At 36.5% G+C, this 115343-nt stretch carries 119 protein-coding genes, 2 tRNA genes, 1 pseudogene and 5 other annotated features (2 of these 127 running past the window's edge); of the genes and pseudogenes, 27 read left to right on the top strand and 95 right to left on the bottom strand.

The window, feature by feature from the left end:
- The 6 genes in view from hemL to hemA are tightly spaced (at most 20 nt apart) and all read right to left on the bottom strand, a layout consistent with a single transcriptional unit that may run on beyond the window.
- A protein-coding gene (gene hemL, locus EKQ63_RS23855) for a glutamate-1-semialdehyde 2,1-aminomutase (RefSeq protein WP_000712928.1) crosses the window boundary here: on the bottom strand, positions 1–260 show its start. 1030 nt of this gene lie to the left of the window's left edge; the window shows 260 of its 1290 coding nt (coding positions 1–260); the start codon lies at positions 258–260; the stop codon falls past the left edge of the window.
- On the bottom strand, positions 260–1249 hold the full coding sequence (hemB, locus tag EKQ63_RS23860) for a porphobilinogen synthase (protein WP_001087058.1): 990 nt from the start codon (positions 1247–1249) through the stop codon (positions 260–262). The genes hemL and hemB overlap by 1 nt, the downstream gene beginning before the upstream one ends.
- Positions 1250–1269: 20 nt before the next feature.
- Positions 1270–2022 carry a uroporphyrinogen-III synthase gene (gene hemD / locus EKQ63_RS23865; RefSeq protein ID WP_143881568.1) on the bottom strand — a complete coding sequence of 251 codons (753 nt, stop codon included), beginning with the start codon at positions 2020–2022 and terminating at the stop codon, positions 1270–1272.
- 2 nt (positions 2023–2024) lie between these two features.
- Entirely contained in the window at positions 2025–2954 is a 930-nt protein-coding gene (gene hemC / locus EKQ63_RS23870; RefSeq protein WP_143881569.1) for a hydroxymethylbilane synthase, read from the bottom strand.
- 15 nt (positions 2955–2969) lie between these two features.
- The gene (locus tag EKQ63_RS23875; RefSeq protein ID WP_000008996.1) at positions 2970–3803 is read right to left on the bottom strand and encodes a cytochrome C assembly family protein; all 834 of its coding nucleotides are present in this window, start codon (positions 3801–3803) and stop codon (positions 2970–2972) included.
- Positions 3804–3820: 17 nt separating this feature from the next.
- Complete coding sequence (gene hemA / locus EKQ63_RS23880; protein WP_000547859.1) at positions 3821–5155, bottom strand: glutamyl-tRNA reductase; 1335 nt, start codon at positions 5153–5155, stop codon at positions 3821–3823.
- A 416-nt stretch (positions 5156–5571) separates the two neighbouring features.
- On the opposite strand from hemA, the gene EKQ63_RS23885 reads away from it, so the two are divergent.
- Together EKQ63_RS23885 and EKQ63_RS23890 are read left to right on the top strand one after the other, a co-directional pair.
- Positions 5572–6024 (top strand): MarR family winged helix-turn-helix transcriptional regulator, encoded by a 453-nt coding sequence (locus EKQ63_RS23885; RefSeq protein ID WP_143881570.1) that lies wholly within the window; start codon positions 5572–5574, stop codon positions 6022–6024.
- Between the two features lie 2 nt (positions 6025–6026).
- Positions 6027–6443, top strand: a complete 417-nt coding sequence (locus tag EKQ63_RS23890; protein WP_000359781.1) for an organic hydroperoxide resistance protein — start codon at positions 6027–6029, stop codon at positions 6441–6443.
- A gap of 33 nt (positions 6444–6476) precedes the next feature.
- Here EKQ63_RS23890 and ysxC read toward each other — a convergent pair whose 3' ends face one another.
- The 7 genes from ysxC to EKQ63_RS23925 form a co-directional block, all read right to left on the bottom strand.
- Positions 6477–7073 carry a ribosome biogenesis GTP-binding protein YsxC gene (gene ysxC / locus EKQ63_RS23895; protein WP_048531469.1) on the bottom strand — a complete coding sequence of 199 codons (597 nt, stop codon included), beginning with the start codon at positions 7071–7073 and terminating at the stop codon, positions 6477–6479.
- Positions 7070–9400: an endopeptidase La gene (gene lon, locus EKQ63_RS23900; RefSeq protein WP_048551020.1), complete on the bottom strand. Its 2331-nt coding sequence runs from the start codon at positions 9398–9400 to the stop codon at positions 7070–7072. Before lon ends, ysxC begins: the two co-directional genes overlap by 4 nt.
- Before the next feature lie 182 nt (positions 9401–9582).
- Complete coding sequence (gene lonB / locus EKQ63_RS23905) at positions 9583–11253, bottom strand: ATP-dependent protease LonB (RefSeq protein WP_143881571.1); 1671 nt, start codon at positions 11251–11253, stop codon at positions 9583–9585.
- Between the two features lie 106 nt (positions 11254–11359).
- The gene (gene clpX / locus EKQ63_RS23910; RefSeq protein WP_000472281.1) at positions 11360–12619 is read right to left on the bottom strand and encodes an ATP-dependent protease ATP-binding subunit ClpX; all 1260 of its coding nucleotides are present in this window, start codon (positions 12617–12619) and stop codon (positions 11360–11362) included.
- 264 nt (positions 12620–12883) lie between these two features.
- Entirely contained in the window at positions 12884–14161 is a 1278-nt protein-coding gene (gene tig / locus EKQ63_RS23915; RefSeq protein WP_000729253.1) for a trigger factor, read from the bottom strand.
- A 309-nt stretch (positions 14162–14470) separates the two neighbouring features.
- Complete coding sequence (locus EKQ63_RS23920; protein WP_000358265.1) at positions 14471–15469, bottom strand: hypothetical protein; 999 nt, start codon at positions 15467–15469, stop codon at positions 14471–14473.
- Between the two features lie 197 nt (positions 15470–15666).
- A complete protein-coding gene (locus EKQ63_RS23925) occupies positions 15667–15915 on the bottom strand; it encodes a hypothetical protein (protein ID WP_001973787.1) in 249 nt (82 codons plus the stop codon).
- 237 nt (positions 15916–16152) lie between these two features.
- On the opposite strand from EKQ63_RS23925, the pseudogene EKQ63_RS23930 reads away from it, so the two are divergent.
- Positions 16153–16293, top strand: a pseudogene (locus tag EKQ63_RS23930) (YvbH-like oligomerization domain-containing protein); the annotation flags it as partial.
- Between the two features lie 94 nt (positions 16294–16387).
- On the opposite strand, the gene EKQ63_RS23935 reads toward EKQ63_RS23930, so the two are convergent.
- Complete coding sequence (locus EKQ63_RS23935) at positions 16388–16588, bottom strand: hypothetical protein (protein WP_000124460.1); 201 nt, start codon at positions 16586–16588, stop codon at positions 16388–16390.
- A 122-nt stretch (positions 16589–16710) separates the two neighbouring features.
- Between EKQ63_RS23935 and EKQ63_RS30400 the strand changes: the two genes are divergently transcribed.
- Together EKQ63_RS30400 and EKQ63_RS23945 are read left to right on the top strand one after the other, a co-directional pair.
- Positions 16711–17307: a pre-toxin TG domain-containing protein gene (locus EKQ63_RS30400; RefSeq protein ID WP_223290771.1), complete on the top strand. Its 597-nt coding sequence runs from the start codon at positions 16711–16713 to the stop codon at positions 17305–17307.
- Positions 17308–17322: 15 nt separating this feature from the next.
- Positions 17323–17682, top strand: a complete 360-nt coding sequence (locus EKQ63_RS23945; protein ID WP_088326782.1) for a DUF6572 domain-containing protein — start codon at positions 17323–17325, stop codon at positions 17680–17682.
- 174 nt (positions 17683–17856) lie between these two features.
- On the opposite strand, the gene EKQ63_RS23950 is transcribed toward EKQ63_RS23945, so the two are convergent.
- From EKQ63_RS23950 to EKQ63_RS23985, 8 genes are all read right to left on the bottom strand, one after another.
- Positions 17857–17930, bottom strand: a tRNA-Arg gene (locus tag EKQ63_RS23950).
- A gap of 1 nt (position 17931) precedes the next feature.
- A tRNA-Gly gene (locus EKQ63_RS23955) sits at positions 17932–18005 on the bottom strand.
- 109 nt (positions 18006–18114) lie between these two features.
- Positions 18115–18618 carry a metallophosphoesterase gene (locus EKQ63_RS23960; RefSeq protein WP_087954183.1) on the bottom strand — a complete coding sequence of 168 codons (504 nt, stop codon included), beginning with the start codon at positions 18616–18618 and terminating at the stop codon, positions 18115–18117.
- A gap of 13 nt (positions 18619–18631) precedes the next feature.
- Positions 18632–19240 carry an XTP/dITP diphosphatase gene (locus EKQ63_RS23965; RefSeq protein ID WP_000815943.1) on the bottom strand — a complete coding sequence of 203 codons (609 nt, stop codon included), beginning with the start codon at positions 19238–19240 and terminating at the stop codon, positions 18632–18634.
- A gap of 11 nt (positions 19241–19251) precedes the next feature.
- The gene (rph, locus tag EKQ63_RS23970) at positions 19252–19989 is read right to left on the bottom strand and encodes a ribonuclease PH (protein ID WP_143881572.1); all 738 of its coding nucleotides are present in this window, start codon (positions 19987–19989) and stop codon (positions 19252–19254) included.
- Between the two features lie 128 nt (positions 19990–20117).
- On the bottom strand, positions 20118–21167 hold the full coding sequence (gene gerM / locus EKQ63_RS23975) for a spore germination protein GerM (RefSeq protein WP_087954182.1): 1050 nt from the start codon (positions 21165–21167) through the stop codon (positions 20118–20120).
- Between the two features lie 131 nt (positions 21168–21298).
- The gene (gene racE / locus EKQ63_RS23980; RefSeq protein ID WP_000773996.1) at positions 21299–22108 is read right to left on the bottom strand and encodes a glutamate racemase; all 810 of its coding nucleotides are present in this window, start codon (positions 22106–22108) and stop codon (positions 21299–21301) included.
- A 210-nt stretch (positions 22109–22318) separates the two neighbouring features.
- On the bottom strand, positions 22319–23644 hold the full coding sequence (locus tag EKQ63_RS23985) for an MFS transporter (RefSeq protein ID WP_143881573.1): 1326 nt from the start codon (positions 23642–23644) through the stop codon (positions 22319–22321).
- A 352-nt stretch (positions 23645–23996) separates the two neighbouring features.
- Here EKQ63_RS23985 and EKQ63_RS23990 point away from each other — a divergent pair, with 352 nt between their 5' ends.
- Positions 23997–24680, top strand: a complete 684-nt coding sequence (locus EKQ63_RS23990) for a type 1 glutamine amidotransferase domain-containing protein (protein WP_087954179.1) — start codon at positions 23997–23999, stop codon at positions 24678–24680.
- A gap of 49 nt (positions 24681–24729) precedes the next feature.
- On the opposite strand, the gene EKQ63_RS23995 is transcribed toward EKQ63_RS23990, so the two are convergent.
- From EKQ63_RS23995 to EKQ63_RS24020, 6 genes are all read right to left on the bottom strand, one after another.
- On the bottom strand, positions 24730–25368 hold the full coding sequence (locus EKQ63_RS23995; protein ID WP_087954178.1) for a TetR/AcrR family transcriptional regulator: 639 nt from the start codon (positions 25366–25368) through the stop codon (positions 24730–24732).
- Between the two features lie 160 nt (positions 25369–25528).
- Entirely contained in the window at positions 25529–26191 is a 663-nt protein-coding gene (locus tag EKQ63_RS24000) for a type 1 glutamine amidotransferase domain-containing protein (protein ID WP_143881574.1), read from the bottom strand.
- A gap of 152 nt (positions 26192–26343) precedes the next feature.
- Positions 26344–26631, bottom strand: coding sequence for a hypothetical protein (locus EKQ63_RS24005; RefSeq protein ID WP_087954176.1), 288 nt, complete (start codon positions 26629–26631; stop codon positions 26344–26346).
- A 174-nt stretch (positions 26632–26805) separates the two neighbouring features.
- Positions 26806–27030 carry a spore germination transcription factor GerE gene (gene gerE / locus EKQ63_RS24010; RefSeq protein WP_000659484.1) on the bottom strand — a complete coding sequence of 75 codons (225 nt, stop codon included), beginning with the start codon at positions 27028–27030 and terminating at the stop codon, positions 26806–26808.
- A 165-nt stretch (positions 27031–27195) separates the two neighbouring features.
- Positions 27196–28491, bottom strand: a complete 1296-nt coding sequence (locus tag EKQ63_RS24015; protein ID WP_143881575.1) for a purine/pyrimidine permease — start codon at positions 28489–28491, stop codon at positions 27196–27198.
- Positions 28492–28588: 97 nt separating this feature from the next.
- Entirely contained in the window at positions 28589–29830 is a 1242-nt protein-coding gene (locus tag EKQ63_RS24020; protein WP_143881576.1) for an amidohydrolase family protein, read from the bottom strand.
- A gap of 182 nt (positions 29831–30012) precedes the next feature.
- On the opposite strand from EKQ63_RS24020, the gene EKQ63_RS24025 reads away from it, so the two are divergent.
- Entirely contained in the window at positions 30013–30198 is a 186-nt protein-coding gene (locus EKQ63_RS24025; protein ID WP_000044337.1) for a PspC domain-containing protein, read from the top strand.
- 71 nt (positions 30199–30269) lie between these two features.
- Here the strand turns inward: EKQ63_RS24025 and EKQ63_RS24030 are convergent, their stop codons facing one another.
- Complete coding sequence (locus EKQ63_RS24030) at positions 30270–30842, bottom strand: helix-turn-helix domain-containing protein (protein ID WP_000658051.1); 573 nt, start codon at positions 30840–30842, stop codon at positions 30270–30272.
- A gap of 100 nt (positions 30843–30942) precedes the next feature.
- Here EKQ63_RS24030 and EKQ63_RS24035 point away from each other — a divergent pair, with 100 nt between their 5' ends.
- Together EKQ63_RS24035 and EKQ63_RS24040 are read left to right on the top strand one after the other, a co-directional pair.
- Positions 30943–31908 carry a DMT family transporter gene (locus EKQ63_RS24035; protein ID WP_087954173.1) on the top strand — a complete coding sequence of 322 codons (966 nt, stop codon included), beginning with the start codon at positions 30943–30945 and terminating at the stop codon, positions 31906–31908.
- 144 nt (positions 31909–32052) lie between these two features.
- A complete protein-coding gene (locus EKQ63_RS24040) occupies positions 32053–32718 on the top strand; it encodes an aquaporin (RefSeq protein ID WP_087954172.1) in 666 nt (221 codons plus the stop codon).
- 59 nt (positions 32719–32777) lie between these two features.
- On the opposite strand, the gene EKQ63_RS24045 is transcribed toward EKQ63_RS24040, so the two are convergent.
- The 3 genes from EKQ63_RS24045 to EKQ63_RS24055 form a co-directional block, all read right to left on the bottom strand.
- Complete coding sequence (locus EKQ63_RS24045) at positions 32778–33209, bottom strand: Rrf2 family transcriptional regulator (RefSeq protein ID WP_000512998.1); 432 nt, start codon at positions 33207–33209, stop codon at positions 32778–32780.
- Between the two features lie 118 nt (positions 33210–33327).
- Positions 33328–34548, bottom strand: a complete 1221-nt coding sequence (locus tag EKQ63_RS24050) for an ABC transporter permease (RefSeq protein WP_087954171.1) — start codon at positions 34546–34548, stop codon at positions 33328–33330.
- Between the two features lie 2 nt (positions 34549–34550).
- On the bottom strand, positions 34551–35435 hold the full coding sequence (locus EKQ63_RS24055) for an ABC transporter ATP-binding protein (RefSeq protein WP_140168710.1): 885 nt from the start codon (positions 35433–35435) through the stop codon (positions 34551–34553).
- A gap of 344 nt (positions 35436–35779) precedes the next feature.
- Here EKQ63_RS24055 and EKQ63_RS24060 point away from each other — a divergent pair, with 344 nt between their 5' ends.
- Positions 35780–36607: a 5'-nucleotidase, lipoprotein e(P4) family gene (locus tag EKQ63_RS24060; RefSeq protein ID WP_087954169.1), complete on the top strand. Its 828-nt coding sequence runs from the start codon at positions 35780–35782 to the stop codon at positions 36605–36607.
- A 24-nt stretch (positions 36608–36631) separates the two neighbouring features.
- Here the strand turns inward: EKQ63_RS24060 and motB are convergent, their stop codons facing one another.
- Both motB and motA read right to left on the bottom strand, forming a co-directional pair.
- Positions 36632–37420, bottom strand: a complete 789-nt coding sequence (gene motB, locus EKQ63_RS24065) for a flagellar motor protein MotB (protein WP_087954168.1) — start codon at positions 37418–37420, stop codon at positions 36632–36634.
- Positions 37410–38204, bottom strand: coding sequence for a flagellar motor stator protein MotA (gene motA / locus EKQ63_RS24070; protein ID WP_087954167.1), 795 nt, complete (start codon positions 38202–38204; stop codon positions 37410–37412). The genes motB and motA overlap by 11 nt, the downstream gene beginning before the upstream one ends.
- 264 nt (positions 38205–38468) lie before the next feature.
- On the opposite strand from motA, the gene EKQ63_RS24075 reads away from it, so the two are divergent.
- Positions 38469–39248: a M15 family metallopeptidase gene (locus tag EKQ63_RS24075; RefSeq protein ID WP_000720209.1), complete on the top strand. Its 780-nt coding sequence runs from the start codon at positions 38469–38471 to the stop codon at positions 39246–39248.
- Positions 39249–39283: 35 nt separating this feature from the next.
- Here EKQ63_RS24075 and EKQ63_RS24080 read toward each other — a convergent pair whose 3' ends face one another.
- The 4 genes from EKQ63_RS24080 to sdhC all read right to left on the bottom strand — a co-directional run bounded on the left by EKQ63_RS24080 (position 39284) and on the right by sdhC (position 43010).
- Positions 39284–39730, bottom strand: a complete 447-nt coding sequence (locus tag EKQ63_RS24080) for an acyl-CoA thioesterase (RefSeq protein ID WP_000822739.1) — start codon at positions 39728–39730, stop codon at positions 39284–39286.
- 92 nt (positions 39731–39822) lie between these two features.
- Positions 39823–40584 carry a succinate dehydrogenase iron-sulfur subunit gene (gene sdhB / locus EKQ63_RS24085; protein ID WP_001291827.1) on the bottom strand — a complete coding sequence of 254 codons (762 nt, stop codon included), beginning with the start codon at positions 40582–40584 and terminating at the stop codon, positions 39823–39825.
- Positions 40577–42370, bottom strand: a complete 1794-nt coding sequence (gene sdhA / locus EKQ63_RS24090) for a succinate dehydrogenase flavoprotein subunit (RefSeq protein ID WP_000676752.1) — start codon at positions 42368–42370, stop codon at positions 40577–40579. Before sdhA ends, sdhB begins: the two co-directional genes overlap by 8 nt.
- 13 nt (positions 42371–42383) lie before the next feature.
- Positions 42384–43010, bottom strand: a complete 627-nt coding sequence (gene sdhC, locus EKQ63_RS24095; protein WP_000678354.1) for a succinate dehydrogenase cytochrome B558 — start codon at positions 43008–43010, stop codon at positions 42384–42386.
- 300 nt (positions 43011–43310) lie between these two features.
- Here sdhC and EKQ63_RS24100 point away from each other — a divergent pair, with 300 nt between their 5' ends.
- Positions 43311–43760, top strand: coding sequence for a YslB family protein (locus EKQ63_RS24100; protein WP_000042224.1), 450 nt, complete (start codon positions 43311–43313; stop codon positions 43758–43760).
- A 113-nt stretch (positions 43761–43873) separates the two neighbouring features.
- On the opposite strand, the gene uvrC is transcribed toward EKQ63_RS24100, so the two are convergent.
- The 8 genes from uvrC to EKQ63_RS24140 form a co-directional block, all read right to left on the bottom strand.
- The gene (uvrC, locus tag EKQ63_RS24105; RefSeq protein WP_000544276.1) at positions 43874–45658 is read right to left on the bottom strand and encodes an excinuclease ABC subunit C; all 1785 of its coding nucleotides are present in this window, start codon (positions 45656–45658) and stop codon (positions 43874–43876) included.
- 148 nt (positions 45659–45806) lie between these two features.
- Positions 45807–46121 (bottom strand): thioredoxin, encoded by a 315-nt coding sequence (trxA, locus tag EKQ63_RS24110; RefSeq protein ID WP_001018943.1) that lies wholly within the window; start codon positions 46119–46121, stop codon positions 45807–45809.
- A 211-nt stretch (positions 46122–46332) separates the two neighbouring features.
- Positions 46333–47310: an electron transfer flavoprotein subunit alpha gene (gene etfA / locus EKQ63_RS24115; protein WP_143881577.1), complete on the bottom strand. Its 978-nt coding sequence runs from the start codon at positions 47308–47310 to the stop codon at positions 46333–46335.
- A 36-nt stretch (positions 47311–47346) separates the two neighbouring features.
- Positions 47347–48120 carry an electron transfer flavoprotein subunit beta gene (gene etfB, locus EKQ63_RS24120; RefSeq protein ID WP_001029026.1) on the bottom strand — a complete coding sequence of 258 codons (774 nt, stop codon included), beginning with the start codon at positions 48118–48120 and terminating at the stop codon, positions 47347–47349.
- Between the two features lie 78 nt (positions 48121–48198).
- Entirely contained in the window at positions 48199–48975 is a 777-nt protein-coding gene (locus EKQ63_RS24125) for an enoyl-CoA hydratase (protein ID WP_000911295.1), read from the bottom strand.
- Positions 48976–48986: 11 nt separating this feature from the next.
- On the bottom strand, positions 48987–49619 hold the full coding sequence (locus tag EKQ63_RS24130; RefSeq protein WP_140168709.1) for a fatty acid metabolism transcriptional regulator FadR: 633 nt from the start codon (positions 49617–49619) through the stop codon (positions 48987–48989).
- Between the two features lie 61 nt (positions 49620–49680).
- On the bottom strand, positions 49681–51366 hold the full coding sequence (locus tag EKQ63_RS24135; protein ID WP_143881578.1) for a long-chain-fatty-acid--CoA ligase: 1686 nt from the start codon (positions 51364–51366) through the stop codon (positions 49681–49683).
- A gap of 187 nt (positions 51367–51553) precedes the next feature.
- Complete coding sequence (locus EKQ63_RS24140; protein ID WP_143881579.1) at positions 51554–52747, bottom strand: BclA C-terminal domain-containing protein; 1194 nt, start codon at positions 52745–52747, stop codon at positions 51554–51556.
- Between the two features lie 508 nt (positions 52748–53255).
- Here EKQ63_RS24140 and EKQ63_RS24145 point away from each other — a divergent pair.
- Together EKQ63_RS24145 and EKQ63_RS24150 are read left to right on the top strand one after the other, a co-directional pair.
- Positions 53256–53759 (top strand): DinB family protein, encoded by a 504-nt coding sequence (locus EKQ63_RS24145; RefSeq protein WP_143881580.1) that lies wholly within the window; start codon positions 53256–53258, stop codon positions 53757–53759.
- A gap of 137 nt (positions 53760–53896) precedes the next feature.
- Positions 53897–54229, top strand: a complete 333-nt coding sequence (locus tag EKQ63_RS24150) for a YfjL-like protein (RefSeq protein WP_143881581.1) — start codon at positions 53897–53899, stop codon at positions 54227–54229.
- 64 nt (positions 54230–54293) lie between these two features.
- On the opposite strand, the gene EKQ63_RS24155 is transcribed toward EKQ63_RS24150, so the two are convergent.
- From EKQ63_RS24155 to EKQ63_RS24180, 7 genes are all read right to left on the bottom strand, one after another.
- Positions 54294–54989: an ABC transporter permease gene (locus EKQ63_RS24155; RefSeq protein ID WP_087954161.1), complete on the bottom strand. Its 696-nt coding sequence runs from the start codon at positions 54987–54989 to the stop codon at positions 54294–54296.
- A 24-nt stretch (positions 54990–55013) separates the two neighbouring features.
- Entirely contained in the window at positions 55014–55886 is an 873-nt protein-coding gene (locus tag EKQ63_RS24160) for a DUF4097 family beta strand repeat-containing protein (RefSeq protein WP_140168707.1), read from the bottom strand.
- Between the two features lie 34 nt (positions 55887–55920).
- On the bottom strand, positions 55921–56625 hold the full coding sequence (locus EKQ63_RS24165; RefSeq protein ID WP_087954159.1) for an ABC transporter permease: 705 nt from the start codon (positions 56623–56625) through the stop codon (positions 55921–55923).
- A gap of 34 nt (positions 56626–56659) precedes the next feature.
- Complete coding sequence (locus EKQ63_RS30030) at positions 56660–56821, bottom strand: hypothetical protein (protein ID WP_176364547.1); 162 nt, start codon at positions 56819–56821, stop codon at positions 56660–56662.
- A complete protein-coding gene (locus EKQ63_RS24170) occupies positions 56814–57737 on the bottom strand; it encodes an ABC transporter ATP-binding protein (protein WP_087954157.1) in 924 nt (307 codons plus the stop codon). The genes EKQ63_RS30030 and EKQ63_RS24170 overlap by 8 nt, the downstream gene beginning before the upstream one ends.
- A 125-nt stretch (positions 57738–57862) precedes the next feature.
- The gene (locus EKQ63_RS24175; protein ID WP_087954156.1) at positions 57863–58798 is read right to left on the bottom strand and encodes a HAMP domain-containing histidine kinase; all 936 of its coding nucleotides are present in this window, start codon (positions 58796–58798) and stop codon (positions 57863–57865) included.
- A 1-nt stretch (position 58799) separates the two neighbouring features.
- The gene (locus EKQ63_RS24180) at positions 58800–59492 is read right to left on the bottom strand and encodes a response regulator transcription factor (RefSeq protein ID WP_087996698.1); all 693 of its coding nucleotides are present in this window, start codon (positions 59490–59492) and stop codon (positions 58800–58802) included.
- A 169-nt stretch (positions 59493–59661) separates the two neighbouring features.
- Between EKQ63_RS24180 and EKQ63_RS30035 the strand changes: the two genes are divergently transcribed.
- Positions 59662–59835, top strand: a complete 174-nt coding sequence (locus EKQ63_RS30035) for a hypothetical protein (RefSeq protein ID WP_001293581.1) — start codon at positions 59662–59664, stop codon at positions 59833–59835.
- Complete coding sequence (locus tag EKQ63_RS24185) at positions 59836–60030, top strand: YwbE family protein (RefSeq protein WP_048544297.1); 195 nt, start codon at positions 59836–59838, stop codon at positions 60028–60030. It begins immediately after the preceding gene.
- A 37-nt stretch (positions 60031–60067) separates the two neighbouring features.
- Here the strand turns inward: EKQ63_RS24185 and EKQ63_RS24190 are convergent, their stop codons facing one another.
- On the bottom strand, positions 60068–61267 hold the full coding sequence (locus EKQ63_RS24190; protein WP_001255955.1) for a class I SAM-dependent rRNA methyltransferase: 1200 nt from the start codon (positions 61265–61267) through the stop codon (positions 60068–60070).
- Between the two features lie 298 nt (positions 61268–61565).
- On the opposite strand from EKQ63_RS24190, the gene isdG reads away from it, so the two are divergent.
- Positions 61566–61889, top strand: a complete 324-nt coding sequence (isdG, locus tag EKQ63_RS24195; protein WP_087996694.1) for a heme oxygenase — start codon at positions 61566–61568, stop codon at positions 61887–61889.
- 65 nt (positions 61890–61954) lie between these two features.
- Here the strand turns inward: isdG and srtB are convergent, their stop codons facing one another.
- The 12 genes from srtB to zapA all read right to left on the bottom strand — a co-directional run bounded on the left by srtB (position 61955) and on the right by zapA (position 77180).
- Positions 61955–62719 (bottom strand): class B sortase, encoded by a 765-nt coding sequence (gene srtB, locus EKQ63_RS24200; protein ID WP_087954153.1) that lies wholly within the window; start codon positions 62717–62719, stop codon positions 61955–61957.
- 32 nt (positions 62720–62751) lie between these two features.
- Positions 62752–63522, bottom strand: coding sequence for an ABC transporter ATP-binding protein (locus EKQ63_RS24205; protein ID WP_000403753.1), 771 nt, complete (start codon positions 63520–63522; stop codon positions 62752–62754).
- The gene (locus EKQ63_RS24210; RefSeq protein WP_001036835.1) at positions 63512–64495 is read right to left on the bottom strand and encodes a FecCD family ABC transporter permease; all 984 of its coding nucleotides are present in this window, start codon (positions 64493–64495) and stop codon (positions 63512–63514) included. The genes EKQ63_RS24205 and EKQ63_RS24210 overlap by 11 nt, the downstream gene beginning before the upstream one ends.
- A 27-nt stretch (positions 64496–64522) precedes the next feature.
- Positions 64523–65404 (bottom strand): heme ABC transporter substrate-binding protein IsdE, encoded by an 882-nt coding sequence (gene isdE, locus EKQ63_RS24215; RefSeq protein WP_143881582.1) that lies wholly within the window; start codon positions 65402–65404, stop codon positions 64523–64525.
- 69 nt (positions 65405–65473) lie between these two features.
- Entirely contained in the window at positions 65474–68269 is a 2796-nt protein-coding gene (locus tag EKQ63_RS24220) for an NEAT domain-containing protein (RefSeq protein WP_143881784.1), read from the bottom strand.
- Between the two features lie 49 nt (positions 68270–68318).
- Entirely contained in the window at positions 68319–69026 is a 708-nt protein-coding gene (gene isdC / locus EKQ63_RS24225; protein ID WP_143881583.1) for a heme uptake protein IsdC, read from the bottom strand.
- A gap of 500 nt (positions 69027–69526) precedes the next feature.
- A complete protein-coding gene (brnQ6, locus tag EKQ63_RS24230; protein WP_087954148.1) occupies positions 69527–70852 on the bottom strand; it encodes a branched-chain amino acid transport system II carrier protein BrnQ6 in 1326 nt (441 codons plus the stop codon).
- Between the two features lie 117 nt (positions 70853–70969).
- Positions 70970–71221: a binding site (T-box leader), on the bottom strand.
- 108 nt (positions 71222–71329) lie between these two features.
- Positions 71330–72019 (bottom strand): 23S rRNA pseudouridine(2604) synthase RluF, encoded by a 690-nt coding sequence (locus tag EKQ63_RS24235; protein ID WP_143881584.1) that lies wholly within the window; start codon positions 72017–72019, stop codon positions 71330–71332.
- Positions 72020–72215: 196 nt separating this feature from the next.
- Positions 72216–74576, bottom strand: a complete 2361-nt coding sequence (locus tag EKQ63_RS24240; protein WP_087954146.1) for an endonuclease MutS2 — start codon at positions 74574–74576, stop codon at positions 72216–72218.
- Between the two features lie 19 nt (positions 74577–74595).
- Positions 74596–76314 (bottom strand): DNA polymerase/3'-5' exonuclease PolX, encoded by a 1719-nt coding sequence (gene polX, locus EKQ63_RS24245; RefSeq protein ID WP_000867555.1) that lies wholly within the window; start codon positions 76312–76314, stop codon positions 74596–74598.
- Between the two features lie 55 nt (positions 76315–76369).
- Complete coding sequence (locus EKQ63_RS24250; RefSeq protein WP_000565408.1) at positions 76370–76909, bottom strand: CvpA family protein; 540 nt, start codon at positions 76907–76909, stop codon at positions 76370–76372.
- A gap of 1 nt (position 76910) precedes the next feature.
- Positions 76911–77180 (bottom strand): cell division protein ZapA, encoded by a 270-nt coding sequence (zapA, locus tag EKQ63_RS24255; RefSeq protein WP_000082701.1) that lies wholly within the window; start codon positions 77178–77180, stop codon positions 76911–76913.
- Between the two features lie 124 nt (positions 77181–77304).
- Here zapA and rnhC point away from each other — a divergent pair, with 124 nt between their 5' ends.
- The 3 genes from rnhC (at position 77305) to EKQ63_RS24270 (ending at position 78874) form a co-directional block, all read left to right on the top strand.
- Positions 77305–78240 carry a ribonuclease HIII gene (gene rnhC / locus EKQ63_RS24260; protein WP_087954145.1) on the top strand — a complete coding sequence of 312 codons (936 nt, stop codon included), beginning with the start codon at positions 77305–77307 and terminating at the stop codon, positions 78238–78240.
- Between the two features lie 116 nt (positions 78241–78356).
- Positions 78357–78626: a hypothetical protein gene (locus EKQ63_RS24265; protein WP_087954144.1), complete on the top strand. Its 270-nt coding sequence runs from the start codon at positions 78357–78359 to the stop codon at positions 78624–78626.
- Positions 78623–78874, top strand: a complete 252-nt coding sequence (locus tag EKQ63_RS24270; RefSeq protein WP_000994757.1) for a hypothetical protein — start codon at positions 78623–78625, stop codon at positions 78872–78874. The genes EKQ63_RS24265 and EKQ63_RS24270 overlap by 4 nt, the downstream gene beginning before the upstream one ends.
- A 43-nt stretch (positions 78875–78917) precedes the next feature.
- On the opposite strand, the gene EKQ63_RS24275 is transcribed toward EKQ63_RS24270, so the two are convergent.
- The 3 genes from EKQ63_RS24275 to EKQ63_RS24285 all read right to left on the bottom strand — a co-directional run bounded on the left by EKQ63_RS24275 (position 78918) and on the right by EKQ63_RS24285 (position 81816).
- On the bottom strand, positions 78918–79052 hold the full coding sequence (locus EKQ63_RS24275) for a YuzL family protein (RefSeq protein WP_000039588.1): 135 nt from the start codon (positions 79050–79052) through the stop codon (positions 78918–78920).
- A gap of 92 nt (positions 79053–79144) precedes the next feature.
- Positions 79145–80536 carry an asparagine--tRNA ligase gene (gene asnS, locus EKQ63_RS24280; protein WP_000432165.1) on the bottom strand — a complete coding sequence of 464 codons (1392 nt, stop codon included), beginning with the start codon at positions 80534–80536 and terminating at the stop codon, positions 79145–79147.
- Between the two features lie 52 nt (positions 80537–80588).
- Positions 80589–80840, bottom strand: a binding site (T-box leader).
- Positions 80841–80976: 136 nt separating this feature from the next.
- On the bottom strand, positions 80977–81816 hold the full coding sequence (locus EKQ63_RS24285; protein ID WP_087954143.1) for a helix-turn-helix transcriptional regulator: 840 nt from the start codon (positions 81814–81816) through the stop codon (positions 80977–80979).
- A 104-nt stretch (positions 81817–81920) separates the two neighbouring features.
- Between EKQ63_RS24285 and EKQ63_RS24290 the strand changes: the two genes are divergently transcribed.
- Together EKQ63_RS24290 and EKQ63_RS24295 are read left to right on the top strand one after the other, a co-directional pair.
- On the top strand, positions 81921–83138 hold the full coding sequence (locus EKQ63_RS24290; RefSeq protein WP_087954142.1) for an MFS transporter: 1218 nt from the start codon (positions 81921–81923) through the stop codon (positions 83136–83138).
- Complete coding sequence (locus EKQ63_RS24295; RefSeq protein ID WP_087996679.1) at positions 83125–83520, top strand: carboxymuconolactone decarboxylase family protein; 396 nt, start codon at positions 83125–83127, stop codon at positions 83518–83520. The genes EKQ63_RS24290 and EKQ63_RS24295 overlap by 14 nt, the downstream gene beginning before the upstream one ends.
- A gap of 57 nt (positions 83521–83577) precedes the next feature.
- On the opposite strand, the gene pheT is transcribed toward EKQ63_RS24295, so the two are convergent.
- The 3 genes from pheT to EKQ63_RS24310 all read right to left on the bottom strand — a co-directional run bounded on the left by pheT (position 83578) and on the right by EKQ63_RS24310 (position 88169).
- Positions 83578–85998, bottom strand: coding sequence for a phenylalanine--tRNA ligase subunit beta (gene pheT, locus EKQ63_RS24300; protein WP_143881585.1), 2421 nt, complete (start codon positions 85996–85998; stop codon positions 83578–83580).
- 18 nt (positions 85999–86016) lie between these two features.
- On the bottom strand, positions 86017–87051 hold the full coding sequence (gene pheS / locus EKQ63_RS24305) for a phenylalanine--tRNA ligase subunit alpha (RefSeq protein ID WP_000388219.1): 1035 nt from the start codon (positions 87049–87051) through the stop codon (positions 86017–86019).
- A 43-nt stretch (positions 87052–87094) separates the two neighbouring features.
- Positions 87095–87323 (bottom strand) — a binding site (T-box leader).
- Between the two features lie 48 nt (positions 87324–87371).
- Positions 87372–88169 (bottom strand): TrmH family RNA methyltransferase, encoded by a 798-nt coding sequence (locus EKQ63_RS24310; RefSeq protein WP_002037206.1) that lies wholly within the window; start codon positions 88167–88169, stop codon positions 87372–87374.
- Between the two features lie 82 nt (positions 88170–88251).
- Here EKQ63_RS24310 and sspI point away from each other — a divergent pair, with 82 nt between their 5' ends.
- The 3 genes from sspI to EKQ63_RS24325 all read left to right on the top strand — a co-directional run bounded on the left by sspI (position 88252) and on the right by EKQ63_RS24325 (position 90200).
- Positions 88252–88461, top strand: coding sequence for a small acid-soluble spore protein SspI (sspI, locus tag EKQ63_RS24315; RefSeq protein ID WP_000009513.1), 210 nt, complete (start codon positions 88252–88254; stop codon positions 88459–88461).
- A gap of 327 nt (positions 88462–88788) precedes the next feature.
- Positions 88789–89346, top strand: a complete 558-nt coding sequence (locus EKQ63_RS24320; protein ID WP_087954140.1) for an HD domain-containing protein — start codon at positions 88789–88791, stop codon at positions 89344–89346.
- A gap of 140 nt (positions 89347–89486) precedes the next feature.
- Positions 89487–90200 (top strand): CPBP family intramembrane glutamic endopeptidase, encoded by a 714-nt coding sequence (locus EKQ63_RS24325; RefSeq protein ID WP_087954139.1) that lies wholly within the window; start codon positions 89487–89489, stop codon positions 90198–90200.
- A gap of 137 nt (positions 90201–90337) precedes the next feature.
- On the opposite strand, the gene EKQ63_RS24330 is transcribed toward EKQ63_RS24325, so the two are convergent.
- Positions 90338–92137 carry a DHA2 family efflux MFS transporter permease subunit gene (locus tag EKQ63_RS24330; RefSeq protein ID WP_087954138.1) on the bottom strand — a complete coding sequence of 600 codons (1800 nt, stop codon included), beginning with the start codon at positions 92135–92137 and terminating at the stop codon, positions 90338–90340.
- Between the two features lie 12 nt (positions 92138–92149).
- The gene (locus tag EKQ63_RS24335) at positions 92150–92803 is read right to left on the bottom strand and encodes an HlyD family secretion protein (RefSeq protein ID WP_016086016.1); all 654 of its coding nucleotides are present in this window, start codon (positions 92801–92803) and stop codon (positions 92150–92152) included.
- A 297-nt stretch (positions 92804–93100) separates the two neighbouring features.
- Between EKQ63_RS24335 and EKQ63_RS24340 the strand changes: the two genes are divergently transcribed.
- A complete protein-coding gene (locus tag EKQ63_RS24340) occupies positions 93101–93718 on the top strand; it encodes a TetR/AcrR family transcriptional regulator (RefSeq protein WP_087954137.1) in 618 nt (205 codons plus the stop codon).
- Positions 93719–93758: 40 nt separating this feature from the next.
- Here the strand turns inward: EKQ63_RS24340 and EKQ63_RS24345 are convergent, their stop codons facing one another.
- From EKQ63_RS24345 to EKQ63_RS24435, 19 genes are all read right to left on the bottom strand, one after another.
- The gene (locus EKQ63_RS24345) at positions 93759–94844 is read right to left on the bottom strand and encodes a M42 family metallopeptidase (protein ID WP_087954136.1); all 1086 of its coding nucleotides are present in this window, start codon (positions 94842–94844) and stop codon (positions 93759–93761) included.
- Positions 94845–94913: 69 nt separating this feature from the next.
- Positions 94914–95405 carry a dUTP diphosphatase gene (locus EKQ63_RS24350; RefSeq protein ID WP_000365050.1) on the bottom strand — a complete coding sequence of 164 codons (492 nt, stop codon included), beginning with the start codon at positions 95403–95405 and terminating at the stop codon, positions 94914–94916.
- A gap of 469 nt (positions 95406–95874) precedes the next feature.
- On the bottom strand, positions 95875–96231 hold the full coding sequence (rplT, locus tag EKQ63_RS24355; RefSeq protein WP_001138362.1) for a 50S ribosomal protein L20: 357 nt from the start codon (positions 96229–96231) through the stop codon (positions 95875–95877).
- Between the two features lie 37 nt (positions 96232–96268).
- Positions 96269–96469: a 50S ribosomal protein L35 gene (rpmI, locus tag EKQ63_RS24360; RefSeq protein ID WP_001125945.1), complete on the bottom strand. Its 201-nt coding sequence runs from the start codon at positions 96467–96469 to the stop codon at positions 96269–96271.
- Between the two features lie 21 nt (positions 96470–96490).
- Positions 96491–96994: a translation initiation factor IF-3 gene (gene infC, locus EKQ63_RS24365; protein WP_000973214.1), complete on the bottom strand. Its 504-nt coding sequence runs from the start codon at positions 96992–96994 to the stop codon at positions 96491–96493.
- Positions 96995–97056: 62 nt separating this feature from the next.
- Positions 97057–97177: a sequence feature (ribosomal protein L20 leader region), on the bottom strand.
- 210 nt (positions 97178–97387) lie between these two features.
- Positions 97388–99325: a threonine--tRNA ligase gene (gene thrS / locus EKQ63_RS24370; RefSeq protein ID WP_000786083.1), complete on the bottom strand. Its 1938-nt coding sequence runs from the start codon at positions 99323–99325 to the stop codon at positions 97388–97390.
- Between the two features lie 47 nt (positions 99326–99372).
- Positions 99373–99601, bottom strand: a binding site (T-box leader).
- A 31-nt stretch (positions 99602–99632) separates the two neighbouring features.
- The gene (gene ytxC / locus EKQ63_RS24375) at positions 99633–100514 is read right to left on the bottom strand and encodes a putative sporulation protein YtxC (RefSeq protein WP_000569618.1); all 882 of its coding nucleotides are present in this window, start codon (positions 100512–100514) and stop codon (positions 99633–99635) included.
- Between the two features lie 280 nt (positions 100515–100794).
- A complete protein-coding gene (dnaI, locus tag EKQ63_RS24380; RefSeq protein WP_000400101.1) occupies positions 100795–101733 on the bottom strand; it encodes a primosomal protein DnaI in 939 nt (312 codons plus the stop codon).
- Positions 101734–101766: 33 nt separating this feature from the next.
- Positions 101767–103173 (bottom strand): replication initiation and membrane attachment family protein, encoded by a 1407-nt coding sequence (locus EKQ63_RS24385; protein ID WP_087954135.1) that lies wholly within the window; start codon positions 103171–103173, stop codon positions 101767–101769.
- Positions 103174–103300: 127 nt separating this feature from the next.
- Positions 103301–103762 carry a transcriptional regulator NrdR gene (gene nrdR / locus EKQ63_RS24390; RefSeq protein WP_001203687.1) on the bottom strand — a complete coding sequence of 154 codons (462 nt, stop codon included), beginning with the start codon at positions 103760–103762 and terminating at the stop codon, positions 103301–103303.
- Positions 103763–104046: 284 nt separating this feature from the next.
- Positions 104047–104430: an adenosylmethionine decarboxylase gene (gene speD / locus EKQ63_RS24395; RefSeq protein ID WP_002003660.1), complete on the bottom strand. Its 384-nt coding sequence runs from the start codon at positions 104428–104430 to the stop codon at positions 104047–104049.
- A 387-nt stretch (positions 104431–104817) separates the two neighbouring features.
- A complete protein-coding gene (locus EKQ63_RS24400) occupies positions 104818–105846 on the bottom strand; it encodes a glyceraldehyde-3-phosphate dehydrogenase (RefSeq protein WP_087954134.1) in 1029 nt (342 codons plus the stop codon).
- 109 nt (positions 105847–105955) lie between these two features.
- Positions 105956–106558 (bottom strand): dephospho-CoA kinase, encoded by a 603-nt coding sequence (gene coaE, locus EKQ63_RS24405; RefSeq protein ID WP_143881586.1) that lies wholly within the window; start codon positions 106556–106558, stop codon positions 105956–105958.
- Positions 106559–106609: 51 nt separating this feature from the next.
- Positions 106610–107242 carry a sporulation membrane protein YtaF gene (ytaF, locus tag EKQ63_RS24410; protein ID WP_000281752.1) on the bottom strand — a complete coding sequence of 211 codons (633 nt, stop codon included), beginning with the start codon at positions 107240–107242 and terminating at the stop codon, positions 106610–106612.
- Between the two features lie 72 nt (positions 107243–107314).
- Positions 107315–108145 (bottom strand): DNA-formamidopyrimidine glycosylase, encoded by an 831-nt coding sequence (gene mutM / locus EKQ63_RS24415; RefSeq protein ID WP_087954132.1) that lies wholly within the window; start codon positions 108143–108145, stop codon positions 107315–107317.
- A gap of 12 nt (positions 108146–108157) precedes the next feature.
- Complete coding sequence (gene polA / locus EKQ63_RS24420) at positions 108158–110791, bottom strand: DNA polymerase I (RefSeq protein ID WP_140421148.1); 2634 nt, start codon at positions 110789–110791, stop codon at positions 108158–108160.
- A 285-nt stretch (positions 110792–111076) separates the two neighbouring features.
- Positions 111077–112840 carry a sensory box histidine kinase PhoR gene (gene phoR, locus EKQ63_RS24425; RefSeq protein WP_143881587.1) on the bottom strand — a complete coding sequence of 588 codons (1764 nt, stop codon included), beginning with the start codon at positions 112838–112840 and terminating at the stop codon, positions 111077–111079.
- On the bottom strand, positions 112833–113552 hold the full coding sequence (gene phoP, locus EKQ63_RS24430) for a two-component system response regulator PhoP (protein WP_001065225.1): 720 nt from the start codon (positions 113550–113552) through the stop codon (positions 112833–112835). The genes phoR and phoP overlap by 8 nt, the downstream gene beginning before the upstream one ends.
- Positions 113553–113706: 154 nt before the next feature.
- Complete coding sequence (locus EKQ63_RS24435; RefSeq protein ID WP_088326046.1) at positions 113707–113946, bottom strand: hypothetical protein; 240 nt, start codon at positions 113944–113946, stop codon at positions 113707–113709.
- Positions 113947–114035: 89 nt separating this feature from the next.
- Here EKQ63_RS24435 and EKQ63_RS30530 point away from each other — a divergent pair, with 89 nt between their 5' ends.
- Positions 114036–114167, top strand: coding sequence for a hypothetical protein (locus EKQ63_RS30530; protein ID WP_087954128.1), 132 nt, complete (start codon positions 114036–114038; stop codon positions 114165–114167).
- 56 nt (positions 114168–114223) lie between these two features.
- Here EKQ63_RS30530 and EKQ63_RS24440 read toward each other — a convergent pair whose 3' ends face one another.
- Together EKQ63_RS24440 and mdh are read right to left on the bottom strand one after the other, a co-directional pair.
- Positions 114224–114697, bottom strand: a complete 474-nt coding sequence (locus tag EKQ63_RS24440) for a MaoC family dehydratase (RefSeq protein ID WP_143881588.1) — start codon at positions 114695–114697, stop codon at positions 114224–114226.
- Between the two features lie 215 nt (positions 114698–114912).
- A protein-coding gene (mdh, locus tag EKQ63_RS24445) for a malate dehydrogenase (protein ID WP_143881589.1) crosses the window boundary here: on the bottom strand, positions 114913–115343 show its 3' end. It continues 508 nt past the right edge of the window; 431 of the gene's 939 nt are visible here — the last part of the coding sequence; its start codon lies off the right edge, out of view — the gene reads right to left on this strand; it ends in the stop codon at positions 114913–114915.

The raw sequence follows: 115343 nt of genomic DNA on the forward strand, positions 1-115343 counted from the left end.
CTCGTACCTCTTTCAGCAACAGCTTTTAAAGCCTCAACAACACGATCATTTGCATGACCATGAATTAAAGGCCCCCATGATAATACGTAATCGATGTATTCATTTCCATCGATATCATATACTTTAGAGCCTTTTCCACGCTCCATAAACAAAGGATTCATACCGACAGACTTAAAGGCACGAACTGGGCTATTTACGCCACCAGGCATTAAATCTTGAGCCTCTTCAAACGCTGCAATCGACTTATCAAACTTTTTCATTATTTAGCGCCTCCTTCTTGTAACCATCTTGCTGCATCTTTCGCATGATACGTAATAATTAAATCTGCTCCTGCGCGTTTCATACTAATTAATTTTTCAAGTACAACTTCTTTTTCATTAATCCAACCATTTTGCGCTGCTGCTTTAATCATTGAATATTCACCGCTTACGTTATAAGCAACGACTGGTAAGTTAAAGTTATTTTTCACATCACGAACGATATCTAAGTAAGAAAGAGCTGGCTTTACAATTAAGAAATCTGCCCCTTCCATTACATCTGATTCAGCTTCACGGAATGCTTCCATACGGTTCGCTGGGTCCATTTGATATGTTTTACGATCACCAAATTGCGGTGCACCGTGCGCAGCATCACGGAATGGTCCGTAAAATGCTGATGAATATTTCACAGCGTACGACATAACTGGTACATGTCCAAAACCATTTTCATCTAATGCGTGGCGAATTGCTGTTACGAATCCGTCCATCATGTTTGATGGCGCAATAATGTCCGCTCCTGCTTTCGCTTGACTTACAGCTGTTTTTGCAAGAACTGCAAGAGACTCGTCATTTAAAATAATACCATCTTCAATTACACCGCAATGACCATGGCTTGTGAATTGACATAAACATGTATCCGCAACTACTACTAGATCAGGGAATTCACCTTTAATTTGCTGAATCGCACGTTGCACAATTCCATGATCACAATATGCTGATGATCCAACTTCATCTTTTTCAGCAGGTAAACCAAATACAATAACAGAACGAATACCTAAATCAACAACTTCTTGCATTTCAGCTTGCAATAAATCTAAAGATATTTGATATACGCCTGGCATAGAAGGCACTTCATTACGAACATTTTCTCCTTCTAATACAAAAATAGGGTAAATAAAATCTTCCGTATGTAAAAACGTTTCACGCACAAGCGCACGCATGCCTCCGCTTTGTCTTAAGCGACGATGACGATTAAATTGTAAAGAGTTCATAGATTTCTATCCCCATTCTTTTATTTTATAGATTCACAAACACATTGTAGTAATGCTTCTACAGTGTACTCTTTCGGCATAATAATATGCGGAAAATAAAGGCTCGCCTCTTTTTCCGTAATAGGCCCTATACAAGCAATTGTACATTTTTTTGTCCATTCTCTCCAGTTTGTCCCCTCAAGTAAACGAACAAAACTCGTAACAGTTGAAGGGCTCGTAAATGTAATAATGTCCACTTTTCCTGCTTCTAACGCTTCTATAAGCTCTTGCTTTTTCTCTACATTTTCTTTCGTACCATACACGATAAGCTCATCTAGAGAAACACCCATTTCACGAAGCGCAACTGGAATTACGTCTCTTGCTAAATTCCCTTTCAGAAATAAAATGCATTCGTTTCCACTTAATCTTTTTCCAAACTCTTCTGCAAATACTTCTGCAACAAATGAAGTTGGAACAAAATCCACTCGATAGCCTCGCTTTTCTAACTCTAACTTTGTTTTCACACCTACTGCAGCAATTTTAGTCGTTACAGGTAGCTTCTGTCTCAAACGATCTAGAAAAAAAGCTACCCCATTTTTACTCGTAAAAATAACCCAGTCATACGAATGTAACTGCCCTGCTATATGTTGAATTTGCCTATGAGACATACCTTCCATACGCAAAAGCGGAATTTCCAATGGAATTCCGCTCTTTTCTTTCACCGCTACACTCATTTGTTTTGCTTGATGCTGGGCACGTGTAACCAATACCGTTTTGCCAGCGAGAGCGTTCATACTTATTGTTGCCCCTTATTTGCAGCAAGAATAAGTTCTTTTGCGCCTTGTTTTATTAAACGGTCCGCAGCCTCTAATCCTACTTTCTCTGGATCAGTTCCTACTACTGTCTCTTTCAATAAAACAGAACCGTCCATAGACCCGACAAGAGCTGTTAATTCGATTGCATCGTTTTCTGCAATGGTTGCATATCCTGCGATCGGCACTTGGCATCCACCTTCAAGTTTATGAAGAAATACGCGTTCTGCTGCCACTGCTTTTTCTGTTACTGCATCATTCATATGCGCTAGCAACTGCAGTAAATCTTTATCATCCTCACGACACTCAATCGCTAATGCACCTTGTCCTACAGCAGGTACACATAACGTCTCATCTAAATGTTCTGTAATAACTTCATTATCCCAGCCCATTCTTTGTAATCCTGCTGTCGCTAAAATAATTGCATCATAATCTTCTTCTTTTAATTTGCGTAAACGTGTATCGATATTTCCGCGAATCCACTTCACTTGTAAGTCTGGTCTCGCAGCGAGTAGCTGTGCACTACGTCTTAAACTACTCGTACCTAAAATAGCGCCTTCTGCTAACTCTTTAAACGACGCTCCGTTTTTTGAGATAAAAGCATCACGAGGGTCAACACGCTTTGGTGTACAACCGATCATTAATCCTTCTGGAAGTACGGCCGGCATATCTTTCATACTATGTACAGCCATATCAATTTCTTTCGTAAGTAGCGCATGTTCAATCTCTTTCACAAACAAGCCTTTGCCACCTACTTTTGAAAGAGTAACATCTAAAATAACATCGCCTTTTGTGACGATTTCTTTCACTTCAAATTCATATGGTAAACCTAGCGCTTTTAACTGATCAATAAACCAGTTTGTTTGCGTTAATGCTAATTTACTCTTTCGTGACCCTACAATAATTTTGCGCATAATTTTCTCTCCTCATTATAAATACCAAAAGTGGAAGTTGGATAAACTGCTTAATAGAAAAATATTAATTAGCATTACGAGAAATGCCCCGATGTTCCACTGCACAATTTTCTTCCCTTGTAACACATCTGCCGCTCGTAAATATAGGCCAGCACAATATACAAATAGAACGACAAAAGACCCAATTACTTTCGTATCATACCAATGGAAATTGTCCAATTTTGTATATCCCCATATGCATCCTAATAAAATAGCTAGTAAGAAAAATGGAACAGAAAATAAATTTAATCCGTAAGACATCGATTCTAGCTTCGGTAAATTCCCTAACCTTCTTAATCTCGCATTCCATTTTTTCTTTTTTAATAGGCGATATTGCAATAAATACATAATAGAAAAAATGAACGATACAGTAAAAGTTGCATAAGAAATAATAGCCATACCGACATGTACGTATACGAGCTCCGAAACTAATTGCTCTGCAAGTACCGGCGACATCTTTCCAAGCGGCGTAAAAATAGAAAAAGCGCTTACGCCAAATGCAACAACATTTGTAAAAAAGACTAAAAAATCGATTCTCATAAATCGATTAATGACTAACGACATCGTAATCAATAGCCAAACATAAAAATAAATCCCTGATAATAAAGTTAAAAGAGGGTTCGTTTCTGAATCTGTAGCTCTAAGCAACATAAAAATAGAATGCAGAACCCATACAATCGAAAGTAACCAAAAAGCAAATCGGTTCGCCTTTCGGTTACTTTGGAAATAATCTATAAAATATAAACTAATGCTACAAGCATATAAAATAATTGCAATATGATAAATAATACTGTTATTTAAAAAACTCATCCGATCATCCTTCCAAATTATAAAGATGGAACGGATGGTGTCCACGCTCTTTTATGTTCTACTTCTTCCGCACGACTCTCTACGTCTTCCATTTCTAAATCGAAAATCTTTGCAAATAACGCTAATTTTTCGTCTGCTCCCTCTTCAGCAGCTATTTCTTTCGCTACTAAAATTGGGTCTTTTAATAATTGATTAATAATACTTTTCGTATGCTTACTAATTACTTTTCTCTCACGATCACTAAGATTTGGTATTTTTCGTTCCAGACTTTCCATCGTTTCACTTTGAATAGCCAGTGCTTTATCACGAAGAGCTGATATTAACGGAACGACACCAAGTGTACTTAACCACGTTTTAAATAAAACAATTTCCTCTTCAATCATAAATTGAATTTTCTCTGCTTCTTTCAAACGCTCAGCACGGTTCGCTTCTACTACTCCTTGCAAATCATCAATGTCATACAAGAAAGAACCTTCTAGCTCATCGATTGCTGGATCAATATCACGCGGCACTGCAATATCAACCATAAATAATGGGCGACCAGAGCGCATTTTCTCTACCTTTGTCATCATCTCTTTCGTAATGACATAATCCGATGCACCAGTTGAACTAATTAAAATATCAGCTTCTAATAATGCACACTGTAATTCACTTAAAGGTTTTGCATGTCCCATATATTTCTCAGCCATTATTTCTGCTTTTGAAAGCGTTCTATTCATGACTGTTACTTTACGAGCACCACTTCCATATAAGTTTTGCAGTGCAAGTTCACCCATTTTACCCGCACCAAGAATAAGCACGTGACAATCTGTTAACTCGCCGAATATTTTTTTCCCTAGCTCCACAGCAGCATAACTAACAGACATCGCACTTTCACCAATTGTCGTTTCTGAGTGAGCACGTTTCGCTAATGTAATGACTTGCTTAAACAATTCATTAAAAATTGTCCCTGTTGCTTTTACTTGCTGTGCTTCTAAAAAGCTATCTTTTATTTGACCTAAAATTTGCGTCTCTCCAACTACCATAGAATCTAAACCGCACGTTACGCGGAATAAATGATCTATTGCACCATCTTGTTCAAAAATAGTTAAATATGGTGCGACTTCTTCTATTTCAAGCTGAAACCAATCAGCTAAAAACTTCTTAATATAATACCGTCCCGTGTGTAATTGATCGACAACAGCATAAATCTCAGTGCGATTACAAGTTGATACAATGACATTCTCTAACACGCTCTTTTGATTTTGTAATGTCGTCATTGCTCGCTCTAGCTCTGCTGCCTGAAATGTGAGTTTCTCACGAAATTCTACAGGGGCTGTTCGATAATTTACACTAACAACAAGAATATGCACGCAGCATGTCCCCCTTCACCCGTTTTATCACTTTATCTACTATCATAATACAACTTTCCTCTTATGAATCTGACAATCGTGTGAACAACCGATTATTTTTTTATTTATTCTCCGTATGTAAGAAAGGAGATTCAGTAAAACGAATAAAAATTTTCTACTTTATAATGATTATAAATTAATAACTCTATTTGTACGTTACCAAAAAAAGCCCTCATAATCAAGTGATGGAAACTATTCCATATGAATTATAACATCATCTTTCCTATCTTCTTTCATCATGAAGGAAAATATGTATGATTGTTCCAAATTGTAGCACGAACTTTCTCAATACAATGTATTTGACATTGTATTTCTTTTTCGTTATATTGGTTTTGCAAAATTAAATTGTGCACAACTTAATAAGAAAGGAGTTATGTATGTTAGATAATTCTTTACATCTAGATAACCAACTTTGTTTTTCTATTTACGCCTGTTCTAGAGAGGTTACACGCTTTTACCGACCGTATTTAGAAGAAATGGGCATTACGTATCCACAGTACATTACTTTACTCGTACTATGGGAGCAAGATGGACTTACAGTAAAAGAAATTGGAGAACGTCTATTTTTAGATTCCGGTACGTTAACACCTATGTTAAAACGAATGGAATCATTAAACCTTGTAAAACGCGTTCGTTCCAAAGAAGATGAGCGAAAAGTGTGTATTGAATTAACAGAACAAGGAAAAGATTTACAAGATAAGGCTTGTTCATTGCCGACAACGATGGCAACAAATTTAGGAATTACAGAACAAGAATATCGTTCTTTATTAATTCAATTAAATAAACTAATTGAAACAATGAAAACAATTAATGATAGAAAAGGGGAATAAACATGGATAAATTATATACTGCTTCAGTAACTGCTACAGGTGGAAGAAATGGAAAAGTAGTATCAGATGATGGCATATTAAATCTTGATGTAAAAATGCCGAAAGCACTAGGTGGTGCAGGCGGAGAGGCAACAAATCCAGAACAACTATTTGCTGCTGGTTATGCCGCTTGTTTCGATAGTGCATTACAACTTGTTATTCGTACAAAACGTGTGAAAGTAGAAAGTACAGAAGTAACTGCTCACGTTTCTATCGGAAAAGATACAGATGGTGGTTTCGGCCTATCTGCTGTACTTGATGTACATGTCGCTGGCGTTTCACATAGCGAAGCACAAGAACTTGTAGAAGCCGCTCACGGTGTATGTCCTTACTCTAAAGCAACACGAGGAAATATTGAAGTTACATTAAACGTACGCTAAAAGTGTATAAAGAAAAAAAACGCGCGACATTCGTCACGCGTTTTTTGTTTTTGTCATTTTATGAATTGCTTTCCACGCTTCTTCTTTTCCAAGTCCTGTTTCAGAAGAGAATAGAACAATTTCATCGCCAATTTCAACAGCAAGTGTTTCTTTTACAACTTTTAAATGTTTTTGCCATTTCCCTTTCGGAATTTTATCAGCTTTCGTCGCAATAATAATGGTTGGAATTTCATAATGCTTTAAGAAATCATACATCATCACGTCATCGCTTGTTGGTTTGTGACGTAGATCAACTACTAATACCGCTGCGTCTAATTGCTCACGTGTTGTAAAGTACGTTTCAATCATCTTGCCCCATGCTGCGCGCTCTGATTTAGATACTTTCGCATATCCATAACCTGGAACGTCAACAAAATGCATCATCTCATTGATTAAGAAAAAGTTCAACGTTTGCGTTTTTCCTGGCTTAGAAGAAATACGTACTAACTTTTTACGATTTAAAATTTTATTAATAAAGGAAGACTTCCCGACATTTGAACGACCTGCTAATGCAATTTCTGGTAAATCACTGTCTGGATATTGTTCTGGTTTCACAGCACTAATTACAATATCTGCTTTTGTTACTTTCATTGTTTCACTCCTACTAATGCGTGCTCCAATACTTCATCTAAATGAGATGCAAGCACAAACGTAAGATTTTCTTTTACGCTTTCTGGAATATCATCTAAATCTTTCTCATTTTCCGCTGGTAAAATAATTTTAGTTAAACCTGCGCGGTGAGCACTTAATGTTTTTTCTTTTAAACCACCAATTGGTAATACACGGCCACGAAGTGTAATTTCACCTGTCATACCCACTTCTTTACTTACAGGAATACCTGTTAGTGCAGAAATAAGTGCCGTTGCCATCGTAATACCTGCTGACGGTCCATCCTTTGGAACTGCTCCTTCTGGAACATGAATATGAATATCATTTTTCTCATGGAAATTCGGGTCAATTTGAAGTTCTTCTGCACGAGAACGAATATAACTAAACGCTGCTTGTGCGGATTCTTTCATAACATCCCCAAGTTTCCCTGTTAAAATTAATTTCCCTTTACCTGGCGCTACAGAAACTTCAATTGCAAGCGTATCCCCACCTGCTGCTGTATACGCTAAACCTGTCGCCATACCAACTTGGTCTGTTTTCTCGGCTTGCCCATAACGGAATATGTGCTTACCAAGTAAATCAACAACATTTTTCTCTGTTACTACAATACGCTTGCGTTCTGCTGTAACGATAATTTTTGCTGCTTTACGACAAACTTTTGCAATTTGGCGCTCTAGCGTACGAACACCAGCCTCACGTGTATAATAGCGAATCATTTCAAGAAGCGCTTCATCACGTACTTGTAAATTACCTTTTCGTAAGCCATGCTCTTTTAATTGTTTCGGCAATAAATGTTCGCGAGCAATGTGAACTTTTTCAAGTTCTGTATAGCCAGCAATCGAAATAATTTCCATACGATCAAGCAATGGGCCTGGAATACTTGAAAGTGTATTTGCAGTTGCTACAAACATAACCTTGGATAAATCATATGGTTCTTCAATGTAATGATCACTGAAGTTATGGTTTTGCTCTGGATCTAACACTTCAAGTAATGCTGCTGATGGATCTCCACGGAAATCGTTAGACATTTTATCAATCTCATCTAATAAGAAGACTGGATTAACTGATTTCGCCTTTTTCATACCTTGAATAATGCGCCCTGGCATTGCTCCAACATACGTACGGCGGTGACCACGAATTTCAGATTCATCACGTACACCACCAAGGGATACACGGACAAAATTACGATTTAATGATGTTGCAATGGAACGCGCTAACGAAGTTTTTCCGACCCCAGGAGGTCCTACTAAACAAAGGATAGGTCCTTTTAATGAATTTGTTAACTTCTGTACCGCTAAATATTCAAGTACGCGCTCTTTCACTTTCTCAAGACCGTAATGATCTTTGTTTAAAATCTCTTCCGAATGAGCAAGATCAATCATATCTTCTGTTGCTTCTGTCCACGGAAGTGCTAATAACCAATCGATATAATTTCGAATTACACCGCTCTCCGCAGAACTTGCTGGTAACTTTTCATAACGATCTAATTCTTTCAGTGCAGCCTTCATTGTTTCTTCAGGCATTCCTGACTGTTCAATTTTCTCACGAAGTTCTTCAACTTCCCCGCCCTTGCCTTCTTTATCGCCAAGTTCAGTTTGAATCGCCTTCATTTGCTCACGTAAGAAATATTCTTTTTGCGTGCGCTCCATTGAACGTTTCACTTTTTGTCCAATTTTCTTTTCTAAACTAAGTAATTCTTGTTCATCTTGAATAATTGAAATAAGTGTATGTAATCGTTCTTTCACAGATATGATTTCTAAAATCTCTTGTTTCTGCTTCGTTTTAATTGGCAAGTGAGAAGCAATTAAATCCGCTAATCTTCCTGGCTCTTCTACATCAGCTACTGTTGCAAATGTTTCATTTGAAACTTTTTTCGAAACTTTAATATATTGCTCGAAATGCTCCAGTAATGTACGCATAAGAGCTTTCTCTTCTAAATCAGCTTCCACTTCTTCCGTTATCGTTTTAATAGAAACCTGCACTACATTTTCTTCTTCGATAAACTCTACTACTTCTGCTCTATGTAAACCTTCTACAAGGACACGAAGCGTACCGTTAGGCAATTTTAACATTTGCTTCACTTTCGCCACTGTACCTACACTATATATGTCATCTTCTTTCGGATCATCGATATTCATTTCTTTTTGCATTGCTAAAAAGATAATATTTTCATCCATTGCCGCCTGCTCTAGTGCTTGTATCGATTTATCACGTCCTACATCAAGATGCAGAACCATCGTTGGATATACGAGAACGCCTCTTAATGGTAGGAGGGGCACGATTCTTTCATTCGTATTCATACTAGACATAGCACCTCCATAATAAATTAAACTCCTGTTCAACTATTTTATATTACAATACATCTAGATGCAATTGCAGAGATTCTCTGCAACTGTAAATCCCTCTTTTTTCTCCCTTATAAAAAGAAAAAAGACTCCGCTTAAGCATACAAACTTAAACGAAGTCTGGCAAATACTATTATCGTTCATTCTCACATTGATTGTGCATCTGTTTCGTCTATCGTAGTATGTACATCAAGCTCTCGATGTATATTTTCCTGTATAAACGTTAGCTCAAATACTTCCTTCAACTTCCGAACAGGAATAATTTCAATCCCTTTTATTGTATACAAAAATGGTTGCATGTTTTCAGCAGGAATGATAACTTTCTTAGCTCCTGCCTTTTTCGCAGCTTTTATTTTTGCGTACACACCACCGATAGGTTTCACTTCCCCGTGTATACTTATCTCACCAGTCATCGCTACTTCATTATTCACATACGTATGATGCACTGCTGAATACACGCCTGTTGCCATAGCAATTCCCGCCGAAGGCCCATCAATCGGGATACCGCCTGGAAAATTAATATGTATATCGTACCCTTCTGGCAACACATCTAGAGATCGAAGTACGGTTAATACATTATCTACAGAACCTTTCGCCATACTTTTACGCCGAATTGATTTCGTTTGACTACCAATACTTTCTTCTTCAACAATTCCGGTAACATTTACCGATCCTTTATCGTTCGCCTTGATTGCCGTTACTTCAATTTCTAATAATGCGCCTGTATTTGGTCCGTATACAGCAAGTCCATTTACAAGACCGATTCTCGGAATAGGATAAATATGTTTTTCATACTTCGGTGTGAGCTGACTAGAGTGCACAACCCACTCTATATCTTCATCTTTAATGAAAGGACGTTCTTCATTTATTGCCATTCCAGCAGAAATTTGTACAAGATTAATCGCTTCTCGTCCATTTCTCGCATACATCCCGATCATTTCAATACCATTTTCACCGATTTGCATTTCCACTTTGTCAGCCGCATTCTTCGCTACTTTTTGAATTTCTTCTGTTTCTAACTCACGGAAGAACACTTCTAAACAGCGCGACCGAATAGCAGGAGGAATCTCCTCTGGCGAACGTGTCGTCGCCCCAACTAAGCGAAAATCGGCTGGTAAACCTTTTTGAAAAATGTCATGTATATACGTTGGAATCATCGTATTCTCTTCACTGTAGTATGCACTTTCTAAAAATACTTTTCGATCTTCTAGCACCTTTAACATTTTGTTCATTTGAATCGGATGTAGTTCACCAATCTCATCAATAAACAAAATACCACCGTGCGCATCTGTTACCGCACCTTTTTTCGGTTGCGGAATACCTGCTTGCCCCATCGCACCAGCACCTTGGTAAATTGGATCATGCACCGAACCGATTAAAGGATCTGCAATACCACGTTCATCAAATCGAGCTGTCGTCGCATCCAGTTCAATAAATGTTGCATTTGTACGAAATGGAGATTTTGGATTCCGTTTCGCTTCTTCTAATACAAGACGTGCTGCCGCTGTCTTTCCGACACCTGGCGGACCATATATAATCACATGTTGCGGGTTCGGACCACAAAGAGCCGCTTTTAACGACTTAATCCCGTCCTCTTGCCCTACAATATCTAAAAAGGATGTAGGACGCACCTTTTCCGCAAGCGGCTCTGTTAAAGAAATCTCGCGCATTTTACGAAGCTGTTCTAATTCTTTTTTTGATTCTCGATCAATTGAAACTTTTTGTGTTCGCTGATTTCGAAGTAAATGCCAAAAATACAATCCGACAATTACACCAAAAACAAGTTGAACAAGTAAAAATATATTTGTCCAGCTCATCATTTATTTCCTCCCGCAATGTTTTATCTCTTAGTATTTCCGCGGAGGAACATAGCTAAACATAAAGAAAAACAGCAATTATAAAAATTGCTGTTTCTCCTTCGCATTATGCAGATGTTTTTGTATCAAGTACAGTACCGTCTTGTAACACCAATTTTGGCGGTGCATTATCAGCTACTGTTTCTTTTGTAAGAACACACTTCTCGATATCTTTACGAGATGGAAGTTCGAACATTACATCCAGCATTAAGCCTTCAATAATAGAACGAAGTCCGCGAGCACCTGTTTTACGTTCAATTGCTTTTTTCGCAATTTCAATTAGTGCGCCTTCTTCAAACTCTAACTCAACATCGTCAAGCTCCAATAGTTTTTGGAATTGCTTAACAAGTGCATTTTTCGGTTTCGTTAAAATATCAACAAGAGCATCTTCATCAAGCGGCTCTAGGTTTGCAATAACTGGAAGACGACCGATAAACTCTGGAATTAAACCAAATCTTAAAAGGTCCTCTGGTAATACGTGAGATAAAACATGCTTCTCATTTACATCAGCATTTTTCTTCTCAGAACCAAATCCAATTACTTTTTCACCAAGACGGCGTTTAATAATTGGCTCGATGCCATCAAACGCTCCACCACAGATGAATAAGATATTCGTTGTATCAATTTGAATAAACTCTTGGTGCGGATGCTTACGACCACCTTGAGGTGGAACGCTTGCTACAGTACCTTCTAAAATTTTCAGAAGTGCCTGCTGCACACCTTCACCAGATACATCACGTGTAATTGATGGATTTTCGGACTTACGTGCCACTTTATCAATCTCATCAATATAAATGATTCCTTTTTCCGCTTTCTCTACATCATAATCAGCTGCTTGGATTAATTTTAGTAAGATGTTTTCTACATCTTCCCCAACGTATCCAGCTTCAGTTAAAGATGTCGCGTCCGCGATTGCAAATGGAACATTTAAAATACGCGCTAACGTTTGTGCCAGTAATGTTTTACCACTACCTGTTGGCCCGATAAGTGCGATATTACTCTTCGCTAATTCTACATCATCAATTTTGCTGTTAGAATTAATGCGTTTGTAATGGTTATATACCGCTACCGCTAGTGCTTTTTTCGCGTTATCTTGTCCGATGACATACTCATCTAAGATTTCACGAATTTCTACCGGTTTCGGTACATCTTTGAATTCTACTTCTTCGTCTTTCGCAAGCTCCTCTTGTACAATTTCAGTACAAAGCTCGATACACTCGTCACAAATGTAAACACCTGGACCTGCAACTAATTTTCGAACTTGCGTTTGTGTTTTACCACAGAAAGAACATTTTAATTGCCCTTTTTCATCATTAAATTTAAACATATTTTCACACCCCTTACAAAGTGCTAACCTCTTGCCTTCGTATGTACACGATAAATGTATCGTATGTAAATACATATTATGTCACTACGTGGCGAGAAATACAAATAATATGACTAGTTATGTACAAATAAAAAGTTTTTAAAACTTTTGAAATATGTATATTCGACTCATTAAGGAAGTTTTCCTTCTTCATCGAAAAGTTTTATAAATATATTTCTATATTTATAAAACAAGGCACGATTAAAATCGCGCCTTGTTATTTTATTATGCAGCGTTTTCTACTAAGAAGTCTACAGCTTTACGAACTTTAAGATCTTCAGCTAAAGCGTCTACGCTTCCAAGAGCTTGCTTGATAGCGTCTACTGGCATACCGTACATTTCAGCCATTTTTTCAACTTCTGCAGTTACTTCTTCTTCAGTAACTTCGATGTTTTCAGCTTCAATGATAGCTTCAAGAACAAGGTTGATTCTTACGCGTTTTTGAGCGTCTTCTTTCATTTGCTCTTTTAACTTGTCAGCATCAGTACCTGTGAATTGGTAGTAAAGCTCAAGGTTCATACCTTGTTGGCTTAAACGTTGCTCGAATTCACGAACCATACGATCTAACTCAGTGTCGATCATAGCTTCTGGAATGTCGATTTCAGCGTTAGCAGCAGCTAATTCTACTACTTCGTCACGTACTTTGTGCTCAGCTTCGTGCTTTTTGCCTTCTTCTAAGTTTGTGCGAAGTTTTGCTTTTAATTCATCAAGAGTTGCAACCGCTTCGTCAGCTTCTTTAGCGAACTCGTCGTTTAACTCAGGAAGTTCTTTTGTTTTGATTTCGTGAACTGTTACTTTGAATGTTGCTGGTTTGCCAGCTAATTCAGCAGCATGGTACTCTTCTGGGAATGATACTTCAACGTCTTTAGACTCACCAGATTTAAGACCAATTACTTGCTCTTCGAAACCTGGGATGAATGTACCAGAACCGATTGCTAGAGAATAGTTTTCGCCTTTTCCGCCTTCAAATGCTTCGCCATCAACGAAACCTTCGAAGTCGATTACAGCTGTATCACCGTTTTCAACAGTTCCTTCTTCTTTAACAACTAGCTCAGCTTGACGCTCTTGTAAAGATTTTAATTCGTTCTCTACATCTTCGTCAGTTACAGTTGTTTCAACTTTTTCTACTGCTAAACCTTTGTACTCACCTAATTTAACTTCAGGTTTCACTGTAACTTTTGCAGTGAAGATAAGGTTAGCATTTTTTTCGAACTTCTCGATGTCGATTTCAGGATGAGCAACTGGGAAGATACCAGCTTCATCGATCGCTTCACCGTATGCTTTTGGTAAGATGATATCTAAAGCATCTTGGTATAAAGATTCGATACCAAAGCGTTGTTCGAATAACGGACGAGGCATTTTCCCTTTACGGAAACCTGGTACGTTGATTGTTTTTACTACTTTTTTGAACGCAGCGTCGATAGAGTTGTTTACTTCTTTAGCATCAACTTCGATTGTTAAAACGCCTACGTTACCTTCTAATTTTTCCCATTTTGCAGCCATTTATTCTTTCCCTCCAACTATAATAATGTATGCACATACCTCTATAGATTAAGATCTTCATTATCTCTTTTTTGAAATAACAAAAGTACAAATAATCCTCTAGCAAAAGCTTTCAGATATAATGTTCCAATCTACTAATTGCCTAAAAGACAACTACGGTATATTTTGTTCGAGAATAATATGAAACATATTAAGTAAGAGAATTACACTTCTCTTCTCTTACAAACAGGCAGATTTCTGCCTTTTGCAACCCTTACATTATAACATAGAATATGCTCGTTTCAAGAACCGAACGATTCTTTTTCATAATTATACGGGCAAATATCCTTCTCTTTCAACACGTAATAACCATTGATAGGCAATATGAAACTCTTCTAATTCAATATTATACGCTGTCATAAGCTCTTCTTCATTAATAGTCAATCCGAAACGCTTTCTACCAATTCTCTCTAAAACAGCAGCCCAAATCTCCACTTTATCCATTAATAGAGCGAATGGGAAAACGCTAATTTGCAACTCTTTCCAATATGTAACCATCGCATCAAATATATCAGGATAATTTTGTTCTAATCGACTTGATAATGTATGTATAATGTTATCGGATTGCTCCTCATTATGACCTGTAAATGCTGGAATTACCTTGATCGTATTTCCAAACTTTTCTACCTCTATCTCTTCTTCTATTTGATTTTCTATCATTTTATATAAAATAGAAGTTTTCAAATAAGGGTGCTGTTTTTCGTCTACTAAAAATTTCTTTAAAACAGGTAATGCAAGATCTAAGTCTTTTAACGAAAGTTGCTGAATCGCTCTTAGCTTTTGCCCAAAGTTTTCTCCAAACATTTCATTAGTAAATTCATCTAATTCAAAATTCGAATCGACTAGTGACGTATCTACTTCATTTAACATACCTTCTGCAAATAAAGCGAGCTGTGCTAATTTTTCCTTTTGTTCCGGCATTATATCTTTCGTTTGCAAAACTTTTTCAACGGTTTCAATTACGCCTTCATAATCATTTGTTTGAACTAAAATTGTCACATACGTTTCAAGAATATCACCAAATAATACAGCTCCTGTTTCCAGTAACTGTTCACACTTCTCTTTTGCTTCTTCCATATGCTTTAATTCTAACAAACAAATAACCGAAGCTAGTTCCGTTTGTTCCGTTTCTGCATTATACTGACGTAATATTTCAAAGCAGCGCAATGCATCTTCGAATTTCCGCTCTTTCAGTGCTAAAAAACCTTCATCAATATAGCGCTCTGATAGCTGCGGAAACAATACGACCGTATTTTCTTTTTTATCCATACGTCCGCCTCTTTTTCTAGATTTTAATTATCTTTAAAGTAAATATATCAAATGAGTAATGAGAACACAACATCTCAAAACCCTTTGTTTGAAATATAAAAATATTTAATTTTTATATTTCAATATAAAAAAATCCTTACTTAAAATGTAAAATGTACAAATAAAAACCCTCAGCGACGAAAGCAGAGGATTTATCATTAATGGAAAGCTTTTATAATAGTGGGGTATATAACAAGGGTAATAATTTGGAGAACAATAATTGCCATAACAATCATGCTACAATAGAAGATTGGTTTACTTCGCTTCATTAAAAACATAATGATGAGCATCGTACAAGCAAACAAACTTAAGAAGAACAAACTCGTCGTCGAACTAAGTATACCACTTGGGACAAAGAACAATAACACTACACTACAAGTACCTATAATTCCAAATAACCATTCCATTCATTCACTCATTCCCTTTCCCTCTCATGGTAGTTTCCTCTACGCAATTAAATGTTTTACAACATCAACTACATACGTTAATTTCTCATATGCTACAAATCCAAAAGCAACTGTTAAACCCGTTACGATTAATCCCTTCATTATTTCTTCCTCCTCGTTTTATCGTTGTTACCTTCATTATAGAGGATTAACAATCTGTTACCATCGAACTACCTTACAGTTACCTTACAGAATTGTAAGATTTCAAACGCACAAGTAAATTTAGCAGAGCAGTTTAAAGAAATGAACGAGATTGTCTTTAACTGGCTTGTTGATACGAAGAAACAATATAATGTGAAAGATTATGGTTTTGTATTTGAGAAATTTATTAATAACTAATTTAAAATAAACAAAAAAACCTTGTTATCAAAAAATAACAAGGTTTTTTAGCGTCCCAGGAGGGGTTCGAACTCTCAGTCCGCTCATTTCCGTACTATTTTATATATTTTGATCGCAGTCTTAATATATCTTCTCCTTCACGAATGCCTGCTGATCCCTTCCTCACATTTTTTACGACAGTCCAGTTCGGGTTAGTTTCATCACCGATGTTCTGTACTGTAAAGTTGCCATCACCATATTTCCGGTGACCTTCTGCCAATTTCTCCGTTAAATCATTCTCATTTGATCTCGCCATCTTTGCGCCATCTCCCTTTTTTATACAACCTTCTAACCAATCACAGGTCTAGTCAATTGGAGATTATCGTTTTCCGCTTCTATTCATTGTAACACACTAACAGGGATAAGTTTCGATAACGGTTGCTCAATCGTACTAGGGCGGGTAAAAAGTTTTATAATATTGTAAGTGAACAGTTAGGAGAATACGATGTACGACGCGTTATAGAAGGTGTTGATCCCGACACTGGCGAAAAACTTTCGTGGCGGGAACGCACTGGCGCTGGCGTCATGGTTTTTGCGGGTCTTACTCCGCTAGGTAAAGGAATAAAAGTAGTTAAAGGTGCCAAAAAGGTAGCTGATGCCATAGATACTGCGAAAAAGATAGACAAGAGCGCGGAAGCAGTAAAAGCCCAAAGACAGGGACAAATAGGAATAAATCAAGCAACTGGGAAAGCATTTGAAAAAGAAGTAGATACAGTAGTAGAACAAATAACTTTAAAGACTAATAAAACAGGGACAAAGACAAGGCTTGATTTTCTAGGGGCGAATAATGATTTAGAAGATATAAGAATAGTTGAAGCAAAGGGTTCGCCAACTGCTCCCCTTACTAAAAAACAAAAAATTGCGATTCCCGAAATTGAAGAACACGGCGCAACAGTTGTAGGTAAAGGAAAACCACCATTTGTAGGCGGCACGGAAATACCTCCAACTAAAGTTGAAATTAGAAGAAAACAATAGATAAGAGGTGTTTTTATGTCTTTATATGAATTAGAAAAAGTTGACTTTATGGGCTACAATCAAGAAGAAAAAATAGCCTATTTAGTCATTGCTGATGAATTAGACTGGACTGATGAAGAAAAACATATTGAGTTACTGCAAGAAAAAATCAATTTGTATTTGGGCTTTATAGAAAGTGACGAGGTTTACGAAAGGTATCCTGAAGTAAAAGGGTATGGTTTTGTTATTAAGATATTCGGGAAATATCTTTTTACTGAATGGGGCAAAGAATTTTTAGAAAAGGTTGATGAAGTTCTCGTTGAAGCTGGATACGGTTTTCAATACGTGCATAAACCATTTGATGAGCCTGAACAAACAAATAATATAACTGACTAGCAAAGGGCGTTTTTAAGGGCTCTTTTTAATGCACTTTAATCTGTTAATCTGTTAATCTGTTGCATATACTCATTATCATATATCCAGTTATAATATTTTCACACCTTTTGCACATACATCAATTTGTAGACAAACAAAAAACCTTGTTATCAAAAGATAACAAGGTTTTTTTAGCGTCCCAGGAGAGATTCGAACTCCCGACCGTACGCTTAGAAGGCGTATGCTCTATCCGGCTGAGCTACTGGGACATGGAGCGGGTGAAGAGAATCGAACTCTCGACCAGAGCTTGGAAGGCTCTTGTTTTACCACTAAACTACACCCGCATATGTTATTTTATTTTCACTCGTTAGCGCCGTTGCCCTATCGACAATATTTATTATATGTATAACCATACATAAAGTCAACACCTTTTTTAAAAGAGGATAATTTTTCTTATCCTCTTTTAAAAACTGCTTGTTCAACTAGCTGCCCGTCTAGTGTTTCAAAACGAACTTCCATTTGATTTTCATCCATTTCTAATAAAGCAAATGTCTTTTCTACACGCTGACGCGGTAATAAAATACTGCCTGGATTAATAAATAATACGCCGTCGATCAATTCCGCACCTAATACATGAGAGTGTCCGAAGCATGCAACTTGCGCCCCTACCTCTTCTGCACGGTACGCTAATGTTTGTAACGTCATTTTCACGTTATGACGATGTCCGTGCACAACTACGAAACGAATACCATCTACATCAGTTACAATTTCGTCTTGAAAGTTAGCATAATCACAATTCCCTTTTACAACACGGAAACCTTGCAACTCTTCATGAGCAGGCGTTAGCTCTGAATCACCGCAATGAATCATGATATCTACTTTCCCTTCATACTTCTCTTTTAACTGCTGTAATTCCTTCACAGAGCTATGACTATCGCTTACGATTAAAGCTTTCATCAATCTCTCTCCCTTATTCTCCTAAAAACCATTCAGGGATTTTTTCTTCTAGCTTACGTAGAGCACGTCCGCGGTGACTAATAGCATTTTTCTCATCTGAACTTAGTTCCGCCATCGCTTTTTTATATTCTTCCACATAAAAGATTGGATCATATCCAAAGCCGTTTTCCCCGCGGCGTTGTTCTAAAATGAATCCTTCACATGTCCCGTTTACAATGACAGGCTTTTTATCCCCTTCAGGGAAAGCCACTGCTAATGCACAGTAGAAACGAGCTTTACGCTTTTCAAACGCTACTTCATTTAATTCTTGTAAAACTTTATCAATATTCGCTTGATCATCTTTCGGCTCTCCAGCAAAACGAGCTGAATACACGCCTGGTTTCCCATTTAAAGCATCTACAATAAGACCTGAATCATCCGCAATTACGATCGCATTCAACTGTCTACTCAAACTATCCGCTTTTAAAATCGCATTTTCTTCAAATGTTTCACCAGTTTCTTCGACTTCTTCAATATGAGGGAAATCGTGTAATGATTTTACTTCTAAATCAAATCGCTCAAATAACTCAGCAAATTCACGTACTTTCCCCATATTTTTTGTCGCTACAACAACTTGTTTCATATTTTCCACCTCTACTCTATATGAGATACGATGTCACCTAACGCTTCTTTTTGCATATCAATCAGTTGGAAAATGCCTTGTTCTGCAGCATCAAGTAATTCATTTAACTGCGCTCTGCTAAACGTCGCTTCTTCTCCAGTTCCTTGCACTTCAACGAACTGACCTTTTCCAGTCATAATTACGTTCATATCAACGTCTGCTTTAGAATCTTCTGCATAGTTCAAATCTAAAACAACACCTTGCTCTTCAACAATCCCTACTGACGTTGCTGCTAAATAATCTTTCACTGGAATTTTAGATACTTTTTCTGCTTGTAATAACTTCTCAAACGCTAATACCATCGCTACGTATGCACCTGTAATAGAAGCAGTTCGCGTTCCACCATCCGCTTGAATAACATCACAATCAATCCAAACCGTTCTCTCACCAAGCGCTTCTAAGTCAACTACCGCACGTAATGCTCGTCCAATTAAGCGCTGGATTTCCATTGTACGTCCTGTTACTTTACCTTTACTTGACTCCCTAATTGTACGTTGTTCTGTCGCACGTGGAATCATCGCATATTCAGCTGTTACCCAGCCCTTTCCTTCTCCACGTATAAATGGCGGGACGCGCTCTTCAATTGTCGCTGAGCAAATTACCTTTGTATCCCCAACCTCAATTAACACTGATCCTTCTGGATGTTTTAAATAATTCGTATGAATATGTATATGGCGTAATTCTGTTTTTTCTCTACCATCTACTCGCATAAAAATAACCTCCTCATAACTACTTGTTAGTATAGCCAAATTTAAATGTATGATATGTATACAATAAAAGAAGAGGAACCCAAAAAGCAATTCCTCTTTCTTACTTAAGTATATCAAATTATTGACGATTAAAAACTACCTGTATTCACGTTTTCTGGACGATCTACAGGTTTTATTAACTTTCCGCCCTTTTCATCTATAAGATTCGCTTTACCATTTACTTCAATAGAAACGCTTTTCACGCCTTTCTTTTCTGTTAAAGATAACACTAATGACTTCAATACGTAATTTGAAATCATATTTTTATCTGGGTTTATAAATATATTTTCATTAAAGTTTAATGTAAGATTTCCATCTTGTAATTTCGGATTCGTAATCAGCTTAACTCCTGGATTGAAATCGTTCAGAAGAGATTGATGAATCGGCCCTTTTACAAGTTCATCTACAATTGCTGCATAATCATTTTCTTTTCCTTCTACAACGCGGCGTGTTACTGGTACGTAGTATTGCTGTTTATTATTATTTTGCGCCATAAAATAAAGGATAACTGGTTTTGTATTCGTTACATCCGCTACTTGTTCATCATCGAAGTTGATACCGTTCGCACGGCTCACACCTTCCCCAAGCGGCGTACCACCAACAGGCATCTTCGCTAATTTTTCTCCATTTATTTGGAACTGCACTTGTTTTATTTCTTTAAATTGCGTCAACGTCCATGCAATAGATTCAACGATTTGACGTTCTTCCTCTTTCGCATAGTTTTTCATTTCTTTAGAGAAATCAATGACTGCCGTCCCATCTTTTTTCAAGTTAAGGGTCATCGATGTATTCGCTGGAATGACTGCACGGAACCCATTCGGTAATAAATTCGTTACCGGTCCATCTTTCACAAGGTACTCTAATGTTTGCTGAATAACCTCATTTGCTTTCGGAGTAGGTATAGCTAACGTTTGCGGTACGACATAGCCATTTTTATCAACAAGGTATAGTTCTCTATTCACCGTTTGTACTTGCTTATCTTTTTTAGATACTTCTTTCTTTCCACCCTCTGTATACGTAACTTGTTTTGGTGGATCAATTTGTTCCGTTGCTTTCTCCTGATTTATAAAGCCACACCCTGTTAGTAAAACAGCGCTCACAGTAGCACCAACAACCCATTTAAAAGTGGATTTAGGCATGCCATTCCCCCCTAAAATCTAAGTTTGTACTATTATGTATACGAGCTGTTTCATGTTTTAGAACAAGCTGCGCTTCCTATAAACAAAAAAACTCCTGATTTCTCAGGAGTTCACTTATATGAATTCTATTATTATTCTTTTTCTAAATAAATATGTTTCACATTTTCAATCGGTTGACCGAACCATTTTGATGCAATTTCTTTAAATAGGCCTATTTTTCCTGTTGTTAAGAAGAGATGATCACTTTGTTCCTCTCCCTCATTCAACATTTTACTATGGTATAAAATGGTACTTACTTCACGCGCCGTTTCATCACCAGAACTAATGAGTTGCACTTTATCTCCCATTACTTGTTTAATAACAGGACCTAAAATCGGATAATGTGTACAACCTAAAATAAGCGTATCAATATCAGTGTTTTTCAGCGGTTGCAACGTTTCTCTTACAACTTCATACGCCATTTCACTTTCGAAATTGCCGCTCTCTACAAGCTCAACAAAAGGCGGACACGCTAAACTTTCTACCATAACACGATTATTAATAGACTTTAACGCTTCTTCGTATGCACCACTTTTCACCGTTCCAATCGTTCCAATAATCCCAACATGATACGTGTTTGTCATTTTTAAAGCTGTACGTGATCCTGGGTGAATAACTCCTACCACTGGAATTGGTAATTGTTTCTGCATTTCTTCTAATACAACTGCAGTTGCTGTATTACATGCAATAACTAACATCTTGATATTTAAATCTAGTAAATGCTCCGTCATTTCCCACGTAAATTGACGCACTTCTTCTCGAGAACGTGGACCATAAGGGCAACGTGCTGTATCCCCTAAATATATAATACGCTCTTTCGGCAACTGACGAATTAATTCCTTCGCTACTGTTAAACCGCCAACTCCTGAATCGATAACACCGATTGCTCTATTCAACTTCATCACCCGTTTTCTCATTCATCATCTTATTTTATCATTATATTTTACACACTTTAAGTTCGCGCACTTAAACTGCTTCTATATGAAATTTTTCATTTGTACCTGTATAGACTAGGACCTTTTTTATTTTGCTCCTTTTTTTCGTAATTTGCAAGACAGAAAAATAACCGACCTTCTATATGAAAGTCGGTTTCTTCTATATAAAGTACATATTTAATGCTCCATCTTTTTTTGGAAAGAAGACATTCCTATTAATAAGAAGAAATGAGCAGAAATGAACAGAACGATTAAAATAAAATTCAAACGATAACTATTTGTAGATTCCATAATTTTGCTCGCTACAACTGGTCCAAATGCCATACCGAAAAAGTTAATTAAATTATATAAGCCAAGACCGACTCCAACTTTAGCTGCATGTAATGTTTTTGGTATAAATGTGTTCAATGATACTTGAATGGCAGAATAACTCATAAACGTCAAAATAATCGCCAATACAATAACGACTATACTTCCATTCGGAATAAACCCTAAAATTAAAAAGCCAACAATCATAATGACAGACGCTACATAAATCATATTCACATTTCCAAACGAAGGGACAATCTTTCCAGTAATAAAACTAGACACAATACCAAAGAGTGATGCAACAAATAATACAATTCCGATAACAAACGGAGACAATCCGTGCTCCCTTCCTAACAGCAATGGCAACAATAATAAATTAGCACATAACGCCACATTCATTATAAATCCGATTGCTATTAAACGAAGAAATGCTTTGTTCGAAAATAACTCAATATCAATAAATGGATGCTCCGCGTTCTTCATGCGAACCGCAAACAAAAATAAGAAAGCTACCGATAACACAAATAACCAACTATTCATATTGACACCTAACAAAACAGTCGTAATGAACGCAAATAATAATACCGCTCCAATGTAATCAAAATGAAACGCTTCATCCGTATGCCGCGATTCTTCTGGCATAAATTTCATAAGCAAGACAATCCCCACTACTGAAATAACCATAAATAAAAATAAATATGGCCATCCTAGTGTATTTGTAATAGCCCCGCCAACTAAAGGACCAATACCAACCGCTAATGCAATAGAAGAACTAATCATCGCTAAAGCACCAGGCTTCTTAGCAGGAACGACTAATTTTGCTACCGCAATCATACTAAGCGCGATAAACGCCGCGCCCCCACTCGCCTGCACTAATCTTGCAAAAATGACAATCGCATAAGATTGATTTACAAATCCAATAATGGACCCAGCTACAAATATGATGATTGAAATAATCAATAGTTTTTTTACACTATAACGATCAGCAAGCTTCCCATATATCATTGAACCAATACCCACAACTAAGGAATAACCTACTACAACCCAACTTACTTTTGATTGACTAATAGATAAATCATGAGCAATATCCTCTAACGCAACATTAAATAAAACCGCATTCATCGGTCCTAATAAAACGATAAAACATAATGTGAAAACAAACCATTTTGAATGGTTACTTATATCTTTCCCCATGTGTAACACCTCTCCTGATTGTAATAACTAAAAATGAAAATAAAGTTGTTTAGCACTTCCATCACTGCTAAACAACTTCATCAAATGTATCGCGCGACAAATTGAATTCGAAACGAAACATGTCCATTGTTCGCTATTCATGGAACTATCATAGTTTCAGCATTACAGTTTGTCAACGAAAAATACACAAAGTAAACTAATTTAGTGTTTTTAGTTTACTTTGTTCAAAAATTGTTATACACTAATTTCAAATCCGATATAAGGAGGACTGACATGGTTATTCAGATTTGCAATTTCTAACTTAATAAAATAATGAACTTATATATAGAAGAAACATTATAGGAGGATTATGATGAAGAAAAAAATGTTAGTTGTATTAACGAGCGTTGAAAAATATCCAAGTTTAAATCGAGCTACTGGCCTTTGGCTTGGTGAAGCTGTCCATTTCGTTAAAAAAGTTGAAGAAGCTGGTTACGAAGTAGATTATGTTAGCCCACAAGGTGGTTATACACCGATTGATCCGCATAGTTTAGCAATGGCGGAGAGCGTCGATTGGGAATGGTATCAAAAGAAAGAATTTATGAATCGTCTCGGTTCTACCATGAAACCGAGTGAAGTGAATCCGGAAGACTATGCTGTTATTTATTACGCAGGTGGTCACGGTGTGATTTGGGACTTCCCTGAAAATAAAGAACTCCAAATGATTAGCCGTAGCATTTATGAAAATGGCGGAATTGTTTCCTCTGTTTGCCACGGAGCTGCTGGTTTATTTCATATCACATTAAGTAATGGGGAACGTTTAATTAGTGGTAAAAAAGTAACAGGATTCTCAAATGAAGAGGAAAAACTAGTTGAATTGGATCAATTCGTTCCATTTTTAACAGAAGATGAACTTATTAAAAATGGAGGACTTTACGAAAAAGCCACGCAGCCTTGGGAAGCTTACGCTGTAGAAGATAATCGTGTTATCACTGGTCAAAACCCAGCTTCAGGTGGTCCAGTAGCCGAATTAGTATTACAACACATAAACAAATAACATGTAATAAAAAAGCAGATTTTCCATTCATATAGGAAAATCTGCTTTTTTACGAAATCATTTGCAAAATAGCCATAACTTCTTTTTCAATTTCAGAATCATCAATCGCGTCTATATACTCCGGTTTAAACAGTTGATACTTCTTTAGTTGATAAAAATCAAGTATCGCTTTCTTTAACGTAATATCGTACTGAATACAAAAAGAATGATCTATAATACGTCTTAACATCACATCATCTTGCACCATAAATAATTGTGCGTTCATTTTATTAAAGTAGCCTTGTTCCATACCAGCTTCAAAAAACATTTGCAAATTATGATTACGATTTTGTTGTGCAGCGACTAACTGATCAGATAAGTGCGGATATGCCTCTTTCAAATCTTGTAAAAAGACATCAGAAATGTATGTCACACATTTTAAAGAGTGAATAAACGTCTTTTGGAAACGTTCTGCAAAAGACATACTTTCATCTTGATTATCCGCATCCCCTTCAAGAAGGTAGTTCATAAAATCTTCTACCACAGCTTCAATAATCTCATCTTTTGAAGAAAAACGTTTATATAAAGTAGCTTTACTAATATCCATATACTTCGCAATTTCATCTATTTTCAATTGACTAAAACTCGTTTTTCTAATAACGGGCTTTATTTTATTAATATAAGTATTTGCACACGCAACTTTTCTCATTAAAAGAGCCTCCCCTTTTGTCCATACAAAATAGTATAGCAAATTCACGATTAATTATAAATGAAGTCATTATACTCGATACATCTTTTTAGTTTAAGTGGTTTTCAATTTACACTATAGAAAAAATGCCCGCTACCTTTATGAGTAACGAGCACTTTTTCTATACTTTATTTACAGCTCTTCTTATAGCTTTCCCTATTTCCATACTAGACTGCGGATTTTGCCCTGTAATTAAACGCCCATCTACTACGACGTGCGGCGTAAAATTTGGAGCCACATAAAACAAAGCCCCTTCTTCTTTCAATTTACTTTCTAACAAAAACGGCACTCGCTTTTCTAAATGTACAGCTTTTTCCTCATCATTTGTATAACCTGTTATATGCTTACCCGCACTAAAAAACGAGCCGTCCTTATTTTTCACACCGACTAAAGAACTTACTCCGTGACAAACAGCCGCTACAATCCGGTTGTTGTTGTACATATTCTCAATCAAATTTGCAGCATATGGATTACCTGGAAAATCTACAATCGCCCCGTGCCCACCACCAAATAAAACCGCATCATAATCCGAAAAATGAACCGTTGAGATCGGCTTCGTATTTCGCAATAAAGAAGCGACATGTTTAAATTCACGAGGTATCCCGTTCGGAATAGAAACTCTATCAATCGGCACTCTACCGCCCTGTATCGACACAATATCAACATCGAACTTAGCTTTTTCAAACAAATTATAAGGAGCTGCGAGCTCTTCCAGCCACAAACCAGTCGGGTGTCCATTCATATCATGAGCGCTTGTTGAAACTAACAATACCCTTTTCAACATATCCCCTCCTTACTACCTATTTATGTATGGAGTGTTCTTATCATTCATATAGCAAGCGAAAAAAACGAGAACAACTAGCTGACATTTTTTATAAAAGTCTGCTTATTGTTCTCGTTTGAATTCTTTCATAAGATGTTCACAACCTGATAACTTTATCTCCAGCGCCACGCAATCGTGTTATCCTCCATATGAATAGCAGGTATATCAATCCCTAAATACCGCTGAGCATCCTCATCAAAAATAGCCCAATTTTCTTCATATAAAAATTCAGGGTCTATGCTTTCAAAATCAAATATACTATCTTCGTCTACCATCTCACGAAAATATTTTTGGAACGGTTTACTATTCTCGAATAAACGAATTGTTCCATACATCCATGGCATGTCTCCAAAAACATCTTTAATTTCACCTATCTCCATATCCTTAAAATACAACTTCATATGTGCACCTTCTTATCCATGAATGACACGGATACCTCATCATATTTTAAAATAATTATTTTTAACATTTCTTTCTTAAACATATCTTCCCTCTCAAAGTCCGAGATACCTTTTTTAAGTTCAAAATACAAACAAAAAAATAGCCGACTCTTCATATAAAAGTCGGCTGCTTTCTTATAGTTCGAGCTCTCCCATGCGAAGAAGCTCAACAACTGCTTGTGAACGTCCTTTAACCCCTAGCTTTTGCATTGCGTTTGAGATGTGGTTACGAACTGTCTTTTCACTTATAAAAAGTTCACCTGCAATTTCTTTCGTTGTTTTATCTTGAACCAGTAATTCAAATACTTCTCTCTCTCTCTTTGTGAGTAAAGGTTTAGATTGATACGCTTTTTCCTTCAACTGGTATAACCCTCCTTGCTTAAGCCAGAGCTGTGTATGTGTAAGTTGGGTGTTTATTTAGTCAAGATATTGTATGAACGAAATGTGCGGGTGGTGAATGAAAATGGGCTTTATTTCACATGTTATTTTAGACTTTTATACAGTGCGTACACTCTTTGTATCCACTTACTTTTCGGTACGCCATATTTGTTCTAGCAATATACTTACAACAGTACCTACAAATAAACCATTTCCGAATATATACTGCATAACAGACGGCAAGGTTTGGAGTGCTCCAGACGGTAAAAACATAACACCGCTTCCAAATAATACAGCAACGCCTAAAATTGTTACATTCCTTTCATTAAGCTCCACTTGTTTTATATTATTGAATCCAATTCCAATTAGCTGTACGAATGAAGCCATTAAAACCGCAGATGCGACGGCCGATGGTAAAGATGCTAAATAACGAATTATACTCGGAAACAGCGACATTACGACTAGTAATATACATGCTAGTAAGAATGATCGTATATATTTTTGTTTCGTTAAACGTATAAATCCTGCCGTTGCTGGTAACGGCACGACACCTACAGTTGAAAATACAGAAGAAATGATATGCGAAATACCTCCAACCCATGTTCCATCCTTCAACTGTTTCTGTTCAATAGTCCCTTTTTGAATAGTAGCTTGATTAATTGCTATAATAGCTGCCACTGTATTTGAAACTAAAATACATACCATAACGAAACTCGATACAGCCATACCTGTATTCCATTTTGGAAGTCCCCAAGCAAATATTTGCGGAAGTTGCACAAAATGAGTTACTTGAGCTGGAATCGTCACTTTTCCTGCAATGAGAAAGAGAATCCATCCACTAATTAATCCTATTAAAACCGCATAACTTTTGACAAAACCTTTTCCAAAATTAGATAGTATAATAACGAAAAGAAATATGCTAAACGCAATTACCGCTGTAAATCCATCGATTTGAGAAACAGTAGCAGTAATCCCTAGCATTCCTTTTAAAAATACACCGCTTAATTGTAAACATAATAAAAGTAAAAACGTCCCTGTCACAAGCGGCGTAAACAAAAATAAAATACGTCCAATAAAACCAGTTACACCTAACCCTATTAAAATAACACCAGAAATTATCATTCCTAATTCTAAAATTTGCAATGTACTATGTAATTGATCTTGTCCGACCGTTGCGTAAGCAAGTACGGTAAATACTCCAACCCAAGATCCAGCTGGCCCATCCGCAATTGGCAGTCTATGCCCAATCCACCCTTGTAAAAAAGATGATATACCAACTACAAAAAATGTACGCTGCATTAAATAAAATATTTCTTCCGTCGTAAGATGAAATAATCCGCCAACGACAATTGGTAATGCGATTGAATTCGCTAATAAAAAGATAAACCATTGCAAAGTTCCCATAATATGATTTTGGTTATGTTGATTGTCCAAATTTTTCATCCCTTCTAGCTTCCTAAAAAAAATATATTGTAAGAATAAAAAAGAAGAGTTCTCTACTCACCATTAGAACCCTCCTCAAAACATTTAAACGATTCTTTTACACAAGATTATTTAATTTAACCTCACTTAAACTTCCAACAACAATATTTCCTTTATGCACGACTAAATGCTTCTCTGTTTGACGCGCTACTGCTTCAGCGACGCATGTTGCATTCGTCAAAACAAAACTCGCTTCATCTCCTACATTCGGCCAAGCTCGCTTCCCTTCACTGTTTAACGTTTCTTTTCCCCCCGTAATAAAGCGAAGTGCTTTTCCTAACGATTTTTCATCACTCCATCCAAAACGTTCCGCTAATCGATTTGCCTTTTGCAACATATCACCTGTTCCAAACGGTGACCAATGATCTGTAATACTATCATTTCCTAACGAAACTTTCACACCTTTTTTATCTAATAACGGAATTGGGATTACTTGTTTCCCAATTGGTACTGTTGAAGTAATATCAATATGTAAAGCTGCTAGTCTTTCCGCCACTTCTTCAATCTCTTTATCTGTAACACCACCAAGTCCAAGCGCATGACTAATCGTTACGCGACCTTGCCATCCCGCTTCCTCTGTTAAACTTGCCAATCTCTTCATCGTAAACGTCCCAAGATTATTCGCATCATGCAGATGAATATCAACGTCCGCATTAAATTCTACTGCGATATCCATAATGGTATGTAATGATTTTTCAATATCATTATCCACTGTAGCTGGATCCACTCCACCGACTAGATGCGCACCCATACGCATCGCATCTTTCACAAGTTGCACAGAATTACTGCGCAATAATCCATGTTGCGGAAAAGCAACAATTCTACCAGAAGCCTGTTTTTTATATGTTTCCAACGCCGCTAACGTCGCCTCCAAATTACCAAGTCCAATAATCGGATCAACATTACAATGCGTTCTTATATTCGTTGCACCATTTTGAAGCAATAACGCTAGCATATTTTCCGCCCTATCTTGAGCTGTTGCTAATTGCTTCGGCAAAATTTCCTCTTCTTCATGAAAACGTGTAAAAATACTTTCTGCTGGCATACAAGCTTTCCAAGGACCACTATAATATGTTTTATCAATATGAATATGCATTTCTTCGAAAGCAGGCAAAATTAATAAACGATTGGCATCAAAAATTGATACCCCTTCCTCTTGAATAGTCCCTGTTATCATTTTTTTAATTCTTCCATCTTCAATGCGTAAACTACATAACTCTGTTTCTGTTTGAGAAATTCTATCCTCTTCATATGTATACCCTGATTCAAGCATTACATTAGTCAGCCAATATACCGTCATCTCTATTCCTCCCACCCTTTATTGAAACTTACCTCATGATATAATTTTAATATCTGCTGAAAATTAAGACAATTAATACGACTGTTTCCTAAAAAAAATGTAATACAACCTCATAGTCTTCTCATAAATTTCCATATAGAATAGAAGTATATAGCTTGTCATAAAAAGGAGTGGATTGGAAGATGTCAAAAAGGTTATGTAAATCCGAAACTGATAAAATGCTATTTGGTATATGCGGTGGTTTAGGAGAATATTTTGATATTAGCTCTACTCTCATTCGCATACTTTGGGTCATTGCTGTTTTATGTTTTGGGACGGGGTTTTTAGTTTACTTTATTTGTTTATTACTTATGCCACGCTCTTACTAATAACCTTCTTTCATATATTTGTGCATAGCGTATACAAAATCCCCTATAGATTTTCTATAGGGGATTTTTTTTCATGAAGAATATTTCATCGTTAAATGTAATACGGCTACTTCATCTTCTTCATTCTTATAACTATGTTTCTTATTCGCTTCAAATTGAATCGAGTCGAACTCATTTAATTCGTATACATCGCTTTCTACTTGAATCGACACTTTCCCTTTCATTACCGTCACAAGCTCAATAGCACCTTCATGATGCGCTTCTGGTTCATATATACTATTCGATCGTAAACAAGCACGGTGCATTTCCATCCCCGTTTCTTTCGTATAACGGAACATTGTTTCTAAATGCCATGCTTGTCCTACATCTACTGCAAATCCTTCTCCGCAGCGCGCAACAGCTACAGGCTCTCCAACAACCATCAATCTTGATAAAGGAATCGATAATCCTTTCGTTATTTTCCAAATGACGGCTAACGTCGGATTCGTTTCGCCCCTTTCAATCTTTCCTAACGTTAATTTACTAACTCCTGTTTTTTGAGCTAATTCTTCTAAACTTAATTTTTGCTCATTTCGAATTTGCCTTAATAACTGACCTACTTGCTGAATGACTTCTTTCGTTTGCATATCTTCATGTTCTTTCATATATAAAACCACCTTAAAATATAAAATAGTTTACTTTTATTATTATAAAGTATATTATACTATACATAATCATCGGATTTCGAAAGGAGTGCTATACTTCATGCGCGCAATTTTATTAGGCCTTTTATCATCAGCCTTTTTTTCCGCAACCTTTATTATTAATCGGGCGATGAATGTATCTGGAACGAGCTGGGCTTGGACAGCTTCCTTCCGCTTTTTATTCGCTCTCCCTATTTTATTCCTTATCGTTTTATTTCGCAAAAACTTAAGAGGGTTATGGGAAGAATTAAAGAAACATCCCTTGGCTTGGATCGGGTGGGGGTCTGTTGCCGGTATTGGTTTCTATTCTTTATTAAGTTTTGCAGCTGTCTTTTCTCCCGCTTGGCTCGTTGCTGGAACTTGGCAAGTTACTATATTAGCAGGTTTACTACTCTCACCATTATTTTTCGTTAAAATAGATACAAAATCAGGTACGAAATTTGTACGCGGAAAAATTCCACTTCGTAGTTTATATGTCGCATTATTTATTTTACTTGGTGTAATTTTTATGCAAGCAACTGCAGCAGGTCACATTACAATGACTCAGTTTATTTCAGGGTTTTTACCTGTCGTGTTAGCTGCTTTCTTATATCCGTTCGGTAACCGAAAAATGATGGAACTTGTTGGCGGGCGCCTTGATACATTCCAACGTGTATTAGGAATGGCAATAGGCAGTCTTCCTATAACAATTTTACTTGGTATATACGGATTTTCTACTACAGGTATTCCAACATCAAGCCAAATGCTACAAGGATTTTTGTTAGCATTATGTTCTGGCGTTATAGCGACAATGACATTTTTCTTTGCTACTGACTTAGCCAAAGATAATCTCGCTCTGCTTGGAGCTGTTGAAGCAACGCAAGCTGGAACGATGGTTTTTACCGTACTTGGCGAAATTATTTTCTTGAATGGTTCACTTCCTGGTGGTCTTTCCCTACTTGGAATGATTATTATTATGTTGGGAATGGTTGCAAATAGCATTTTAAATCGATCTGTTCCAGTCGTTAAACAGAGAAAAACAGCATAAAAAAGAGTGTGGTTCTATAAACAAAGAACCACACTCTTTTTTTATTGTCCCCCTATTCCCCCTTATCAGAATAGTATTTCATTAGCTGTTTATACTAAAACCTATGTTATAATACGTTTCATGCGCAATATTAGGAGGTAAATTATGTTAAAAAAAGCAATCGCTGAATTTATTGGTACATTTGTACTTGTATTATTCGGAACTGGAGTAGCTGTCATTGGCGGCGGAATTGAAGGAATTGGAACCCTAGGAATCGCTATGGCTTTCGGTCTATCTATTGTGGCTATGGCATATAGCATCGGAACAATTTCTGGATGTCACATTAACCCAGCAGTATCAGTAGCTATGTTCATCAACAAAAGAATGAACGCTATGGAACTTTGTTATTATGTATTAGCTCAAATTTTAGGTGGTTTATTAGGAACTGCAACGTTAGTAACAATTTTAAAATCTGCTAAAGCACCTTTAGATAATTTAGGACAAAACGGTTTTGGAACTCTTGGTTTATCTGGAGCATTTCTAGTTGAATTTATTTTAACTTTCGTATTCATTTTAGTGATCGTTGCTGTAACAGGTAAAAAAGGAAGTTCTTCTCTAGCAGGATTAGTAATTGGTTTCACATTAGTTTTAGTTCACTTATTAGGTATTCCGTTAACTGGAACTTCTGTTAACCCAGCTCGTAGTATCGCACCAGCTTTATTCGCTGGCGGAGAAGCACTTTCTCAACTATGGGTATTCATCATCGCACCAATTCTTGGTGGTATCGTAGCAGCTATCGTAGGTAAATTCATTTTAAATACTGAAAAATAAAATTTTCAATATTTCTGAATAAAAAAAGGCGAGCCCTCATTATGAGGATGCTCGCTTTTTTACTCTTTCATTTTAGACTTTAAATTTGTAACTAATTGATCTACTGTTACATTTGCAAGTACATTTTCCATCGCTTCTTGCGCTTGCATTAAAATAATTTCTAATACTGATTGAATATTAGCTCCTACTGGACATTCAATGTTGGGATTTTCATGGAAGGAAAATAGCTGTCCTTCTTCTACAACTTCCACTGCTTTATATACATCAAGTAATGTAATTTCTTCTAAATCACGAGCAAGTGTCGTACCACCTTTACCAGCTTGTACATCAACAAGTCCTGCTCTCTTCAACATTCCTGTAATGCGACGAATCACAACTGGATTTGTATTCACACTACCGGCAATCCATTCAGAGGTACAGCGAGAGTTTCGATCTATCGCAAGTAATGTCAGCATGTGAACACCTACTGTAAAACGACTACTAATCCCCATCTGCACACCCTCCTTTTTATTCATTCTATTAAAAGACAACTCTTATTATTATATACTATTTTTAATTTATACATAAAGAAAAAGCATGATTTCAATAGAAAACCATGCTTTTCTCTCGTTATTGACGCTTTATGAATTTTGCTAAATCTTTAAATTTCACTTTGTCTGAGTAATTCATTACACCGTTTACGTAAATGCGGCTTGCAAGCATATTGACGATAGCAATAGTCACCAATAAAATGACTAAAGTCACAATAATCTCTACAGTTCCTGCTTCACCCGCTACAAGCCTTGAAAATGTAACCATAGGTGTAAAGAATGGAATATACGAACTAACTACAGCTAATGTACTATTAGGATCAAATAGTGATTTAATACTAATGAAAAATGCTGCTATACCTAACATTGTAATTGGGAACGAAAGAGATTGCACATCCTCAATTTTTGATACAACAGCACCAACCGCTGCATATAACATTGCATATAGTAAATAGCCTGTAACAAAATATACAACAAACATACTAATTACTACAGCATCCAACTTGGAAAAGTCTAGTGCAAGTCCTACTAAAGATGCATTTTCTAGGTCTACCCAACCTAATAAATACGGTACAAGAAAACCAAGAAAAGCAGTAATAAGTAATAGTAAAGCACTAGAAACAATTGCTAAAATTTTAGCATGTAGCATTGTTAATGGTTTTACTTTCGGAAGCATTAACTCCATAACACGGGATGATTTTTCAGATGCTATCGTCGTCCCAATTGCAGTTCCAAACACAATAATAAACATATATAAAGCAAACGAGAAAACATAGCCAATACCAAAGGAAGATGCATGATCTTTTACCGCCTCTTGTTTTAACGGAATTTCCATCTGTAACTGTTTTGCTACTTCGGCAGATACGTTATTTTTTTCAATCATTACCGCTGTATACTGTTCCTTCAAATAACTTGCCATAAGTGTAGCCGTTGATTGACTCGGAAAACCACTATACATATACGTCACTTCTGGGATACCATTCTTTTCTGTAATACGGAATAAACCGTCTAAATCCCCATCTTCTACTTGCTTACGTAGTTCATTAAACTTATCCTTATTTTCTACCGTTACTTTAGCAGACGGAAGTAACTTTGTTATATCACTTTCTTGCACTTTATACGTATCGCTTTCTGTTACTACAGCAAATTTATCCTTTCCTTTATCGTTATCAGCTGTGAAATGATTAAATGCGAAAAGCCCAAACACAACTAAAAACAAAATCGCACTCGTAATTAATGATTTTTTAGATAAAAATGCTTCCCTAAAATAAAATGAAAATACGTGAGAAAATTTACGCATCGTTATTTCGCCCTCTCTACAAAGATTTCGTTTAACGTTGGCTCTAACATTTTAAATTGTCGTAAAGTAATACCTTGTTCTTGCAATTGTTGTAAAATGTTTAGAGCTTCTGCGTCATCTTGCACTTTCACATAAAGAAGGCCTTGTTGTTTTTCATACGATACATGAATAGCTTTTAATCCCTTTTCATTCTCTTCTGTATCTTCAATCGTTAAATTACGGAAACCATATTCTTTTTTAATATCACTTAATTGACCTTTTACGACCGCTTCACCTTTTTTCAAAATACATACATGTTGGCAAAAAGCCTCCACTTGTTCCATACGATGACTAGATAAAATAATTGTCTTTCCGCTCTGTACTTGTTCTTCAATAATGCTAGCTAACATTCCCGCATTCACTGGATCCAGTCCGCTAAATGGCTCATCTAAAATGAGAAGTTCAGGGTTATGAAGAAGAGCAGCAATTAATTGAATTTTTTGCTGGTTCCCTTTTGAAAGCTCTCCTGCCGTTTTAAATTTATATTCCGGTATCGCTAATCGATCTAACCAGTGATCAATAGCAAGATCTACTTCTTTTTTCGTCATGCCTTCTAATCTGCCAAAATATCGCAGCTGGTCTACTACTCTACTTTTTGTATATAAGCCTCTTTCTTCTGGTAAGTACCCTATCGTTACTCCACTAGTCCCAAATGGTTTTCCATCCCATGTAATAGAGCCTTCATTAGGCGTTAATAATCCGAGAAGCATTTTGATTGTCGTTGTTTTTCCTGCACCATTTCGTCCAAGTAATCCTAACACTTCACCTTTTGGTAACGAAATTTGCAAGCCGTTAACTGCTTTTGATTCCCCAAATTGTTTCGTTAAGTTTTGAATTTGTAAACTCAAAGTATAAAGCCTCCCCTTTACTATCATTCATACTCTCTTTCAAAGACTATGTTTATACAAGATAAAATATAGCACTACACTTCATCCTCTTAATATGTAACATCTCCTTAATCCATCATTTGTTCTATTTAGTTAAAATTGTAAATATTATCGTGCGATTTGTCAATTATTATTGTCATTTCGACAATTAAACTTGTCAAAATAATTCCCACTATTTTTTCTCATCTTTCTAATATAGGACATACTACTATATATACAAAAGACAATATGCAAATGTTCATACAAAAAATATTATTTTTCGATATATAATATTAACTGATTTTCTAACATCAAGGAGGATACATATGAAGATGAAGAGGGGCATTACCACTTTATTATCTGTAGCGGTTCTATCTACATCGCTTGTAGCATGTTCAGGAACACAAGAGAAAACAGTGGCGAAAGAAGAGAAAGTAAAATTAACAGACCAGCAATTAATGGCTGATTTATGGTATCAAACAGCCGGTGAAACGAAAGCACTGTACTACCAAGGATACAATATCGGTCAATTGAAGCTTGATGCAGCTCTTGCAAAAGGGACAGAAAAAAAACCTGCTATCGTACTTGATTTAGATGAAACTGTTTTAGACAACAGTCCTCATCAAGCAATGAGCGTAAAAACGGGCAAAGGCTATCCATATAAATGGGATGACTGGATTAATAAGGCTGAAGCCGAAGCCCTTCCAGGTGCAATTGATTTCTTAAAATATACAGAGTCTAAAGGTGTAGATATTTACTACATCTCAAATCGTAAAACGAACCAATTAGATGCAACAATTAAAAACCTTGAGCGTGTAGGCGCTCCTCAAGCAACGAAAGAACATATATTACTACAAGACCCGAAAGAAAAAGGAAAAGAAAAACGCCGTGAACTCGTTTCTCAAACACATGATATCGTTTTATTCTTCGGTGATAACTTATCTGACTTCACTGGTTTTGATGGAAAGTCTGTAAAGGACCGAAACCAAGCAGTTTCAGATTCAAAAGCACAATTTGGGGAGAAATTTATTATTTTCCCAAATCCAATGTATGGCGATTGGGAAGGTGCTTTATATGATTATGATTTCAAAAAATCAGATGCAGAAAAAGGTAAAATCCGCCATGACAACTTAAAATCATTTGATGCAAAGTAAAGAGGATGGCATTCGCCATCCTCTTTACTTTGCATTCTCTGTTAAAGGCAAGATAAACACTTCCACACGTCTATTCTTTGCCTTTCCTTCTTGTGTATCGTTTGGAGCAATTGAACGGTATTCTCCGTAACCAATCGCACTAAATTTTTCTGGTTGTAATTCTTTATTTTGCAGTAATACTTGCATAAAATTAACTGCCCGCTGCGTACTTAATTCCCAATTCGATGCAAACTGTGCATTGGCAATTGGGACATTATCCGTATGACCGGATACTGTAATTTCACGGGGTGATGCTGAAACAAGTAAGCTAGACATCTCTTTTGCAATCCCTAAAGATTCTAATTTCACATCTGCTTTCCCGGAATCAAACAACACATTCTCTAATATTGTCACCATTAATCCCTTTTCAGTTAATTTAGTTTGAAAAGAAGAGGATAATTGTTTCTCATTAATATATTGATCAATCTTTTTTTGTAATGCTTTCAATTCATCCATTTCTTTTTTTTCTTTGGCTCTAGCTTCTTCTTGTTTTTTTGTTTGTTCTGCCTCAAGGCTACTCGCTGATAATTCCTTTTCATCATTTGGCTTCTGATCACTTAAAAATTCTTTGTTGCCTGTTCCACCGGCTAATTCACTTCGAAAAGCAACAGCCATCTGTTTAAACTTCGCAGCATCTATACTACTCATTGCGAATAAAACGATGAACAATGCAAATAACAACGTTAACATATCAGAATATGGAATTAACCAAGTTTCGTCGATATGCTCATCGTGTTTTTTCTTTTTGCCTCTTCTATTTTTCTTACTCCGCATTGTTTTCTGCTCCTTTTTCTAGCTTTTTACGCTCAGTTGCAGAAAGTGAACCTAAAATGCGGTTCTTCATAATAAACGGATATGTACCTTCTTGTAACATTAATAAACAATCAATGATTAAACGCTTTTTCTCGATTTCAGCTGCAGATTTTTGTTTTAACTTATTTGCAAATGGATGCCATAATACATAACCTGAGAAAATACCAAAAATCGTTGCAATAAACGCACCTGAAATAGCATGTCCTAACTTTTCAATATCAGTTAAATTGCCAAGTGCAGCTACAAGACCGATAACAGCACCTAAAACCCCTAATGTTGGTGCATACGTACCAGCTTGAGAAAAAATTGCCGCTCCTTTTGCATGCCTTTCTTCAATTGCTTCCAATTCGGCTTCTAGAATCTGTTCTAAATCTTCTGCAGATACGCCATCAATCACAAATTTCATACCACGCAAAAGAAATTCATCTTGAATTTTGTCTAATTGCTGCTCTAAAGACAAAATACCGTATTTTCTACTTTCTGATGTCCAATGAACAAACAATTCTAGCAACTGTTCATAACTCAAATCCTTTTTATTTGAACCAAAAAGAACTTTAAATAATTTTGGAACCCTTTTTAGTTGATTCATCGGAAATGCGATACATACTGCAGCAAATGTACCGATAAAAATAATTAATGCTGCGGCAGGATTTAATAAGGCATTTACGTCAGCGCCCTTGACGACCATCCCTACTACCACTGCTACAAATCCTAAAATAAGTCCAATAATTGTTGCAAAATCCATTCCCATTCACTCCTAGTCTATACAAGAAGTTCTTTATTCTCGATAATCGCTACATCTTCTTATGTATATATATTACATAAAAAATTCATTTCATGAAAGATAAGAAATGAATTAAATGAAAAAATACTACAATTTCACACATTTTCTGACATTTTCTTTGCATTTCTATTACGTTACGACTCTTATATTTCTTTTTCAACAAACTAGACTTATAATAAAAACAATACACATTTTATTAAGAAAGGACTGTGATTACAAGGCATCATGAAAAAGATAATTATTATTTCTGCCACTACTATTGTAATCGGTATCACTTCTTTCGCTTACTTTAGTTCTAAATCACCACTACAAAATAATGCGAAAGCTGTCGAAAGTCAACAGCATAGTAACCACCAAAAAGAAGAGATTCCTGCTTTTCCAAAAGCTGATCATAATGCAAAGAAGCTAGACAATGATTTTTCCGTTGTAACAAATCCAGAGTCTAATCTTGTATTAGTTAATAAACATCGAAAACTACCAGACGGATACACACCTGAAGACTTAACGAGACCAAACGTACCATTTACTAGTCCAAAAGATAAAGAAAAAACATTACTGCGCAAAGATGCTGCAGATGCGCTTGAAAGTATGTTTGAAGCGGCAAAGAAAGAAGGACTTGAACTTACAGCCGTATCTGGTTATCGTTCATACAAACGCCAAAAATCATTACATGATACATACGTTAGACGTCAAGGAAAAGCTGAGGCGGATTCAGTAAGTGCCATTCCCGGTACGAGTGAACATCAAACTGGTTTAGCAATGGATATTAGTTCAAAATCTGCTAAATTCCAATTAGAGCCTATTTTTGGAGAGACAAACGAAGGTAAATGGGTTGCAAAACATGCTCATGAATTTGGCTTTGTCATTCGTTATTTAGAAGATAAAACGGAAACAACAGAATATTCATATGAACCGTGGCACTTGCGCTACGTTGGAAATCCATACGCTACATACATATATAAACATCATTTAACATTAGAAGAGGCGATGGAAGATAAAAAATAAGAGAGCAATTGCTCTCTTATTGTTCTTTCACTCTATCATTGTATTAATTTTTTCTTCCACTCTTCAGGCCACGGTTCGCCTCTTCCCGTTTTTTTCGACGCTTGGACCATCATACCACGACCAACTAAGCAAACTTCTCCTTCTGCATTCTTCACCATATAATGCAAATCTAATGAAGAATTCCCAACTGATCCCGCTTTTACATACACCTTCAACTGTTCATCAAAATATATTTGCTTAATAAAATTACATTGTAAATCCGCAACAACAATCATCGTTTCTGAAGATTCATGCGTCCATTCTTGCATAAATCCAAGTTCTTTAAACAATGCGATACGCGCTTCTTCAAAATAGGTAAAGGCAACGACATTATTTACATGTCCAAACATATCTACTTCACCAAAACGAACCTTTACAGGATTGTAAAACGAAAAACCACTTTCCCATTGCTCAAAGTCTTCAATATAAGAAATCCTCTTCATTGTTCCCTCTCCTTTTTATCTCGAAATAAACGGAATAAACAGAAAAATAAAGTTATAAATATTGCCTCTTCGATATGAAGAGGCAATATTTATTAATAGTTATTGTCGCTACCAAAGAAATCTTTGAACGATTGAATTGTTGTATCACGGTTTAACGCCGCAATTGAAGTTGTTAATGGAATACCCTTTGGACATGATTGCACACAGTTTTGAGAGTTACCACAGTTTGCAAGTCCTCCATCACCCATAATCGCACGTAAGCGATCTGCTTTATGCATTTCACCCGTTGGATGTGAGTTGAATAGACGAGCTTGTGATAACGGAGCTGGTCCAATAAAGTCCGATTTACTATTTACGTTTGGACATGATTCTAAGCAAACACCACATGTCATACATTTTGAAAGCTCATAAGCCCACTGACGTTTCTTCTCAGGCATTCTTGGCCCTGGTCCTAAGTCATACGTACCATCAATTGGAATCCAAGCTTTAACACGTTTTAGAGCATTAAACATGCGACTACGGTCAACTTGTAAGTCACGTACAACCGGGAATGTCTTCATCGGCTTTAAGCGAATTGGTTGTTCTAATTGATCGATAAGCGCTGTACATGATTGACGTGGTTTTCCGTTAATCACCATCGAACATGCACCACATACTTCCTCTAAACAGTTCATATCCCATGCAATCGGCGTCGTTTGATTTCCTTTTGAATCAACAGGGTTACGACGAATTTCCATAAGCGCCGAAATAATATTCATATTCGGACGATACGGAATTTCAAACTCTTGGTCAAACGCTTGCGCATCTGGTCCGTCTTGTCTTGTAATGATGAGGCGGATTGTTTTCTCAGACATGTTGTTTATCCCCCTTCTCTTCACCCTTAGCAGCTACATCGTGTTTTGAAGAATAATCACGTTTACGTGGTTTAATTAATGAAATATCCACATCTTCGTAATGGAATGCCGGCGCATTTCCTTCTCCTTCAAATTTTGCCATCGTAGTTTTTAAGAAGTTTGCATCATCACGATTTGGGAATTCAGGTTTGTAATGCGCCCCACGGCTCTCATTACGGTTATATGCGCCAATTGTAATAACACGCGCTAATTCAAACATATTTGCAAGTTGGCGTGTAAATGAAGCACCTTGGTTACTCCATCTCGCTGTATCGTTAATGTTAATACGTTTGTAACGCGCCATTAATTCTTCAATTTTTGCATCTGTTTCTAATAATTTTTTATTTTCACGAACTACTGTAACGTTATCTGTCATCCATTCTCCAAGCTCTTTATGAAGAACATACGCATTTTCGTTACCATCGAGCGTTAAAATATTGTTAAATTTCTCTGTTTCGATTAATTCATTTTGTTCATACACAGTAGATGAAACAGCATCTGATGATTTAGAAAGACCTTTCATATATTCAATTGCATTTGGTCCTGCTACCATACCACCGTAAATTGCTGATAATAGTGAGTTCGCACCAAGACGGTTACCACCGTGCATAGAATAATCACACTCACCTGCTGCAAATAAACCTGGAATGCTTGTCATCTGCTTATAATCAACCCATAGCCCGCCCATTGAATAGTGAACAGCTGGGAAGATTTTCATTGGTAGTTTACGAGGATCGTCACCTGTAAATTTCTCATAGATTTCAATAATTCCACCAAGTTTAATATCTAGTTCTTTCGGATCTTTATGAGAAAGATCTAAGTACACCATGTTTTCACCGTTAATACCTAGTTTTTGCTCTACGCAAACATCAAAGATTTCACGCGTTGCGATATCACGAGGTACAAGGTTTCCGTAAGCCGGATATTTTTCTTCTAAGAAGTACCATGGTTTACCATCTTTATATGTCCAAACACGCCCACCTTCACCACGTGCAGATTCACTCATCAGACGTAATTTATCGTCTCCAGGAATTGCTGTTGGGTGAATTTGAATGAACTCACCGTTTGCATAATATGCGCCTTGTTGATATACAGCAGAAGCAGCTGTACCTGTATTGATAATGGAGTTTGTTGATTTTCCGAAGATGATACCAGGGCCCCCTGTTGCCATAATCACGGCATCAGCTCGGAAACTTCTAATCTCCATAGTTTGTAAGTCTTGTGCAACGATTCCTCGGCACACACCTTCATCATCAACAACAGCTCGTAAGAAATCCCAACCTTCATATTTCGTTACAAGTCCTGCTACTTCGTGACGACGTACTTGCTCATCTAATGCGTATAGTAATTGCTGTCCAGTTGTTGCACCAGCAAATGCTGTACGGTGATGTTGCGTTCCACCAAAACGACGGAAATCAAGAAGTCCTTCTTCCGTACGGTTGAACATAACACCCATACGGTCCATTAAATGAATGATACCAGGTGCTGCTTCACACATTGCTTTAACTGGTGGTTGGTTCGCTAAGAAGTCCCCACCATAAATTGTATCGTCAAAGTGGATCCATGGAGAATCCCCTTCACCTTTCGTATTTACGGCACCGTTAATTCCACCTTGGGCACATACAGAATGCGAACGTTTTACTGGTACTAAAGAGAACAGTTCAACATTTACTCCTGCTTCCGCCGCTTTAATCGTTGCCATTAAGCCAGCCAAGCCACCGCCGACTACTATAAGTTTCCCTTTCATGCTCTCCCACTCCTTACTGGTTTGCTAGCTGTGGATCGATGAACGCTAATAATGCACTCACACCTACATAAGATAGACCTAAGAAAATAGCTAATGTTACATAAGTAGAGATTCTTTGTGAACGTGGAGATACTGTAATTCCCCAGCTGATGCAGAATGTCCATAGTCCATTTGCAAAGTGGAAAATTGTTGAAACAACACCAACTAAGTAGAATGCAAACATAGCTGGATTGTTTAAAATATCTGCCATCATATCATAGTTTACCTCTTTACCTAACATTGCTTGAATACGAGTTTCCCAGACGTGCCAAGAAATGAAAATCAGTGTAACGATACCTGAAATTCTTTGGAAGACGAACATCCAGTTACGGAAATAACCGTAAGAAACCGCATTGTTCTTAGCTGTAAATGCAATATATAAGCCATATATAGCATGGTACAGTATTGGTAAAAAGATAATGAAAATTTCTAGCGCATACCGGAATGGAAGGAGCTCCATAAAGCCTGCAGCTTTGTTAAAAGCCTCTGCTCCTCGTGTTGCAAAGTTGTTTACAATTAAATGTTGCGTCAAAAAGACACCAACCGGGATGACCCCCATTAATGAGTGCCACTTACGAAACGTATACTCGCGGCCTTTCATGTCCCCATTACCCCCCTTGAATGATTGACTGCTGTTTTCAGATTAGTTTATGGCAATAATGTTTTTTCACTATTGGCATAAGAAAAACTGAAAAAATTATTCGAAATATTTCAGCATAATTTGATACCAAGTTCATTTTACTCCTATTTTTGTCGAAGCGTCAAGAAAACGTATACATAATTTGCATATAATTTGCCAATTCTTTTTTTCTTCTTATATATTCAGATTTTCTCAAAGAAAAATCTGTTTTTATAAATGAGAAATGTTATATAATAATCCCTATAGAAAGAGGGGAATATTGTGAGTAAAAATACAATCGATACAACATCTTTAGAAGATGTTTCATTGAACGCCTTCGCTTACGAATTGCTACGTGAAGAATTACTACCTGATTTAATCGGTAACGATCTAGATGGTATTTTATACTGGTCCGGTAGAAACCTTGCAAGAAAATATCCACTAGAAACAATTGAAGAAGTCATTCAGTTCTTTGAAAAAGCTGGCTGGGGCACTTTAAGCATTATTGAACATAAGCGTCGTGAAATGCAGTTCCAACTTAAAGGCACACTCATCGCTGAACGTCAAAAACAAAAAAGACATTCTTCTTATCAATTAGAAGCTGGGTTCATCGCTGAACAAATTCAAAAGCAACGAAACGTCGTTGCTGAGTCCTACGAAGAAAAGAAAAAACGTTCAGACTCTATTACATTTCTTGTAAAATGGGATATAAAAGATCTCATTGAAGTGTAGCACTACCCACAGTCAACTAGACATATCAGTTTAGTTGACTTTTTGCATTTTCATTCATTTGAATTTATTTTAAATCTTCAGAAATTATACCAAAAAATAGAAGACGTTGTAAACTACAACGTCTTCTTATCCGCTAAATACGTATAAATCGTCTCTGCGACATTTTTCGGCATACCTGCTTCGACAAATTCTGTTACAGAAGCCTCTTTCATCTTTTTTAGCGATCCGAAATGTTTTAACAATATCTTTTTTCGTTTATCTCCAATTCCAGGAATATCATCTAATGCCGATTGAATGACTGATTTCCCGTGTAATTGACGATGGAATGTAATTGCAAATCGATGCACTTCATCTTGAATGCGCTGCAATAAATAAAATTCTTGGCTATTTCTCTCAAGCATCACAGGTTCAGGTGGATCCCCAATAATTAAATGGGATGTTTTATGTTTGTCATCTTTTACAAGACCTGCCATCGGAATATATAAACCGAGCTCATTTTCTAGAATATCACTTGCAGCCGCCAGATGGCCTTTTCCGCCATCAATAATGATTAAATCTGGTAAAGGTAAGTTCTCTTTCAGTGCCCTTGTATAACGACGTCTCACAACTTCCCTCATAGACTCATAATCATCTGGCCCTTGAACCGTTTTAATTTTATATTTCCTGTATTCTTTCTTAGCTGGTTTCCCATCAATAAAAGCAATCATTGCAGAAACAGGATTTGTACCTTGAATATTTGAGTTATCAAACGCTTCAATACGATAAGGCGTTTCAATTCCAAGCTGCTTCCCTAAATTCTCTACCGCTTTAATCGTTCGCTCTTCATCACGTTCAATTAAATAGAATTTCTCTTCCAGGGCAATTTTCGCATTTTTATTTGCCAGTTCTACAAGATCTTTTTTCTTACCGCGTTTCGGCTGTGTCGCTTCTACTTCTAAAAAGCGCTCTACTAATTCCGAATCGATACTTCCTGGAACGACGATTTCCTTCGGTTTAAAATGACTACTGTTTTCATAAAATTGACCGATAAACGTTAAAAATCCCTCTTCTGGTTCGTCGTAGATTGGAAACATAGAAACATCACGTTCGATTAGCTTTCCTTTTCGAACGAAGAAAACTTGAACACACATCCACCCTTTATCAACTGCATACCCAAACACATCACGATCCACTAAATCACTCATAATCATCTTTTGTTTTTCCATAATCGCATCAATATGAGCGATTTGATCACGTAACTCTTTTGCACGTTCAAACTCTAGTTTCTCTGAGGCTTCATACATTTTTGTTTCTAATTCTGAACGAACTTCTTTATGCCCACCATTTAAAAACTTAATAATTTCATCTACAATTTCTTTGTTTTGTTCTTCCGTCACTTCTTTCACACAAGGTGCTAAACATTGACCCATATGATAATATAAACAAACTTTATCGGGCATATTTGAGCACTTACGAAGCGGATACATACGATCTAGCAGTTTTTTCGTTTCATGAGCTGATTGTGCATTCGGATAAGGGCCAAAATACTTTCCCTTATCCTTTTTTACATTTCGCGTAATAAGTAATCGTGGTTGTTTCTCAGCTGTAATTTTAATAAAAGGATATGTTTTATCATCTTTTAATTGAATGTTATATTTTGGATCATGCTTTTTTATTAAGTTCAACTCTAAAATGAGAGCCTCTAGATTTGAGGAGGTTACAATATATTCAAAATCTACAATTTCTCCTACTAGCCGAAGTGTTTTCCCGTCATGCGAACCAGTAAAGTACGAGCGCACACGATTTTTAAGCACTTTTGCCTTTCCAACATATATAACCGTTCCTTGCTTATCTTTCATTAAATAACAACCAGGTTGATCTGGTAAAATAGCCAATTTTTCTTTTAAATGTTCGTGCACTCGTTACCCTCCATTTCTACATGCTTAGCATTTTTATCTTCATATGAAAACATACTATGCCAAAACACCCAACATACGTTCTTTTATTGTAACGGAAAGGCGTAAAAAAGGAAAATAAAAAAAGCTACCAAATGGTAGCCCTTTTATTTTAGAAGTGTTTAGAAACTAATTCTACTAACGCTTCTTTCGGTTTGTAACCTAACGCTTGATCAACTACTTTACCGTCTTTTAATACGAAAAGAGCTGGAATGCTCATTACTTCGAATTGACGAGCAGTTTCTTGATTTTCATCCACGTCTACTTTTACTACTTTTACTTTTTCGCCTAGTTCTGCATCAATTTCCTCTAATACAGGAGCAATCATTTTACAAGGTCCACACCAAGGTGCCCAGAAATCTAATAATACAACACCTTCGCTAGTTTCAGCTGCGAAGCTTTGGTCATTTGCGTTTACAATTGCCATTTTATTTCCTCCTTCAAGTATATTCTACCAAGAGTATATCATTAACTTATATACGTGGCGAATAATATGTATCGTTATGTATTGTAACAAAAAAGTGTTCCTTTATACTATATAAAAATACGGATTACATACTAAAAAGATGAGAGACAGGGGATCTCTCACCTTTTTCTATATATAGGGGTACTTCACTTGGAACTCAAGGGTACTCAAATCATGAATGTACTTTTAACTTTTTAAACTCTTCTGTTAAAAGAGGTACGACTTCAAATAGATCGCCAACAATACCGTAGTCAGCTACTTTGAAGATACTTGCTTCTGGGTCTTTATTGATCGCAACGATTATTTTTGAGTTAGACATACCAGCTAAATGCTGAATCGCACCAGAAATACCACATGCAATGTATAAGTCTGGCGTAACAACTTTACCAGTTTGACCAATTTGTAATGAGTAATCGCAATACTCAGCGTCACAAGCACCACGAGATGCTCCAACAGCGCCGCCTAATACGCCAGCTAACTCTTTTAATGGCTTGAATCCTTCTTCACTCTTCACACCGCGTCCGCCAGCGATAATAACTTTTGCTTCAGAAAGATCAACGCCCTCTGCCGTCTTACGGACGACATCTTGAATGATTGTACGTAAGTCTTTCACATCTACTGTAATAGAAGACACGTCACCACTGCGAGACTCATCTTTTTCAAGCGTTGCGATGTTATTTGGACGCACTGTCGCAAATAAGATGCCGTCTGTTACAATCTTCTTCTCAAACGCTTTACCAGAGTAAATCGGGCGAGTGAAGATAACATTTCCACCTTCAACTTCTAAAGCAGTTACGTCAGAAACTAGACCAGCTTCAAGCTTCGCTGCTAATTTTGGTGATAAATCTTTACCAAGTGCTGTATGTCCAAATACAATACCTTCTGGATTTTCTTCAGCATATACAGCTAAAAATGCTTGTGCATACCCATCAGATGTATATGATTTTAATTTATCATTTTCAACTGTCACAACGCGATCTGCACCGTAATGAATCAATTCATTTGCAAAAGAGGCAACGCTGTCTCCAACTAGAAGACCTACTACTTCACCGCCTTCTGCAATTGTTTTTGCTGCTGCTACCGCTTCAAATGAAACGTTACGTAGCGATCCATCACGAACTTCACCCATTACTAATACTTTACGAGCCATAGATTTTCCCTCCTGCATATATAATTTCGTATTTTATTAGATTACTTTCGCTTCTGTATGGAGCAACGATACAAGTTCTTTTACTTGGTCTTGCAGCTCGCCTTGTAACACTTTTCCTGCATCTTTCTTAGGAGGCAAATAGATTTCAATTGTTTTTGTCTTTGCTTCCACATCATCTTCTTCTAAATCTAAATCATCTAATTCTAATTCTTCTAGTGGCTTTTTCTTCGCTTTCATAATACCTGGAAGCGATGGATAACGTGGTTCATTTAAACCTTGCTGTGCTGTTACTAAAACTGGCAATGAAGTTTCAATCACTTCTGTATCGCCTTCAACATCACGCTCAATCTTCACGTTTTTACCGTCAATTGCAAGTTTTGTAATTGTCGTTACATACGGAATATTTAACGCTTCAGCTACACGCGGACCAACTTGTCCAGATGCACCATCAATTGCAACGTTTCCGCCTAAAATTAAATCTGCATCTTTATCTTTTAAATATTCAGCAAGCACTTTTGCTGTCGTAAACTGGTCACCATTCTCTACATCATCTTCAATATTAATTAATACCGCTTTATCACAGCCCATCGCTAACGCCGTACGAAGTTCTTTCTCACTATCTTCGCCACCGACTGTTACAACAGTAACTTCTCCGCCTTGTGCGTCTCTTACTTGAATTGCTTCTTCAATTGCATATTCATCGTAAGGGTTGATGATGAATTCCGCTTCGCCATCGTAAATTGCACCGTTTTTAATTACGATTTTTTCTTCTGTATCAAATGTTCGTTTCATGAGTACGTAGATGTTCATTCCATTTACCCCCTTGTTTTTCAGAAAGATTCTATCAATTCTAATTTTCTGTTAATTTATATTAAAAAAATAATTGAACTACCTGCCGCTAAATGAAGGCTTACGTTTTTCTAAAAACGCTGCTACACCTTCTCTTCCATCTTCACTCGTAAATACTTCACCAAAGATTTGAGCTTCGCGTTGTACACCTTCATAATAATGAGACGATTTCGTTGTTTGCAATAACTCTAGTACAGCACGAGTCGTCGCTGGGCTTTTTCCAGCAATCTGTTTTGCAACTTTAAGCGTATCATCTAAAAATGTTTCTTCAGCAAAAACTCCGTTAACTAGTCCCCATTTTAATGCTTCTGCACCAGTAATCGGTGTACTTGTTAACATCATTTCACAAGCTTTCGCTTTCCCAACATAACGCGGTAATCGCTGTGTACCTGCAAATCCAGGAATTAATCCAAGTGTTAATTCAGGTAAACCAAGTTTTGCACTTTCAGTTGCAAAGCGCATGTGGCAAGACATAGCAAACTCAAGGCCGCCGCCAAGTGCCGCTCCATGAATTGCCGCGATAACTGGTTTTGAACATTTTTCAACGCGCTCAAACGTAACTTGTCCAAGCTGCGCTAATTCAGTCGCTTGTTTCGCTTCAGTAACAGATGTAAATTCTTTAATATCTGCTCCCGCCGAGAAGAAGCGCCCTTCACCGTGAATAACAACAACACGAATGTTATCATCCTTCTCCACTTGATCAATTAATTCAGTAACGTCATGCATAACTTGTGAAGACATCGCGTTAGCTGGCGCATGATTTAACGTAGCCACCGCGATATGATCTTCAACTCTTACAGATAGGAATTTCAACATGATCCCTCCCATTATTGACGATAACCACAAGCTGCAATAAGTAGCCCGTGTACCGTTTTTGAAAGTGCGACCAGATCATACTTATGATCGCTCATTACCCAATTGGTCACAACTTCATCTACTGTTCCAAAGATCATTTGTCTTGCCACGCGAACATTTAAATCCGCTTGGAATTCACCTTGCTTTATACCTGTCTCTAAAATCTCATCCATAACTTGTAAGTAGCCTTTTAATACTTCATTTATTTTTAGGCGTAATTCTTGATTGGACTGTCTTAGCTCTAATTGCGTAACGATAGCAAGAGGATCATTTTGTGACAACAGCAAGAAGTGCGTTTCTACCAACATGAATAACTTCGATACAGCGCTTTCAATTCCTGCTGTTTTTTGACGAATTGTTTCGACAAATTCTCCCATCTTCTCTTGGAATAAGGATATTAATATATCTTCTTTATTTTTAAAATATAAATAAATCGTGCCATCCGCTACCCCAGCTTGCTTTGCTATTTTAGAAACTTGAGCTTGGTGGTACCCATTCTCCGCAATCACAATGACTGCCGCATCAATAATTTGATTGTATTTCGGTCTATTTTTCTTCACTTTACTGTCCCCTTCAAGAAGATGACTGAATGAATAGTCATTCATATTCTTATAATACTGACTATTTAGAAAAGTGTCAATCCTATTTTTTCAAAAAGAAAGGGCCTTAGCCCGTTTGCTCATCCTCATTCTTTCTTTTCTCTTCATCAATTAGGACACGGCGTAAAATTTTTCCAACTGTCGTTTTCGGCAGTTCATCTCTAAACTCATATACTTTCGGCACTTTATAGGCCGCTAAATATTTACGAGCAAACTGATTTAATTCTTCCTCAGAACACTCCGTACCTTCTTTTAACACAACAAACGCTTTAACTGTCTCTCCTCGGTATGGATCGGGAACTCCAATCGTCACTACTTCTTGCACTTTTTCATGCTCATATAATACTTCTTCTACTTCACGAGGATACACATTAAATCCACTCGCAACAATCATATCTTTCTTACGATCTTTCACATAGAAAAAGCCATCTTCATCCATGTAGCCAACGTCCCCTGTATGGAGCCATCCATCTTGCAGTACAGCTGCTGTTTCTTCTGGCTTATTCCAATACCCTTTCATAATTTGAGGACCTTTTACTACAATTTCACCGATTTCTCCCGATGGCAATGCCTCACCAGTTTCAAGCGACATAATCATTGCTTCTGTATCTGGCCACGGAACTCCAATACTACCTGGCACTCGCTTTTCCCATAAAAAATTACTATGTGTAACTGGAGATGATTCTGTTAAACCATATCCCTCTACTAGTTTGCCCCCTGTAACTGTTTCGAACTTTTCCTGTACTTCTACTGGCAGTGGTGCTGATCCACTAATACAAGCACGAATAGAAGATATATCGTATTCTTTTAAAAGCGGGCTATTTAAAAGAGCGATATAAATAGTTGGTGCCCCTGGAAATAATGTCACTTTATGCTTCTTAATCGCTTCAAAAACCATTTTCATATCAAATTTTGGAATAAGAACCATTTTGTATCCTTGCATAATACTTAAATTCATGACAGCCGTCATGCCGTACACGTGGAAAAATGGAAGAACCCCAAGAACGACTTCTTCTCCTTCTTTGCAATTATATAACCATTGAACTCCCATCAAAGTGTTAGAAACGAGGTTTTTATGCGTTAACATAACGCCTTTCGGAAATCCGGTTGTTCCTCCTGTGTACTGTAAAAGCGCTAGATCATTTTCAGGATCACAAGGCACTTCAACATCCGTATTCACTTCTTTTTCTACTGAATTCCAAAGATGAATCGTTTCACTCTCTGATACTTTCACAACTAAATTCGACTGTTTTTTCTGCACAAATGGATACAATAGATTTTTAGGGAAGGGTAAAAAGTCCGCAATACGCGTTACGATAATATGCTCAATTTTTGTAGCCGATTGAACATTCGTCACTCTTGGAAATACTAAATCGAGGCAAAGAATTACTTTTGCTCCCGAATCATGAAGCTGATATTCTAATTCTCTTTCTGTATATAGTGGATTTGTTTGTACTACGATACCTCCTGCAAGTAATGTACCGTAATAACCAATTACAGCTTGCGGACAATTCGGCAACATAATAGCCACTCGATCACCCTTTTCCACACCGAGCTTTTGAAGATAATTTGCAAACCTCTTCACCTTATCATGGAAGTCCGAAAACGTAATATCCTTCCCCAAAAAGTGAAGCGCTTTCTTTTCTGGATAGCGAGAAGCCATCTGTTCTACATATTTATGAAGCGGCTGAATATCATAAGAAATCGTACTTGGAATTTCCTCTGGGTAACTTTTCAACCATGGTTTTTCCACCTTCATTCCCCCTTCAAATACATAAAAAATAAATGAATGTTCATTCATGAGGTTGTTTTCATTATATTATAGTCACCATAACGTTACAATCATAATATTCTGACTTTTGTATAACTATGCTTTACTTCATTAACTTCTTATTATATGTATAAACTCTCCTAATCTAAAAAAGTAAGAGAGTTATTATTTAGCTTAATCTTATTATCGTTAACACAGCTCCTGGTGTAGTTGTTGATAGTGTTGCAACAGCTAATAAACCAAATAGTTGCAAACTAATAGCATCTCCTGCTGCAAGAGTTGTAATAATTGTTGCACTAAATGATGTGGTTGCTACCGCAGGAGCATTGATCGTCCCAGCAAGTGCCCCTCCATTAATTGTAATCCGTGAACTGACTAATAATGAAGCCGTTATATTAATTGTATATGAAATATAATAATTCCCAGCATTTGCAACCGTAAATACTGTGTTCCCACCAGAAACAGTAATTCCTGGACCGATGTTTTGATTATTTGGAAGCGGGACATTCGTTCCACCAAGAACTACCGATATCGCTGTTCCCGACGTATTATTTGCAAATGCATACGTCGCCGTGATACTTGTACCTGTAGCTCCGGTTGCCCCCGTTGGACCTGTTGGACCTGTTGATCCCGTTGATCCTGTCGCTCCGGTTGGACCTGTTGGACCTGTTGATCCTGTCGCTCCCGTTGGACCCGTTGATCCCGTTATTCCTGTCGCCCCGGTTGGACCTGTTGATCCTGTTATTCCTGTCGCCCCGGTTGGACCTGTTGATCCTGTTATTCCTGTCGCCCCGGTTGGACCTGTTGATCCTGTCGCTCCCGTTGGACCCGTTGATCCCGTTATTCCTGTCGCCCCGGTTGGACCTGTTGATCCCGTTATTCCTGTCACTCCGGTTGGGCCTGTTGCTCCTGTTATTCGACCCGTTGATCCCGTTATTCCTGTCGCTCCCGTTGGACCCGTTGATCCCGTTATTCCTGTCGCCCCGGTTGGACCGGTTGCTCCTGTTATTCCTGTCGCTCCCGTTGGACCCGTTGATCCCGTTATTCCTGTCGCCCCGGTTGGACCTGTTGCTCCTGTTATTCCTGTCGCTCCCGTTGGACCGGTTGATCCCGTTGATCCCGTTATTCCTGTCACTCCGGTTGGGCCTGTTGCTCCTGTTATTCCTGTCGCCCCAGTTGGACCTGTTGCTCCTGTTGCTCCCGTCGGACCAGTTGCTCCGGTTGCTCCGGTTGCTCCCGTCGGACCGGTTGGGCCTAGCTTAGGTACTGTCCCATCGCAACTAAAACAACACGAATCAACATGTACACCATTTTGATTATTACACTCACAATACCCATTTATATTATTGTGCCATGAAGACATGTTGATCCCTTCCTTCAAATTCAATCTTTTAAGTATAAGCAACAAATAAAAAACACCTATCAAATAACCCAGAATAACTTTACTCCGTACATTCTAATAATTATTACATGCGATTCTTACCCCTTTTGCTTGTACTTTTGCCTTCTTACTCAAACGAAATTCTTTTTCTTAATAAAACAGCTTGATGTTCTCGTACTTGGAGCACCTTATTTCTTATAGTTGATGAGGAAGAGTGGGAAGAAAGTCAATAAAAAAAGAGGCTTCTTGTTAGGAGGCCACTGAAAAAGTGGTTACTTTGAAAAATAACACGTATTTTATCAATATATTGAAATGAAAAAGGATCCCTCAACTGTAATATAGTAGGTTATCGGATCCTTTTTCTTATGAAGTGGCGTTTTTCAGTGCCCTCCTTGTTAGAAGTCTTCTTTTTTATTCGTTCTTATAGGCCAAAAGGAAACTATCTTTTTTTCACGAATGTAATCTATGAACATAACTAGGAGGGATAACAATGTACCAAACTATTGAAGGATTCTTGCAATCATGGACATACGAGACTGAGTCTACTCAAAAAATGCTCGATGTACTAACAGATGAATCTTTGTCACAAGAAATCGCACCTGGGCACTGGACGTTAGGAAGAGTCGCTTGGCATATCGTGACGGCAATTCCTGTTATACTATCTGGCACAGGGCTAAAGTTTGAAGGAGAAACGAAAGATTATCCTGTTCCAACCTCTGCAAAAACAATTGCAGATGAATACCGTAAAGTAAACGCGGCTTTTGTTGAAACACTTCAAAATGAATGGACCGATAAAGACTTAACTACTATTAATGACTTCTTTGGCCGCCCTATGCCAAATTCTATATTTTTAATGACACTTATCAATCATCAAAATCACCATCGCGGACAAATGACAGTTTTAATGCGCCAGGCTGGCTTAACAGTTCCTGGCGTATATGGTCCTGCAAAAGAAGAATGGGCTGCAGCTGGAATGGAAGCACCTAAAATGTAACTACAGAAAAAGACAAGGTGTTTACACATCTTGTCTTTTTCTGTAACTTGTTTCATGTGAAACTATTTTTTCTAAATGGTTGTTTTATGGAAAAGATAGGTTAAAATGAATAGATACTATGAAGAGGAGTAACCAAATTGAATACAAAGAATAAAAAAATAGCTCTGGGAACTATTTTATTAACTTCTATTATTGGAGTTATTAGTGTATCTCTTTATTTCACCTATTATGGTACCCCTTGGGGAAAACAAGCAGCAATTACGGAATCAAAAGAGTATATTACAAAATATTTTAATCTAGATGCAGAAGTCAAAAACACTTCTTACGACGCTAAAATGAATAGCTATGCAATCGCCTTTGAAACAAATAAAGACGGAGAGTTTACTATCGAATATAAAAGTCCTAATAACTTTAATATTTCTCCAGGAGTACAAGCGTATTTAAGTAAACACTCCAAATTTAAAGAGTAGTAACGAAGCATACATATACAAAAAAGAGTTGGTGTAACGCCAATTCTTTTTTTATTTATTTTTTTCAGACTGTTACATCTTCCCTCTCTATATTTTTAATGCCGTAATATGCAATCACCACTCCAATTGCTGCGAGTGCTAGTTGAAGGGGAAGAAAAGTTGCCGTAGAAAACGCCGGGTTGCTATTCATTGCAATTGATACAACGATAAGGGATGAAACAATTGTAGTTGGCACTGAACGTTTACGCATTCCGAAATATAGAGGGATTAAACTTATTCCCGCAGTTGCAATGGCTAAAGGAACCAGTTTTATTCCTTCTTGCACCAATTGATCTACTGTGAATGAATTAGGAAGAATTGAAAAATAACTATCTATCCCAAAGAAAATTCCTACTACTAAAATGTTAGATACAATAACTGTTATAAATGTTAATGTTGCTGTAATAACCAACTTACTAATCATCATTTTCTTCCGATTAATAGGATAAGAAAACATAAGTAGTATTGTTTTGTTTTTATATTCACCAATTATTAACCTTGCGATTAACACACTACCAAAAATAATAAATGTTGCTCTTACTAATGTACTAGCCATTAACAAAACCATCTGTGGATCTCTTATTTCTGGATCGCCTTCTATTTGAGAAACGATGCTCGTAAAGATCAGTAATACCAGTATAGCGATATTTGCAATACTCGCTCCCCTTACATACCATCCAAGCTTAAACTTCTTCATTTCTAGCTTCATAAGACGTAGCATACTAGTCCTCCTTTCATTTAAATTTTAATCGATATAAATTACCCCTGTTTTACTTAAAATCTCCACTTTGTTTTTTGCATCACCGATGGTTCCTGCTTTTATCTTTTCTGTATTTTTATCTTTCTTAAGTCCTTTTAAATCTATCATTACGTCAGACGAATTACTTTTAGCCGTAAGTTTCAATGAAGCTGGAACACCTTTATATCTTACGCCAATATCTCCTGACTTTGTTTCTATAAATAATGATTTTCCTTCTGTCATATCTTTTAGTAGGACTTCCCCAGACGTTGAAGTGATAATCATATTTTCGTTTTTTACATTTTTCACATAATTATCGCCAGTAGTAGACGTTATATTTACTTCTTGTAATGAGCTATCTTTTAACATTAAATCTCCACTTTCGGATGTGAATTCACCCTTCTCTGCCGATAGTCCTGTAATCATTTCATCTCCTGATTTGCCTTTCGTCACGATATTTTTTACTACTATATCGCTTATTTTCACATCTCCTGATTTATTATTTAATACAATTTTATCTATTTCTTTCTTCGGAATAGCTATACATATACTATTTTTCTTCCTAAACGTGAAACCATTAAAAAATCTGGTCGCCTTTTGTTTTTGCTTAATCACAATTTTATTTTCGTCATTTTCTATTTTGACGGGATCTATCTCTTTATCTACTTGTTCACCTTGAGCGGAAATTACTATTTTATTAGCGTCTGTACTTTTAAATTCAATATCCCAGTTTTCATTGTCTACTTCTATTTCTTTTATATGATTTATCTCAAAAGACTTTTCTTTCTTAAAATCTTTCCCCTGAAATACCTTAAAACCCAAAACCGCACTAGCAATTGTAATGAATAATATTGCAATTACTATTATTTTTTTCACCATTTATACCCCAGTTCATTTTTGTTTTAGGCTCGCTTCACGCCACATCGATCTTGTCGATTTTACGAAATGATAGATAACTAATGAAAATTCCTAATAAACAGAGCACGATTGGAATAGCTATAAAATCAAACATACTTACTTGACCGTTTCCAGCACCAACGTTACCACTAATCAGCATACCAATTATTACTGCCGAAGTTATCGTTGTCGGTGTCGATTTCTTTCTCATTCCAAAAAACAAAGGAATTAAGCTTATACCAGATATCATAAATGCACTTATAACAGTAGTTGGAACGGTAGCTATTATTTCGCCTATCGTAGCAGGTGTTTCAATCAGTCCCATCATTGGACTCACAAAATATACGAGCAAACTAATAATGAAAGTAGCGATAATCGTGCTCACAAAACAAAAACAAAAAACAATTGTTAATTTCGCACTCATTAACATTTTCCTTTGCAGCGGATACATAAATGATAGTTGCATCGTTTTATTCTTATACTCATCAATTACTAAACGTGATAAAATGACCGAACTAAAAATAATGAATGTTATTCTAATAAAAATATTTGCTAAAGCCATGTTCTGTGTGAAGTCAGAGAATAGCATGTCTTCCTCGGCTTTCATTCCCCATGCCATAAGGCTCACTACAGCGAAAATTGCTATAATACAAATTGCTACACTTTTAAAGTAACTAGATAATTGATGTTTCTTCCATTCGAGCTTCATTAATTTAAACATATAAACCACGCCTCCATTCTTTATATAACTTTCTCTACACTGCTAACATTCTAATTCCAGCCGTAACTACGCTTAACATTCCAATCACTAGTAAAATTAACAACCATTTCCGATCAGGTTTTCTATAATATAAAATCGCACTTATGAACATTACGATCAATCCACTTACTAGATTCACTAACAATCCATTAAGCATGAATGCCTTCTCCATCCATTACATTTAAGAAATATTCCTCTAAGGAACTATGTTTCTTATTCATACTTTCAATTTCCACATCGTTCATAATAAGCGCTTTTGAAATGGCTTGCTGAGACACTGCTGTATCATACACACGAATCATATTTCCGCTCATTATTTTATAATTTTTTATGCCGAGTTTATCTTCTAAAATATAAGCTGCACGCTTCACATCAGGAACAGTAATTTCAATGTACTCTGTTTGTTTTCCATTGATACTCTTCATTGAAACTTCTTTTATTAGTTTTCCATTTTGAATTACACCAATTGTATCCGCCATTAGTTCCATCTCACCTAAAATATGACTAGAAACTAATAATGTAATGCCATATTCTTTGCAAAGCATTTTAAATAAGTCTCTTAATTCTTTAATACCAATTGGATCTAAACCGTTAATTGGCTCATCTAAAATAAGTAGTTCTGGCTTTGTCATGATCGCCCTTGCAATACCAAGTCGTTGCTTCATACCTAATGAAAAATCTTTTACTTTTTTATTATCTATCCCTTGCAGCTTCACTAAATGTAAAGCATGGTCAATTGCGTTTTTATCGTAATAGCCCATATATTCACAATGTAATTCTAAATTTTCTTTCGCCGTTAATTTATCATAAAAGATTGGATATTCGATAATTGTCCCCATGCGCTTTAATACTTCATAAGATGTATCCGTTAACTTCTCACCGAAAATTTCAATATCACCGCTCGTCGGTTTTATTAAATTTGTAATCATTTTCATAATCGTTGTTTTACCAGCACCGTTTGGTCCTAAGAAACCGTATATCTCTCCTTTTTTCACATGCATGTTAACGCTAGAAATAACTTCTTTCCCTTTAAACACTTTCGTTAACTGATTCGTTTTTAATATATATGTCATGTCGTTTTCTCCTTTCGTACTACTTTATACTTCTATAATAGACAACAGAAATCTCTTTTTTCTTACCCGTTCCTTACAAATTCCTTACGCTGAAAAAAAGCTTGTAGAATCTACTTCTCTACAAGCTAAAACTGCATCTTTGTTAATACAATTGTAAAAATTGTTTTTTCATACGGCTTACTAAAAAGATGTATTTCTCCGTCCATCGCTTCTACAAGCCTTTTCGTAATCGTTAAACCTAGACCGCTTCCTTGGTACAATCTATTTCTGGAATCTTCAAGTGTGTACATACGCTCAAACACTTTATCAATATGAGATTCATCAATTCCTTTTCCTGTATCCCATACGTCTATATACACATTCGTTTCATCATCTCTTAACGTCATACCGAGTGTCTTTCCATCATCTCCATATGTAATTGCATTTGATATTAAATTATTCAATACTCTACCTAATACTTCTACATTTCCAAGTGCATATATATTTTTTTCTGGTATATTAATATGAACATGAAAACCTTTCGTCGTCACTAAATCATAAAAAGATAAAATTTTCTCACGGCAAACTTCATTCATATTTACTTTTGTCATCTCGATTGCCTTGTCACCAGATTCTAGTTTTGCTAAATCAAAAAACTTATGAATCAATTCCATTACTTCTAGTGTTTTCACATGCACCTTTTCAAGTAATATTTGTTGTTCTTCTTTATTTATCGTTTTATCCTTATTTAACATTTCTGTATATCCAAGAATAACTGTTAATGGTGTTTTCAAGTCATGTGAAATATTTGAAAGCATTTTTCTCATCGAAATTTCTACTTTCGCATGATCTGCATTCGTTTTCTGTTTCGCATCTAACAATTGATTAATTGCCACTAACAACTTTTGCAATTCTAGATCATCTGTCATAACGAGTAACTTCTCGCCTGTTTTTTCATTAACAATACTTTCTAATTTTTCATATGTGTATCGCAAATTTTTGCTACTATTTTTCCTCATTTTATATTGTATATAAATGACACATAACAATATAAAAATAATACCTATTAATAAATTGACCATATTACATCACTTCCAGCTTATAACCGATACCCCATAACGTTTTAATGTATTCTGGATTAGATGGATCACTTTCGATTTTCTCACGCAATCTTCTCATATGGACATTAATAACGTTATCGTCACCGTAATACTCTTCGTTCCAAACTAGCGTATATATTTGTGCTTTTGTAAATACACGATTTTGATTCTTTACAAACAGTTTTAAAATCTCAAATTCTTTTAAAGTAAGCTTGAGAGGCTTCCCGTTTTTTTCCACAGTAAAATTAATTGGATCGATTGTTAAATCACCAATTTGAATCATCTTTTCTGTTGTTTCTGTAGCTGAATATTTCGTAGACCGCCGAATACCTGCTTTTACACGGGCAGCTAATTCAATCATAGAAAACGGCTTACAAATGTAATCATCTGCTCCTAGTCCTAATCCAACAGCTTTATCAACATCTGTATCTTTTGCCGACATCATTAAAATCGGTACTGCACTCTTCTCGCGAATAATGCGCACAACTTCTAATCCGTCTAACTTCGGCATCATAATGTCGAGGATGATCAAATCAAATGAACCTTTTAAATATGTGTTCACGCCTTCCTCTCCATCAGACGCGATTGTAACTTGAAAGCCCTCTTTTATTAAATACTTTTCCACCATCTCTTGAATTGAAATATCATCTTCCACTAATAAAATATGATGTGACATATGTCTATCCCCTTTTTTACAAACATTAACATTTTAATTGTATCGTAACTACTACAGACTGGAAACAATTATATGAATTTTCAAACCAACTTCCCTTCCTTCCATAACAATGATATGATGAAATTTACTACGATAGTTCATAATTAACTTTATATAAAGGAGACTTATCATGTCAGAAAACAAAAAAGTAAGCTTAGCTGATTTAATGCGTGAACAACTTGCAAAGAAAAAGCAAGGTAACGGTAATGGTCAAAATACAAAAAACCAAAGCCAAGAAACAAAAAAACTACAAAACCAACAAACGAAGAAAACAAACAACCAACGTAGACGTACAGGTGTATAAATGAACGGACAAAAACGTTCTAATATCGTACCCGGCCTTGAAGTTGATATTGTATTAAAACAAGATCAACGCACAGGCAAATTAACACGTGGCATTGTAAAAGATATTTTAACAAACTCCCCTTCTCATCCGCATGGCATTAAAGTGCGCTTACAAGACGGGCAAGTCGGCAGAGTACAAAATATCGTTCAATAAAAAAAGGAGCTCAACTAAACTCGAGCTCCTTTTTTTATTACCCTTTAATTTTCTCAATGAAAACTACTTTTAAATAGTCTCCTTCTTTAAATTGATCAATGGTACGGAAATCTTCTGGTAAAGAATGTTCTTCTAATATTTTATATTTGCCATTCATTTCTTTAAATGCTGTATCGATAAAGCCTTTAAACTTTTTCATATCGAATGCGCTACAATTTGTAGAAGCAACGATAATTCCGTTATTTTCTGTAATGGCAATTGTTTCTTTTAATAAGTTTTTATAATCTTTCGCTGCACTAAATGTATATTTTTTTGAACGCGCAAAGCTTGGAGGATCTAATACAACCATATCAAATTTCATCTTTTTCTTCGCTGCATATTTGAAGTACAGAAATACATCTTCTACAATAATATCTTGCGCTTCATAATCAATTTCATTTACACTAAACTGCTCAATCGTTTTACTTAAGCTACGATTTGCAAGGTCGACACTCGTCGTTTTGCTCGCTCCACCAAGCGCTGCAAATACAGAAAAGGCACCTGTATAAGAGAACATATTTAACACTGTTCTTCCCTTTGCATATTTATCACGAATTTGTTTTCGCACGTTACGCTGATCTAAAAATACCCCAACCATCGCTCCGTCATTTAAATAAACAGCGAAGTTCACACCATTCTCTTTTACGATAAGCGGGAACTCACCGCGCTCTCCTGCTACGAAATCATCGCCTTCAATATATTTCCCTTTCGTATCAAAACGCTTCTTCTCATAAATACCTTTAAAGTTTGCTACTTTTTGAAGAGCTGCTATAATCTCATCTCTGAAAGTATAAATCCCTTCACTATACCAGCTCACTACATAATAGCCGTCATAATAATCGATGATTAAGCCTCCAAGCCCATCACCTTCACCGTTTAGGGCGCGGAATGCTGTCGTATCACTTGATTTGTAAAATTGCTTTCGTTTATGTAAGGCAGATTTAATTTTACTTTCAAAGAAAGATTGATTAATTTGTTCACTCTCTTTTCTCGTTAAAATCCAGCCGTATCCTTTATTTTGTTTTCCATAATAACCTTTTCCGACAAAGTGGTTTTTCTCATCTACCACTTTGATGATTGTTCCTTCTTCCTGAACATCATTTAAATTTTGAATCGCATCTTTTAAAATAAGCGGGTATCCACTTTTAATTTCTTTTATAAATTTCGGTTTTATTTTTACAGTTACTTCTGATCGCATATAAAAACTTCCTTTCCATTTGCATGCTTTCTCTATAGGAAGCATTTGAAAAACGAGGCTGAAAAAACAGCCTCGTTTCACTATACCATATTATTGCTTTGCTAGTACAACTCACTCATTCTCTCGCTTAACCGCCACCTATTTACTACATTTTGAAATGGAAATCTTACTGTCCAACATAATAGAAAAAATACTTATATATTTCATATTTACCATTGACAATGATAATGATTTTCATTATCATTTAATGTATATGAGTTCTCGAAAATAAAGGCTACAACTTATAGGAGGAATAAATATGATTATTGTTACAAATACAGCTAAAATTACAAAGGGAAATGGACATAAATTAATTGATCGTTTTAATAAAGTAGGTCAAGTCGAAACAATGCCAGGATTTTTAGGATTAGAAGTTCTTCTAACGCAAAATACAGTTGATTATGACGAGGTAACCATTAGCACACGCTGGAATGCAAAAGAAGATTTCCAAGGTTGGACGAAGAGCTCAGCATTTAAAGATGCTCACTCACATCAAGGTGGAATGCCCGATTATATTCTCGACAATAAAATCTCTTACTATGATGTAAAAGTTGTACGTATGCCGATGGCTGCAGCACAGTAAACATATTTCTTTTTTAAAGTATAGAATATGAGAAACGTAACCACTTCTTATATTCTATACTTTTTTTACTGTCTTTTTACTAGTTTCGCATGTACGACTAATCTTCCTGCTTCTGGATCAAGTGCATAGTCACATGTAGAAAGTGTTATAATTTCATCATTAGCCGTCAATTTCGTATCCGTTTTGTAAAGGGATTTATGTTGAATTTGCTTTAAGAACGCTGTATACGCTGCATCGCTTTCAAAATCCGTTTCAATGTAATAAAAGTCCGTCGTTGTCGTATATACTGAAAAAACTTCAACGTCGTATCCTTCAAATAATGTATCGTAATACAATTTACGATGGGACATGAAGAAATCTTCATCCAACATCTTTTTTAAACTTCCAAACATAGAACCGTCCTTCATACGATGACCATATAAAATAGTATTTCGGTTTTGAGATTTCACATCATTACGATAATCCATAAAAATACTTCCCGCTCTCATATCCTCGCCTTTGTAATTACGAAATAAATAGTAATCATTATCCTTCGCTTGAACGATTGGATAATTGATTTGTGTATCATCCATCGTAATCCATCCCACTATTTCTGGGTTAATTTTTTGGAGAGCTTGAAACTGTTTACGTACTTCCCCATCTTCTGATTTTTCTTCCATTGGACTTCTCTTATAAATATGTTGCGCTTCAGCCATTACTTTACGATTTTCATAATAATCCATGAAAATCCCACCCAATTCATACAATGAATAGAAAAAGATTCCTAAAAATACAATTGTAAGTATTCGTTGAAAAAAAGAATTCTTTTTCCGTTCTTTCTTACTATTCAAATTATCACCTCAAAACGGATTATGCCCAGCCTTTAAATTCCCATAGGTACCATGTATAACCCTGTATCTTCGTCTTGTTTTACAACGACATCTACACCATATATTGCTTTAACCATTTCTTCTGTTATTACCTCATTAGGATTACCTTTCGTAACAATTTCCCCATCTTTCATAACGATAATATGATCACTATAACGAATGGCTTGATTAATATCATGTAGTACCATCACAATCGTTAATCCATACACTTCATTTAACTCTTTCACTAACTCTAATATTTCTAGCTGATAATAAATATCTAAATATGTTGTCGGTTCATCTAAGAAAAGCATTGGGGTACTTTGAGCTAATGTCATCGCGATCCAAACTCGCTGTCTCTCTCCGCCCGATAAAGCATGAATTGGCTTTTCACGCTTACTTTGCAAATTCGTACATGTTAGTGCACGCTCAATTGCTTCTCTATCTTCATCAGTTTGCGAAGAAAAAACATTTTTATATGGCATACGTCCAAAGCTTATTAGTTTTTCCACTGTAATATCTGCTGGCGCCTCATTTTGTTGATGGACAACAGCTAACTTTCTAGCAAACTCTTTCGGTTTATACTCACTAATCGCTTTTCCATCAAGTATTACTTCCCCACTATTAGGAGCATGATTTCTAGACATAACACCAAGTAATGTTGATTTCCCGCACCCATTCGGACCAATGATTGTTGTAATTTTCCCAATTTCTATTTCACTACTAACAGACTTTAAACGATTTGTTACATTATCGTATGAAAAGGTTACATTTTTAATTTCCATGAACTTTATCACTCTTTCTAAGCAAGAATATTAAGAATGGCCCACCAATGACCGCCATAATGGTTGCTGCTGGAATTTCATTAGGTGGCACAATTAACCTTCCAATCGTATCCGCCGTCAAAATTAATAACGCTCCTGCAAGTGCAGAAAATGGAATCAACACTTTATGGTCTGAACCAACTAGTTGTCTTGAAATATGCGGAACAAGTAATCCTACGAAAGCAATAACACCTGCAATCGCTGTTGATACGGCCGCTAAAAGTACTGCAATAGCAGAGATAATAAGACGAACTCTCGTCACGTGCAAGCCTAAGTTTTTCGCAGTCTTATCTTGTAGTGATAATAAGTTACACCAAGCTCCTACGAACAGAGCAAGAATAAGACCAATTGTTCCATACGTAACCATTATTTCTACATCGCCCCACGTCTTCATCGTTATATTAGAAGTCGTCGTTTGCTTAATACTCTTTATGAAATATCCGCAAATCGTAATGAACGATTCATTTAATCCAGTGAACATCGCATTAATAGCTATACCAACTAAAATAATGCGAAGTGGACTTAACCCTGACTTCCATGAAAAGGCATAAACGAGATAACATGCAAACGCACCACCTAAAAAGGCGAATACGGGTGTCCAGAAAAAGAATTGCGGGAACAACGTAATAATAACGAGTGTCATAAAACTAGCTCCTGAAGATATACCGATTACCCCAGCATCAGCGAGTGGATTTTTCATAACAGCTTGAAAAAGTACACCTGAAACAGCGAGAGCCGCTCCAGTGAACAACGCAATAATAATACGCGGGAAACGTAAATCTTTAATGACTTCAACATCTTCATTTCCACCTGTAAATATCCCTTGTACAAGTTCAACAATACCTACTTCTAAACTCCCTTTCATTGCTGACAATGATGTCATAACAATAAGCAATGCAGTAACAATGAGGAAACTCCAAGTTTTTTTATTCATTCCACTCTTCCTTTATATTAAAATGCATCACGGATACATCATTTTTTTCAATTCATCTAACGCTTCAATTGCTGCTAAATTTCCTGTCGTTCCAAATAAACGCTCTTCTAAATCGTAAACACGATTATTTTTAACTGCTGCAAAATGCTTCCAAATGTCATTCGTTTTAAATTCTTTATCAAACATTTTTACAACTTCATCAGGCATACCATGAGCTGCTCGTAAAATAATATCTGGATCATCTTTCTTTAAATACTCTGTATTAGAAGCTAAATATTCTACTTTTTCACCTTGCACAATATTTTTACCACCTAGTTGTTTCACTAAATCTCCAATATAAGAATGCTCTGTTGCTACTAAATAACTTCCAGGCACACCTAATAAAATAAGTACTGTCGGTCCTTTCTTTCCTTTTACTTCTTTTTGAATGCTAGCGACTTTTTTATCTAACTTAGTTACAACTTCTTCAGCCTGCTTTTCGCGTCCATATTTCTTACCTAAATCGCTAATGGAATTTTGCATATTTTTCAGGCTTGTTAAATCTAAAAAGTTTGCTTTCATGCCCACACCATCAAAAACCGGTTTTAATTCATATTCAAGTGTTGTCACAGATAACACTTCTGACGGCTTTAATGATTTTACCTTTTCCATATCTGGACTCATTGGATTCCCAATTTCAGGTAAACCTTTATATCGCTTCGGTAAAGTTTTAGAACTTGTTGGCACACCAACTAAATCTACTTCTAACGCATCCATAATTTCAGTAACAGCAACTGTCGTTGCAACAATTCGCTCTTTACTTTCACTCTTTACCTGCTTCGCTGTTTCTTTTTTAGGTGATGAGCACCCAGCTATACTCACTAATAAAATGATAGCCATTAGTACACTTGCAATTTTCTTCACTCTCAATCACCACTCCTTTCCAAACAATATGAAACAAGTCTTGATGCACGCGAACATGCATCAAGACTCCAAAAATTACAATCTACCTGCTCTATATTTACGAACTAGTAAAGCAAGTGACCCAAGCAGTAGCACCATGTATAAACCTAGTTGTGCTGTATCTGCCGTTTTTGAGTTTTTTTCTTTTTTCGCATCATTATTTGTAGCTTCATTTTTCTTCTTACCATCTGCATTTCGGTTAAAATCAGGCGTAGCAATTGTTTTTACATTATCTACTTTCGGCGTAATTACCGGATTTTTCGGTTCATTCTTCGGCTCTTCTTTTACCGTTCCTACAGCACCAATCTTCGTCGTATCAAATTGAATTTGTACGTCGTAGAAGTGATGGTAGTTCATTGAATCGATATCTACTTTTACCTTTGCATTTAATTTTGCAAATAAATCATTAGCTTCAAATTCTACGACTCTTGTATTTGCGGCCTTATCTTTACTTACTACTTTTGCATCTGCAAATTCACCATTCTTTTCTGTTTGGAATTTCGTAATCCATTCACTATTTTTTAGTGTCATTGCAATATACTTCTTACCATCTTTCACCGTTAACCTTGCTGGACTTACAACATATTGATTCATCATTGAAATTTCTTCAGTCTTATCTTTTAACACTTTAAAAGCAATATCGTACTGACCATCCTTTAAATTTTTCGGATCAACTGTTGGATTTTCATTTAGATTATTCGTTCCATCTTGGTTATTGCTTCCACCTTGATTATTCGTTCCATCTTGGTTGTTACTTCCACTTTGATTATTCGTTCCATCTTGGTTGTTACTTCCATCTTGATTGTCATTTCCACCCTGGTTACCTAAAGATTTAATACTTCCTTTATCAAATGCAAATTGAATATCATAGAAATGGTGATAATTCATTGAATCAATATCCACTTTCACTTTTGCATTTAACTTTTTCGATAAATCAGCTACTTCCACTTCTACTACTCTTGTATCTTGCTCTTTATTTGTACCTAATACTTTCGCATCGACGAACGCACCATTCTTTTCAAACTCAAACTTCGTAATCCATGAGCTATTTGTTAATGAAAAGGATACATACTTCTTCCCATCTTTCACTTTTAACACACCTGGATTTTTTGTATATGTGTTCATCATTGAAATTTCTTCAGTCTTATCCTTTAACACTTTAAAACCGATACTGTATTCACCGTCTTTAAGAGCATTGGGATCAATTGTTTTGTTATCGTCATGGTTGTTGTTTCCACCTTGGTTGTCGGTTCCACCTTGGTTGTCGTTTCCGCCTTGGTTGCCGTTTCCACCTTGGTTATTGTTTCCGCCTTGGCTGTCGTTTCCGCCTTGGTTGTCGTTTTCGCCTTGGTTGTCGTTTCCGCCTTGGTTGTTGTTTCCGCCTTGGTTGTCGTTTCCGCCTTGGTTGTCGTTTTCGCCTTGGTTGTCGTTTCCGCCTTGGTTGTCGTTTCCGCCTTGGTTGTCTAACGGTTTCATGCTATCTTTATCAAATGCAAATTGAATATTGTAGAAATGGTGATAATTCATTGAATCGATATCTACTTTCACTTTTGCATTTAACTTTTTAGATAAGTCGTTTACTTCTACTTCCACTACGCGTGTATCAGCTTTTTTATCTTCACTTAATACACTTGCATCAATAAACGCACCATTTTTCTCAAATTCAAACTTTGTAATCCATGCACTATTCGTTAATGTAAACGATACATATTTTTTACCGTTTTTTACCTTTAACACACCTGGACTCTTTGTATACGTGTTCATCATTGAAATTTCTTCTGTTTGATCTTTTAAAGCTTTGAAATTGATGCTGTATTCACCGTCTTTAATTGTTTCAGCATCTGGTTTTTTATTTTCATCTGGTTTTTCTACTTCTGGTTTTTCTACTTCCGGTTGTTTCTCTTCATTTTTAATTTGTTCAAGTTTATCTTGTTCAAATAAAAGCTGTACCTCATGCGTTTGTTTATAATTTCTTGATGCCACTTCAATAAATATTTTTGCATTTAACTTTTTAGATAAATTGTCTACTTCGAATTCTACTACTCTTGTATTTTTCTCTTTATCTTCACTTACTATTTTTGCATCAACAAATGAACCATCTTTTTCCGTTTGGAAATTTTTAATTGATGCGTTGTCTGTTAGCTTTACAACCGCTTTTTTCTTACCATCTTTTACTTTTAATACTCCTGGATTTACCATGTAAGTATTCATTCTAGATTCTTCATCTGTCTTATCTTTTAACACTTTAAATGGAATACTGTACTCTCCATCTGCAATTGTGTTAGAATTTGGTTGTTGATCTGGGTCAGGCTTTTGGTCGGGCTTCTGACTTGGATCAGGTTTTTCATTTGGATCTGGCTTATTAGCTGGGTCCTCTTTTTCATTTGGTTGTTCCACGTGAATCGGTGTAATACTATTTTGATCAAATGCAATACGCACATCATAGTCATGATGATAATTTAAAAAGTCTATGTCTACTTTTACTTTTGCTTTTAATACCTTCTCTACATCTTCCACATCAAATTCTACTACTCTTGTATCTTTTGTTTTATCTTCACTAATTACATTTGTCTCAACAAGCTGACCTGCTTTTTCTGTTTCAAACTTCGTAATCCATGAACTATGTTCTAACGTAAAGGATACCTTCTTCTTCCCATCCTTCACTTTTAAAGTTCCTGGACTTACAGAGTATTGATTCATCATAGATTCTTCATCTGATGTATCCTTAAGAACTTTGAAACCGATTGAATATTCACCGTCAGCTAGTTGGCTTGCTGCTTGAACTGCAAGAGGTTGTAATGTTGATACGAATGTAAATATCATTAAGAACATCGCAACAACAATTTTAAAATATCTATTCAATGGAATACCGCTCCTTTATTTAGTTTTGACGTACTTTACGAATTAAGAAAACTCCTGAAATAAGGATTAACGCTGCAAATAATCCGATGCGTGCTTCATCACCTGTTTTTGGGTTAGCTGGTTTTTCAGTTTTACCACTTTCATTTGTTCCTTTGTTCGCCTCTTTATTTGCTTCTTTACTCTCTTCTTTTTTCACCTCTTCTTTTACTTTTGTATCTGTTTTTGTTTGATTGTTATTCTTTATTACAGCAGTTGCTTTATTTTCTCCACCTACTGCTTTTACATTTGCATCAAATGCAAAGCGAATCGTGTAGTTATGGTCATAATTTACGTTTGGTACAACAACATGAATTTTTACAGCTGCCGGCTTAGATAAGTCATCTACCTTAAACTCTACTGTTCTTTTATCTGCCGATTCATCTTTACTAACAACTTTTGCATCAACAAAATTCCCGTTCTCAGGTGCTTTAAATTCTGTAATCCAAGCACTATGATTCATCGGGATTTGCACTCTCATCTCACCATTTTTCACAACTAGCTTAGCTGGTTTTTCAAAATAGTCATTTGCCATTGAAGCTGAATCATTTTCCGCTTTTTGAATGACATAGTTAATATCATAAGTACCGTCAGCTAGTTGTGCTGAAACTTTCCCATATGGCATGACAAGAAAAGCTAGCATGCATACGAACGTTATAATAAAAGCGGGTAATACAGAAATCTTTCTCATTTGGCTTACTTCCTCCTTGTTTATCCATCATCCATACTTTTTGAAAATGATAATTATTCTCAATTTATAAGAAAAAAAATAATAATCCTCTACCATTATTTACTTGTAATTTATTTATGTAATGTAGATATCATTGATTATCATTCTCAATACATGTTAAAAATAATATCCCTCCCTATTCCTTATAAAGAGCGATTCACATTTTAACATAAGTTCCTATTTATCCTGTTGATTATCATTCTCAATAAAACTCAAAAAAAATAAAACTCCCCATTCTCCTACTCTATCACCTCTATCTACAAAAATGATATCGTTATAGAAAACCTTATCCCTTTCACTCCTCGCTTTCCTTCCAATATTTCCACAACTAAGTCAATCTTAGCCTACTCATAATTTTTTTGTCAACTATATTACGTATAAAATTTTAAATATCTAAATTTCTCTATATACGGCTTTTCCTACAAAAAAAGAGGCTTTCTTTCATAGAAAGCCTCTTTTCTCTATTTTTCTACAGCAACTTCTTCTTTTTGAAACAAAGAAATTACATATCCAACTACAATCCCTACTAAAGCAGGAACGAACCAACCAATCCCTACACTATATAATGGAATTTTATTTAAAATTGGTGTTAATGCTGCAATCTCAAGATTTGCATTGTGTAACCCATCAAAGAAACTAATCATGAATGCTCCTACAATACCACCTACATACATGACTAAAGGAAGTCGAATATAGTTTTCAACAAGTGATAATACAATAAGTACGATTCCAATTGGATAAATTGCAATTAAAATCGGTAATGCTAATGCATTTAACTGCGTTAACCCAAGATTCGCTACCATAAATGCTAATACGCAGAAAATGAAAACAACCTTTTGATAAGAAAGTTTTGGTAATAAAGAAGAGAAATATTCTCCGCAAGCTGCAACAATACCTACAGAAGTTGTTAAACATGCCGCTGTAATTGCAATCCCTAATAATAAAGTTCCGTAACTACCGAATAAATGATTTACAACGTTTGTTAAAATAATTCCTCCGTTTGCTCCCATTCCAAGAGAGACGCTAGAAGCTCCAAGATAAGCAAGCGCCAAGTAAACTAATAGTAAACCAAGTGCCGCAATAAATCCTGCAAAAATTGTTACTTTTGCAATGCTATTTTTATTTGTAATGCCTTTTTCTTTTAACGCATGAATTACAACGTTTCCGAATACAAGTGCTGCAAGTCCATCTAAAGTTAAATATCCGTCAATAAAACCTTTAAAAAGCGGAGCACTATATGCTTCTGTTGGTGCACCAAATTCACCCATTGGTGTAATAAGTGCTTTCACTACAATAATTGCAATAACAGCTAATAAAATTGGAGTTAATACTTTACCGATGCGACCCACTAATTTTGAGGGGTTTAAAGCTAAATAGAAAGTTACAGCAAAGAAAATAAATGTAAAGATAACAAGTGGATACGATTGACCAGCTATCTCACTTGGTAAAAATGGTGCAACACTCATTTCATAAGCAACAGTTCCTGTACGCGGCACACTTACGAATACGCCTAAACATAAATAAATTGCAGTAATAAAAACTAGTGCGAATATAGGGTGTACACGCCCTGCTAGCTCATTAATATCTCCCTTTAAAGCTATAACGATAACTCCTAATAAAGGCAATCCAACGCCTGTTACGACAAAACCAAACAGCGCGATCCATACATCTGTTCCAGCGCCTTGTCCTAATGCTGGTGGAAAAATCATATTACCCGCACCGAAAAATAGTGCAAATAACATTAAACTTATTGCAAGCATCTCAGAAAACTTTAAAGATGGTTTCATTTCTACTAACCTCCTAAATAATTATAAATTAACAAAATATTCTGAATTAAAATCCGTCACATATCCTCTTCCAAGCATACTTCCCCGTAAAAGAACGCAAAAAACACCCGTCCCTAACAAAGGGACGAGTGTTGAAATCGTGGTTCCACCCTTATTCTAATAAAATGAATTTATAACAAAATAAGCTCATTTTATAGCTCGTGTAAATTGATAACGGTTTTATCCGCCAAGAATTACAATGCATCATGCAGTTCACTCTTGAAGTTTAGAGGTGGTAAGTCTGTCTTTTCGTATTAGGAAGCTCACAGCCTAAGGCCTCCCTCTCTGAGAATCGTAAAAAACAACTCATGTCCTCATCATTACTTTTATAAAATATCTTGTCGAAACTTGTTGTTTTTTATTATATGGGCTATTTTTTAAAAAATCAATAGTTTTATTTTTTCTGACAAAAAAATATAGGGAGAAAATTTTTCCTCCCTATAGCTGCCCTATTAATATTTCTAATTCCCCATCTGTAATGTTTCGCCACTTTCCCACTTCAAGATCGTCTAGCTCTATATTCATAATGCGTTCTCTCTTTAACTTTGTTACAGTAAACCCGAAAGCTCGGCTCATTCTACGAATTTGCCTGTTCATTCCTTGCGTTAAAACGATACGAAATGTTGATTGATCGACTCTTGTCACTTTGCACGGCTTCGTCATTCCATCTTTAATCTTTACACCGCTGGACATTTCATCAATAAACCAATCTGTAAAAGGTTTATCGACTGTGACAACATATTCTTTCTCATGCTCATGATCACCGTGTAAGATTTGATTTGCAATCGCACCGTCATTCGTTAATAAAATAAGGCCTTCTGACGCTTTATCTAATCGTCCAACAGGAAAGATACGCTCAGGGTAATTAATATAATCAATAATATTATCCTCAATATGATCAGCTGCTGTACAAGTAATACCAACTGGCTTATGAAAGACGATATACACCTTTTCTCTCTCTTCTTTTGCAATAACCTGCCCATCAATCGTTACAACATCACCATCGCCCACGAGTGCACCGTGCGTACATATTTCACCGTTAATCGCCACGCGTCCAGCTTTAATAAGGCGATCTGTTTCGCGTCTTGAGCAGGATTTTGCTTCGTTTATGTATTGGTTGATTTTCATGTTTTATTCCCTTTTCACATATATTAAAAGCGTCAATCTATGGCAATATCATTATGCCACGATTGACGCTCGTTTACTTCGCAAAAACAACTAAATAAATAACCCCAATCACCAAAAATATTCCGCAACAAGCTAACAATACTTTTGCAAGTTTGTCCATAAACATATAATGGTTTCCCCTTTGTTTCGTTGTTTTCTATTTTAATTCGACAACTGTTACGCCTAGGCCTCCCTCGCCCATGTCACCGTAACGGAATGTTTTCACACCGCGATGCTTCTTCAAGTAATCTTGAACACCTTGACGAAGTGCTCCTGTTCCTTTACCGTGAATGATTGATACGCGAGGATAGCTTGCAAGCTGGGCATCGTCTAAGTATTTCTCAACGCGCGCCATTGCATTTTCAAATCGTTCACCACGAAGGTCAAGTTCTAATGAAACGTGATAATCTCTACCTTTTACTGTTGCCACTGCTTTTTTCTCTGTTTGTTTCGGTGTGTTAATGTATTCCATGTTAGATTCTTTTACTTTCATCTTCAGAATACCGATTTGTACACTCCACTCTGTATCGCTTACTTTTTCAAGTAATTGACCTTTTTGCCCGAACGTTAATACTTTTACTTCATCACCTGCGCGTAACTGTTGTTTCGGCGCAGTATTTTTCACGTTTACTTTTTGTTTCTTCACAAGCTCTGGTGCTGCGCCTTCTAGACGGCTCTTCGCTTCAATAAGCTCGTGATCTTTCACGTTTGCAAGCTGTGCTTTACGCAATTGACGAAGTTCTTGAATAATGCCTTCTGCTTCTTTCTTTGCAGCTTCGACCTTTTCTTCTCCTTCTTTTTGCGCTTTTAACAATCGTTCATCACGATCTTCGTTAAATTCAATGATTTGACGTTGTAATTCGCGATGCAATTTTTCAGATTGCTTGCGAAGTGCTTCTGCTTCGTTCCAGTCACGCTCTGCGTTCTTTTGACTTTCTTCTAACTTCGCAATCATATTTTCAATTTTGTTTGTATCTGTACTAATGTGGTTTCGCGCTTGTTCAATCACGCGATCAGATAACCCAAGACGTTTCGAAATTTCGAAGGCATTACTACGTCCTGGTACACCAATTAATAATTTATACGTTGGGCTTAACGTGTTCACATCAAACTCAACGCTCGCATTAATAACTTGCTCACGGTTATATCCGTATGCTTTTAATTCTGGGTAATGCGTCGTTGCAACAACGCGAGCGCCACGATTACATACTTCATCTAAAATCGAAATTGCTAGTGCAGCCCCTTCTTGCGGGTCTGTTCCGGCACCTAATTCATCGAATAAAACTAAGCTTTCAAAATCAGCTTTTTCTAAAATATCAACAATGTTCACCATATGTGAGGAGAACGTACTTAAACTTTGTTCAATCGATTGCTCATCACCGATATCAGCAAAGATATTTTTGAATACACAAATCTCTGACTCATCCATTACTGGAATGTGAAGGCCAGATTGCGCCATTAATACACAAATACCAACTGTTTTCAGCGTAACTGTTTTACCACCTGTATTCGGTCCTGTAATAACAATTGTCGTGAAATCTTTCCCTAACATAATGTTATTTGGCACGATAATTTCTGGATCGATAAGCGGATGACGTGCTTGTCTTAAATCCATGTAACGCTCGTTGTTTACGATTGGTTTCGTTGCTTTAATACGCTTCGCATAGAAAGCTTTCGCAAAGATGAAATCAAGATTTGCAACTACCTCTACGTTTGATAAAACGATATCCGCTTCTACTGCCACTTCTTCTGTTAACATCAATAAGATGCGTTCGATTTCTTGTTTTTCTTTCACACGTGCTTCTTGAAGCGAGTTATTTAATTCTACAATGACTTGAGGTTCAATAAATAACGTTTGCCCAGAAGCTGATTGATCGTGGACAATACCGCCATATACGCCGCGATATTCTTGTTTCACTGGGATTACGTAACGTTCGTTACGAATCGTTACAATTGAGTCAGACAGCATCTTTTGCGCGTTTGAAGAACGCGTCATATTTTCTAACTTTTCACGAATACGGCTTTCCGCAGTACGAATTTGAGTACGAATACCACGCAGTTTATCACTTGCGCTATCGACTACTTCACCGCCATCACCGATACAATTTGTGATTTTCTTTTCTAAATCATATAAAGATACAATTTGAGCGACATGAGTTTCTAAAATGGGAAGCTCGACGCCATTATCAACCATATCTTCAATGAAACGTTTCATGTTGCGACTACCATACATCGTATTGGCAATATCAAGTAGTTCATTTGGACTTAACATACTTCCAATCTTTGCGCGCTTCACATTTGAGCGAATATCCGTAATGCCACCTAATGGTGCACTACCTTTTAAACGAATGACTTTCGCTGCTTCATCCGTTGTATCTTGCATTTCTACAATTTCTTCAAAATCAGTGCTTGGCACTAAATGCTTCACTTTGTCACGACCAAGTGAAGATGCTGTATGTTCAAGTAATTGTTCTTTTACTTTATTGTATTCTAATACACGCAACGTTCTTTCTAACATGTTGCAGGTCCCCCTTGTGTTACTTATTACGTTTAATATAGTCTAATAAACGTTCAATATCCCACGTGTTAATCACGTTATCTTTTTGAATCCAACCTTTACGCGCTGCCGCTACACCTGTTTCCATATCTTCTAACATTTCAAGTGTATGAGCATCCGTATTAATCGCTACTTTTACACCAGCATCTTGTGCTTGTTTTAATAATTTCGCGCTTAAATCTAGACGGTTTGGATTCGCATTTAATTCTAAAACTGTATTTGTTTCTTTTGCGAGTTCGATTAATAAGTCTGTATCTACATCATAACCTTCACGGCGTCCAAGAAGACGTCCTGTCGGATGAGCAATCATTGTGACATGCTTATTCTCTAGCGCAGCACGAAGACGTTTCATGATTGTTTCACGGTCTTGTGAGAAGCTAGAGTGAATTGCTCCAATTACATAATCTAATTCTGCTAATACTTCATCATCAAAATCAAGCGAGGCATCTGGTAAAATATCCATTTCAATTCCGCGTAAAATTGTAATGTCTGGATACTTTTCGTTCATACGCTCAATTTCTTTCGCTTGCTCACGAAGGCGCTCTTTCGTTAAACCGTTCGCTACTTTCAAATATTGTGAGTGATCAGTAATTGCCATAAACTTATATCCACGAGCACGGCACGCTTGTACCATCTCTTCAATTGAAAAAGCGCCGTCACTCCATGTTGTATGCATATGTAAATCACCTTGTATATCAGAGAATTGAATTAAGTTTGGATACTCTTTAATTAATTCAATTTCTTTTCCATCTTCACGCACTTCTGGCGGAATAAATGGAAGACCGAAATGAGCAAAGAATTCTTCTTCCGTCTCAAATGTTTTCACTTCACCTGTTTCCAAGTTCTCTACACCGTACTCACTAATTTTCTCGCCTTTATCTTTTGCGATTTGACGCATTTTTACGTTATGGTCTTTTGATCCTGTGAAATGGTGAAGAGTTGTAATAAACTCTTCTGGTTTTACTAGACGGAAATCAATCGAAATATCATATTCATATTGAAGACGGACAGAAACTTTCGTATCTCCGCTCGCGATTACTTCAATCATATTATCAAATTGTAGTAAATGCTCACGTACTGCAGCTGGCTCTGTCGTTGCAATAATGAAGTCTAAATCCTTCACTGTTTCACGAACGCGGCGCAAACTACCAGCACGCGAGAAGCGAATTACTTCAGCAATATTCGACAATTTCTCCTCTATTTCCCCGGCAATAGGCAATACCATCGCGATTGGTAAACGCTCCGGACGAGATCCTACTTGATCGATTGCTTCTAATATTTTCTCTTCTGTCTTCTTACCGAAACCTGCTAAAGCTTGTACTTTATTTTCCTCACAAACCGCTTTTAGCGATTCCATATCAACAACACCAAGTTCTTTATATAACTTAGCTACCTTTTTACCACCAAGGCCTGGCAATTTTAATAACGGTAATAAACTACTTGGCACTTCTTGTTCAAGCTCTTGTAATACTTCAGATGTTCCCGATTCTATATATTCTTGAATAACTGCCGCTGTTCCTTTTCCAATGCCCGGAATCTTCGTGAAATCTTCAATCTCAGAAAGACTACGATCGTCACTTTCTAATGCTGCTGCCGCTTTACGAAATGCAGATATTTTAAATGGATTCGCGCCCTTTAGTTCCATAAAAAGCCCGATTGTCTCTAATAATTTAATCACTTGTTTTTTATTTACTTTCATCATTGTCCCGCCTTTCTTTCATAGAAAAAAACTTCTCTTTCCGAAAAAAGAGAAGTTATACTCTGCTACCTGTCTGCCATAGTTCCTTCACCTTTTCAGATAGAATCGGTGTATCGTCTACAATTATTTTGCTAATTGATGATTGTTGTAATGGTGTTTGTAATTGTTCAATCGGAAGAATGTTTCCAATGATAATTAAGACAAACAAAATAATATATACTTCTAAAAATCCGAGGATCGCCCCCGCAAACGCATTTACTTGCTTTAAAACCGGTATTTCTGCAAACATATTTAACAAATTACCAAGTAATGAAAGTGCAATTTTTGTGATAATAAACAATATGATAAACGCAAGCGCTTGATAAAATACTGTCTCAATATTATTTGCATCAATCCATTCTGGAACAGATACGTTTTTATCAAATGGATACGGAATAAATTTCGCAAGTGCTGGCGCTAAATCTTTACAGTACCAGTATGCAACAAGGTATGCGATAATAAAGCTTGTTAACTTTACAAGTTGCAGAATAAACCCTCTGCGTAAGCCGAGGAAAAATCCCATAACAAGCAGTAAAATGATAATAATATCAATCATGTTATTCCATTCCTTTTTTTGTCATACTTTCTTTCAATTTCTCATGTTCTTCTTTTAATTTTATGTAATCGTGTATGACGTTTACCGCCGTCAATACCGCTAGTCTACTCGTGTCAAGCGAAGGATTCTTGGCATTGAGTTCGCGCATTTTATCATCCACAATCGCTGCTACCATGCGGATATGACTTGTACTTTCATCGCCAACAACTGAATATTGCTGACCATAGATTTCTACATTAATTCGACTTTTCTTTCCCTTTTGTTGTGACAACTCACCGGCCTCCAATCACGTACAGAATCCTAAAGTTTATCATACCATGAACCTTCATAATATGGAAACAGAAAGAACAATCCGATATGATAAAAATAACAATATAAAAAAAGGGGTGACTCTTATGTCAAATTCTATCGTAATTCAAACAAATTCTACAGTAATTGAAGACATGAAACAACAATATAAACATTCGCTTAGCCCGAAAATTCCACAAGGGGGAATCTTCATGGCAAAGGTGCCATCTTGCACAATTACAGCGTATAAATCTGGAAAAGTAATGTTCCAAGGTGGACGTGCTGAAGCAGAAGCTTCTCGTTGGCAAACTGTCTCTCACGCGCCGAAAACAGCTGTAAAAAAATCTGTCGATTCACACCGTTATGCACCGCCCGCTTCCATCGGTACAATGTCTATCGTAGGATCAGATGAGGTTGGTACTGGTGATTTCTTCGGACCGATGACAGTAGTTGCTGTATATGTGGATGCAAAGCAAATTCCACTACTAAAAGAACTTGGTGTAAAAGACTCTAAAAACTTAAATGACGATCAAATTACTGCCATTGCGAAACAACTTCTACACGTTGTTCCTTATAGCTCTCTTGTCCTTCATAATGAAAAATATAACGAGCTATTTGATAAAGGAAACAACCAAGGTAAGTTAAAAGCTTTACTACATAATAAAGCTATTACAAACTTATTAACTAAAATTGCACCTACAAAACCTGAAGGCGTCTTAATCGACCAATTCACACAACCTGATACATACTACAAATATTTAGCAAAACAAAAGCAGGTACAGCGTGAAAATGTTTATTTCGCTACGAAAGGTGAAAGCGTCCATTTAGCAGTAGCCGCTGCTTCTATTTTAGCTCGCTACTCATTCGTCAAACAATTTAACGAACTAAGCAAAAAAGCTGGTATGCCGCTTCCAAAAGGTGCTGGTAAACAAGTTGATATCGCCGCTGCTAAATTAATTCAAAAGCTTGGTAAAGAACGATTACCTGAGTTTGTGAAACTGCATTTTGCTAATACAGAGAAGGCGTTTCGCTTACTAAAATAGTATCGACAAAAACAGGAGCCTACAAACTCCTGTTTTTTGTTTCACCCTACTATTATCCTTATAGTTTTGTTATAATTATAATATACAGATTATTCTAACATAGGAGGAAATCCCCATTGCTTCTTATACAAATGATTCTAAATATTTTACTAGGTAATCCACACGAAAGACAGTTTGAAATTAGGGAAAACATTCAGCTACTAAGTGAACAACGAGCGTTCAACGATTTAATAGAGCGCTATGGCCGATCTTTCTTATTAAACTTTCGGATTCGAAGATTTATCGGAAAACACGATGCTCGCTCGTTAATACATAATCCAGCAAAACTCCAACACTTCTGTGAGGAACTTGAATGTATGATTAGAAAAAGGAGGTTTTTCAGCTGAACGCTGTAAAAGTTAAAAAGGTACTATATGCTTTCGTACACATCGTAGGTCCTCTTTCTTACCTCACTATTTCTACCATTTGGGGAGCTTTTTTCACTACTAAATCTACATTTGAAAATATATCTGATAATCTTGGTGTGATGGCTATCTATTACGTATTTATGAGCTTACTGTGGTTTTTCTATTTAGATCGCTTAGACAAAGATGTAGATACTATTACAAAAGAGATTCATGATAAAAAGATGTAATACATACAAAAAAGGAGAGCCGCCAAGACTCTCCTTTTTTATGTTAGCTTCGTTTCTGCTTCTTATTAGATGAAGGTACTTTATGAGAACCTGTTTCATGTGTCGTCGTTCCTTGTCCTTCTACTTCTGGAGAACCTAGGCCCGATCTTGAATGATCTTTTTTCACTTTTTTACTCATTTATATTCACCCCTTCGCGTTAATTTTTGCTACGGGAGAATAAACTATGCAAAATAAAAAGCGAGAGGAAATCCTCTCGCTTTTTTCATATTTTAGAATTCAGAAGAACCTGGAGTTCTTGGGAATGGAATTACGTCACGGATGTTCGCCATGCCAGTGATGTACATTAGGAAGCGCTCGAAACCTAGACCGAATCCAGCGTGTTTTGTACCGCCGTATTTTCTAAGTTCTAAGTACCACCAGTAGTCCTCTTCGTTCATACCTAATTCTTTAATTCTGTCTACTAAAACATCCATTCTTTCTTCACGTTGACTTCCACCGATTAATTCGCCGATGCCAGGAACTAGAAGGTCAGTAGCAGCTACTGTTTTACCGTCGTCATTTAAGCGCATGTAGAATGCTTTAATGTCTTTCGGATAGTCAGTTACGAATACAGGGCGTTTGAAGATTTCTTCTGATAAGTATCTTTCGTGCTCTGTTTGTAAGTCAATACCCCATTCTACTGGGTATTTGAAGTCAGCACCTGATTCTTGAAGTACTTTAATTGCTTCTGTATAAGTGATGCGACCGAAGTCAGAGTTAATTACGTTGTTCATACGCTCTAGAACTGTTTTATCAACGAAGCTGTTGAAGAATTCCATTTCTTCTGGTGCATGCTCTAATACGTATTTCATTGCATATTTCAGCATATCTTCTGTAAGGTTCATTACGTCACCTAGTTCAGCGAATGCAATCTCAGGCTCAACCATCCAGAATTCAGCAGCGTGGCGAGTTGTGTTTGAGTTTTCTGCACGGAATGTAGGTCCGAATGTGTATACATCACGGAATGCTAATGCATAAGCTTCAGCGTTCAGCTGTCCACTTACTGTTAAGTTTGTTTCTTTGCCGAAGAAGTCTTTTGTTTCATCAACTTGTCCGTCTTCGCCTTTTGGTACGTTGTTTAAATCTTGCGTTGTTACGCGGAACATTTCGCCTGCACCTTCTGTATCACTACCAGTGATGATTGGCGTGTGAACATGTACGAATCCACGCTCTTGGAAGAATTGGTGAATTGCAAATGCTGCGATAGAACGTACGCGGAACGTTGCAGAAAATGCGTTTGTTCTTGGACGTAAGTGCGCAATTGTACGTAAGTATTCAAACGTGTGACGCTTCTTTTGAAGTGGATAATCAGAATCTGATAAGCCCTCAATATCAATTTTTTCTGCTTTAATTTCAAATGGTTGCTTCGCTCCAGGCGTTGCAATTACTTTACCTTCTACTTTAACTGAAGAGCTAAGTGGAAGTTTTGCAATTTCTTTGAAGTTATCTAATTCTGTATCGAAAACGATTTGAACGCTTTTGAAGAAGCTACCGTCGTTTAATTCGATGAAACCAAACGCTTTTGAATCACGTAAGTTACGAATCCACCCTGATACTTGTACTGTTTGACCTGCGTATTTATCTGTATCTCTATACAGACTTTTTACTAATGTGTTTTCCATAGTGAAATTCTCCTTTGCTGATATATTTAAATACAAAAAAACCTTTCATCCATAAAGGGACGAAAGGTTAAACTTCGCGGTACCACCCAATTTGTCATAAAGACCAACTTTAACTCGTATGTAATACATACTTCCCGGTTTGTAACAGGCCGGATTCCCGTCTAAGTCTACTCTTGAATACAAGATTCAATTTCGGTTAGCAACTCCAAGGTGTTCTTCACATATACCGCCTCATCAGGCTCTCACCGTCCCTGACTCGCTTTGGATTATAGTATATACTACTTTTCCTTATCATCGTCTTTCATTTTGTTAAACTAAAATTAATGTACTACATTCGAGAGAAAGATGCAAGATGTCGGAAAATATATCAGTATTTTTCTTTTTTCAACAACATATATTTAAACGATTTCCATGAGAGATTAATTCTCTACCGTATTATTCTAATTTACTTTTAATAATTCTTTCATCTTCATTTCTGTATCTTCCTCTGTACGTGGCTGATAAATTGTAAGCTTTAATTCAGGTGCATCATAAACCTGGAGTGTAACATGATCCATAACTAACGTTCCTACGGCAGGATGTAAAAGTACTTTCCGACCAATAGGTGTTCCTTGCACTTCATGATTTGACCACCACATACGAAATTCACTACTTCTTTCCGTAAGTTCCTCAATCACATTTTTAAACCACTCGTCCCCAATAAATTGTGTATATGTAGCGCGGAACTGTGCAATTAAACGCTGTGCATGATTTTCCCAGTTTTCAAATAGTTTACGGTATTCTTTTGATGTAAAACAACGCCACACCGCATTTCGATTTCTCTCATCCATTTCACCAAAATCACCAAATACAACGCTGGCAGCCTTATTCCAATGAACAATGTTAAGTTTTTCATCAATTACATAAGCAGGACAAAATTGTAATTGATCTAGTAATCCCTCTAAAACCCCATTTATATGTCCAGCAATCGGCTTCCTTATTTGAGAAGGTAGTGAAAGATTTGCCAATAAAATCAAATGGTTTCTTTCTTCTCCCTCCAACCGAAATACACGAGAAATTGACTCTATAACTTCTTGAGAAACTTGGATATCACGCCCTTGTTCTAACCATGTATACCATGTCAATCCAATTCCCGCTAATTGTGCAACTTCTTCTCGTCTTAATCCTTTTGTTTTTCTTCGCTGACCAATTGGTAAATTAAATTGCTCAGGAGTCAACCTAGCGCGGCGGCTTTTCAAAAAATCTGCTAGTTCCTTCCTTCTATCTGCATCGCTTAACATATAATATTCCCCTTTATTAGTGGTAGTTTTTATACCAGTATAAATACACTCCTATTTTCATTATAAACCTACCTTTATCTTAATAAGTAAAGGAGGTGAATTTTATGATAATAAAAAATATAGAAACACATTCTTTTGAACTAACACAGCGATTTGTTTTATTTATGGCGGTAATATGTGGTTTTACAGTAGCAAACGTATATATAAATCAAACCCTTTTAGTAAGCATAGCCCATACTTTTCATGTTTCAGAAACTAGAATCGGTATTGTTGCTACCGTAACCCAAGTCGGATATGCATTAGGAAATCTCTTTATAGTTCCTTTAGGGGATATACTTGAGAGAAAAAAATTAATTTTAATTTTATTGTCTCTCATTTGTATTAACTTAGCTTTAGCCGCTTTCTCAACAGATATGACTTGGCTAATTGTAGCTAATTTTATTCTTGGATTTGTTACAATCATCCCCCAGATTGTAATCCCTTTCGTCTCTCAATACGCCACTGATCAAAATAGAGGTCAAATTTTAGGAAATGTATCTATCGGTCTAGTTTGTGGCATTTTAGGAGCTCGATTAATTAGTGGATTCATTGATATTCACTTCGGATGGCGAACTGTTTATGGGATTTTTTTCATAAGTACTTTCATTCTTATATTATTAGTGAAAATGTATTTCCCTAAAGGAGATAAGACTCATCACATGCAATATAAAAAGCTTCTCTTTTCTTTCATTCCACTCTTGTTGCAAGAGAAAATGTTACGAAAGGCTTGTTTAAGTCAAGGGATGGTATTTGGAGCTTTCAGTGTTTTTTGGACTACACTTATTTTCTTATTAACCACACATCCTTATCATTACGGAAGCTCTACTGTTGGATTAATCGGTTTAGTAGGAATAGTAGGAGCATTTGCAACACCTATTATCGGGCGCATTATAGATAAAAAAGGAGCCATATTTGCGAACGCTTTATGTACGTCTATTTCATTTTTTTCTTTTTTACTATTTTTGTTTTCAGGGTACTGGTTACCAGGACTCATTGTAGGGGCTCTTTTACTTACAGCTGGCACTCAAGCAAATCAAGTAGCTTGTCAAGCACACCTTTTCCAATTACATCCTGAGAAACGAAGTAGTTTGAACGGCATATACATGGTGGCAACATTTCTCGGTGGGTCTATAGGCTCTTACTTCGGACTGCTCGTCTGGAGCAAATGGCAGTGGACCGGAGTATGTATTCTTGGAATTTCCATGATAAGTATTACACTAATCTCATTTATAAAGGTGCCTCACTATACTAGAAAGGAAGATGTATGTAATGAAAAATCCTAGTGTGAATTATGAAAAAGGAATGAAAATTTTAGCAAAAATCGCTCCTGAACATTACCAAAAGATCGTAAATAACCTTGCAGATTCTGTTGCACCTGATTTAGGAACATTAGCTGTCGAGTTTAACTACGGTCAAATTTTTGCCAGACCAGGTCTCGACTTGAAATCCCGATTACTTGCGACCGTTGCTGGATTAACAGCTTTAGGCAATGCTGAACAACTGAAATTTTATATAAACGGAGCTTTAAACGTCGGATGGACAGAAGAAGAAATCATTGAAGTAATGATGCAGATGATTATATATGCCGGATTTCCTGTAGCATTAAATACCATTTTAACGGTTGCTACCGAAGTATTTACAGAACGAAAAACAGATACAATGTAATAAAAAATAAAAAGGTTGAGTCCCCTTCAATGGGTACTCAACCTTTTTATTTAAAAATTACTTACGTAACTCCGCACCAAATTTCTCTTCTACCGCTGTTAATACACGGTTATGTGCTTCTGTTACTTCTTCGTCTGTTAACGTACGTTCTGCATCGAAGTAAGTCATAGAGAATGCAAGTGATTTCTTGCCTTCTTCCATTTTTTCACCTTCGTATAAGTCAAATAGTGTTACGTCTTTCAGAAGTTCTCCACCAGCTTCAGCAATAACTTGCTTCATTTCGCCAGCTTTTGTTTCTTTCGTTACGACAACAGCCATGTCACGTGTCATAGATGGGAAACGTGGAATTGCTGCGTAGTAAGTTTCTTCTGCGTCTGCACCAAATACTTTTACAAGAGATAGTTCGAATACGAATGTATTTTTCACATCTAATTGTTTTTCTGCTTCTGGGTGCAATTGACCGATGAAACCAATTACTTCGCCATCTAATACGATGTCAGCTGTACGACCTGGGTGCATACCTTCACGTTTTGCTGGTGCATATGTGATTTGGTTTGAAACACCAAGTACGTCGAATAGTCCTTCTAGTACACCTTTCACAACGAAGAAGTCTACTACTTTTTTCTCACCTTGCCATGCATGGTGAAGAGCAAGACCTGTCATAACACCCGCAAGATGTTGTTCTTCTTTCGGAAGTTCTCCTTCTTCTGTCGGTAAGAAGATAGAACCTACTTCGTATAAAGCAACGCTATCGTTTTTACGAGCGACATTGTATGAAACTGCTTCTAACAATTGTGGCACTAAGCTTAAACGAAGTTGGCTGCGTTCTTCACTCATTGGAAGTGCAAGAGCTACAGGCGCTTTTTCGTTTGGCTCCACCATATATTGTTTCGCTTTGTCAGCGCTTGTTAATGAATACGTGATTGCTTCATATAAACCAGCACCTTCTAAGAAGCGACGTACTTTACGACGTTTCGTTTGTGCTGCTGTTAATTTACCACGAGTCATTGTTCCAGAAGGTAATGTAACTGGAATGTGGTCATAACCGTATAGACGGCCCACTTCTTCTACTAAGTCTTCTGAAATTGTAATATCAGGACGACGTGCTGGTACATTCACGTGGAATGTTCCTTCTACTTCTGTGAATGGGAATTTTAAGTTTGTAAACATTGTACCCATTTCACTTGCAGAAATATTCGTACCTAATACACGGTTTACTTTTTCAGCAGTAACAGATACTGTACGCTCTTGTACTTGTAAGTTATCAGCTTCTACTACACCTTCAAGTGCTTCTCCGCCAGCGTATTTCGCCATTAAAGCAGCTGCGTGTTGAATTGCTTCAAATGTACGTGTTGGGTCGATTCCTTTTTCGAAACGTGCACTTGATTCACTACGAAGACCTAAGTCTTTTGATGTACGACGCACTGTTTGACCTACAAAGTATGCAGACTCAATTAAAACGTTTACTGTCTCATTTGTAACTTCAGAATCCGCTCCGCCCATTACACCAGCAACAGCTAAAGCTTTTGTGCCGTTTGTAATGACAAGGTGGTGGCTTTGTAATGTACGTTCTTGATCATCTAACGTTTCAATTTTTTCGCCTTCTTTTGCAAGACGAACAACGATTTCTTTTGAACCTAATTTATCGTAATCGAATGCATGTAACGGTTGACCGTATTCCATTAGAATGTAGTTTGTAATATCAACTACGTTGCTAATTGGACGAATGCCAGCTGCCATAAGTCGAGTTTGCATCCACATTGGTGATGGACCAATTTTTACGTTCTTCACCATTTTTGCAATGTATAATGGATTTTCTTCTTTCGCTTCTACACTTACAGAAATGTAATCAGCAGTTTTTTCTGCTGTTTCTTGTAAGTCGATAGCTGGAAGTTTTACTTCACGGCCGTAAATAGCAGCTACTTCATATGCAACACCTAACATGTTTAAGCAATCTGCACGGTTTGGTGTTAAACCAAGCTCAAGTACTTCATCATGTAAGTTTAAAATTTCAAGTGCATCTGCACCAACTTCAGCGTCACTTGGGAAGATGAAGATACCATCTGCATATTCTTTTGAAACTAACTTTCCATCAATGCCAAGCTCTTGAAGAGCACAAACCATACCGTGAGAAGCTTCACCACGTAGTTTTGCTTTTTTGATTTTGAAATTACCAGGAAGTACAGCGCCAACTTTTGCAACTGGTACTTTTAAACCTTTTGCAATGTTAGCAGCACCACAAATAATTTGAACTGGCTCTTCTTCACCAATATCGATTAAGCATTTGCTTAACTTATCAGCTTCTGGGTGTTTTTCACATTCTAATACGTGACCAACTACAACACCTTTTACACCTTTATTTAATACTTCAACACCTTCTACTTCAATACCACTTTTCGTGATTTTGTCTGCTAGTTCTTGTGCCGTTACATCTTTAATATCTACATACTCTTGTAACCAACGATATGATACGAACATACTTATCCTCTCCTTCCCTTACGCTCGTTTGAATTGTTGTAAGAAACGTACATCATTTGTATAGAAATGACGAATGTCATCTACGCCGTATTTCAACATTGCGATACGCTCTGCGCCCATACCGAATGCGAAACCTTGATATTCTTTTGAATCATAACCAGCCATTTCAAGTACGTTCGGGTGAACCATACCTGCGCCTAAAATTTCAATCCAACCAGTTCCTTTACAAGTGCCGCAACCTTTGCCATGACACATCATACAAGAAATATCCATCTCTACAGATGGCTCTGTGAATGGGAAGAAACTTGGACGAAGACGGATTTCACGATCTTCACCGAACATCTTTTTCACGAATACTTGCAGTGTACCTTTTAAGTCACTCATACGAATATTTTTATCAATTACAAGACCTTCAATTTGCATGAACTGGTGTGAATGCGTCGCATCATCGTCATCACGGCGATACACTTTACCAGGACAAATAATTTTAATTGGGCCTTTTTCTTTATTATTTTCCATCGTACGTGCTTGCACAGAAGATGTATGTGTACGTAGTAACGTTTCTTCTGTAATGTAGAATGTATCTTGCATATCACGTGCTGGGTGATCTTTCGGTAAGTTTAATGCTTCGAAGTTGTAGTAGTCTTTTTCTACTTCTGTTCCTTCCGCTACTTCATAACCCATACCGATGAATACATCTTCAATTTGTTCAACAACAGCTGTTAACGGATGGTGACAACCTGTTTCAACAGGACGACCTGGCAATGTAACATCAATTGTTTCAGTTGCTAATTTCGCTTCAATTACTGCTTTTTCTAAGTTGCTGATTTTGTCGTCTAGACGCGTTTGAATCGCTTCACGTACTTCATTTACTAGTGCTCCCATACGTGGACGCTCTTCTGCTGATAATTTTCCCATGCCGCGTAATACTTCTGTAATTGGGCCTTTTTTTCCTAAATACGCTACGCGTACGTCGTTTAAGCCTTTTAGCTCTTTCGCTTCTTCAATAAGCTCTAACGCTTTTTGCTTTAGCTCTTTTAAACGTGCTTCCATTTGGAACCCTCCTAATTTTAAAAATAAAAAAACCTCGCTCCCAAAAAGGGACGAGGTAAATTCGCGGTACCACCCTAAATTGACAGAACATGTCTGCCCACTCATTAGTTATAACGATCAATTCTGACCGGAACGCCTTTACATATACATGGTCCTGGCGTCAACTCCAGAGGTGAATTCACTTCCGTCTACCATAAGAATGCTTTCAGTCTACGGCATTCTCTCCCTATATGGCGATTTTGTAAGCTACTCTTCTCTATCAACGTTTTTCGTTATTTAACTTTTAATATAATGTACTTCAACTTATTATAAGAAGTTTTTTATTTGTTCGCAACCGGGCTTTGCAAATAATACGTTAAAATCCCTGCTGCAACTGCAACATTTAATGATTCTGCCCCGCCGTAAATCGGAATATACAAGTTTTGATCCGTTTTTGCAAGAATTTCTTGGCGTACGCCGTTTCCTTCATTTCCTACAATTAATGCAAAGCTACCAGCTGGTGTTACTTCCCCGTACGGAACTCCATTTTCAAGAGCTGTTCCATATACAGGAACGTTATTTTCTTTTAGTTTGTCTACCCATTCTTCTAAGTTTCCTTTTACAATTGGTAAGTGGAAAATAGAACCTTGTGTAGAGCGGAGTACTTTACTATTATATGCATCAACACAACCTTCTCCAAGCACAACGGCATGAATACCAGCTGCATCAGCTGTACGAATAATTGTCCCTAAGTTACCTGGGTCTTGCAGGCCATCTAATAAAAGAAACTTCCCATCAGTAAGAGCTACTTCACTCTCGTGTTTCTCACAAACAGCAAATACACCTTGCGTCGTTTCTGTTTCACGAAGTACTTTTACGATTGCTTCCGGTACGATATACATTTCTACATCATTAACTGTCCAATCTTTCGGAAGGTCTGTCTGATCTGAAACGATAAGTTCTGTTACAACTCCTGCTTTTAAAGCTTCCTCCACTAAATGGAATCCTTCTACAAAAAATAAACCTTTTTTATCGCGCTCTTTCTTCGTCTGCAGCTTTTTCCACTGCTTCACACGCGGATTTTGTACTGAATCAATGTTTTTCATAATATGTATTTCCCTCTCTTCTTGTCTTATCATTATAGCCTATTTTTCATACATATTTACATAAAAAAGAACAAAAACTAACGTCAGTTTCAATTCTGAAGAAGAGGTGAAAACAATGAGTTTTAATTTACGCGGTGCTGTATTAGCAAATGTATCTGGTAATACACAAGATCAATTACAAGAAACAATTGTCGATGCAATTCAAAGCGGTGAAGAAAAAATGCTTCCAGGTCTTGGTGTTTTATTTGAAGTCATTTGGAAAAACGCCGATGAAAATGAAAAGCACGAAATGTTAGAAACACTAGAGCAAGGATTAAAAAAATAAGCAATTTGAAAATCACCTTTGCATAAGCTAAGGTGATTTTTTTGCGAAAAAATTTTTCTTCTCCTAAACATTTCTACTTTACTAACGAACTATGATGGAGTACAATGTTCAAAATACATTTAAACCGATCGATTTTTCTTCATATACACCATAAGATAAAGTGAAACTTTAATTAGTGGGGAGGGGTATTCATCCCCACTAATTATTAGTTGAACCAATCGGGCTTTTACGGGCAGTTGATTCCTCACCTAACTTCCTCGTATTCGCTGAATTTTGAATTAGGAATCTTACTGCCCGTTAAAGCGGGATAAAAGGAGTGAATGTTTTATGCACCGTATTACGCTTGAACAAGTTTTTAAACACCATATTACACAAAAATACGTAAATCGTTCTGGAATGGTCCACGCGATCGCTGTCGCTTACCATGCGTTTCACCTAGCCAAAAAGCATCACGCCTCAGTCGATGCTGCCACAAAAGCTGGCTTCCTTCATGATATCGGACATCATACGTGGTACACAGGCGGCGAATGGGACTATGATTTATATAAAAAGAATGATATACACGCAATTAAAGGAGCAGAAAGAGCTCATAAATTGCTTATTAGATTAGGAGAGCACCCTAAACTAGCAAAAGAAATTTCTATCGCAATTCTTCTTCATACAGATTCTTTCTTAGTACAGCAAGAAATTGAACGAACGTCTCTTCAAAATATTATTAAATGGGCAGACGAAGCAGATGAAGAACCAGGCGGAGCGCATCATTATCGAACAATTTCTTATGAAAAAGCACTTAAAGCAATTCAGCAATTAGATCGATTGGTAGAGCGTGAATTGCAAATAGAGCAAGCAAAATTGAATAACAAGACAGAACATAGTTATCAATGAGAAAGAGGCATCACTACAGGGTGATACCTCTTTTATTATTTTATGGAAAATACACCTTTATATGTAATATTTAAATATTACATCCGAAAATAAGATACTTTATAGTTAAATATATAAATATAAAGGGGTGGTTTAAACATATGCAACCTACTACACAACTTCCGCACGAACAAAAACAATCCATGGCATGGGGACAATTTATCCCCTCTACTCTATTTGCATTTTGGGGCACTGGTTTTATAACTGCATTCCTTATACTCCCACTAATAATGTATAAAAGTATATTTGCAGATAAAACACAAATCGCCTTATACGAATCTATTATAGATACGACAGGTACTGCACTACAACTGATTATTCTATTGTTTTTTATATTTAAATACGAGCCTGCCAAAAGATTATTATTACCATCATTTGACTTTAGTGTATTAAAAAAATGTCGTACATACGCATACTTGTTCATTATCTTTTCATTAAGTATCCTTTTCAATTTATTCGTATTACAACACATATTTCCAGATGCATCAAAAGAACAATCGTCTGCGTTAAACTTACATATTTTAAGCCAATATCAAATATTGTTACTTATCGGGTCCGCAATACTTACACCCATTTTTGAAGAACTCATTTTCAGAGGTTTTATGCTTCGCTTCTTCTCAGAACGGTTCCCATTCTGGATTGCTGCAATTTTGACAAGTTTATTTTTCGGAGCCGCCCATACATACTCACTCGGGATAATGGTGAGTGCGTTCTTCGCAGGGCTAATGATGGCTTTTTTATACAGGAAAACAAATTCCATCATTCCAACCATACTATTTCATATTATAAATAATATAGTAGCACTTTTAAGTTAAAGAGAGATATCATCACGATTTCTCTTTTTACTCTTTTATAACAACTTCAAATTCCTCTTTCTTCAACATTTTTCAATAATTCGGATCGTTATTTCTCATTTATTTATTAATAATATCCAAAATAAAAAGCAGGGAAATTAATTCCCTGCTTTTCTATTTGGTTTATTGCCTGATGGTAAGAAGAATGATAACACCCAAGCAATCCCTGCGAGTATCGTTGCAATTAAGAAGGCATCGTTAATACCGTTAATTGCAGATAGCTTTGAAATTTGTCCATATAATAGCTGTGTACTCATCGCATCTCCTGCTTGCGCTGATCCAGCTAAGGCCGCTAAGCTTTGCCCCATGCCATGTACTTTATCAACTAAAATTGGATTTGAAGTTGTTAACATGTTGCCGTAATCTGCTACGTGAGCAGTTGTTTGTTGCGTCATAAGTGTGATTAAAATCGCTGTTCCGATTGAACCAGCTACTTGTCTTGATGTATTTTGCGTTGCTGTACCGTGAGAAATTAATTTCATCGGCAGTGCATTCATACCAGCTGTCATAATTGGCATCATAATGAATGACATACCAATTGAACGTATAATATAGTCCGTCATAATAACGCTATATGGCGTATCCATTGATAACTTTGTAAATTCATATGTGGCAAACGTTGTAATAGCTAATCCAACAATCGCTAACGGACGAATTCCATATTTATCAAATAGTTTACCTGCAATAGGTCCCATGATTCCCATAATTAATGAACCTGGAAGTAATAATAAACCTGATTCAATTGGCGTGAAGCCACGAATGTTTTGCAGATATACTGGAAGCAATAACATACCTCCGAATAATGCCATCGTAACGATTGCATTAATTACTAAAGTAAAAGTAAATACTGGATATTTAAATACTTGTAAATCAAGCATTTTATTGTCTGTTGTTAACTCTCTCCAAATAAATAATGCTAAACCAATTACACCGATAATAAGTGAAATAACAACTTCGGCACTAGTCCAACTATTATTTCCAGCTTCACTAAATCCGTACAATAAGCTTCCTAGTCCAATACTTGAACTAACCACACCAAATACATCTAATTTCGTTTTAGATACTGGCTGAGCTAGTGTAAAGAATTTTAAAGATAGGAAGGTAATAATTAAACCGATAATAAACATCGCATAGAACATTAAGTTCCAGCTGTAGTTTTCAATTACCCAACCTGTTACAGTTGGTCCGATAGCTGGAGCTAAAATCATCGCTACACCTAGTAATCCCATCGCTGCTCCGCGCTTATGAGGCGGGAATAATGTCATGAAGATATTCATACCAACCGGCATTAAAATACCTGCACCGACCGCTTGAATAATACGACCTGTCATCATCATTGTAAAGTTTCCTGATGTAGCACAAATGATAGATCCTACAGTAAAGAATAACATTGCTGCTACGAATAATTTACGATACGTAAATCGTGAAACTAAAAAGGCACTAATCGGTACTAAAATACCATTTACAAGCATGAATCCTGTAATTAACCATTGTGCTGTTGAAGTTGATACGTTAAATTCATTCATTAACGGTGGCAATGCAACGTTAATAATTGTTTGGTTTAAAATAGAAACGAACATACCGAGAATTAATACTGTTACAACTGCTTTTACATTTACATTCTCTATAGGCATAGACGTTTGTTTTTTCGGCATTTCTTTTTCTTGTTTTACTTCTTCTTGCTTGCTTGTTTCTAACTCAACCACATTAGAAATTTCTACTTCTTGCTTTTGTTCATTTTCTTTCTCTTCTGTTTCTACCTTACTTACTTCTATTTTACTTACGGCTGGGACTTGTTCTTCTCCCACGTTCGTTTTTTTCTTTCGTAAAAGACGATTTACAAGGAAGAAGACGATTATACAAAATAGTGCATATCCTACAATTGCAATTGAGGACATCTCATCTCCCCCTTACTTATGAATACGAACTGACACATTCATTCCAGGAACAATATTTACTGATTTACTATGATCTAAAGAAATTTTAACTGGTACAACTTGCTTTACTTTCGTATAGTTCGCCGTTGCGTTACTTGATGGTAACATTGAGAATGTGTTCGCTGTTGTTAAGCCAACTTGTTCTACTTTACCTGTTAATGTTGTATCTGGGTATGCATCTACATACACATCTACTGTTTGACCTTTTTGAACATCATCAATTACTGTTTCTTCAATATTTGCTGTTACCCATAAATTGTTCATATCAAATGCATAAGCAATTGGGCTACCCGCTCCAACGAAAGCATTTGTCGTTGCGTTTGATTGTACAACTGTTGCATTTTGCGGAATTGTTACATCCACTGTTTGTTCCCCATTTGCTGCCGCTACAGTAACAGCACCTAATTTGTCGTTCTCATTGTAGTTCTTACCTACTTCAGCTTTCCAGTCCGTTAATTTACCTGCTACTGGTGAAGCGATCGGAATTACCTTTCCATCAATTTTTGCATTGTCTGTTTTTAAGTAATTTTCCGTTTGGTTGTAATAGTAGTAACCGCCAATACCGCCACCAACTAGTACAATTAATGTGATAATGTTGATAATTACCATTCTTCGAAACTGATTCATTGCATTCCTCTCCTTATATCGCATATAATTTTTTTCTAAACTATTTATGTCCTTATTGTTTAGATTGTTTAATTGTTAATTATATTAACCTTTTAACAAAAAAATCACACCATCTGCAGCGTAAATCGAAATTTATCTACCTGCGAGCGGTGCTGATTTCTGAAGGACTATCGTTTATAATTATAAATAATTATTTTAAATCTACAACCGACAATTTACATATGAAATGTCGTTTAAACAACAATATAATACCAATATGTTGTTTAAGTATAGAAAATTAAACGAGGGGAAGTAAAAATGTCTATTAAAAATACAAATGATCCACGTGTAAAACGGACGAGACAACTCATACAGGATGCTTTTGTCGCTTTAGTAGGCGAAAAAGGGTTTGAAAATGTAACTGTTCAACATATTGCAGAACGTGCTCCTGTAAATCGTGCTACGTTTTATAGCCATTATCACGATAAATATGACTTATTAGACAAAAGCATTGAAGAAATGTTAGAGAAGTTAACAGAAGTCATTAAACCGAAAAATAGAAATAAAGAAGATTTTCAACTTACATTTGATTCACCACATCCAAGTTTTTTGGCCTTGTTCGAACATATTGCAGAAAATGCGAACTTCTATAACGTTATGCTTGGTGATAAAGCTGCCGGAAATTATACGTATAAAATGATGAAAGCAATTCAAACACATTTAACATTAAGCCTCTCTATTTCACAACCTAACGATGAAAAACTAATGGTTCCACGTGATATCCTTATTAGTTACGTTACTGGCGCTCACCTTGGAATGATTATGTCATGGCTAAAAAAAGGAATGATATATACCCCACATTTTATGGCTATGCAATTAACTCGTTTAATCATTTTAGGGGCTCATACCGCAGCTGGATTAGAACGGCCTTTTTAAAACATAAAAAAGCGAAGGAGAGGCTCCTTCGCTTTTTCTATTAATTAAATGTAATGTTATGTACTGCCTCTTTATCAAGACGTTTAATAACTTCTACAATTAACTTCACTGCATTTTCATAGTCATCACGGTGTAACATTGCCGCATGAGAATGAATGTAACGCGTTGCAATCGTAATGGCCATAGACGGAATACCATTTACAGCAATATGAATTGCACCTGCATCCGTTCCGCCGCCCGCTACTGAATCATATTGGTATGGAATTTCCAATTCGTCAGCAACATCAACTACAAAGTCACGTAAACCTGTATGACCAATAACAGAAGCATCATATAAAATAATCTGTGGTCCATCACCCATTTTACTTTGCGCTTCTTTTGACGTTACACCAGGTGTGTCACCAGCGATACCAACATCGACTGCGAACGCGATATCTGGTTTAATATAGTTTGCAGATGTTTTTGCACCACGAAGACCGACTTCTTCTTGTACAGTCCCGACGCCATATACAACGTTTGGATGCTTTTCATCTTTTAATTGTTTTAACACGTCAATTGCAATTGCACAACCAATTCGATTATCCCATGCTTTCGCAAGTAACATTTTTTCATTCTTCATCACTTGGAATTCAAAATAAGGTACAACTTGATCTCCTGGTCGTACGCCCCACTCCATTGCTTCTTCTTGGCTAGAAGCACCAATATCAATGAACATGTCTTTAATGTCAACTGGCTTTTTACGCGCTTCTGGAGGTAAGATATGAGGTGGTTTTGAACCGATAACACCTGTTACATCTCCTTTACGCGTTACAATTGTTACGCGCTGTGCAAGCATAACTTGTGACCACCAACCACCAACTGTTTGGAAACGAAGGAAACCTTTGTCATCAATTTGCGTAATCATAAAGCCAACTTCATCTAAATGACCTGCAACCATAATTTTCGGGCCGTTTTCTTCCCCTACTTTTTTCGCAACTAAACTTCCTAAATTATCAGTAGAAAGTTCGTCCGCAAACGGCTCAATATATTTCTTCATTACTTCACGTGGTTCACGCTCGTTACCCGCAATACCACGTGCATCTGTTAATTCTTTTAGCATTGTCAATGTCTCGTCTAATTTTGTCATTGCCAACACCCTCCTTTTTCTTCAGTCACTTCATTATACAAAAGGAAATTGAAATATTCAAAAATTAACTTAGTATCCTTGTGTTTGACGCTGATGATTTACTTCATTTTTATCTAAATATGCCTTTTCAATCTCTTCTTGTTCAAACTCAAGTGCTTGTCCAAGTCGAAGGTAGCTTGTAAATAATTCAATATAGTTCGTAATAGATGGTTGATCTGTAAAACGAATTACCTTCGCATATGTGTCTAAGAAAATTTCTACTTGTGTTTTATTCGTCTGTGCACACTTATAGAATAGGAAGTTTTTATCAATACCTAAATCAATTCCGATTGATAAAATAAAATGCAAACCATCGACGTATTCTTCTAATATTACTTCACGTTCTGATGCTGGTTTGTTGCTCCAATATTTAAAACAACGTGTTTCATTTGCAAGTTCTCCAATTTCTACAAGAAGAGCTAACATTTTTTCTTTTAACAACTTTTTCGGTTGTAAGTCATGTTCTTTCGCAATACGGTCATCTAATTCTTTTTGTAATTTAAATAGTTGTAGTAAGTCCACTCTATTGTCCTCCTCCAACATCGCATTTTACGCAACAATGTTGTTTCATTTCAAAGTTCATTATTATTTTTCGTTTCTTATTAATAAGTAAGCCATTTACCTCTTTACAAAATAGCTTGTCCTTAATTTACAAATACGTTTCAATCATCACGATTAGATTGTTCACTCCGATTGGTGATAGATATTCATTATCTGTGTATTGTCCACTAATGAAAATGTTATTTTATCTGATGAAAGTTCCATATCATCTTTCCATTATAGCAGTGTCGTTTCACCTAGGAAAGATACTCTTCTTTCCAAAGGGGCATAATAAAAAAAAGCCAGAAGGATTCTCCTGACTTCATATGTATATTCTTCTATATTGCTATAGCTTTTATATGGGTTTTGTCATATCGATAACGACATCGCGCTCTTTGTATACAAACAAAAAACCTTAGAAGAAAATTCTTCTAAGGTTTCAACTAATTAATTAGTTAATGTTGTTTTTTGCAACTGTTGCTAATTCAGCGAAAGCTTTTTCGTCATGAACAGCTAAGTCAGCAAGCATCTTGCGGTTAACTTCGATGCCAGCATTTTTAAGACCGTGCATTAAGCGGCTGTAAGAAAGACCATTCATACGAGCTGCTGCATTGATACGTGTAATCCATAATTTACGGAAGTCACGTTTCTTTTGACGGCGGTCACGGAATGCATACATTAGAGATTTCATAACCTGTTGGTTAGCAACCTTGAATAATGTATTTTTTGAACCGTAGTAACCTTTTGCTAATTTAATTACTTTTTTACGACGTTGACGAGTAACTGTACCACCTTTTACTCTTGGCATAATATTACCTCCTAATTGTTCTATATATCAGCCGAACTTATTTTAAGTTGTCAAGCATTTGACGAATGCGTTTGAAGTCACCAGCGCTTACTACACCAGCTTTACGTAGTTTACGTTTAGCTTTTGTAGATTTGTTAGCGAATAAATGGCTTGTGTAAGCGTGAGAACGTTTCAGTTTACCTGATCCAGTCTTTTTGAAACGCTTTGCAGCGCCGCGATGAGTTTTTTGTTTAGGCATAGGTATTTCCTCCTCTATCTATTACTTATCGTTTTTCGGTGCTAAAACTAAGAACATACTGCGTCCTTCCATTTTAGGCTTAGATTCGATTGTACTAACTTCAGCACAAGCTTCTGAGAAGCGATCTAAAACACGTTGACCGATTTCTTTATGAGTAATGGCACGTCCTTTAAAGCGAATTGACGCTTTAACCTTGTCGCCTTTCTCTAAAAACTTGATAGCATTACGAAGTTTTGTGTTAAAGTCGTGTTCATCAATTGTTGGACTTAAACGAACTTCTTTCATGCTAATTACTTTTTGATTTTTGCGCTGTTCTTTTTCTTTCTTCTGTTGCTCAAAGCGGAATTTACCGTAGTCCATAATGCGGCATACTGGCGGTTTCGCATTTGGAGCAACTAATACTAAATCAAGATTAAGATTTGCAGCTAAGTCTAAAGCGTCATTACGAGACTTGATTCCAAGTTGATCGCCATTTGCGCCAACTAAACGTACTTCACGTGCACGAATTTGCTCGTTAATCATCATATCCTTGCTAATAGTAAGCCACCTCCAAGGTTTTCTCAGAACATAGTTTGTAGTCATAGAACCCGACAAAAAAAGTGCGGGCATACGACACCCACACTTGTAAAATCTTAAGTAAGAAATACATTTACCTGTAAACTGCGAATGCGTCCATCAGGTGAGAAGCGGGTGCTTCTACTTGTTCCACAAAACAATATTCTATTATCCTTGATGAGTTTATCATAGGACATGACGTCTGTCAAGAAGACGCGATGTGTTTTACTAACAACAAGAAATATTGTAACAAACAACTAACATACTTGCAATACTTTTTTACGATAAGTGTTACATGGTTTTTTTTTCTAATTTCCCTTACTCATATTACATAGAAAAGCCGCGGTATACCGCGGCTTTTTCTTATCGTTTTCCTTCTACTTTAATCATATCAACAAAAGCATCTAATGCGATTGTTTCTGATTTTTGTTCACCGTATTTACGTACGTTTACGCCGTTTTCAGTTACTTCATTGTCACCTACTACAAGCATGTACGGAATTTTTTGCATTTGTGCTTCACGGATTTTGTAACCAATTTTCTCTTCACGAGTATCTAATTCAACACGGATACCAGCACGGCGTAATTCATCTTGTACTTTCTTCGCATAGTCTAAATGTACTTGCGGAGAAACTGGAATTACTTGTACTTGAACTGGAGCTAACCAAGTTGGGAATGCACCTTTGTATTCTTCAATTAAGAAGGCTACGAAACGTTCCATAGTAGATACAACACCACGGTGAATTACAACTGGACGATGTTGTTTACCGTCTTCACCAACGTAAGATAGTTCAAAGCGTTCTGGAAGTAAGAAGTCTAATTGTACAGTTGAAAGTGTTTCGTCTTTTCCAAGAGCAGTACGAACTTGAACGTCAAGTTTCGGACCGTAGAATGCCGCTTCACCTTCAGCTTCGTAGTAATCAAGACCCATTTCATCCATAGCTTCTTTTAACATACCTTGTGCTTTTTCCCACATCTCATCATCAGCATAGTACTTTTTAGTATCTGCTGGGTCGCGATAAGATAGACGGAATGAGTAGTTCTCTAACCCGAAATCTTTGTACACTTCTAGAGTTAGGTTTACAACACGTTTTAACTCTTCTTTAATTTGATCTGGGCGTACGAAAATGTGCGCATCGTTTAAAGTCATTCCGCGTACACGCTGTAATCCAGATAACGCACCTGACATTTCATAGCGGTGCATTGTTCCAAGTTCCGCAATACGGATTGGTAATTCACGGTAGCTGTGAATATCGTTTTTATAAACCATCATGTGGTGAGGGCAGTTCATTGGACGAAGAACTAACTCTTCATTATCCATTTCCATTGATGGGAACATACCATCACGGTAGTGGTTCCAGTGACCAGAAGTTTCATAAAGCTCTCTGCTTCCTAGTACTGGAGTGTATACGTGATCATAGCCTAAGCTTGCTTCTTTATCAACGATGTAACGCTCGATAATACGGCGGATTGTTGCACCCTTTGGTAACCAAAGTGGTAAACCTTGTCCTACTTTTTGGCTATTAGTAAATAGTTTTAATTCTTTACCTAATTTACGGTGATCGCGCTCTTTCGCTTCTTCAAGCATACGTAAGTGCTCATCTAATTCTGCTTTCTTAACAAATGCAGTACCGTAAATACGTTGTAGCATTTTATTATTGCTATCGCCGCGCCAGTAAGCACCCGCAACGCTTAATAATTTAAATACTTTAATTTTCCCTGTAGATGGAAGGTGAACACCACGGCAAAGGTCGAAGAATTCGCCTTGCTCATAGATTGAAATAACTGCATCTTCTGGAAGATCGTTAATTAAATCTAATTTTAACTCATCGCCGATTTCTTCAAAGCGACGAATTGCTTCTGCACGTGGCACTTCATGACGAACGATTTCTAAGTTCTCGTTCACAATTTTTTGCATTTCTTTTTCGATTTTCTTGAAGTCTTCAACTGTAATTGCTTCTTCCATATCAATATCGTAGTAGAAGCCATTTTCAATTACTGGACCAATACCAAGCTCAACTTTAACATCTTTATATAAACGTTTTAACGCTTGTGCTAAAAGGTGAGCTGTTGAGTGGCGTAAAATATATAAGCCATCTTCAGAATCTAATGTAATGATAGAAACTGCACCATCTTCTTCGATTGGTGTAACAAGATCGATCATCTCATCATTTAATTTTCCAGCCACAGCTTTTTTCTTTAAGCCTGGGCTAATAGAAGCTGCGATTTCTTCAGTTGTTACGCCTTTTGGAAACTCCTTCACAGCTCCATCAGGGAAAGTAATTTTAACTACATCTGCCATCACTGGTCACTCCTCTTTTTCTCAAAATAAAAAACACTCATCCCGTAAAAAGGGACGAGTGTTGAATTCGTGGTTCCACCCTTGTTCCAATTAACATAATTGTTAATTGCTCAAGTTCAACATAACGGTGTTGTCCGTTAGCAATTACTAGAAAAACCGTTCACTGCTAAAGTTTAGAGGTGGTAAGTAATAATCCCGTACTAGGAAGCTCACACCCTAAGGCTTCCCTCTCTGAAAATCGTAGAAAACTACTCATGTCCTCATCATGACATTTCAATATATTTCATTTATGTAGGTAATTATATGCTCAAAAACTTAGAAAATCAAGGGCGTTACCTTTATTTTTTAAATTTTTCACATTGCGCTCAAACTCATGTAATCCATGTAATTGTACCCGTTCTTGAAATACATTTCGCAAAGTAATAATCATATTATGATCTTGTTCTTTCGTATATAAATAAATTTTTTTCGGCGAAATAGAAAGAAGTGGTGCAATTACTTTCGTATCAATATATACATCCTTTTGTTTTAATAAGTCTTCATCTATATATTGAACCAATTTCTCTTGTTTTAAACGTCTACCTTTATCATCATAGAAAATAAAACTTTCATCAAAAATAAGATGGACACATGACAAACGTGATTTCCGGCTACGAACTTGTTGCCGGAGTGTCTCAATAAACATTTGATATTCTTGTTCTAACTTATACTCATCAATCGCCACTTCAGCAAGCTTAGCTACCATTTCCCTATATGTACGAAGACGAAAACGAACATATGATGAAAACGAGAATGAAAGTGGATCACAAAGCCAGTTATTTAAAGAGGATTTAATATATGATTCAAATGTGTGACGTGTTAATTCACGAGCAATTCCTTTTCTTCTTCCTTTTAAAATCTCTTGTGCCATATGCAATATCTGATGACACTCTTCCTCTTCTTCATAAAAAAACTTCTCTTTTAAGATTGTATATATCCACTCATTTTGTTTCACATTCACAATGAAATATACCATTACTGGCAATAAAATCTTTTCAATATAATTTGATTCACATACTGGTATGTGAATCACCACTTTTTGTTCCTGTAAATACACACTCGTTTCCTTATATAACAGTTCCGCTCTTTTCAGTAGTTGTCTATATACATGCATAGCATCATTTTTTTCTTCGAAGCAAATTTCAATCACTTTTGTCCCCCCTTTTATCCCTGCTCTAAAGGACTGTATCTATACGTTACAAATCCTATAAGAGTCCGTCCCGCGTGAAAGTTCACTCTTAGTAGAATTACATTTCCTATCGTTAGAAAATCCACTCGATATGGCTTGCTAATTTTATATATATTAAGGGAGGGAGAAAAAAATGATACAAGCTACTAGGAATTTTCAATAAGAACTTTTCATTTTATCATTCGACTACTTTAAAAAGCGTTTAACTACGAAAAAAAGAGCAAGCTTCTCAGCTTACTCTTTACTTATGACGACGGTTTTTCCCGCCAATTGGAATTGGTTTCGCTAAATATTTAATTCGCTCCATAATACGAGCTGCTTTCATTTCTTCCGCTTCACCGCGCTGCGTATATGTTAAATGATGTTCTAGCTGTTTAAAATCAAAGTTAGACGTAAAGAACGTCGGTAAGTTTTCTAACATACGGAATTGCAAAATTGCACCGAGTACATCATCACGCACAAAGCTTGACATCGCTTCTGCTCCAATATCATCTAACATTAAAACTTGTACGCGTTTCACTGCATCAATCTTTTCCCCAATTGAATTATCTTGAATCGAACTTTTAATTTCACGTAGAAATTCAGGGAAGTATACAAGCATCGAACTTATTTTCTTTCGAGCAAGCTCATTCGCAATTGCTCCTAACAAATACGTTTTCCCTACACCAAATTTACCGTACAAATATAAACCTTGTACTTTTTTACCAGGTTCATATGTACTTAAAAACTCATTAGCTGCACCAATTGCATCAATACGCGCATCTAAATCTGAAGGGTCTAAGTTTTCCATCGTTGCTTGTAAAATATCAGTTGGCATATATACACTTTGAACGAGCTTTTCATATTTCTTCCTCTCGTCATATGCTACTTTTCTAACGCAACGATCATATTGAATATCAATCATCTTCCCTTGGATAACGAGCTTTGGCTCATATCCTTGCAGCATGTTTTTACACGAACCTAGATCCGGACAATCCGCGCAACCTACACTTTGTCCAATATATTCGTATAATTTCACAAGACTGCGTTCAATCATAGACGTTGTTACTTCCCCTTTATGTTCGTCTATAAATTCTTTCACACGCGGATGTGCCATTACTTCCGCCTTTAATACTTCATATCTATTTTTAAAATTTTCATTTTCCATTAACTTTGCAAATGAATTTTGAATATGCTCCATTTTCTCACCTCAAAGAGCGTTCATTCTCTTCTATTAATCACGCTTATATTTTTTTAACACTTCTTCTAATCGTTTTCGTTCGTCCTCTAACGTACTTGCACCTTTTTCAGCACTTACATCTTTTTTCACAGTTTCTTTCTCTTGTTCTTTCGGCTCTTCTTTCAGCCAATCTGGTACCATTTCTTTTCGTACTGTTTTCTTGGATGTACGACCTTTCTTCTTCGTCTCAGCCCATTCTTGATATTGACGATTTTCTTCTTTCGCTAATGCCATCGCTTCAGCAACTGTACCGACCTTTTTACGTGCCCAATGTCCAGCAATCTTCTCCACATACGTTTTCGCAAGTTTCATATCTGAGCGTAGCATAACGTAATAAATAAGTACATTCACAACACCTGGTGTTAACTTTTGATTCATCATTACATCTTCAACAATTTGCAAGTCAGCCTTCGTTGCCTCTGCACCGCCAGAGATTTCTTTCAATAGTTGCTTTGGTGAGATTTCCTCTAACTGTTTGATTAACATCTCTTCTTGGGATGTAGGCTCTTTTTCTTTCATCATACGTGCAGCGTGAGGCTGTACTCTTTCACTTAATACAGGTAACGCTTGACCGTTTTCGAACTGATACCAATCACGTGCTCCTTTTCTAAGCCTTTCAATATCAATTGTCTGCATCTCTGTCACCGCACCAAGAACGATATTTTGCATCGATAACACATCTACATCATACACGTAAGCAAGTGTAATGACACATTCTCGCACTTGATCTGTAATCGCCTTTTTAGGAACAAGAGCGGACAAGCCGTCTACAAATAAGGAGAAATCAAAGAAATCATTCCAAACTTTTGGAGCATCTCCCTTTTCATTACTTGGCATAGCTGTCGCTTTTGGAATACGAAGATCTTCTTGCGCATGCTCAAGCTGTCCTGGATTAAACGAACCAAATACATCATTAAAAGAACGTGTAACATTTTCATACGATACAAAATCAAATTCTTCTTCTAAGAAATATTGTTTTACTTGATTATATTTTGTCCGACTCAGTCGATTGTATAAAAAGATACTTAAAACAATATCATCAAAAAACTGCTTCGGGGATAAAGGTGGTTGCAGCTCATATATAAACATTCGAATATCTTTTTCTTTCTTAATATATACTTTCAAAAGCCCAATTGCCTCTAACTTTACTCGTTCCTCATACACTTCGGGAAGTTGCATTTGCATGGTCACCATAAGGGAATGATGCGTATTCTCTTTTCCAAACACACGATCTTGCTCTAACTCTCCCCATAGCGTCATGTACAAGCTAAAAGCTCTACTACCTATTAACGGCTGATATAACATCGTTAACACTTTTCGGTCGTAATTATGCAGTAACCCTTTCGCACTTACTTTATAACGATCAATCGGCAATAGCTCCATCCATGACTGTTTTTCCATTCTTGCTTTTCCTTTCTCTCATCCAATCTTCACTATATAATTTATTAGCGAAAAAGAGCTATTAGCTTTCGCTTCTAGCTCTCTTATCTCATTATTTACGGTATGTAAAGAGAATACAATGCAGATTCTACTCTCTTTCTTTTTGCAGTATATCTTTTAATTCTTCAATAAATACATTTAAATCTTTAAATTGGCGATATACAGAAGCAAAACGCACGTAGGCAACATCATCGATATCACGTAGTTCTTCCATAACAATTTCACCAATCATATCACTCTTCACTTCTGATATACCTAAATTACGAAGTTCACGTTCCACACTTTGAGTTACTTCTTCTAATTGTCTTAAAGATACTGGTCTTTTTTCGCACGCTTTAATTAAGCCACGTAAAATCTTTTCTTTATTAAACTCTTCTCGTGTTCCTTCTTTTTTTACAACGATAAGAGGTGACTCTTCCACTCTTTCAAATGTCGTAAAGCGGCTTAAACAGCTTTCACACTCTCTCCTTCTTCGAATAGAGCGCCCCTCGTCTACCGGACGCGAATCTAACACTCTTGTACCATTATGAGAACAGGATGGACAACGCAATATATTCACTCCTTTACACTATATTCTTTATTTTTCTCTACTTACTTCATCTGACAATATATATACATTATTATATAACTCATTCTAACTCTCTTACCACTTTAAGTTTAAACACATTATGTTATCATCTCGGTTCCAAAAATAAGATGGTAGATAGAGCATTAACTTATTCGTAAGAGCTCCATTTATTCAACTAACGAGCACATCATATTTTTCCTTTTTTATAAACTAAAAAAGAGGTGCATTATACACCTCTTTACATTTTAAATCAATTATGTTCTTTTTTAAAGAGCTTTTGTTTCTCTCTGCTTAATTTCGAAGCTACCAGTGCCTCGAGGAAGCTCGATGCTCTCACGCGTTTTCGCGTTTAAACCTTCTGCAATATATTCTGCAGCAACATTTGGATCAATACGATCCCCACAAGTATAAACATCAATACTTGCGTAACCGTGCTCCGGAAAGCTATGAATTGTTAAATGTGATTCCGAGATAATTACTACTCCACTTACACCTTGTGGTGCAAATTTATGGAAAGCAACCTCACGCACTTCAGCACCAGCTCTTAGTGCTGCATCCACAAATAATTGTTCAATATACGGCATGTCATTAAGCTTGTCGAAATCGCAATCCCAAAGTTCAGCGATCACGTGACGACCCATCGTATCCATAGTATCCATTCTACAGTTCCCCCTTGTAAATTTATTCTAACTGTTCGAATTGAAAACTAATTTGCAATTTGGCTTGCTCCACTACCACGGGGGAAAGTTAGTCCAGAGAGGTCCTAACCCTTTAAGTAGTGACTACGTACCTCAGCTCTTAAGTTTACGAGTGTTAGTATACTTTGTTTATTTTCATTTTGCAACAACAGTTTTTTCGATTTTCTGTCATATTTTCCTCTTTACTTTTCCCTAAAAAAAATAAATGATTCACGAATACAGTAACCCCAACGTTTCGTGGTATGTCCACTTCTAAAAATATACTTATATAATTTTTTTCCTTTTCAGAAAAAAATAAAAAAAAGAGGGCAAATATTCACTTGCCCTCTCCTTATTCAATTAAATATGCTGCATATTTTCTTGTTTCGCTAATTCATCCACAACTAACGTTACAAGATCTACAACACGACGAGAGTAGCCCCACTCGTTATCATACCAAGCAAGTACTTTCACTTTACGATCACCCATTACCATTGTAGATAAACCATCAATAATAGCTGAGTGTGTATTTGTATTAAAGTCAATAGATACCAAAGGCTCTTCGCTGAATTCTACAATGCCTTTTAACGCACCGTTTGCAACAGTTTTGAATGCGTCGTTAATAGCTTCAACTGTTACATCGCGTTTTACATCTACTACTAAGTCAACAAGAGACACGTTTGGTGTTGGTACACGAAGTGCCATACCATGAAGTTTTCCATTTAAATGTGGAAGAACTTTTGCTAGCGCTTTCGCAGCACCTGTCGTTGTCGGAATAATTGATTGTCCGCAAGCACGTGCTCTTCTTAAATCTTTATGTGGGTTATCAATATTTTTTTGGTCATTTGTATAAGCGTGAACTGTCGTCATTAAACCGTTTTCAATTCCAAACTGCTCATCTAACACCTTCACAACAGGTGCTAAACAGTTTGTTGTACAAGATGCATTTGAAATAACAGTATGCTTTGTAATATCTAATTGGTCTTCGTTCACACCTACTACAATTGTTACATCTTCATTTTTACCAGGCGCCGTTAAAATAACTTTTTTCGCTCCAGCTTCAACGTGAAGAATTGCTTTTTCTTTTGAATTGAATTTACCAGTTGCTTCAATTACAACTTCAACACCTAAATCTGTCCAAGGCAATTCCTTTGGATCGCGATTGTTTAAAAGGCGAATCATTTTCCCATCAACTAATAAGTGATCTTCAAATGCTTCTACTGTTCCGTCAAACTTGCCGTGAACTGTATCATATTTAATTAAATGTGCTAACGTTTCAGATGGATAGCTTGCATTGATTGCTACAATTTCGAATGCGCTTTCTTTTATTGCCTGACGAAATACCATTCTCCCAATACGTCCAAATCCATTAATTGCCACACGAGTCATAATATGTTATCCCCCTTGAATGCGTTATACTATTTATCTCCAATCCCAATAATAGTATAACACAAAAAGGGGATATGTCACTAAGCATTTTCATTAATTTCACAATTTTTTAATCAATAATGTTCCAATTCTTTAAAATCACCTGTAATTGTGTTTTCGTTCCCATAATTTTGCCATCATTATTTATCACTTCATCTGCATTTTTCACTTTTTCTTCTAACGGCATTTGAGATTGAATACGAGCTGTTGCTTCTTCTTCCGAAAAATTATTTCGCTTCATTAAACGTTCTAATTGCGTATGCGGCTTAACTGCTACAACTAAAACGCGGTCAACGAGACTTGTTAATTTACTTTCAAATAAGAGAGGAATATCTAACACAACCGCTTGCGCACCTTCTTTTATGTACATTTCCTTTTGCCTATTCATTTCCTCACGCACTGCAGGATGAACAATTTTGTTTAACTGCAATCGTTTCTCTTCATTATAGAAAACGACACTTCCTAATTTCGGCCGATCCAGTTTTCCATCTTCTTGTAATACTTCCGTTCCAAATACTTCTACAATTTTGTTATATGCTGGCTTTCCTCGTTCTACAACTTCTCGCGCAATAATATCTGCATCAATAACTGGTATATTTAGCTCGCGAAACATTTGAGATACTGTACTTTTTCCGCTTGCAATACCTCCCGTTAATCCAATTACTACTGTCATCATAACCCTCCTCATAATAAAAGGCGCGAAACTAATGTTCCACGCCCGTACTTACATTTTCCAAATTCCAATAATAATGAGTAATACTCCAGGCAGGAATGTAAATTTTTGCAGCCATTTCATATTTGATAAAACCGTTCCAAGTTTCATTCCAATAAATAAAAATAAAGAACTCATCACTGCAACTAATATCGCCATCATAGCGGGTGTATACCCTAATAAAGATGCACCTATTCCAGCACCGAATGAATCTACAGAAAGAGCGATACCAAGAAGCAATGCTTCTCCTGCAGAAATGGTGCCTGATTTATCGAAATCTGCTACAGTCGGTTTCCGTAAAATTTGAATGACTAACCCAAGCGAGGCAATCTCTAACTTCCATACCTTCTCCTCTTGCTTCGGTTCTTCTTTTTTCTCACTTCGAAAAAATTGGTATAATACCCAAATTCCTATTCCAATAAGAACAAGCCCACCGATACGCGTTGCGATAACAGGTGAAAATACTTTCGCGATCATATGTCCAATTCCCATTGAAACAAGCATAACAGCCGCTGAACACATTCCGATAATTACAATTGATCTTAGTGGAATTCTTACGCTTCTTAAACCATAGGTTAGCCCTACACTACAGCTATCTAAGCTTAATGTAAAAGCTAATAAAATAAGAGATAAATAAAGGTACATCGGTAAGCTCCTCCCTTATACATAGCTCTGCTGTATGTATATGACAAATGCCTATCCGATGTTATCTCTTTTCTATATTCTTGGCTGACAAATTGGGCAGTAATGCGTTCCTCTTCCGCCAACAACTGTTTTTTCTAATATCGTACCGCAAGTCACACACGGTTCTCCTTTTTTTCCATATACATTTAGAAGTTCTTGGAATGAGCCAATTTGCCCTTGTGAGTTGATATACGTTCGAATTGTACTTCCGCCACGCTTCACTGCTTCGCCTAACGTTGTAACAGTCGCCTCATAAATTCGCTCAATTTCTTCTGCTGTTAAAGACGACGCTTCTCGTTCTGGATGAATTTGAGAACGGAATAAAACTTCATCTACATATATATTTCCAAGTCCTACTAAAAGACGCTGGTCTAATAATACAACTTTTATTTTACGATTTGTCTTTTGCAATCTCTCTTGTAAATACTGTGGTGTCAATTCAGCATCAAATGGCTCCGGACCTAAGTCAGCAAGAGGCATTTGATTCAACTCTTCACCTTTCTTAAAGAGATGCATCGTACCAAACTTTCTCACATCTTTATAATGTAATTCAGTTCCATCTGTAAACAAGAAACGGACGTGCGTATGCTTATCAATTGGTTCACCCTCTTGATGCAGTAAAAACTTTCCTTCCATACGCAAATGTGAAACAATGACATAATTCGTTACATATAAAAGCAAAAACTTTCCTCTTCGCTTTATATTTTCAATCGTCTCGCCTTTTAGCACTTCTTTAAAGATTTCTGCATCATCTGGACGTTTTACTATTTTGGGATAGGTAACAATGACATCTTCAATTGTTTTTCCTGTTACAAGATTTTCAAGTGTCCGTCTGACGTTTTCAACCTCTGGTAATTCAGGCATTTCATCACTTCCTTATTTTGCGTCGTACCAAGTTGGACCGTAAGAATAATCAACTTTCAGCGGAACTGCAAGTTCAATTGCATGCTCCATTACTTCTGGTACAAGCTTCTCTAATTTTTCAATTTCTTCTTTTGGTGCTTCAAATATTAATTCATCGTGTACTTGCAATAGAAGACGCGCTTGTAATCCTTCTTCTTCTAAACGATCTGCCATAATAATCATCGCTTTTTTAATAATATCTGCTGCAGTACCTTGAATTGGTGTATTCATAGCTGTACGCTCAGCAAAGCTACGCAAGTTGAAATTACGACTCGTAATTTCCGGAATGTAACGGCGTCGATTTAATAATGTAGCCACATATCCTTTTTGTTTCGCATCTTTTACGATGTCATCCATGTATTCTTGTACACCAGGGAAACTTTCTAAATACTTTTCAATAAATTCCGCTGCTGCTTTTCTTGTAATTCCTAAGTTTTGTGAAAGACCATAATCACTAATACCATACACAATTCCGAAGTTAACAGCTTTCGCTTGTCGTCTCATATTTGAAGTTACTTCATCTTTTTCAACACCAAATACATCCATAGCTGTTTTCGTATGAATATCCATATCATGTTGAAACGCGTCGACTAGCCCTTTATCATTTGCAATATGAGCTAATACACGAAGTTCAATTTGTGAATAATCTGCCGCGTACATAATCCATCCTTCTTCTGATGGAACGAATGCCTGACGAATCTTTCTTCCTTCTTCTAATCGAATCGGGATATTTTGCAAGTTCGGATCCGTTGAACTTAATCGACCTGTTTGCGTTAATACTTGATTGAAACGAGTATGGATTTTAGATGAATCTTCATGTACAACTTTTAATAATCCTTCAATATAAGTTGAATTTAGTTTCCCTAATTGACGGTAATGTAAAATGTTTGGAATAATTTCATGGTGATCCATCAGCTTGTCTAGTACATCAGCTGACGTAGAATAACCTGTTTTCGTCTTCTTAATAACTGGTAAGTTTAAATTCTCAAACAGAATAACGCCAAGCTGCTTCGGTGAATTAATATTAAATTCTGTTCCCGCCAGCTTATAAATTTCCTGTTCCATTTCCTTTAATCTACCTGCAAGTTCTTCTCCCATATTACGAAGACGCTCTGTATCAACTTTTACACCTTTTACTTCCATATCAGCTAATACACGTGCAAGTGGTAATTCTAACTCTGTAAACAGTTCATATTGCTCATTCTTTTCTAACTCTTCAATGAATGTTTGCTTCACATCATATAATACATGCACTTTACGAGCTACATGCTCCGCTACTATCTCTAGCTCTGGAACAGCACGCTTCGCACCTTTTCCGTAAACTTCTTCATCAGATTTCACAGCATGCGTTTCTTTCATTTTCGCTACAGTACGGAAATCTTTATCTGTATCGGCCGGGTCAAGTAAGTAAGCAGCAATTAATAGATCAAAGTCAATCCCTTGCATATCTATACCGTTCCATTTCAGTGCAACGATCGCACGCTTCGCATCAAATGTATGCTTTCTCATTTCTCCATCTGCAAGCCACTCTTTAAATGCATCTGACTTAAGAGCAATGTCTGTCTGAATAAAGTAACATCCATTTTCATTTTGAATACCGAAACCTTGAATGTCTGCTTTATGATAATTATCTTCTTGTACTTCAACGATAAGCGCACTATCTTGCTGAAGCATTTCTTCAGTAACTTCTTCCACAATATCAAATGTAATATCATCTAATTCAACTGGAGCTGTTTCTTCTGGCGTAACGCCTAATTTATTTAAAAGAGATGTGAATCCTAAATTCTCGAACATTGGAATGACATCACTTGCTTCATACCCTTTATACTCCATATCATCCACATGCACAGTAATCGGTGCGTCTGTAATAATGGTTGCAAGATCTTTACTCATAAGAGCTTGGTCTTTATTTGCTTCCAGCTTTTCTTTTAATTTCTTCCCGCTTACTTGATCTATATTTTCATACACTTCTTCAACCGTTCCAAACTGCGTTAACAATTTAATCGCAGTTTTTTCACCAACTCCTGGTACACCTGGAATATTATCTGATTGGTCTCCCATTAAACCTTTCATATCGATAATTTGCTTTGGTGATAAGCTGTATTTCTCAAATAAAGCTTCTTTTGTATATTCATCTACTTCCGTAATCCCTTTTCGAGGAATACATACAAGCGTGTTATCAGAAACAAGTTGAAGTAAATCTTTATCTCCTGAAATAACTTTTACACTAGCCCCTTGTTCACTCGCTTCTTTCGCTAGCGTTCCCATAATATCATCCGCTTCATAATTTTCTAATTCATAACGCGGTACGTTGAATGCATCAAGCATCTCACGAATAAACGGGAATTGCTCTGATAACTCAGGTGGAGTCTTTTGACGTCCTCCTTTATACTCACTATATGTTTTATGACGGAATGTCGTTTTCCCCGCATCAAATGCTACTAACATATGCGTCGGTTTTTCTTCCTCTAATATTCTCATTAACATCATTGTAAAACCGTAAATTGCGTTCGTATGTATACCCTTGTCGTTATTTAAAAGCGGTAGTGCAAAGAAAGCACGATACGCGATATTATTACCATCTACTAATACGACCTTTTTTTCCAAATCAGAAACCTCCCCATACAAATTTGAAATGATTTTTTTCACAGAAAAAAACCGTTTCTTTCCTCCCTCTATATTAACATGACTAATAGAGAGAAGAAAAATAACGGTTATTTTCTTTCATATATAAAACAGACTTATATTGGCATAAAGGGAAGTGACGAGAACAGCTTAACTATTCTCGTCCAAAATTACTCCTTGGATGAAGGGGTTTTCATGTATTATATTAACAGAGCTTTATTAATATTTAATTAAGCCATTGTTAATATATTGTAAACATTCTTCATCCTATTTTTCAGTTGCTGATTTTGGCAAAACAACTGTAAATGTTGTCCCTTCCCCAACTTCACTATCCACTGTAATCGTACCATGATGCGCCTCAACTAAATGCTTTACAATCGATAACCCAAGGCCTGTACCACCAGTATTTCTACTTCTCGCTTTATCCACTCGGTAAAAGCGTTCAAAAATACGTGGAATTTCATCTTTACTAATACCAATTCCAGTATCTGATACTTTTATATAAGCATTATATTTATCTTCTGCTAATTCTACAGAAACAACGCCTCCAGCCGGTGTATATACAATTGCGTTATTCATTAAATTAATAAAGATTTGCTGCAAACGACTTGGATCTCCAATGACAGAGACACGTTTTAGCGTATTTACTTGTAAAGAGATTTCTTTTTCTCCCGCTTTATTATCAAGCACCATATGAATATCTTCAAGAAGCCCCTTCATATCAACGGTCCCCATACTCAATTTAAATCCTTGTTGCTCAATCTTTGATAAATCTAATAAATCTTCAATTAATCCTTGCATACGTTCACTTTCTTTTAAAATAATATGCAAGAAATGCTCGCAGAATTTTTTATTATCCATAGCACCGTCTAAAAGTGTTTCTGAAAAACCTTTAATAGAAGTAATCGGCGTTTTTAGTTCATGAGAAACATTCGCTAAAAAGTCTTTTCTCATTTGTTCTAACTTTTTCAGTTCAGTAATGTCATGGAATACAAGGACAATCCCTTTCCATTCATGGTTCGTCCCGATAATCGGTGCTCCATATACCTCGAAATGCTTTCGTTCAATCCCAAGAGGCAATAACATTTGTTTGCGCACTTTCACTTCTGTCATAAAGATTTCTTCCACCAGCTCTATAATTTCCGGATGATGAAACGACTCATAATATAAACGATCTAAATATTCTTCATCTGTGACGTGGAAAGTTTCCTTATAAGAGCGGTTTACAAGGTTTATATATCCTCGGCTATCAATTAAAATCATTCCGCTTCCCATATTTTCAATTAACGTATGTAGACGATCTTGCTGCATTTCTTGCTCAAGTGTCATCTCTTGTAAATTACGAGCTAAAATATTAATCGCTTTACTTAACATTCCCGTTTCATCCGAATGACTTTCATAAGCGCGTGCTTTATAATTACCCTTCGCTAATTCGATGGCAACTTTCGTAACCGATTCAATTGGCCTAATATATTGCCCTGTAATTTTCATACCTAAAAATACAACTACGAGACAAGCAATGACAAATCCAATAATTAATAATCCCCACGTTTTTTGATGAACGTCTTTCAAAGGCTCAATTGTGCTTTTCACCAAAATGTATCCTTGTTTCCCTGCTACATCTTGCACGAACACCGCATGATAAAATTCGTTATTCTGATCTGTTTCTTTCGTAATGACTTTATTTCTTTGTTTCGTTGTTTCAGAAGTAAGTTCTTTCACTATCCCTTGGCTAAACGCAGATTGTTCGCCCCCGCTATATTGAACCTTCTTTTTTTCATCTACAAATGCAATAGAAGCCTGTATTTTTTCTTCTAACTTCTCAAATACATATGGATTTTTTAAAACATCATCAAAACCTTGTTCTTCTGCTAATACCGCAACATACTCTGTCTCTTTTACCATTCTCTCTTTCGCATGATCTATATAATAGTTTTCAAAAACAGTTTCCAGCAATAAACCGAGTCCAACTAAAATAAATACAATAAGAGAAACAAATGTAAAAAGAAGCCTGGAACGAAATTTATTCATCCCCTTTTGGCTCCTCTAATTTATACCCTAAACCACGTATCGTTTTAATGTACGTCGGTTTTTTCGTATTTTGTTCAATTTTATCGCGTAAATGGCTAATATGAACGTCAACAATTCGTGTATCACCAGCGAAATCATAATTCCATACAGCACTTAATAATTGATCACGCGTCAACACGCGGCTCTTATTTTTCGCAAGATAAACAAGTAGTTCAAATTCTTTTGGTGTTAATTCAAGCTTTCTTCCTTGGAAATAAGCCTCATAAAACTCTGGTAAAATTTTAAGTTCAGCAATCGTGATGCTCTCTTCATCTGACGATTCTGTAACTTGCTCTTCTTGTTGTAATTTCGTACGGCGTAAAATTGCCTTCACACGCGCGACAACTTCCCTTGGACTAAATGGCTTCGTCATATAATCATCAGCCCCAAGTTCAAGACCTAGCACCTTATCAAATTCATCATCTTTTGCTGTTAACATTAAAATCGGCGTCATAACGCGCTGCAATCGTAATTCTTTACACACTTCCATACCATCCATTTTTGGAAGCATTAAATCTAATATAATTAAATCTGGACGTTCTGTTGTCGCTTTTTGAAGCGCCATTTCTCCATCCATCGCTGTTATCACTTCAAAACCAGCTTGTTGTAAATTAAATTCGATTAAAGTTAAGATAAACTCCTCATCATCAACTACTAAAATACGATTGTTCATTCTTTTCCTCCAAGTTATAGACTTGAAACCTTCTTCATCCTAGTATTTTCCCCGTTATTCTCATCATACTAGAAAACAAGGTCCCTCTCAATATAATTGTCTATACATGGAGCTCATTTGTACTAACACTTCGAAAATAAAAGCAATTAAAACTTCATCCCCTCTCCGCTCTCCAAACTCGATAGATGAATCTACCTTTTTCAAAATGTTTTTCCGTACAAACCGTAAACTCCCTCTCCTGGGCTAAGAAAAAAGAAAGAGCATACGCTATTTTATAATCTAGCGTTTCATACCCATCAAATACTCTTCCATGCATTTCATTCACAATTGAATCCGCCCACACTTCAGCCTCTCTCATCGTTTCAAAGATAACGTCTTCTCTTTTCCATCTCACCTTAAAAATCACTCCTTTCATTGACTTACATTAACAATTTATATATTATAAATTAAAATATATAAATATAAATAATATGGAGGTCTATTATGCGACTAGTACTACCTATTCTATCTTTAATAGTAACGTGTCTTCTTACATTCAACGCCCCAAGCTGGGATACGATTAAAACAGGTTGTTCAGATTTCGCTCAAGGATTTACTGAAGGATTCTTAAATTAAAAATAGCGCTAGCTCCCTTATAAAAGGTATGCTAGCGCTATTCATATTTTCATGTTTTAAAAATTATCTAATGCTTTTTCCATAATGGAAACAGATTTATAAGGTGGGGTTACTGTTAATGAGCCTTTCACAACAGTATCTCCTTTTTCATCATGAGCAGATACAAGCATATCAATTGTATGTTCCTCCTCAGAAACAGCCACAACTTCAAAGTGGATTTGTAACGTTTCATAATGGTGAACATGTTTCACGAATGTAAGGTCCTTTCTCGTAATATGACTTCCTGGACCTGGTAAATATTTCGTAACCGCCGTTGTAATCATTCCCGCTAGCATAATGCTTGGTACAATCGGCTTTTCATACGGAGTTTGGGATGCGTAATCATGCTGAATATATAATGGATTGGCATCATTCGTTAACCCTAAGTACAATAACAAATCTTTATCCTCAATTTTTTCAGTGATAGATAATTTCTCTCCTACTGTAATTTCATCCATTTTACGACCAATTTGAACTTTTTTCTTTAACATGTTACAACCCCCTCCGATTTTTTCACCTTATTATCCTACTAAAAGCGATACCTGATCCGAAATTTACTATGATGAGGGCAATGTATAGTGTAAATCTACAGTTTCATTATAGGATATTACAAATGATAGCGTTTTCATATTATTTCAAAAAAATAATTCGGTAAATAGTAGAAAAAGATTCGGAATCCCGAATCTTTTTCACTACTATTCAATGATTAAACAAGAACTTTCATTACGTTACGTACAGATTCTACAGAGCGATCTAACGCTTCTTTTTCATCTGCAAGAAGTTCTAATTCAATAATTTTTTCAATTCCGTTACCACCTAGAATTACTGGTACCCCTAAGTAAAGGTCACTATAACCATACTCCCCTTCAAGGTACGCAATAGCTGGTAATACACGGCGTTGATCTTTTAAGATTGCTTCTGTCATTTCAACTAAAGAAGCTGCTGGTGCGTAATATGCACTACCGTTTCCTAATAAGCCTACAATCTCACCGCCACCTTTACGTGTACGTTCTACAATTGCTTCTAAACGCTCTTTCGGAATTAACGTTTCTAACGGAATACCGCCTGCATAAGAATAACGCACAAGAGGTACCATGTCGTCACCGTGTCCGCCAAGAACAAATCCTGTAATGTCTT

It is taken from the genome of Bacillus sp. BD59S (assembly GCF_007363175.1).
Classification (GTDB): Bacteria; Bacillota; Bacilli; order Bacillales; family Bacillaceae_G; genus Bacillus_A; species Bacillus_A pacificus.

Excerpts from the sequence above, each read along its gene's own strand:
- brnQ6 (WP_087954148.1), bottom strand. The coding sequence starts at position 70,852 with ATGAAACCATCTTTAAAGTTTTCTGAGATGCTTGCAATAAGTTTAATG.
- dnaI (WP_000400101.1), bottom strand. The coding sequence starts at position 101,733 with ATGGAGCATATTCAAAATTCATTTGCAAAGTTAATGGAAAATGAAAAT.
- EKQ63_RS24030 (WP_000658051.1), bottom strand. The coding sequence starts at position 30,842 with ATGAAAGAACATGAAGATATGCAAACGAAAGAAGTCATTCAGCAAGTA.
- EKQ63_RS24005 (WP_087954176.1), bottom strand. The coding sequence starts at position 26,631 with ATGAAGTTGTATTTTAAGGATATGGAGATAGGTGAAATTAAAGATGTT.
- EKQ63_RS24185 (WP_048544297.1), top strand. The coding sequence starts at position 59,836 with ATGAACGGACAAAAACGTTCTAATATCGTACCCGGCCTTGAAGTTGAT.
- EKQ63_RS24250 (WP_000565408.1), bottom strand. The coding sequence starts at position 76,909 with ATGATTGATATTATTATCATTTTACTGCTTGTTATGGGATTTTTCCTC.
- EKQ63_RS30030 (WP_176364547.1), bottom strand. The coding sequence starts at position 56,821 with ATGCTTAATGGATTGTTAGTGAATCTAGTAAGTGGATTGATCGTAATG.
- sdhB (WP_001291827.1), bottom strand. The coding sequence starts at position 40,584 with ATGTCTGAGAAAACAATCCGCCTCATCATTACAAGACAAGACGGACCA.
- EKQ63_RS24155 (WP_087954161.1), bottom strand. The coding sequence starts at position 54,989 with ATGCTACGTCTTATGAAGCTAGAAATGAAGAAGTTTAAGCTTGGATGG.
- tig (WP_000729253.1), bottom strand. The coding sequence starts at position 14,161 with ATGGCTGCAAAATGGGAAAAATTAGAAGGTAACGTAGGCGTTTTAACA.
- polX (WP_000867555.1), bottom strand. The coding sequence starts at position 76,314 with ATGAAAGTAAATAAAAAACAAGTGATTAAATTATTAGAGACAATCGGG.
- clpX (WP_000472281.1), bottom strand. The coding sequence starts at position 12,619 with ATGTTTAAATTTAATGATGAAAAAGGGCAATTAAAATGTTCTTTCTGT.
- mutM (WP_087954132.1), bottom strand. The coding sequence starts at position 108,145 with ATGCCTGAATTACCAGAGGTTGAAAACGTCAGACGGACACTTGAAAAT.
- isdG (WP_087996694.1), top strand. The coding sequence starts at position 61,566 with ATGATTATTGTTACAAATACAGCTAAAATTACAAAGGGAAATGGACAT.
- EKQ63_RS24295 (WP_087996679.1), top strand. The coding sequence starts at position 83,125 with ATGAAAAATCCTAGTGTGAATTATGAAAAAGGAATGAAAATTTTAGCA.
- EKQ63_RS24320 (WP_087954140.1), top strand. The coding sequence starts at position 88,789 with ATGCACCGTATTACGCTTGAACAAGTTTTTAAACACCATATTACACAA.
- EKQ63_RS24385 (WP_087954135.1), bottom strand. The coding sequence starts at position 103,173 with ATGGAAAAACAGTCATGGATGGAGCTATTGCCGATTGATCGTTATAAA.
- EKQ63_RS24290 (WP_087954142.1), top strand. The coding sequence starts at position 81,921 with ATGATAATAAAAAATATAGAAACACATTCTTTTGAACTAACACAGCGA.
- EKQ63_RS24275 (WP_000039588.1), bottom strand. The coding sequence starts at position 79,052 with ATGAGTAAAAAAGTGAAAAAAGATCATTCAAGATCGGGCCTAGGTTCT.
- phoR (WP_143881587.1), bottom strand. The coding sequence starts at position 112,840 with ATGAATAAATTTCGTTCCAGGCTTCTTTTTACATTTGTTTCTCTTATT.
- EKQ63_RS24020 (WP_143881576.1), bottom strand. The coding sequence starts at position 29,830 with ATGACGGTATATTGGCTGACTAATGTAATGCTTGAATCAGGGTATACA.
- EKQ63_RS24325 (WP_087954139.1), top strand. The coding sequence starts at position 89,487 with ATGCAACCTACTACACAACTTCCGCACGAACAAAAACAATCCATGGCA.
- sspI (WP_000009513.1), top strand. The coding sequence starts at position 88,252 with ATGAGTTTTAATTTACGCGGTGCTGTATTAGCAAATGTATCTGGTAAT.
- EKQ63_RS24060 (WP_087954169.1), top strand. The coding sequence starts at position 35,780 with ATGAAGATGAAGAGGGGCATTACCACTTTATTATCTGTAGCGGTTCTA.
- sdhA (WP_000676752.1), bottom strand. The coding sequence starts at position 42,370 with ATGAAAGGGAAACTTATAGTAGTCGGCGGTGGCTTGGCTGGCTTAATG.
- pheT (WP_143881585.1), bottom strand. The coding sequence starts at position 85,998 with ATGTTCGTATCATATCGTTGGTTACAAGAGTATGTAGATATTAAAGAT.
- EKQ63_RS24175 (WP_087954156.1), bottom strand. The coding sequence starts at position 58,798 with ATGGTCAATTTATTAATAGGTATTATTTTTATATTGTTATGTGTCATT.
- motB (WP_087954168.1), bottom strand. The coding sequence starts at position 37,420 with ATGCGGAGTAAGAAAAATAGAAGAGGCAAAAAGAAAAAACACGATGAG.
- lon (WP_048551020.1), bottom strand. The coding sequence starts at position 9,400 with ATGTCTAGTATGAATACGAATGAAAGAATCGTGCCCCTCCTACCATTA.
- EKQ63_RS24330 (WP_087954138.1), bottom strand. The coding sequence starts at position 92,137 with ATGTCCTCAATTGCAATTGTAGGATATGCACTATTTTGTATAATCGTC.
- EKQ63_RS24170 (WP_087954157.1), bottom strand. The coding sequence starts at position 57,737 with ATGACATATATATTAAAAACGAATCAGTTAACGAAAGTGTTTAAAGGG.
- motA (WP_087954167.1), bottom strand. The coding sequence starts at position 38,204 with ATGGATTTTGCAACAATTATTGGACTTATTTTAGGATTTGTAGCAGTG.
- EKQ63_RS24050 (WP_087954171.1), bottom strand. The coding sequence starts at position 34,548 with ATGCGTAAATTTTCTCACGTATTTTCATTTTATTTTAGGGAAGCATTT.
- EKQ63_RS23960 (WP_087954183.1), bottom strand. The coding sequence starts at position 18,618 with ATGAAAGCTTTAATCGTAAGCGATAGTCATAGCTCTGTGAAGGAATTA.
- EKQ63_RS24125 (WP_000911295.1), bottom strand. The coding sequence starts at position 48,975 with ATGTTGAAATTCCTATCTGTAAGAGTTGAAGATCATATCGCGGTGGCT.
- EKQ63_RS24140 (WP_143881579.1), bottom strand. The coding sequence starts at position 52,747 with ATGTCTTCATGGCACAATAATATAAATGGGTATTGTGAGTGTAATAAT.
- EKQ63_RS23985 (WP_143881573.1), bottom strand. The coding sequence starts at position 23,644 with ATGGGGAAAGATATAAGTAACCATTCAAAATGGTTTGTTTTCACATTA.
- EKQ63_RS24000 (WP_143881574.1), bottom strand. The coding sequence starts at position 26,191 with ATGTTGAAAAGGGTATTGTTAGTTTCAACAAGCGCTCATGATATGAAT.
- ytaF (WP_000281752.1), bottom strand. The coding sequence starts at position 107,242 with ATGTACCTTTATTTATCTCTTATTTTATTAGCTTTTACATTAAGCTTA.
- EKQ63_RS24075 (WP_000720209.1), top strand. The coding sequence starts at position 38,469 with ATGAAAAAGATAATTATTATTTCTGCCACTACTATTGTAATCGGTATC.
- EKQ63_RS23945 (WP_088326782.1), top strand. The coding sequence starts at position 17,323 with ATGTCTTTATATGAATTAGAAAAAGTTGACTTTATGGGCTACAATCAA.
- racE (WP_000773996.1), bottom strand. The coding sequence starts at position 22,108 with ATGAAGTTGAATAGAGCAATCGGTGTTATCGATTCAGGAGTTGGCGGT.
- EKQ63_RS23990 (WP_087954179.1), top strand. The coding sequence starts at position 23,997 with ATGAAGAAAAAAATGTTAGTTGTATTAACGAGCGTTGAAAAATATCCA.
- EKQ63_RS23875 (WP_000008996.1), bottom strand. The coding sequence starts at position 3,803 with ATGAGTTTTTTAAATAACAGTATTATTTATCATATTGCAATTATTTTA.
- hemB (WP_001087058.1), bottom strand. The coding sequence starts at position 1,249 with ATGAACTCTTTACAATTTAATCGTCATCGTCGCTTAAGACAAAGCGGA.
- thrS (WP_000786083.1), bottom strand. The coding sequence starts at position 99,325 with ATGGCAGATGTAGTTAAAATTACTTTCCCTGATGGAGCTGTGAAGGAG.
- EKQ63_RS24045 (WP_000512998.1), bottom strand. The coding sequence starts at position 33,209 with ATGGGGATTAGTAGTCGTTTTACAGTAGGTGTTCACATGCTGACATTA.
- EKQ63_RS30530 (WP_087954128.1), top strand. The coding sequence starts at position 114,036 with ATGCGACTAGTACTACCTATTCTATCTTTAATAGTAACGTGTCTTCTT.
- isdC (WP_143881583.1), bottom strand. The coding sequence starts at position 69,026 with ATGAGAAAGATTTCTGTATTACCCGCTTTTATTATAACGTTCGTATGC.
- EKQ63_RS24440 (WP_143881588.1), bottom strand. The coding sequence starts at position 114,697 with ATGTTAAAGAAAAAAGTTCAAATTGGTCGTAAAATGGATGAAATTACA.
- EKQ63_RS24310 (WP_002037206.1), bottom strand. The coding sequence starts at position 88,169 with ATGATAAGACAAGAAGAGAGGGAAATACATATTATGAAAAACATTGAT.
- asnS (WP_000432165.1), bottom strand. The coding sequence starts at position 80,536 with ATGGAAAACACATTAGTAAAAAGTCTGTATAGAGATACAGATAAATAC.
- pheS (WP_000388219.1), bottom strand. The coding sequence starts at position 87,051 with ATGGAAGCACGTTTAAAAGAGCTAAAGCAAAAAGCGTTAGAGCTTATT.
- EKQ63_RS23890 (WP_000359781.1), top strand. The coding sequence starts at position 6,027 with ATGGATAAATTATATACTGCTTCAGTAACTGCTACAGGTGGAAGAAAT.
- ysxC (WP_048531469.1), bottom strand. The coding sequence starts at position 7,073 with ATGAAAGTAACAAAAGCAGATATTGTAATTAGTGCTGTGAAACCAGAA.
- EKQ63_RS24340 (WP_087954137.1), top strand. The coding sequence starts at position 93,101 with ATGTCTATTAAAAATACAAATGATCCACGTGTAAAACGGACGAGACAA.
- EKQ63_RS24015 (WP_143881575.1), bottom strand. The coding sequence starts at position 28,491 with ATGAAAAATTTGGACAATCAACATAACCAAAATCATATTATGGGAACT.
- EKQ63_RS24400 (WP_087954134.1), bottom strand. The coding sequence starts at position 105,846 with ATGACTCGTGTGGCAATTAATGGATTTGGACGTATTGGGAGAATGGTA.
- etfA (WP_143881577.1), bottom strand. The coding sequence starts at position 47,310 with ATGGCTCGTAAAGTATTAGTAATGGGTGAAGTTCGTGATGGATCGCTA.
- etfB (WP_001029026.1), bottom strand. The coding sequence starts at position 48,120 with ATGAACATCTACGTACTCATGAAACGAACATTTGATACAGAAGAAAAA.
- rpmI (WP_001125945.1), bottom strand. The coding sequence starts at position 96,469 with ATGCCTAAACAAAAAACTCATCGCGGCGCTGCAAAGCGTTTCAAAAAG.
- hemD (WP_143881568.1), bottom strand. The coding sequence starts at position 2,022 with ATGAACGCTCTCGCTGGCAAAACGGTATTGGTTACACGTGCCCAGCAT.
- EKQ63_RS24145 (WP_143881580.1), top strand. The coding sequence starts at position 53,256 with ATGTACCAAACTATTGAAGGATTCTTGCAATCATGGACATACGAGACT.
- EKQ63_RS23920 (WP_000358265.1), bottom strand. The coding sequence starts at position 15,469 with ATGGATAAAAAAGAAAATACGGTCGTATTGTTTCCGCAGCTATCAGAG.
- EKQ63_RS24235 (WP_143881584.1), bottom strand. The coding sequence starts at position 72,019 with ATGAAAATCAACCAATACATAAACGAAGCAAAATCCTGCTCAAGACGC.
- EKQ63_RS23965 (WP_000815943.1), bottom strand. The coding sequence starts at position 19,240 with ATGAAACAAGTTGTTGTAGCGACAAAAAATATGGGGAAAGTACGTGAA.
- gerM (WP_087954182.1), bottom strand. The coding sequence starts at position 21,167 with ATGCCTAAATCCACTTTTAAATGGGTTGTTGGTGCTACTGTGAGCGCT.
- trxA (WP_001018943.1), bottom strand. The coding sequence starts at position 46,121 with ATGGCAATTGTAAACGCAAATGACCAAAGCTTCGCAGCTGAAACTAGC.
- EKQ63_RS24240 (WP_087954146.1), bottom strand. The coding sequence starts at position 74,576 with ATGTTAGAAAGAACGTTGCGTGTATTAGAATACAATAAAGTAAAAGAA.
- EKQ63_RS24210 (WP_001036835.1), bottom strand. The coding sequence starts at position 64,495 with ATGAATAAAAAAACTTGGAGTTTCCTCATTGTTACTGCATTGCTTATT.
- rph (WP_143881572.1), bottom strand. The coding sequence starts at position 19,989 with ATGCGAGTAGATGGTAGAGAAAAAACAGAATTACGCCATATACATATT.
- EKQ63_RS23885 (WP_143881570.1), top strand. The coding sequence starts at position 5,572 with ATGTTAGATAATTCTTTACATCTAGATAACCAACTTTGTTTTTCTATT.
- EKQ63_RS24040 (WP_087954172.1), top strand. The coding sequence starts at position 32,053 with ATGTTAAAAAAAGCAATCGCTGAATTTATTGGTACATTTGTACTTGTA.
- EKQ63_RS24025 (WP_000044337.1), top strand. The coding sequence starts at position 30,013 with ATGTCAAAAAGGTTATGTAAATCCGAAACTGATAAAATGCTATTTGGT.
- EKQ63_RS24285 (WP_087954143.1), bottom strand. The coding sequence starts at position 81,816 with ATGTTAAGCGATGCAGATAGAAGGAAGGAACTAGCAGATTTTTTGAAA.
- EKQ63_RS24190 (WP_001255955.1), bottom strand. The coding sequence starts at position 61,267 with ATGCGATCAGAAGTAACTGTAAAAATAAAACCGAAATTTATAAAAGAA.
- hemC (WP_143881569.1), bottom strand. The coding sequence starts at position 2,954 with ATGCGCAAAATTATTGTAGGGTCACGAAAGAGTAAATTAGCATTAACG.
- EKQ63_RS24220 (WP_143881784.1), bottom strand. The coding sequence starts at position 68,269 with ATGTTCTTAATGATATTTACATTCGTATCAACATTACAACCTCTTGCA.
- EKQ63_RS23995 (WP_087954178.1), bottom strand. The coding sequence starts at position 25,368 with ATGAGAAAAGTTGCGTGTGCAAATACTTATATTAATAAAATAAAGCCC.
- rplT (WP_001138362.1), bottom strand. The coding sequence starts at position 96,231 with ATGCCAAGAGTAAAAGGTGGTACAGTTACTCGTCAACGTCGTAAAAAA.
- EKQ63_RS24080 (WP_000822739.1), bottom strand. The coding sequence starts at position 39,730 with ATGAAGAGGATTTCTTATATTGAAGACTTTGAGCAATGGGAAAGTGGT.
- EKQ63_RS24035 (WP_087954173.1), top strand. The coding sequence starts at position 30,943 with ATGCGCGCAATTTTATTAGGCCTTTTATCATCAGCCTTTTTTTCCGCA.
- EKQ63_RS24165 (WP_087954159.1), bottom strand. The coding sequence starts at position 56,625 with ATGTTTAAATTAATGAAGCTCGAATGGAAGAAACATCAATTATCTAGT.
- speD (WP_002003660.1), bottom strand. The coding sequence starts at position 104,430 with ATGGATACGATGGGTCGTCACGTGATCGCTGAACTTTGGGATTGCGAT.
- rnhC (WP_087954145.1), top strand. The coding sequence starts at position 77,305 with ATGTCAAATTCTATCGTAATTCAAACAAATTCTACAGTAATTGAAGAC.
- sdhC (WP_000678354.1), bottom strand. The coding sequence starts at position 43,010 with ATGAAAGGCCGCGAGTATACGTTTCGTAAGTGGCACTCATTAATGGGG.
- infC (WP_000973214.1), bottom strand. The coding sequence starts at position 96,994 with ATGATGATTAACGAGCAAATTCGTGCACGTGAAGTACGTTTAGTTGGC.
- EKQ63_RS24160 (WP_140168707.1), bottom strand. The coding sequence starts at position 55,886 with ATGGTGAAAAAAATAATAGTAATTGCAATATTATTCATTACAATTGCT.
- EKQ63_RS24180 (WP_087996698.1), bottom strand. The coding sequence starts at position 59,492 with ATGTCACATCATATTTTATTAGTGGAAGATGATATTTCAATTCAAGAG.
- EKQ63_RS24205 (WP_000403753.1), bottom strand. The coding sequence starts at position 63,522 with ATGGAAATTAAAAATGTAACCTTTTCATACGATAATGTAACAAATCGT.
- EKQ63_RS30035 (WP_001293581.1), top strand. The coding sequence starts at position 59,662 with ATGTCAGAAAACAAAAAAGTAAGCTTAGCTGATTTAATGCGTGAACAA.
- EKQ63_RS24345 (WP_087954136.1), bottom strand. The coding sequence starts at position 94,844 with ATGACAAAATTAGACGAGACATTGACAATGCTAAAAGAATTAACAGAT.
- phoP (WP_001065225.1), bottom strand. The coding sequence starts at position 113,552 with ATGAACAATCGTATTTTAGTAGTTGATGATGAGGAGTTTATCTTAACT.
- EKQ63_RS24130 (WP_140168709.1), bottom strand. The coding sequence starts at position 49,619 with ATGAATGACTATTCATTCAGTCATCTTCTTGAAGGGGACAGTAAAGTG.
- EKQ63_RS24335 (WP_016086016.1), bottom strand. The coding sequence starts at position 92,803 with ATGAATCAGTTTCGAAGAATGGTAATTATCAACATTATCACATTAATT.
- lonB (WP_143881571.1), bottom strand. The coding sequence starts at position 11,253 with ATGAGCTGGACAAATATATTTTTACTTGTTCAACTTGTTTTTGGTGTA.
- coaE (WP_143881586.1), bottom strand. The coding sequence starts at position 106,558 with ATGACAGTAGTAATTGGATTAACGGGAGGTATTGCAAGCGGAAAAAGT.
- EKQ63_RS23935 (WP_000124460.1), bottom strand. The coding sequence starts at position 16,588 with ATGGCGAGATCAAATGAGAATGATTTAACGGAGAAATTGGCAGAAGGT.
- EKQ63_RS23925 (WP_001973787.1), bottom strand. The coding sequence starts at position 15,915 with ATGGAATGGTTATTTGGAATTATAGGTACTTGTAGTGTAGTGTTATTG.